This window comes from Mesorhizobium sp. P2_A12 (assembly GCF_056405075.1).
Genome location: NZ_JBFUCU010000004.1, coordinates 1 through 110760, shown reverse-complemented (window position 1 = coordinate 110760; position 110760 = coordinate 1). Strand labels below are relative to the sequence as shown.

Genomic DNA, 110760 nt, shown 5'->3' with positions numbered 1-110760 from the left:
AGCCACAACCATTACGACCATCTCGACCTCGCCACGCTGAAGCGCATGAAGGCCAGCCACGACCCGCTGGTGATCACCCCGCTTGGCAACGATGCGCTGATTGGCGATGCGGTTCCCGGCATGCGGCTGTCGGCGCATGACTGGGGCGACAGGGTCGAGATCGGCGACGGCGTCGCCGTCCATGTCGAGCCGGTGCATCACTGGTCGGCGCGTGGCGCCCGCGACCGGCGCATGGCGTTGTGGGCCGGCTTCGTCATCGAGACGCCGGCCGGCAACGTCTATTTCGCCGGCGACACCGGCTTTCACGATGGCATCAACTACCGGCTGATGGCTGCAAAGCATGGCGGCTTCCGTTTCGCCATCCTGCCGATCGGCGCCTATGAGCCGCGCTGGTTCATGGCGCCGCAGCACCAGAACCCCGAAGAGGCCGTGCACGGCATGAAATTGTGCAACGCCGCCTATGCCGCCGGCTGCCACTGGGGCACCTTCCAACTCACCGATGAACCGATCGGCGAGCCGGCCCGGAAATTGACCGAGGCGCTCGACGACCAGGGCATCCCGCGGCAGCGCTTTCGCGCCTTGCGGCCCGGCGAGGTCTGGGACGTGCCAGCCATCTAGCCAAGCAGCCCGCCAAGGAACCCAGATTGCTGAAACGCGTTGCTTCCCCAACGCAAATTGGCTGGGAGCCTCTCCATGATCAAATGGATCATCATTCTGTTGATCGTCGCCGCGGCGGCCAGCCTGCTCGGCATGCCGGCGCTGGCAGGAGCCGCCGCCACCGGCGCGCGCATCCTCATCGGCATTGTTCTGGTCATCTTCCTGCTGGTGATGCTCGGCATCTTCGCGGTGACGTAAGCCTGCTCCGCACTGGTAATTCCTGCTCGTTTCCGCCATATAGCGCCAAACGGACACGGAATTCGCGGAGCAATGGCCAGCACTGCCCCTTTCGCCAAGATGAACGGCATCGGCAACGAGATCATCGTTGCCGACATGCGTAGCCGTGCCGATCGGGTGACGGCGGCCGCGGCAATCTCTTTGAACGCCGATGCCGCGACCAGGTTCGACCAGATCATGGCGATCCACGACGCCAAGACGCCGGGCACCGCCTTTTTCATCGACATCTTGAATTCCGACGGCTCCAAGGCGCAGGCTTGCGGCAACGGCATGCGCTGCGTCGTCCAGGCGCTCGCCGCCGAAACCGGCCAGAAGGTCTTCACCTTCGAGACCGTCGCCGGCATCCTCAACGCACGCGAACATGCCGATGGGTCGATCTCGGTCGATATGGGCAGACCGCGTTTCGGCTGGCAGGATATTCCGCTGGCCGAGGAATTCCACGATACGCGCATGATCGAGCTGCAGATCGGCCCGATCGACGCGCCGGTGCTGCATTCGCCCTCGGTCGTCTCCATGGGCAACCCGCACGCCATCTTCTGGGTCGACCGAGACGTCTGGTCCTATGAACTCGACCGCTTCGGGCCGCTGCTCGAGAACCATCCGATGTTTCCCGAGCGCGCCAACATTACCATTGCCGAGGTCACCTCGCCCGACACCATGGTCATCCGCACCTGGGAGCGCGGCGCCGGCCTGACTAAGGCCTGCGGCTCGGCCGCATGCGCATCGGTCGTCGCGGCCGCCCGCACCAACCGGACCGGCCGCAGCGTCAGCCTGATGACGCCCGGCGGCGGCTCGCTGCATGTCGAATGGCTTGAAAATGACCACGTCATCCTGTCCGGTGCCGCCGAATGGGAATTTTCCGGAAGCTTCGATCCGTCGACCGGCGCCTGGGCCCGCGACACCGAAAGCGCGGCCTGATGGCCTCCCAGGGTATCGATGTCGTCACCTTCGGCTGCCGGCTGAACACCTATGAGTCCGAGGTGATGCGGCGCGAGGCGGAAAGCGCCGGCCTTGGCGCGCTCGAAGGCGGCGCCGTGATCTTCAACACCTGCGCAGTGACCGGCGAGGCCGTGCGCCAGGCCAAGCAGGCGATCCGCAAGGCGCGCCGCGACAACCCCGCAGCGCGCATCATCGTCACCGGCTGCGCCGCCCAGACCGAACCGCAGAATTTCGCCGCCATGGACGAGGTCGACCTCGTGCTTGGCAATGAGGAGAAGCTGAAGGCGAACTCCTATCGCGCACTGCCGGATTTCGGCGTTAACGACACCGAGAAGGCACGCGTCAACGACATCTTTTCGGTGCGCGAGACCGCCGGCCACATGGTCGACGCCATCGAGGGCAGGGTGCGCGCCTTCGTCCAGGTGCAGAACGGCTGCGACCATCGCTGCACCTTCTGCATCATTCCCTACGGCCGCGGCAACTCGCGCTCGGTGCCGATGGGCGCCGTGGTCGAGCAGGTCAAGCGCCTCGCCGGCAATGGCTATGCCGAAATCGTGCTGACCGGCGTCGACATGACCAGTTTTGGCGCCGACCTGCCGGGCTCGCCCAAGCTCGGCAAGCTTGTGAAAACAATCCTCAAGCAGGTGCCCGATGTAAAGCGGCTGCGGCTGTCGTCCATCGATTCGATCGAGGCCGACGACGATTTGCTCGACGCCATTGCCACCGAGCCGCGGCTGATGCCGCATCTGCATCTGTCGCTGCAGTCCGGCGACGACATGATCCTGAAGCGCATGAAGCGTCGGCATCTGCGCGATCAGTCGATCCGCTTCTGCGAGGATGTGCGCAAGTTGCGCCCCGGCATCGTCTTCGGCGCCGACATCATCGCCGGCTTTCCGACCGAAACGGATGACATGTTCGAAAATTCGGAAAAAATCGTCGAGGAATGCGGACTGACGCATCTGCATGTCTTCCCGTTCAGCCCGCGCGAAGGCACGCCCGCTGCGCGCATGCCGCAGGTACGGCGCGAATTGGTCAAGCAGCGCGCCGCCCGGCTGCGTGCCGCTGGTGAAGCTGCGTATCGGCGCCATCTGTCGTCGCTTTCCGGAACCCGCCAGTCGATCCTGATCGAACGCAACGGCCTCGGCCGCACCGAAGGGTTTACGCTGGCCGTACTCGGCGCGGGCGAGCCGGGCGAGATCGTCGAGGCCGATATCACTGGCCACGATGGTATCAGGCTGATCGCGGCGCCCCTTGCCGCCCGCGCCGCCTGAGAAACGCAAAGCATGGCTGGTTTTTTCAAGAAGATATTTTCGTTCGGCCAGAAAGAAGTGGTCGACGAGCGCGTCGACGAGACCGCCCCGCTGCCGCCGATCAAATGGGAAGCGCTCGATGCGCTGAAGCCGGCGTCCGAACAGGTTGTGCCGGAATTTCTGAAGCGCGACGAGTCGCAGGCCGAAGTGGAAACTGCGCCGACGCCGACGGTCGAGCCGGAGGCAATTCCCGCGCCGGAACCGTCGCCTGTCGAGCAACCGGCGCCAGAGCCGGCGCCGATCATTCCGCCGGAGCCGGAAATCCAGCCTGAGCCTGCCCCGGTCGAAGAGCCGCAGCCGGTCGGACCGGAAGCGCCCGTCGAGGAGCCTGCGCCGGAGGAAATCCCGGCCGCGCCTGTGGTGCCTGAGCCGATTCCCGAACCGGAGCCGCCGGAAATTCCCGCGCCGGAGCAGCCGGAAATCGTCCCGCCGCAACCGGAGACACAGCCGGAGCCTGTGCCTGTTGAAGTGCCGGCGCCACCGGTCGAGGCTCCGGCCGAAACGCCGGCACCCGAAATCCCGCCGGCCGAGATTTCGCCTCCCATTCGCCAGCCGGCCCCGATCGAGCAGCAACAGGTGCGCGCCGAGATCGCGCCCGAACCGCAGGCCGTGCCGCAACCTGCGCCAAAACCCGTTCCCGCTCCCGGCAAGGTGACGGTCGCCAAGAAGGTCGAGCAGAAGGCCGAGCCGCAGAAAGCGCTGGAACCGGCGCCGAGGCGCTCTTGGTTCCAGCGCATGAGGGACGGGCTTGCCCGCTCGTCGCGCGAACTCACCGGCAACATCGCCGGCGTCTTCACCAAGCGCAAGTTGGACGAAGAGACCCTGCAGGACCTGGAGGATGTGCTGATCCGCGCCGATCTCGGCATGGAGACCGCCCTGCGCGTCACCGACGCGCTGGCTTCCAGCCGCTACGGCAAGGATGTCTCGGACACCGAGGTTCGCGCCATCATGGCAGCCGAGGTGGAAAAGGTGCTGAGCCACGTCGCCATGCCGCTGGAGCTCGATCTCTCGCACAAGCCGCATGTCATCCTGGTGGTCGGCGTCAACGGCACCGGCAAGACCACCACCATCGGCAAGCTGGCGGCCAAGCTGACCGATGGCGGCCTATCGGTGATGTTGGCTGCCGGCGACACGTTCCGCGCCGCCGCGATCGAGCAATTAAAGATCTGGGGCGAGCGGACGAAATCGCCGGTCATCGCTTCCAAGCTCGGCGCCGATGCCGCGGGGCTGGCCTATGACGCCTTCGAGAAGGCCAAGGAAGCCGGCTCCGACGTGCTGATCATCGACACCGCCGGCCGCCTGCAGAACAAGACCGAACTGATGGCCGAACTCGAAAAGATCGTGCGCGTGCTGGGCAAGCTAGACCCGGAAGCACCGCACACCGTGTTGCAGACGGTCGACGCCACCACCGGCCAGAACGCACTCAACCAGGTCGAGATCTTCCGCAATGTCGCCGGCGTCAACGGCCTGGTGATGACCAAGCTAGACGGGACGGCGCGTGGCGGTATTCTGGTGGCGATCGCGGCAAAGCACAAATTGCCGGTCTATTTCATCGGCGTCGGCGAACAGGTCGACGACCTCGAACCTTTTTCGGCAAGCGAATTCGCCAGGGCGATCGCTGGAGTTGCCTGACAAGCATATCCCAAAAAGCTGCAGGTTTTTTGGATCAGATTGTGCGTAAGAAAGAAAACCTATGAACCCACCCATTCTCGAACGCGATCCGTCCGATCCGCAAAAGCAGAAGAAGGAAGGCGTCAATCCGCTGCTCAAGCTGGTGCTGGAGCTGGGGCCGTTGATGGTGTTCTTCTTCGCCAATGCGCGCGGCGAGTGGCTGGTGGGGAAATTCCCTGTCCTGGCCGAATTCGGCGGGCCGATCTTCGTCGCCACCGGCCTGTTCATGGCCGCCACGGCAATCGCACTCATCGCCTCATGGCTTCTGATGCGCACCTTGCCGATCATGCCGATGGTGTCTGGCGTCGTCGTCTTCATCTTCGGCGCGCTGACGCTCTATCTGCAGGACGACATCTTCATCAAGATGAAGCCGACCATCGTCAACACGCTGTTCGGCGGCGTGCTGCTCGGCGGCCTCTACTTCGGCAAGTCGCTACTCGGCTATGTCTTCGATTCGGCCTTCAGCCTCGACGCCGAGGGCTGGAGGAAACTGACCTTCCGCTGGGGTCTGTTCTTCCTGTTCCTGGCCCTTGCCAATGAAGTGGTGTGGCGGAATTTTTCCACCGACGCCTGGGTTACCTTCAAGGTCTGGGGCATCATGCCGATCACGCTCCTGTTTACTTTCAGCCAGATGCCGCTGATCCTCCGCCATTCGCTCGAGGACAAGGCCGGGAAGGAAGAGAAGGCGGGCAAATAGCGCAATTCCAGGAAAAGCGCATAGCGCTTTCCCTCAGACAATTGCGTCAAACAAAGCTCTGGGGAGAGGGCCATGGAATTCGTCACCACGCGCGATGAACTGAGGACGATCTACAAGACGCCGCGACCGACCGATGGCTCGATCCGCAAGGAATTGAAGGCGCTTGACGGCCATTGCCGCTCCTTCATCGGCAAGAGCCCCTTCGTGCTGATCGGTTCGTCCGACGGCGTCGGCAATGCCGATGTGACGCCGAAGGGCGACAGGCCGGGCTTCGCCGCCGTTCTCGACGACAGCACCATCGCCATCCCCGACCGGCCCGGCAACAACCGGCTGGATACGCTGGAAAACATCCTCGTGAACCCGTCGGTCGGGCTGCTGTTCCTCATTCCCGGCATGAACGAGACACTGCGCGTCAACGGCGACGCGCGCATCACCGTCGACGCGACCTTGCGCGAACGGCTCGCCGTCGACGGCAAGCAACCGCAAAGCGTCGTCGTTATCTCCGTCAAGGCCGCCTACATGCACTGTGCAAAGGCCTTCATGCGCTCGGATCTGTGGAAGCCGGAAACCTGGTACGATCGCGCGACGCTGCCAACGCTCGGCCAGATTCTGCACGACCAGCTGGCGATGGCCGATTCGGCCGAGGCGACCGACCGCTGGCTGGACGACGCCTACAAACAGACCATGTGGTAGGTTTCGGGACCACGATTCGTCCTGACTGGTTCCAACCCTTGCTGAACATCCTTGCCATCTCCGGCAGCCTGCGGGCGGCCTCCACCAATTCCGCGCTGGTCGCGGCCCTGGCGCGGAATGCTCCCCCCGGCTGTCGGGTCACAGTCTATGACCGGCTTGGTCGTCTGCCGATCTTCAATCCCGACGATGAGGGCGAGCGGACGCCGCTCGAGGCATCCGAACTGATCGACGCGGTCACTCAAGCCGACGGCGTCATCGTCTCCTGTCCGGAATATGCCCATGGTGTGCCGGGCGGGCTGAAAAACGTCCTCGACTGGCTGGTGTCGCGCGACGCCGCTGTCGAGAAGCCCGCGATGATGGTGCACGCCTCGCGGCGTTCGATGTTTGCCCGCGCCGCGCTGACCGAGATCATGCGCACGATGTCGTTTGCGCTTTGCGAAGATGTGCTGGAGATCGCCCTGCTCGGCAAGAAGCCACCGGAGGTGGAGACCATCCTGGCTGAGCCGGAAAACCGGCTGGCAATGCACAATGCGCTGTCCGCTTTCGCGGACTTCATCGCCAGCCGCTGAGGCTACTTCTTGCTTCTCAGTGTCTCTACATCGGTCTTGCCTACATACCAGTCGCGGGCGTTGACCTCCTCGAACACCACCCAGACATCGTCATTGCTGAGGCCAGTGGCATCCATGATGGCGGCCGTGACTTTCTTGGCTATGTCCGCCTTCTTGCCCGCCGGATCGGCGGCGATCACTTCCTTGACGATGCGGATGTTGACGAATGGCATGATTTCCTCCCCTTCGATTATGTTGACGGCAGCTCAGTACGTTTTGGCGCCGTTGACCATCAGCCGCACCATGTAGAGTGAGGTGGTGCCGGCTATATAGAGGCAATTCCGCTTGTTGCCGCCGAACACGCAATTGGCGGTCACTTCCGGCACCTTGACCTTGCCGATCAGCGTCCCGTCCGGATCGTAGCAGTGGATGCCGTCGGCCGCACTGGTCCAGATGCGGCCGTCCTCATCGAGCCTGAAGCCGTCGAACAGGCCGGCCGTGCAGTCGGCGAAGACCTTTTCGCCCGACACCTTCTTGCCGCCCTTGCCGACATTGAACACCCGTATATGGGCAGGATCCTGCGCGCCATGCGTGCGGCCGGTGTCGGCGACATAGAGCTTGCTCTCGTCGAGCGAGAAGGCGAGGCCGTTGGGCCTGACCATGTCGGTGATGACGGCCTCGACCTCGCCGGTGCCGGGATCGACCCGGTAGACGTAGCAGGCGCCGATCTCGCTTTCGGCCTTGTCGCCCTCATAGTCGGTGTCGATGCCGTAGCTCGGATCGGTGAACCAGATCGAGCCATCCGACTTGACCACCGCATCATTGGGCGAGTTCAGCCGCTTGCCGCGCCATTTGGTGGCAATGGTGGTAACCGAGCCGTCGAACTCGGTGCGGCTGACGCGGCGGCCCGAATGCTCGCAGGTCACCAGCCGGCCCTGCCGGTCGACGGTGTTGCCATTGGAGTTGCCGGAGGGCTGACGGAAGACGCTGACATTGCCGTCGGTCTCGTCGTAGCGCAGCATGCGGTTGTTGGGGATATCCGACCAGACGAGGTAGCGGCCGGCGGCGAACCAGGCTGGCCCTTCCGCCCATTGGCATCCAGTGAACAGCTTTTCCACTTGCGCGTTGGAACTGAACAGCCGCGCGAAACGCGGATCAAGAATTTCGTAATAATCTGCGGCGGCCATGCTTTTTCTCCCGGCATTTAGGTCGGGCGCATGATCCCGAAAAATCGATTCCGATTTCGGAAAGGATCATGCGCAAAATGAAAGTGCTACAGCGTTCTTTGCACATCCGGAAGGACGCGGCGCTGCAGGCGCGATCAAGCCAGCCGGAAATCGATCTGGCAAGATCGATGATGAGGCTTCACCGTATCTTGACGTCTCAAGGCAGGCAGGAAGCGATGCCACCTCATCAGACCTGTCAGTAAGAGCCGGTTAACCGGCTATGCGCTGCGTGCAATGGTGCATTGCAACATCTTCTTTTTGCAATGCACCACTACTATGTCATGCTTCGTATCGATCAAGGGAGGAACAACCGGCCGCCAGAAACGCGGCACAGAAGGAACCTTGCTATGATCTTCAACGATCTCATGAGCCGCGCTCGCACCAGCATTGCCAAGCGCAAGCACTACAACCGCCTCGTCGCCGAAATCGACAGCTTTTCCAGCCGCGATCTGGCCGACATGCGCGCCGACCGTTCGGAAATGCTTTACCAGGTCCACAAGCAGATCTACGGCTGATCTCAGGTCTATTGCTCGGCGCCGCCCAGGCGCGTTGAGATTCAGGTCAGGCCGAGCCGAGATTGGTGGGTTCCGAGAACCGGAGTGGAGCGTACTTTTGAGTACGTGAGCACCGGAAGCACAGGAAGCCGCCGTTTGCAGGCCGGCATCAGCTGAATATCAATGCGCCGCTAGTGCCTTGTCGATCTGCGGCAACAACACCATCCGCGCCGCCTCGGCCGTCAGCGGACCGACATACTTGTAGGCGATCTTGCCATCCTTGCCGATGACGAAGGTTTCCGGCACGCCATAGACGCCCCAGTCGATCGCCGTGCGGCCGGCTTCGTCGACCCCTATCGCCTGGAAAGGATTGCCGAGATCGCCGAGGAATCGGCGGGCGTTTTCCGGTTGGTCCTTGTAGTTCAGCGCCGCCATCACGAAACGCTTGTCCTGCGCCAATGCCAGCAGCACCGGGTGCTCTTCGCGGCACGGCGCGCACCATGACGCAAAGACGTTGACCAGCGTGACCTTGCCGGCGAAGGATTTCGAATCGAGCCCGGGCAGGTTGATGCCCTCCAGTGCCGGCAGGTTGGTCTGCGGCGCCGGCAGGCCGATCAAGGCCGACGGCACTTCCGAAACATCGCGCCCCGACAACAGCTGCGCCAGGAACAGTCCGGCCAGGCCGAGGAAGACCAGCAGCGGCAAAATCACGAACAGGCGGCGACTGCGGGTCGGCGTTTCCGTCTCTGTGCTCATGGCTTGGCACCCTTGTCGGAACGCCGCCGCACGCCTGACGCTTCCAGTTCGGCGAGCTCGCGCTTGCGCGCCCGCTGGTCGAACAGGATCCAGCCGACCAGCCCGGCCAGCACCACGGCGGTGATCGTATAGGCGGCGGTCACGTAGAGGGCGTGCGCGCTCATGCGGCAGGCCCCGCCAAGGTGCCGCTTTCCAAACCGGTCATGTCGCCCAATTCGAACATGCCTTCCCTTATCTCCGCACCATCGGCTTCGCAATCGGGCGCCGCGCCGCAGCCTTTGATGTCACCTCAATCCGTTCCATGACGAAGCGCCAGCGCCGCCGAGACCGGGCCCAGCACCGCAAGAAACAAGGTCAGCGCGGCAAGAATGAGGAAGGGCTGCAGAAACGGATCAGGGTTGGCCGTCGCGCCGTAGCTCGCCGAAACGCCGAAGATCAGCACCGGGATGGTCAGCGGCAGCACCAGCACCGAGATCAGCAGCCCGCCACGCGGCAGCGCCACCGCCACCGCCGCACCGGCCGCCCCGATAAAGGTGATCGCCGGCGTGCCGACGAGCAGCGTCAGCGCCGCGGCACCAATGCTGATCGGCTCCATGTTCATGAACAGTCCGAGCAAGGGAGCGGCGACCACCAACGGCAGCACGCTGCCCGCCCAATGCGCCAGGCATTTGGTCAGCACCGTCAAGGCCAGCATGTGGCGATCGTTGCCCAGCACCAGCAGATCGAGCGAGCCGTCCTCGCGATCGGCCTGGAACAGCCGGTCGAGGCCAAGCAGGCAAGAGAGCAGCGCACCAATCCAAAGGATCGCCGGCCCGATGCGGGCAAGCAGCTTGAGGTCCGGCCCGACGCCGAAAGGGATGGTGGCGATGACGGCGAGGAAGAAGATGACGCCAGTCAAAGCCCCGCCGCCAGCACGGATGTTCAGGCGGATATCGCGCAGGAAGAGGGCTAGCATGATTTGAGGTGCCCTTGCCCAGGAAGGAATGCCGACATTACTGCCCCATCCTCAATTCCTTCGCCCCATCCAGTCCCAGCGGCAAATGCGTTGCCGCAACGATGATCCCACCCTTCTCGCAATGCTTCCCCATCAGCTGCGCAAATCGCCCCTCCGAAGCCTTGTCCAGTCCCGCCGTCGGCTCATCGAGCAGCCATAGCGGACGGTGGCTGACCAGCAGTTTGGCGATCGCCGCGCGCCGCCGTTGTCCGGTCGAGAGATAGCCGAAGGGCAGGTGGCCGATGCCGCCCAGCCCGACGGTTTCCAGAGCTTCTTCGACGCCGGCATGTCCATCGCCGTTGAAGTCGCGCCAGAAGCGCAGATTTTCTGCCACGCTGAGCGCAGGCTTCATGGCGTTCTGGTGACCAAGGTAATGACAGGCCGCAGCGATCGACGGAAATGCCTCGCCCCCGTCTTCAATCTCCACAACGTATTCGATCTTCACAACGCCTTCGATCCGCACGCTGCCTTCGGCCACCGGCAGTAGCCCGGCGATGACCCGCAGCAAGGTCGATTTGCCGGCACCATTGGGCCCGGTGACAACCAGCGCCTGCCCGTCCTCCAGGGCAAAGCCGATGCCGGAGAACACCGTGTCGCCGCCGCGTTCGCCGCCCAGATTTTCGGCGATCAGCCGCATCCCTCGCCTGCCTTGAAAACCAAGTGTCGCGGCAGCCGCCGCATCGCACAAATTTGCTTTCCAACTGTCTAGAACTATTCCAGAAAATTCTCTATATGCGGTGCATCCGTGCCAGCGGTCGGCGCGGGAACAGAATTAGCGCCGAACCAGCGCACGCGCCGCCTTGAACGGCTCGGGTTGCTTGGGAACGGACAGCGGAAATGGCCGTACCCGCACCTTTGCGCGTGATTGCATGCCATCGGCGTCCGTTCCCTTTCAGGCTGAACAGACAAGGATCGCACGTGTCAAAATCCCTCGACAGTTTCAATTGCCGCCGCACGCTGACCGCAGGCGGCACCGAGTATGTCTATTTCAATCTCATCGAGGCCGAGAAGAACGGCCTCACCGGCATCGCCCAGCTGCCCTATTCGATGAAGGTGCTGCTGGAGAACCTGCTGCGCAACGAGGACGGCCGCTCCGTCACCAAGGAATCGATCCAGGCGGTTGCCGGCTGGCTCACCGACAAGGGCACCGCCGGCGTCGAGATCGCCTATCGCCCGGCCCGTGTGCTGATGCAGGATTTCACCGGCGTTCCGGCCGTGGTCGACCTTGCCGCCATGCGCGACGCCATGGCCTCGCTCGGCGGCGATCCGCAGAAGATCAACCCGCTGGTTCCCGTCGACCTCGTCATCGACCATTCCGTCATCGTCGATGAATTCGGCACGCCGCTGGCCTTCGCCCGCAATGTCGAGCTCGAATATGAGCGCAACGAGGAACGCTACAAGTTCCTGAAATGGGGCCAGCAGGCGTTCCGCAACTTCCGTGTCGTGCCGCCCGGCACCGGTATCTGCCATCAGGTCAACCTCGAATATCTCGGCCAGGTGGTGTGGACCAACACCGAGGACGGCGAAACCACCGCCTATCCCGACACCTGCGTCGGCACCGATTCGCACACCACGATGATCAACGGCCTTGGCGTGCTCGGCTGGGGCGTCGGCGGCATCGAGGCCGAGGCAGCCATGCTCGGCCAGCCTGTCTCCATGCTGTTGCCCGAGGTTATCGGCTTCCGCCTCACCGGCAAGCTGAAGGAAGGCGTCACCGCCACCGACCTCGTGCTCACCGTCACCCAGATGCTGCGCAAGAAGGGCGTCGTCGGCAAGTTCGTCGAGTTCTTCGGCCCCGGCCTGTCCAACATGACGCTGGCCGACCGCGCCACCATCGGCAACATGGCGCCCGAATACGGCGCTACCTGCGGCTTCTTCCCGGTCGACAGCGAAACCATCCGCTATCTCACAATGTCCGGCCGCAGCGAGGATCGCATCGCGCTGGTCGAGGCCTATTCGAAGGCGCAAGGCCTGTGGCGCGACACCGGTTCGGCTGACCCGGTGTTCACCGACCTGCTCGAGTTGGAACTCGGCAGCGTCGTGCCGTCGATGGCCGGCCCCAAGCGGCCCGAAGGCCGCGTCGCGCTGGAAGGCATTCCGGAAGGCTTCGCCAAGGCGATGGAGACCGAATACAAGAAGGCCGCCGAGATCCACAAGCGCTACGCCGTCGAAGGCACCGACCACGATCTCGGCCATGGCGATGTCGTCATCGCCGCCATCACCTCCTGCACCAACACCTCGAACCCGAGCGTGCTGATCGGCGCCGGCTTGCTTGCCCGCAACGCCAACCGCCTCGGTTTGAAGCAGAAGCCGTGGGTGAAGACCTCGCTGGCCCCCGGCAGCCAGGTGGTCGCCGAATATCTGGAAAAGTCAGGCCTGCAGAAGGAGCTCGACCAGATCGGCTTCAACCTGGTCGGCTTCGGCTGCACCACCTGCATCGGCAATTCCGGCCCGCTGCCGGCGCCGATCTCGAAGACCATCAATGAAAAAGGTCTGATCGCTGCCGCGGTCCTGTCCGGCAACCGCAACTTCGAAGGCCGCGTCTCGCCCGACGTGCAGGCGAACTATCTCGCCTCGCCGCCGCTGGTCGTCGCGCACGCGTTGGCCGGCACCGTCACCAAGGACCTCACCACCGAGCCGATCGGCGACGACAAGAACGGCAATCCGGTCTACCTCAAGGATATCTGGCCGAGCTCGGCCGAGATCCAGGAGTTCATCGAGAAGAACGTCACCCGCGAGCTGTTCGCCCGCAAATATGCCGACGTCTTCAAGGGCGACGAATACTGGCAGAACGTCGAGGCGCCGGAAGGCCAGACCTACACCTGGGACGACAACTCGACCTATGTGCAGAACCCGCCCTATTTCGCCGGCATGACCGCCGGTTTCGGCAAGATCGGCGACATCAAGGGCGCCCGCGTGCTCGGCCTGTTCGGCGACAAGATCACCACCGACCACATCTCGCCGGCCGGTTCGATCAAGGCGGCCTCGCCGGCGGGCAAATATCTCACCGACCATGGCGTCGGCGTCGCCGACTTCAACCAGTACGGCACGCGGCGCGGCAACCACGAGGTGATGATGCGCGGCACCTTCGCCAACATCCGCATTCGCAACCACATGCTGGGCGAGAATGGCCGCGAGGGCGGCTACACCATCCACTACCCGTCGAAGGAAGAGGAATCGATCTACGACGCGGCCATGGAATACAAGAAGGAAGGCGTGCCGCTGGTTATCTTCGCCGGTGTCGAATACGGCAACGGCTCGTCGCGCGACTGGGCGGCCAAGGGCACCAATCTGCTCGGCGTGCGCGCCGTCATCGCCCAGTCCTTCGAGCGCATCCATCGCTCGAACCTGGTCGGCATGGGTGTCATCCCCTTCGTCTTCGAAGACGGCATGTCCTGGGCGTCGCTCAACCTGAAAGGCGACGAGCTGGTCGAGATCGATGGGCTGAGCACCATCAAGCCGCGCCAGACGATGACCGCCAAGGTCACCTATGGCGACGGCACAGTGAAGAACGTGCCGATCATCTGCCGCATCGATACGCTGGACGAGCTCGACTACTTCAGGAACGGCGGCATCCTGCAATACGTGCTGCGCGATCTGGCAGCATAATAATAAGGGAATAGGGCAGTAAGGGAGTAGGGCAGTAGGGCAAGCAAGAACAGGCTAACCTATTTCCCCTACTGCCTTATTGCCTTACTCCCATACTCCCTTACTCCCATATTTTTCGGCGCTCCGAAGCGCGCCGCTGCGGCCAGCAGCACGCCGAGCATCAGCCCATTGAGGATGTGCCAGAGGAAATGCGTGCCGAGCGGGAAGCCGGCGCAGACCAGCGGGTCGACCATCCGGCAGATGACGGACACGACGAAGATCGCCGATCCCGCCAGATTGTACCAGCCGGCGCGATTACCGCTGGCCGCCACCAGTATGCCGAAGAAGGCGAGCGCCAGGAACGGCGGCAGGTAGCCCGTCGTGCCGTTCGAGGCCTGGCGCAGCCAGTCCGGCACCGCCAGCGTCAGCAGCCCGGCAACCAAGTAGAAGGCGACGAAGATGGCGATCGCCCTGCCCCATTGCATGCCGAGGAAGCGGCGCAGGTTGAACAGCGTATAGGCAAGCGTAAAGCCGGCGATCGGCAGCACATCGGCCCAGACCGTGCCCCTGGTGGCGAAGGTGTGGAAGATCGTCGAGCCGATGCCGATTGCCACCACCCACCAGGCCAGCACCTCGGCGAAGGTGCCGGTGCGCAGCCTTCGCACCTCGCGCACGCCCCACAGGCCGGCGGCGATGAAGGCAAGGTTTGTCAGGGCATTGACCGGCTCGGACCAGAGTTCCGGCCCGGTTCGCTCGCAATAGAGATCGATCGGCGCCGAAAGAGTTTGCCACATCGTGATTGCCGCCCGAATCGGTTTCTACCCTGAACTGCGAGCCCTTCTCCTATTGCGCCGCTGCGGTCGGTTGCAACGGCAAAAATTTCACCGCAACGTGACTTCCCGTTGACTTCCGCTTCTGCCACATATTCCAGCAACGACAATAAAGCCGGCGCCACCGGCGGGAATCGGAATGACCATGGCCTCGCGAAAGACATTGTGGCTGGCGGCCCTTGCGCTGGCCTTCTCAGCGGTTGCCGGCACCGGCCAAACCGCCGAGCCCGGCAAGACGCAGGCCGACAAACCTCAGATAGATAGGCCGTTGGGCGTGGTCGAGCTGTTCACTAGCCAGGGCTGCAATTCCTGTCCGCCGGCCGATGCGTTGTTCGCCGAGCTTGCCGCCAAGGAAGACATCGTCGCGCTCGCCTACCATGTCGACTACTGGGATTATCTCGGCTGGCAGGACACGCTGAGCCGCAAGGAGAACACCGAGCGGCAAAATGACTATATGCGCGCCTTCGGTAGCCGCTCCGTCTACACGCCGCAGGCCGTCATCAACGGCCGCGTCCATGTCAACGGCGCCAGCCGCGTCGATGTCGATGGCGCGCTGGCCCGCATGGCCAAGAGCGGCCAGGGCATGCGGGTCGCCGTCAAGGTCAGCCGGACCAGCGACCGCGTGATGATCGACGCCGGCGATGCCGGAAACGGTCCCAGCGATGCGCATGTCGTCATCGTCTATTTCGACCCGCCGCAGACGGTCAAGATCGGCCAGGGTGAGAACACCGGCCGCAAGCTGACCTACTGGAACGCGGTCTCGGGCATCCAGACCGCCGGCATGTGGCACGGCAAGGCGCAGCGCTACGAATTGCCGATGAGCGAGATCTCCAAGAAGGGCGGCTGCGCCGTGCTGCTGCAGTCGGTCGGCAGGGATGGCTTGCCCGGCCCCATTCTCGGCGCCGCCTTCATTCACAAGCCTTGAAGCTTTCACATCTCGATTGGCGCGTTCCGTTTCGCCGATAGCGAGACGATCGTCATTTCGTCATCCTGAGGCAGGTCAGGGGCAAGGCAACGATGCGCTGACGCCGCAACTTTACAGGACCTTGATGTCGGCGGGACAGCACCCCCCTCTGGCCTGCCGGCCATCTCCCCCGCAAGGAGGGAGATTGGCAGCTTTGTCGTGTTCGCCATCTTGTTCGACATTGGAGATTGGCGAAAGCAGAAGTGAAATCCGATCTCCCCCCTTGCGGGGGAGATGTCCGGCAGGACAGAGGGGGGTGGGAAGGATCGCTACAGAACAACGATCGTGCTCTGCCTCGCCGCATTGCCCCGCGCTCCGCTCCAAAAACAAAAAACCGACGTCAGCTTGCTTCTGACGTCGGTCATTTAGGTTTTGGGATCGTCGCACCCGATCCTTCCGAAGAAAGACCGAGGTTGGTTCGATCCGACGCAGACCCGTGGGCGGGGGGCTTGGGGTTTACGAGCCGGTGCCGGACCGAACCGTCTCAGGCAACGCGGGTAAACTCGTCGGACATTGGGGCATGAGCGCGGATAAAAAATGGCGAGAATGTGGCGAAGCATCACCAATTCCAACAAGGCGTTTCATAAAAGTGACTGGACGTTGCAGAAACAGCGCGCCTCCGCCCTGCTTCGCCGGTCTTGCAATTCAGCTGCGAACGCGCCAACTTTGGTTGGCAAAGATTCATTTTGAAGGATCGAGGCATGACTGACGACAGCGGCGGGACGGGGGATGGTGACGCATCCGCAATATTGATCCCGCTGCACGAGGCGCGACCTGAGCGCCTCGATCAGCCGGTGCGGTTCGACCGGCGTGAACTGGATCAGATCCTGAGGCTCTACGGTCGCATGGTCGCCGCCAACGAATGGCGCGACTACGCCATCGATCATCTCACCGACAGGGCGGTGTTTTCCGTGTTCCGCCGCACCAGCGAAGTGCCGCTGTTCCAGATCGTCAAGGACCCGAAATTGGCGCGCAAGCAGGGCGCCTTTGCCGTCATTGCCGCCGGCGGCCGCATCCTCAAGCGCGGCCAGGAGCTCGGCCGCGTGCTTGGCATCTTCGACAGCAAGCTGAAGCTCGTCGAGGCCTAACTGCTTATTTTTGCTGGCGGAATTTTTGCTCCGGCAGCGAATCGGGATCGGGTGGAGCGAGCGCCCCGCCGTTCAGCGGGAGCTGCATGAACACCGTGTCCAGCCAGCGCCCGTGCTTGTAGCCGGAGCCTTCGAGGCGTCCCGAATGGCGAAAGCCGAGCTTTTCGTGGAGCCGCACCGAGGCGCTGTCCGGCCGCCCGTCGCCGATCACCGCGATGACCTGACGGAAGCCCGCCGCCCGGCAGGACTCGATCAGGCTTTGCATGAGCAACAGCCCGACCCCCTGGCCCTTGGCCTCGGGCGCCACATAGACCGAATCCTCGACGATGAAGCGGTAGGCCGGGCGCGGCCGGAAAGCGCCGGCATAGGCATAGCCGAGCACGGCGCCGTCCTTTTCTGCCACCAGATAGGGAAAGCCGCCAGCCATCAAAGTGTCGAATCGCTCGCCCATCTCGGCGCGGCTGGGCGGCTCCAGCTCATAACTCGCGGTGCCCTGGGTGACCGCGTCGGCATAGATTTCCGTGATCCGGTCGAGGTCAGCCGCCGTTGCGGGCCGCATGATGATACTGCTCATTATTTATGCATGCCGTTATTCTGCCGCAATAACAGCAAAACCCGACACAAAAGAAAAGGGCGGCCGTTGGGCCGCCCTCTGGAACTCAATGGTCCAAGCGTCGCTGCTAACTAGCGGCGGTCGCCCATGAACTGCAGCAGGAACATGAACAGGTTGATGAAGTCGAGGTAGAGCGTCAGCGCGCCCATGATCGCCTTGCGGCCGGCGACATCCGAAGCGTCGCCCTCGAAATACATCTCCTTGATCTTCTGCGTGTCATAGGCGGTCAGGCCCGAGAAGATCAGCACGCCAAGCGCCGAGACGGCGAAGGAAAGCGCCGACGAGTGCAGGAAGATGTTGATCACCGACGCGATGATGATGCCGAACACGCCCATGATCAGGAACGAGCCGAAGGCGGTCAGGTCGCGCTTGGTGGTGTAGCCGTAGAGCGACAGCGCGCCGAAGGCCGCGGCGGTGGCGAAGAATGTCTGCGAAATGCTGGCCGTGGTGTAGACCAGGAAAATCGAAGACAGCGACAGACCGACGAGGCCGGCATAGACCCAGAACGTCGTCTGCGCCGCCGAAACGCTCATCGACTGGACGCGGAACGACAGGAACAGCACCGCGGCCAGAGGCGCCAGCATCACCACCCAGCGCAGCGGCGAGCCGAAGATCGCGTAACCGAAGGAGGTCAGCATCTCGCCGCTTGGCAGCGTTGCGACAGCCGAGGCCGGATCGGTAGTGGTGGCCAGCATGATCGTGCCGACGGCGGCAAGACCGGTGATGAGGAGGCCAAGCCCCATCAGATTGTAGACCTTGATCATATAGGCGCGCAGGCCCTGATCGATGCCTGCATCAACGCCGGCGCCGGGCACGGCGCGCGTCTGATAGTTGCGAATGGGTTCAGCCATGTGAGTCCTCTATTGCTTCTGCCCCGTCGGGTGTCAGGTCCACCGGACCCAGGCGCCGCTGGCGGGGCTCCAGCATGCCTGTGGCGAAATATGATGGTTATTCGCGTCAAGAACAAGACCGTAACCGGGTGTAATGCTTCGTGAGGCACCCACGATGCGGTTTTCCGGCCTTTGGCGGCGCAACATTACTCCGATTTAACCAAATCTCGGTCCCCGCCGGCGGAATTCAGAGCAATTCCAATACGTGCAGCGGTTTGGGTCGGACTTGCGGCCGGAGAATAATCAGAGGTTGCGCAGCACCGGCGCGGCCTTGTGGCCGAGCACCCGCCAGGTGCCAGCGAGACCGATGCCGACCGTGATGACGAGCGAAAACAGAATGGTCGCCACCGCCACCTCGGGCATGAAATGCGATGGCAATGTCATGATGCGCGCGACGACGAACCAGGCCGCCGCGGCACCTGCCGCCAGGGCGAAGATTGCGGTGGCGAGCCCGATCAGCATGTATTCGAGCGAGAAGGCGGCAATCAGCGTCGTGCGTGTCGCGCCCAGCGTCTTCAGCACAACCGCGTCATGGATGCGCGCCCGGTTGCCGGCAGCAAGTGCGCCAGCCAGCACCAGCACCGAAGCGATCAGCGCCACGCCGGCGGCTGCCCGGATTGCCGTGCCGAGCTGCCCGACCAGCCGGTTGACGACGTCGAGCGCATCCTTGACCCGGACCGTGGTCACCGCCGGGAAGGCGCGGGTGACGGCATTGAGGATACGCGCATCGTCGGCCGTCGAGGCGGTCTTTTCGGTCAGCGTCGCCATCCAGCCATGCGGCGCCCCTGCGAATGTGTTGGGCGAGAACACCATGACGAAATTGATGCCCATCGTCTCCCATTCGACCTGGCGGAAATTGGCGATCTTCGCCGTCACGTTGCGCCCGAGCACATTGACGGTAATGGTATCCCCAAGCTTCAGCCCGATCTGCTTGCCTTCCACGGCCGAGAACGAGACCAGCGGCTCGCCGGCATGATTGTCCGGCCACCAGCTGCCCTCGGTCAGCGTCGCGTTGTCCGGCTGTTTGGCATCATAGGTCAGGCCACGATCGCCTTTCAGCACCCAGGCGCCTTCCGCCGGCACCTTGACCTTGTCGACATCGACGCCGTTGAGCGCCATCACCCGGCCGCGCAGCATCGGCACCTTGGCCAGCATCCCCTGCGGCGCCTGCTTGCCGATCAGCGCGGAAAAGGCATCGACATCGCTGCTCTGGATGTCGACGAAGAAGAAGTTCGGCGCCCGCTCCGGCAGGCTGCCGGATATTTGTTGCCTGAGATTGCCGTCGATCAGCGCCAGCGTCACCAGCAGCGTCAGGCCGAGCCCCAGCGACAGCACCACCGATGGCGTCAAGGCGCCGGGCCGGTGGATGTTGCCGACAGCGAGCCGCAGCGCCACGAAGCGCACGCGCGGGCTCTTCCTAGCCGCCCACTGCACCAGTGCGCCGACCAGGCGCAGCACCAGGAAAGCGAAGATGGTGGCGCCGACGAAGATCGAGGCGATGCGGCGGTCTCCCGAAAACAGGATGGCCAGCGCTGCCAGCAGCAGCGCGATGCCGACAGCCGCCGCAACATAGGCAGGGCGCGGAAAGCCGCGGCCTTCGAGCCCCATCTCGCGAAACAGCGCGGTCGCCGGCACATCGCGGGCGCGGCCGAGCGGCAGCAGCGCGAACACCAGCGTCACCAAAAGGCCGAACAGCGCCGCCATACCGAGCGCGCCAGGATAGAAGCCGCCTTCCGCCGGCACCGGAATGACCTGGTGGAGGGCGGCACCGGCCGCGAACGGCATCAGCGCCCCGAGCACGAGGCCAAGCACGATGCCCAGGGCGGCGATGATCAGTATCTGCACCAGATAGACGGCAAAGACGAAGCCGCCCGAAGCGCCCAGGCTCTTGAAGGTGGCGATGACACCGCGCTTGCCGTCGAGATAGGCGCGCACCGCATTGGCGACGCCGACACCGCCGACCACCAGCGCCGTCAGCCCGACCAGCGTCAGGAATTGCGAGAAGCGTTCGATGTTGGACGACAGCGCCGGCGCCGCATTGCTGCGCGTGCGGATCGACCAGCCGGCCTGCGGAAAATCTTTGGCCGCCTGATCCTGGATGGCTTTCAGCCGCGCCTCATCGGCATCGGCGGGCAGCCGGATCTTGTAGGCGTTTTCGACCAGGCTGCCCGGCTGGATCAGCCCGGTGGCCGCCAGCCCTTCGGTCGAGATCATCAGCCGCGGAGCAAAGCCGAAACCGTCGGACACCGCATCCGGTTCGGTAACCAGCGTGGCGCGCAGTTCGAAGGTGGCGGTACCGAGCTTCAGCCGGTCGCCGATCTGCAGATGCAGCCGCTCGAACAACAGATCGGGTGCGGCGGCGCCGAAAACGCCGAACTCTTCGCCGAACAGTTCCTGCTTCGACAGCGCCGGCTCGGTTTCCAACGCGCCATAGAGCGGATAGGCATGGTCGACCGCCTTGGCCTCGACCAGTGCCTGGTCGGTTCCGTCGGCGAGACGCGCCATCGAACGCATGCTTGCAGTGCGCGAAACGATCCCCAGCCCGTCAAGGAAGCCACGCTCGGCCCGGCTGGCGTCGCGCTGGTTGATCTGGAAGCGGAGATCGCCGCCAAGCAGCGTCTGGCCCTGATTGGCGACACCGGCGGTGATCGAACGCGCCACCGAGTTGACGCCGCCGATGGCCGCGACGCCGAGCGCGATGCAGGCAAGGAAGATCAGGAAGCCGGACAAACCGCCGCGCATTTCGCGCAGCGAGAAGCGGACCGCAAGCTTCAGCGTCCGCGACAACGGCATCAAGCCGTCACCTTGACGGGTGCCGGCGCCTCGATCCGGCCCGACCGCATCGAAACCTGGCGCGAGCAGCGTGCCGCCAATGCCGGATCGTGGGTGACCAGCACCAGCGTCATGCCGCGCTCGGCCGCCTTGGCAAACAAGAGGTCGGCGACCTGCCGCCCTGTCGCCTGGTCGAGATTGCCGGTCGGCTCGTCGGCAATGAGAATGCGCGGCGACGGCGCCAGCGCCCGGGCGATCGCCACGCGCTGCTGCTCGCCGCCCGACAATTCGCCGGGATAATGGGTGACCCGATCGCTCAGGCCCACGGCCGCCAGTTCGCGCGCCGCGACCGAAAATGGATCGGCATGGCCGGCGAGTTCCAGCGGCACCGCGACATTTTCGAGCGCCGTCATGTTGGGAATGAGATGGAAGGACTGGAACACGATGCCAATGTTTCGGCCACGAAACGAAGCAATCTGGTCCTCGGTTTTGCCATTGAGCAGTACGCCGGCGATTCGGACCGTACCCGAATCGACCCTTTCAAGGCCTGCCAGGACCATCAGCAATGTCGACTTGCCCGAGCCGGAAGGGCCGACGATGCCGGTCGCCTCGCCGGCCGCCACATCGAGGCTGACGCCCTTCAGCACATGCACGGAGGACGCCCCTTCGCCAAGAGTCAGCGATACGTCTTCCAGCGCGATGACGGCTTCTGTCAAAATGAAAGCGTCCTATATCAAGGGATGAAGGCTCTGCTTGCCGGATGCCGTCGGAAGAATTCCTCGGGGTATATGGGGCCTGCCGCATGTCTTTCAAACGCCTGATTGCCGCAGGCTCCATCGTTTTCCTCGCCTTTTGCGGCACCTTTTCGTCGGGGCTCGCCGATCCGTTCAAGATCGTCGGCTTCGGTGACAGCCTGATGGCGGGCTTCGGCCTTGGGCCGGACCAAGGCTTTACCGAAAAACTACAGGCCGCGCTTCGTGCCGAGGGTCGCGATGTGACGGTCGCCAATGCCGGCGTCTCCGGCGACACGACGAGCGGCGGCCTGGCGCGGCTTGACTGGTCCGTGCCCGACGGCACGCAGCTGGTCATTCTCGAACTCGGCGCCAACGACATGTTGCGCGGCGTCTCGCCCGACATCGCCAGAAGGAACCTGGATGAGATGATGGGCAAGCTCAAGGACCGCAGGATTGCCGTACTGCTGGCCGGCATGCGCGCCGCGCCCAATCTCGGCGCCGACTACCAGAACGCCTTCGACGCCATCTTTCCCGACCTTGCCAGGAAATACGACGTTGCGCTCTATCCGTTCTTTCTCGACGGCGTCGCCGGTCAGCCCGGCATGCAACTCGAGGACGGCTTGCATCCGAGCCCTCAAGGTGTCGACCAGATGGTCGCACGCATCTTGCCGACGGTCGAAAAGGCGATCGCGGCGGCGCCGGGAGGTTCGTGAGATCGGACTAATTGCTTCCGTTGGGGAAACTTTTAACAAAGCCTGTGACCAACAAACCTCTTGCTCCGTTTGATTTTCGATGATTCGCTAGGGCTAATATTCGATTCGAGGAAGGGAGGCTCTTCATGCCGCGTCTTTTCACCGCCCTCGAAATACCGCGTGACGCCGCCCTTTCGCTGTCCCTGCTGCGGGGCGGCCTGCCCGGGGCCCGTTGGATCGACGTCGAGAACTACCATCTGACGCTGCGCTTCATCGGCGATGTACCGGGTCATGTCGCCGACGAGATCGCCAACGCGCTCGACCGCGTCCACCGCCCCTCCTTCCCGCTGACCCTGTCCGGCGTCGGCGCTTTCGGCCAGAAGAAGCCGCACGCGGTGTGGGCGGGTGCCTCCGCCTCGCCCGATCTTGCCGCCCTTCAGGGCGAAATCGACCGCATCTGCCAGCGGCTCGGCATTCCCGCCGATCCGCGCAAGTTCATGCCGCACGTGACGCTGGCGCGCTTGCGCAATTCCACCCCGCTCGACGTCGCCCAGTATCTCTCGGCACGTGGCAATTTCTCGACATTGCCGTTCCGCATCGGCCGTTTCGTGCTGATGTCGTCGCGCGATTCGGTCGGCGGCGGCCCCTACATCGTCGAGGAAGCCTGGCCGCTGTCGGGCAAGGACGCCCGTGCTTCGAGCCTTGTCGCCAGCGCCTCCGACGCCTCGCGGATCATGCGGTAGACCGACGTGAAGGCTTCCGCCCCGTCGTAATAGGGGTCCGGCACGTCGCGCACATGGCCCTTGGCGAACTCCAGGAACAGGTGCACCCGGTCGTGCATGGCCGGCGGCGCCAGCGTTTTCAGGTCACGAACGTTTGACCGGTCCATGCCGAGGATCAGGTCGAAGCGGTGAAAATCCTCCGGCGTGACCTTGCGCGCCCTCTGCCGGGAAATGTCGATGCCGTGACGCACCGCAACCGCGATCGAGCGTGGATCGGGAGGTGACCCGACCTCCCAGCCGCTGGTTGCGGCTGAATCGAGCAGCATATCCCGGCCCCATTCACGCTCTGCCAACACGGCTCGAACAACGCCCTCAGCCAGTGGCGACCGGCAGATGTTGCCGAGACAGACGAAGAGAATGGAATTTATGGGCTTCGCGCTCATCGATCCAACGCTATGGTGACGACTTCAGTCGAAATAGCATGGGAAGCTGACATGACGAGAGAGAAACTGGGCCGGGAAGCCGCTGAAGCCGCGTTGACGGGTCTCGACGGCTGGGCGCTGGCCGCCGATGGCGCCTCGATCAAGCGCACATTCACCTTCGCGAATTTCTCCGAAGCCTTCGCCTTCATGACCCGCGTGGCACTGGCCGCCGAGAAGATGGACCATCATCCCGACTGGTCGAATGTCTACAAGACCGTCGACGTGACGCTCAACACCCATGATGCCGGTGGCGTGACGGCGCTCGATATCGATCTGGCGAAGAAGATGAACCGCTTTTTCGGTGGCTGAACAAGCAGCGGTTGCCAAATCGGCGCCGGCACCTTGCAGCTTGGGTCGGGTTTCACCACATTTTCGCTCGCGGGGCATGCGCTGGAATGCGCATGGACGCTCGCAAGGAGAAACTGATGGCGCAACAATCCGGTTTTGACTTCTTCGGCTTTGGCGGCAAGCTGGGCGACGAGAACGAAGTGCGCGAGAAATTCTGGCGCACGGCGAAGAAAGCCGCGCGGCAGATCCCCTTCATGGAAGAGGTCGTGGCCGCCTACTACTGCGCCATGGACAAGAACACGCCGCTGCGCGCCAAGGGCATTCTGCTGGCCGCCCTCGGCTATTTCGTGCTGCCGGTGGACGTCATCCCCGACTTCGTCCTCGGGCTTGGCTTCACCGACGACATCGCCGTGCTCACCGCCGCGATCACCGCGGTCAGCGCCCACATCACGCCGGCGCACCGGCAGGCCGCCAAGGACGCCATCGCCGACAAGGGCTGAGCAGGCCGGCGCCCGCGCAAATGCCTTTGGAGCCTGCGTTTGGCGGCAAAGCAAAAAGTCAAACTCTTGCCGCTTTCGTGGCCTCCAAGTCGCGAAAGGGACGTCGCGCCACCCGCTTGCAAGGCGGCGGCGCGAGAATGGCGGCGGTTTCCTCGGGTGCGGGTCCTTTTCTCAAAGGAAATTCACCGTTTGGTAACCCAGATTAAATCAAAATGAAGCGACGGGCAGGACGCCAAGCCGGCCTGCCGCCGCACCTTTGGAATACGGGAAAAACGATGCGCGGATTGATTGCTACAGTTTCGAGCCTGGTCCTGGTGGCCGTGGCAGCGCCGGCACTGGCGCAGTCGGCGACCAAGATCGGCCAGCACAATGCCTGGGGCACCTACAGCTACCAGGCATCGGGCGGCAAGGTCTGCTATGTCCTGACCGTGCCGACCGACAAGCAGCCGCCGACGCTCGACCATGGCGACATGTTCTTCTTCGTCAGCCAGCGGCCCGGCCAGCAAGTGTCCTACGAGCCGCAATTCATCGCCGGCTACACCTTCCAGGAAGGCTCCAAGGCCACCGTCACCATCGACAAGAAGTCGTTCTCGATGTTCACGCGCGGCAAGTCGGCCTGGGTCGAGAACGCCGCCGAGGAACCGGTGCTGATCGCCGCCATGAAGACCGGTACCGACATGAAGGTGACGGCGAAGTCCGGCCGCGGCAATCCCACCTCCTATGTCTTCTCGCTGAAGGGCATTTCGGCCGCGCTGTCCTCGATCGCCAAGTGCAAGTAGGCAAAAAGGGCAAATAGGCAAAGCTTCGTTTTGCCAAAGCGTCGTTTTGCACGACAGGCCGGGCCGCAAAGCCCGGCCTTTTGCTTTTTCAGGCCGGCGTGTGTGCCGGCGGTTCAGTCTCACATGGCCATTTTTTCACATTCGGCCTGTGCCTTCTTGGTCGACGTATCGATCATGAAGGCTTTGCCCTTGGCGTCGGTCATCATCATCATGCAGTGCTTGATTGGCTTTGCCATCTTCATCATCTCGGCGCCCATCTTTGCATCCGGCATCATGGTGCCCATATGCCCGTCCGGCATGATCGCCATCACTTCTCCAGCCTTCATCATGGTCATCGTGCCCATCGCGTCTTCGGCAAATGCCTGCGAGGCGGAAAGGCCGACGAGGCCGGCAATGACGGCAAGCTTGATAGAGTTCATTCTGCATACTCCCATTTTGTAGAGGCATAGTTGCCCCCTTCAGACTTCGAAGGCGCGACGGGAATCGTTACGCAAACACGATCATGTGATCGGTTCTTTTGCAGCGGGAAGATGGGGCAAGGCCGGCGGATGATCGAAACGGGCTGTCAGCCAGCGTGCATCGGGTTGCATTCTCCCTGCATGACTCCGGCCCCAACCTGTGCTATGCGCCGCGCTTCATGTCCGGCACGATAAGTGAAATCGGCCGCAAACCGCTTATATCAGTGCAACCATGACCCTTTCATTCGATCTCACCGCCGATGGCGCCCGTGATGCATTGCGCGCCCGCGCCGCACAGCCGGAAAAGCAGTCGCTGATCGGCTTGACGCGGGCCGAGCTCGGCGAGGCCCTGGTGGCGTCCGGCGCGGTGCCGGAGCGCCAGGCGAAGATGCGCGCCCAGCAACTCTGGCACTGGATGTATGTGCGCGGCGTTTCCGACTTTGCCGGCATGTTCAACATCTCCAAGGATTTGCGCGCCGAACTCGACAAGCATTTCACCGTTGCCAGGCCGGAGATCGTCGAGGAGCAGATTTCTTCCGACGGCACCCGCAAATGGCTGTTCCGCTTTCCGCCGCGCGGCGCCGGCCGGCCGGTCGAGATCGAGACCGTCTATATCCCCGAGGAAGGCCGCGGCACGCTCTGCATCTCCTCGCAGGTCGGCTGCACGCTGACCTGCTCGTTCTGCCATACCGGCACCCAGAAGCTGGTGCGCAATCTGACGGCGGAGGAAATCCTCGCCCAGTTGCTCACCGCCCGCGACCGGCTCGGCGACTTTCCCGATCGCGATACGCCGGACGGCGCCATCGTGCCGGCCGAGGGCCGCAAAGTGTCCAACATCGTCATGATGGGCATGGGCGAACCGCTCTATAATTTCGAAGCGGTGAAGAAGGCGCTGCTGATCGCCTCCGACGGCGACGGCCTGTCGTTGTCGAAGCGCCGCATCACGCTCTCGACCTCCGGCGTCGTGCCCGAAATCTTCCGCACCGGCGAGGAGATCGGCGTCATGCTGGCGATCTCGCTGCACGCCACCAATGACGACCTGCGCGACCTGTTGGTGCCGATCAACAAGAAGTACCCGCTCAAGGAGCTGATCGCCGCCTGCCGCGCCTATCCCGGCCTGTCCAACGCCAAGCGCATCACCTTCGAATATGTGATGCTGAAGGACGTCAACGATTCCATCGAGGACGCCAAGGGGCTGATCAAGCTGCTCAAGGGCATTCCGGCCAAGATCAATTTGATCCCGTTCAACCCGTGGCCGGGCACCAACTACCAGTGCTCGGACTGGGAGACGATCGAGAAGTTCGCCGACTACATCAACAATGCCGGCTATGCCTCGCCGATCCGCACGCCGCGCGGCCGCGACATCCTCGCCGCCTGCGGCCAGCTGAAGTCCGACTCCGAGCGCATGCGCAAGGTCGACCGGCTGGCGCTGGAAGCCATGATGATTGCGGGGCACGGCGAGGCGTGAGCCGCCGCTTCGCCTGGCTGAAGCGACTCGCCACGATAGCTGTCGGCTATTTTGCCGGTGTGTTGACGTCGATCCTGGTGCCGGTGCTGCTGATCGCTCTCCTGGAAGGCATAGAAGACGGCAACTGGTCGATCATTTTCGCATTCGATTGGCTAGGCTCCTTCCCGCTTGCCGTATTGACGGTGATGGTCGGCGCGCTGTTGATCGTCGGCCCCGCGATCTTTGTCGCCGAACGGTTGGCGCTTCGAGGATGGTTCTATTTTGCGGCCACCGGTGCGGTTACCTCGACCGCCTTTGGTGTTTCCATCCCGCGCTCGGCCGGAAGCTTTGTATTCAATCCGGGCTATCTCGGTTTTCTGGCCACGGCCGGCATTGCCGCCGGTTCGGTCTACTGGCTTCTGGCCGGGCGCAAGTCCGGTCATCTCACACGCCGGGATCTGGGATGAGCCGACTCATTGGTTACCTCGTCCGTTTCGCCGTCATCCTGTTCGGCTATGCGGTCGCCTCGCTGGCGGCGAGCGCCTTCCTCAACATCCTGTTCCTGGCCTCGCTTGGCTACGTGCCGGAGCACGCGCACCCGACGGCAACCGCCTCGCTGTATTTCTCAATTCCCTTCGTCGCCCTGTTTGTCGCCTATTTCGCCTTCATGCCGGCGGCGATCGTCATCCTGCTTGCCGAGAGCCTCGGTCGGCGCGACTGGTTGTTCTATGCGCTGGCAGGCGCGGTGGTCGCGGCCGTTTTCCTCGGCCTGGTCGACAATGCCCGTGACTCGGCCTTCGCGGTCAGGGAGACCAGCGCCATCATGGCAGTGGTCGGCGGCGGCATGGTCGGCGGGATCTTCTACTGGCTTAGCGCCGGGCGCTGGGCCGGAAGTTGGTGGTTGAAGGATGAGAAGGCGCCTACTTCGCCTGGGCCGTCAGAATCTTGAGCGCGAAGGCGGAAAACACGCCGGCAAAGAGATAGTCGACCACCCGCGTGACGCGCGGGCTGGCCTTCATCGCCGCCGAGAATTTTTCCGCCGCCAGCACCATCGGCGCGGTCACCGGGATCGACAACACGATGAACATCGAGCCGAGGAAAAACAGTTTTCCCGGCGCGTTCGGGTCATGCGCGGAGACGAACTGCGGCAGGAAGGTCATGAAGAACAGGATGATCTTGGGGTTGAGCAGATTGACGCCGAGCCCCGCCGCCCAGCTTCGCAACAGCGAAATCTGAGGTCCCGTCTTCTTCTCCGGCGAAAACGCCGAACCCCTGGTGATCGCCTGCCAGGCGAGGAAGACGAGATAGCCGGCGCCAAAGATCTTCAGCACGAAGAAGGCCATCGGCGAGGCGACGATCAGCGCCGAGACACCGACCACCACCAGCGTGGTGTGGATCAGCGTGCCGCACAGCGCGCCGGCCATCGAGGCAAAGCCGGTGGCGCGGCCCTGGCTCAGCGTGCGCGAGACGAACAAGGTCATGTCCGGTCCGGGCGTGATCGCCAGGATCACGGTGGCGATGGCGAACTGGATCAGCGTGGCGGTGTCTGGGATGAACGACATGGACGGCCCTTTGGCTCGGGAACACGCAAGCCTATAATGGATACGAACCATCGCTGCCAGCAACTGGACGGCTGAAAGGCTGATCCAGCGCCCCGGATCGTATCCCGTTGACCCAACGGTCCTCGGCGTTCGTCTCTTGCGCAGCCCGGAAACGGCGTGATACCTCGCCCGCCGAGAACTCGTGATCGCGGAACCGCCAAATGTCAAAAGCAAAAGACGTCAAGAAAGTCGTGCTCGCCTATTCCGGCGGCCTCGACACATCGATCATCCTGAAATGGCTGCAGACCGAACTCGGCGCCGAAGTCGTCACCTTCACCGCCGATCTCGGCCAGGGCGGCGAACTCGAGCCGGCTCGCCGCAAGGCCGAGATGATGGGCATCAAGGACATCCGCGTCGTCGACGTGCGCGAGGAGTTCGTCTCCGATTTCGTCTTCCCGATGTTCCGCGCCAACGCCGTCTATGAAGGCACCTACCTGCTTGGCACCTCGATCGCTCGGCCGCTGATCTCCAAGCATCTGGTCGAGATCGCCAGGGAGACCGGCGCCGACGCGATTGCGCATGGCGCCACGGGCAAGGGCAACGACCAGGTTCGCTTCGAGCTGTCGGCTTACGCGCTGAACCCCGACATCAAGGTCATCGCGCCATGGCGCGACTGGTCGTTCAAGTCGCGCACCGACCTGATCAATTTCGCCGAGCAGCATCAGATTCCGGTGCCGAAGGACAAGAAGGGCGACGCCCCGTTCTCGGTCGACGCCAACCTTCTGCATTCGTCCTCCGAGGGCAAGGTGCTGGAAGACCCGTGGAGCGAGCCGCCGGAATTCGTCCATCAGCGCACCGTTTCGCCAATGGATGCGCCGGATAAGGTCACCGAGATCGAGATCGAATTCCTCAAGGGCGACCCGATCGCGCTCGACGGCAAGAAACTGTCGCCGGCCACTATGCTGGCAGCGCTCAACGATCTCGGCCGCGACAACGGCATCGGCCGGCTCGACCTGGTCGAGAACCGCTTCGTCGGCATGAAGTCGCGCGGCGTCTATGAGACGCCCGGCGGCACCATCCTGATATCAGCCCACCGCGCCATCGAATCGATCACGCTCGACCGTGGTGCCGCGCACCTGAAGGACGAGTTCATGCCGCGCTACGCCGAGCTGATCTACAACGGCTTCTGGTTCGCGCCCGAACGGCTGATGTTGCAGGCGATGATCGACAAGAGCCAGGAAGACGTCGAGGGCACGGTGCGCCTCAAACTCTACAAGGGCAACGTCATGGTCACCGGCCGCAAGTCGAAGAAGACGCTTTATTCCGATGCACTGGTCACCTTCGAAGACGACCGCGGCGCCTACGACCAGAAGGACGCCGCCGGCTTCATCCGCCTCAATGCGCTGAGGCTGCGCACGCTGGCGGCACGCAGCCGCAATAAATAGGCCGGTGCATGTCGCCCAAAAGTGTGCAGCGGTTTTGGGACAACGACATGATCAAAAACAAGGATGTGCACGGCCTCGGCAGATACCTGGCGCCGCTACTCCTTCTGGCGGCGCCGGCCATGGCCGAGGATTTCGATCCAGCCTCGCTGGACCTTACGGCGTTGATCGAGTGCCGGGCGGACGTGCCGGCCTATAACGGTTTTGCCCTGTGGCTGGCCGGCGAGCCCAGCGCCGCGGGGAAACTCGGCTGGAAGGAGGTTGCGACCGGCAACCCATTCCTCGTTCAGTATGAACTGCCGGGCAAAATTCGCGTCTTCGGGCGCGAAACGGTATCCATCGTCTTTACCGCGACCGGGCCGATGGCGGTGCTCGACGGCATTGCCGCGCCGGACCTTGCCAAGGAGTTCAATGTCACGCCGACAATCTCGACGCCGGACAAATTCCTTGGCGAGGCGGTCGTTGCCGAAACCACCGAGGACGCCGGTGGCGTGAGCCTCGCCACGCGCATCACGCTCAACGTCTCGACGGTCGAGTCACACCCGGGCAAGACGCTGGCCGGGTGCTCCTACGCGCTCGACGTGAAATAAAAAGCCCGGCACATGGCCGGGCTTTCTGCAAAGCGGAGATTTTTTACAGAGTCGTCTCTTCAATCGCCATCGATCGCCGTGGCGATGCGGGCGATGGCCTGTTGATAGACGCTGGCGGAATTCCAGCCGGCAATGGCGCCGATATTCGACTGCGCGCTCGCACCGGCCCGCCAGCCATGACCCTTGAGGAAGTTGGCGGTGGAAGCCAATGCAGTGGCCTTGTCGCGCAGGTTTCCGCTGCCGACGCCGTACTTCAAGACATTTCCGGGCAGGAACTGCGTGTGGCCGATCTCGCCATGTGCAGCGCCGACCGACGAGGAGGTCAACGCACCGCGATCAACCAGCTTCAGGGCCGCAATGGCATGTGGGTAAAAGAATTCCGGGCGGCGGCAATCGTAGGCAAGCGTCAAAATGGCAGAGACCGTATTCTGGTTGCCCATCGCCGAACCGAAGCCAGTCTCCATTCCCCAGATGGCGAGCAGCACGCCTGGCGACACGCCATAGTTGCTTTCGATTTTGTCGAACAGCGCCGCGTTCGACTTCTTCAGCGCACGGCCTTTGGAAATGATCGCAGCGCCGCCACGGCGCTTCATGAAATCTTCCACTGAGCCGCTGAAAGCCTTGTGAATGCCGCGGTCGACGGAGATGGTCCTTGTTGCGTAGGTCGCGCCGGCCAGAGCTGCAAGACCCTTGGGGCCCACACCTTCGGCCCTGGCCTCCGCGGCGAACTCCGGCTTCCAGGCTTCGAAGCCGGCGCCAGTCTTGCCACAGCTGGCCGCCGCCTGTGCGCCCGTCGCCAGCGCAAGCACCGCCACCACCGCGGTCACAAAAATCCTACCCTTGGCAAGTAATGCCATGCTTTTCTCTCCTGATTGCCTGAATCACGTCCCGTTTGCGAATTTGCCAGCGAAACCCGCACTTGTCACTGTCTCTGCTGCAGTGCTGGCGAATGCCGGGGAATTTGCCTACGATCAAGTGAATATTGTGGCGGGGGCGAAATAGCCATGGACGACGTTGATGTCGTGATCATCGGCGCCGGCTCGGCGGGTCTGGCCGCGGCCAGGACCATGCAGGCAGCCGGCCTCTCCTTCAAGCTGCTCGAAGCGATGGGCCGCATCGGCGGCCGCGCATGGACCAGCGACCAGCATTTCGGCATTCCCTTCGACATCGGCTGCGCCTGGCTGCACGCCGCCGACCGCAACCCCTATTTTCCAGAAGCGCAGGCGGCCGGCTGGACGCTGCATCACCACGACATGAATGTCGACCATCTCTATTATCGCAAGCGCAAGGCAAGCGAGGCCGAGGAAGCCGAGATGAAGGCGGCCGACGCGCGGCTGTTCGAATTGCTGGCCAAGCATGAGGTGAAGGAGGGCGACGACGACCGGCTTTCGGCGCTGCTCGCCAAGGGCCACGCGCCGCGCGCCGCGGCAACCTTCGCCGGACCGATGGATTTCGGCGCCGACGAGGACGAGATTTCGATCCTCGACTTTCAGGCAGCCGCCGATCTCGACCCCAACTATTTCAGCAAGGAAGGCTTTGGCGCGCTGGTCGCGCGTTTCGGCGCCGACCTGCCGGTCGAATTGTCGACGCCGGTGCGCAGGATTCTCTGGGACGTGCCAGGCGTCGCCTGCGTCACCGATCGCGGCACCGTTCGTGCCAAAGCGGTCATCGTCACGGCCTCGCCGGCGGTGCTTGCCTTTGAGGAGATCGAATTCTCACCGGCACTTCCCGACGCGCATTTTGGCGCCTTTTTCGACCTGCCGATGGGCATGCTGACCAAATTGCCGGTCGAGATCCGGGGCACGAGGCTTGGCCTGCAGCCCTTCGACGACCTTTTGATCGAGCGCATGGCCCGGCACGACATCTATTTCCTGTGCTTCCCGTTCGACCTCGACCTGATGGTCGGTTTCGTCGGCGGCGACTTCGCCTGGGAGATGTCGGCAGCGGGCGAGGCGGCCGGCATCGACTTCGTCGTCGACCGGCTGTGCGGCATTTTCGGCAGCGACACCCGCAAGCACGTGGCGCGCGCCATGATGACCAATTGGGGCGGCGAGCGCTTCGTGCGCGGCGCCTATGCGGCGGCCCGCCCCGGTCGGTCGCTGGCCCGTGCGACGCTGATGCAGCCGGTGGCGGAAAAAATCTTCTTCGCCGGCGAGCACCTCGCCGGTCCGCTGATCCAGACCTGCGGCGGGGCGCGGCTGTCGGGCGAGGCGGTGGCAAGACAGGTGGCGACCCAGCGTGCGGCGAAATAGGGCATGATCCCGAACCGAAGGGCCGCGCCAGCGAAGCGGAATCCGGTTTTCGGGACGATCATCGTCGAACAAACAGCCCGATCGATGTGGAACACCGACCGGCGGTTCGCGTTGGGCACGGGCCGCCTTGCACCTATATGCTGGCTCTGAAGGTTTGAGACCAACATGAAACTCTTCGACTGCCCGCATTGCGGCCACCGTCTCTATTTCGAGAACGCCCAGTGCCTGACCTGCTCGAGCCTCGTGCTCTACGATCCCGAGCATGCACGTTTTGCGCGGTCGGGTGTCGACGGCATCTTCCAGTGCACCAACGCCGATGAGTGCGCCTGCAACTGGATGGCCGAGCCGGGGCAGGCTTTTTGCCGCGCCTGCGTTCTGAACCAGCTGATCCCGGATCTGTCGGTCGACGGCAATCGCCGCCGATGGATCCGCGTCGAGGCGGCGAAGAAGCGCGCCATCTATTCGCTGCTCGCCTTCGGACTGCCGGTCGCGCCCAAGCAGAACCCTGCCGACGAGGTCGGCCTTGCCTTCGACTTCCTGGCCGATCCGATCGGCGGCGGTCCTGGCGGCGAGCGCATCCTGACCGGCCACGACAATGGCCTGATCACGCTCAACGTCGCCGAGGCCGACTCGGCCGAGCGCGAAAGGCGGCGCATCGAGATGGGCGAGAACTATCGCACGCTGCTCGGCCATTTCCGCCACGAACTCGGCCACTACTACTGGGACCGCCTGATCCGCGACGATCCACAGAGGTTGGAGGCTTTTCGCGCGCTGTTCGGCGACGAACGCGCCGATTACGAACAGGCGCTGAAGACCTATTATGCCAACGGCGCGCCACCCGACTGGCAGCAAAGTCACATCTCGGCCTATGCAACTTCGCATCCTTGGGAGGACTGGGCGGAAACCTGGGCTCACCATCTGCACATCACCGACACGCTGGAAATGGTCCATGCGCTGAACTTCCCGCTCGGCCGGCTGGAGACGGTGGAGGCCAACGACTTGCCGCAAGGCGACACCGGCGGTGGACTGCAGGCGGCGCCATCGGAGCCTGCCGCAGCACCTGAGCCTTTCGAAAGGATCCTCGCCCGCTGGCTGGTGCTGTCGGAAGCCTCCAATTCGATCAACCGCTGCATGGGCCTGCCCGACCTCTACCCTTTCGTCATTTCAGATGTCACGGCGCGGAAATTGGCCTTCGTTCACGAACTTCTGACCGATTTGCCAAAGGAAGCCGGAACAAATCGTGAGCTGGCGCAGGCGTTTTAGCGGGAACGCATGCGCCGCTGCCCCGTTTTCGCTGGCGAGGGACCATGAAAACGGAGAGAAACCATGAGATCCGTATTGTTTCCCGCAGTCGCCGGAATGCTGACGATGATGTCGGGCGCCGCGTTTGCCGACACCGCTGTATCCGCCGTCACCGATCTCAACGTGCGCGCTGGCCCCGGTCCGCAATATCCGGTGATTGGCGTGCTCGCCGCCGGCCAGTCGGCGACGCTCAATGGCTGCATCGAAAACAGCAAATGGTGCACAATCGCCGAAGCCGGCGGCCAGGGCTGGGTCTATTCCGATTATGTGACGGCTGATTTCGGCGGCAGCCGGGTCGTGCTGACGCAGCGGCCGCACGGTTCCAGCGTTGCGATCGTCTCGCCGCCGGACGGCTACTCGACCGACTACACCGGAGCGATCATCGCCAGCGATCCGCTCAATGATGCCTTTCCGCCGCCTCCGACCGAGGTTAGAACCTATGTCGGCGCGCATCGACTCGACCCCGTCTATCTCGATGGCGAGGTGGTGACCGGCGCGACCTTGCCCGACACCGTCGAGCTGCGCGAAATTCCGGACTACAACTATCGCTATGTCTATGTGAACGGCCAGCCGGCGCTGGTCGATCCGTCGACACGCCGCATCATGTACGTGGTGCGTTGATGTTAGCGAGGTGACCGCTGCGAAGCGCAGCGGCGGTCGCCTCTCGCATGTCGCCACGTCGGATCGGTGCGTGCGAACCGTCGAAGTCGGCGCCGAGCGGACATGATTGCGCGCGAGACGGCGATCTCCTAGATCATGCGACCTGAAGCACTTGCCCCCGAAGCACTTGCCCAAGGATTTCGCGTGATCGACCCTGCCGCCTTCGAACGTTACCGGCATTCGCCGAACGCCAAGACGACCTTGCCGCGCCTGTTCGTGGGAACGGCGATCGTCGTCCTGCTCTGGGCCGCAACGACAGTGGCCGTGCTGTTCGGCGGCGCCTATCTGTTCTTCACCTGGCAGGCATCTGCGGCTCCGTCAGCCGATGGAGCGATGCAGGACTTCCTCGCCTCGCCGATCGGCATCCTAACCGCGCTTGCGTCTTTTGCCGGCATCTGGATCGGCCTGTGGATCGCCATGCGCTGGGTGCACCGCGAGAAGCTGTCGGCACTAATCGGCAACAACCGTCATGTGTCGCGGTCGGGCTTCCTCAAGGGTCTGATTGCCGTGCTGATCACCTCGTTTCTGTCCGAAATCCTGCTTTATCTTCTGCAGCCCGACATTGCCCGCGGCCCGATCAGCCTGTCGTCCTGGCTGCTGTTCCTGATCCCGATCGTTGCCCTCACCTTGCTGCAGACGTCTTCGGAAGAAGTCCTGTTTCGCGGCTATCTGCTGCGCGGTCTCGCCAACCGGTTCAAGAGCCCATTCATCTGGGCGTTGCTGCCGGCCCTGCTGTTCACCTCGCTGCATTGGAGCAACAGCGCCTCGGCCGCCATCAACGCCTGCGTACTGGCCTCGGTCGCCGCTTTCGCGCTGCTTTTGACGCTTGTGGTCTATGCTACCGGCAATCTCGGGGCTGCCTTCGGCGCCCATCTCGGCAACAATCTGAGCGGCTTCCTGCTGATCTCGCACCAGCAGAGTTACAATTCCTTCGCCTTGTTCAGCGCCAAGCCGCTCGAAGGGCCGGGCTGGATGGTGTCGGATGCAATTCTTATCGCCTTGATCGGCATCGCCTGCAGCCTGCTGACGGTTGCGTTGCTGCTGCATCCACGCTCGCCGCTGAGGATTGCCGCCGAGCTCCCGGAGACGAGCTGACAGACGCCCTCGCACAGATGCCGGGAACGCGCGAGCGCTTGCAAAAAAGGAAGCTACTTCAATTGATTGATCCTAGGCCCGTCACCAGCGAAACTATCCTGAGGATTTTGCACCTTGTTCTCATCGAAATTCGCGCGACCGATAACCTGGACAAGGCCCGTATGCTCGCGGACGCGTTTCATAATGCGCCGGGCATGATTGCATCCGGCTGCGACCCGCAAGATATCTGGGCAAGCGTCTTGTCCACTGCGCGAAGGCTGGAGATGGAGCCCTATGTCAATTCGCTGCTGAGCCGTGTCCAATCGCGTCAAATCTTAAACTGAGACCCTACCGGCGCGACCCTTGTCTTGACTCTGCCGCCGATTTCCTGTCTACACGCCCCGAATTCCGCGACGAGTATCCCTCCGAGCAAGCCGACCAGGACGCCGAAGCCTCTTTGAGGTGAAGTGCTGTAAATCGATCCTGGAGGCCAACACCCGGCAGCGCTGAGCGCCCCCGGGTGCTTTTTGGTTTTGGCTTTTGCTTGGACACCCGGCGCGAACGCATTACCTCTCGGGTCGAATGAACCGAGATCGAAGGACGCAAGATGTTTGAATCGCTGCAAGAGCGCCTTGGCTCCATCCTGAACGGCCTGACGGGCCGCGGCGCGCTGTCGGAGGCTGATGTCTCGGCCGCGCTGCGCGAGGTGCGCCGCGCGCTGCTCGAGGCCGACGTGGCGTTGGAAGTGGTACGCTCCTTCACCGACAAGGTGCGCGAGAAGGCCGTCGGCGCCGCCGTGGTCAAGTCGATCAAGCCCGGCCAGATGGTCGTCAAGATCGTCCATGACGAGCTGGTCGAGATGCTCGGCGCCGAGGGCGTCGCCATCGACCTCAATGCGCCTGCCCCGGTCGTCATCATGATGGTCGGCCTGCAGGGCTCCGGCAAGACGACCACGTCGGCCAAGATCGCCAAGCGCCTTTCCGAGCGCCAGAACAAGAAGGTTCTGATGGCCTCGCTCGACACGCGGCGTCCCGCCGCGCAGGAGCAGCTGCGCCAGCTCGGCGAGCAGGTCAAGGTGGCGACGCTGCCGATCATCGACGGCCAGTCGCCGGTCGACATCGCCCGGCGCGCCGTCCAGGCGGCCAAGCTCGGCGGCCATGACATCGTCATTCTCGACACCGCAGGCCGGACCCATATCGATGAGCCGCTGATGGTCGAGATGGCCGACATCAAGAAGGTGTCGAGCCCGCACGAAATCCTGCTGGTCGCTGACTCGCTGACCGGCCAGGACGCCGTCAACCTCGCCAAGAGCTTCGACGAGCGCGTCGGCATCACCGGCCTGGTGCTGACCCGCATGGACGGCGACGGCCGTGGTGGCGCTGCCCTTTCCATGCGCGCCGTCACCGGCAAGCCGATCAAGCTGATCGGTACCGGCGAAAAGATGGACGGGCTGGAGGAATTCCACCCCAAGCGCATCGCCGACCGCATCCTCGGCATGGGCGACATTGTCTCGCTTGTCGAAAAAGCAGCCGAGAACATCGACGCCGAGCAGGCGGCGGCGATGGCCAAGAAGATGCAGTCGGGCAAGTTCGACCTGAACGACCTTGCCGGCCAGCTTCAGCAGATGTCGAAGATGGGCGGCATGGGCGGCATCATGGGCATGATACCCGGCATGGGCAAGATGAAGGACCAGATGGCCGCCGCCGGTCTCGACGACAAGATGTTCGGCCGCCAGCTCGCCATCATCTCGTCGATGACCAAGGCCGAGCGCGCCAACCCCGATATTCTCAAGCACTCGCGCAAGAAGCGCATCGCCGCCGGTTCCGGCACCGACGCTGCCGAGATCAACAAGCTGTTGAAGATGCATCGCGGCATGGCCGACATGATGAAGGCAATGGGCGGCAGGGGCAAAGGCGGCGGCCTGATGCGCGGCATGATGGGCGGCCTTGCCTCCAAGATGGGCCTCGGCGGCATGATGCCGGGCATGGGCGGGATGGGCGGCGGCATGCCCGACCTGTCGAAGATGGATCCCAAGCAGCTCGAGGCCTTGCAGAAGCAGGCGCAGGCGGCCGGGCTCGGAGGCATGAAGGGCCTGCCCGGTGGTCTTCCCGGCGGCGGCCTGCCCGGTCTGCCCGGCGGCATGAAGCTTCCGGGGCTTCCCGGCATGGGCGGCGGCGGCCTGCCCGGCCTTGGCAAGAAAAAGTGAGGACGCGATGAACGAAGAAAAGGACATGGCCGACGCACGCACAATCCTGGCCGACTATCGCGCCTCGATCGACAACATCGATGCCGCACTCATCCACATGCTGGCCGAGCGCTTCCGCTGCACCAAGGCGGTCGGCGTGCTGAAGGCGACGCATGGCTTGCCGCCGGCCGACCCGGCACGGGAGCAGCAGCAGATCGCCCGCCTTCGCCAGTTGGCGAAGGATGCGCATCTCGACCCGGATTTCGCGGAAAAATTCCTCAACTTCGTCGTCCGCGAAGTGATCCGCCACCACGAACAGATCGCCGCTTCCAACGGCGTGACCAAAACCAACTGAAACCCAACGAAATCAGAATTTTTTAGGAGAAAAGAAATGCCCTTGAAGATCCGACTGGCCCGCGCGGGCTCGAAGAAGCGTCCTTACTACCATGTCGTCGTCGCCGACGCCCGTTCGCCGCGCGACGGCCGTTTCATCGAGTCGCTTGGCTCGTGGAACCCGCTGCTGCCCAAGGACGGCGAGCGCGTCAAGGTCGACGCCGACCGCGTCAAGCACTGGCTGTCGCACGGCGCCCAGCCGACCGACCGCGTGCTGCGCTTCCTCGACGAGGCCGGCATTGCCAAGCGCGATGCTCGCTCCAACCCGAAGAAGGCCGAGCCGGGCAAGAAGGCGCAGGAACGCGCTGCCTTGCTGAAGAAGGCGCAGGAAGACGCTGCCGCCGCTGTCGCGGCCGCTGCGGCTGCGCCGGCCGAGGCGGAAGCTGCCACCGCCGAGTAATATTGCCGTATCGCATTTACGAAAACGGCGGGCCTGTGCCCGCCGTCTTTGTTTGAACGCTGCCGCCCAGGTCTATTTTTCGCCAAGGCGTTTCAGATTGGCGAGGCCAGCCTCGAAATCCTTGCCGATCAACGTATCGAAATTCATGAACAGGCCCATCAGCTTGGCGATGAAGGGCCGGCTGCCACGCATCGCCCAGGTGACGGCGGTGTTGTCGCCGGCGGGCGTCAGGGTGAAGTCGACGCTGTTGTTGGCCCTGAACGGCTTCTCGAAGTCGAGCTTGAGCGACACCAGCGAGGACGGCACCGAATTCGTGATCTCCATGCGCCCCTTGCCGGCCTTGGCATTGCCTTCCCAGGCATAGTCCGCGCCCTTGCCGCTTGTCGGGCCGGAGAGCGTGCGCTTCATCTGAGGGTCGAGTTTTTCGTAGGGCGACCATGTCGGCCAGCGGCTGAAATCGTTGATCAGCGGAAAGATCGCTTCCGGCGGGGCCTTGATGCTGGCCGTGCGGGTGGTGACGAAATCGTTCGGCCGTGTCGCCGCATAGATGAGCACGGCGGCGATGATGATGAGCAGGATAATGAGGATGGTGCTGAACATTTTTTTCTCCTTGGTGCTTATCGGCTGAACGGGATCAGTGCGCGCACCCGGGGGTCGCGCAGGTACAGGCCACCCCACAGGATGACGCCGAGATAGACGCCGAACAGCGTGTGCGAGAACAGCGGGTTGTCGACACGCGCATTGGTGGCGATAGCGCCGCCCATATAGGCGGTGAGCAGGATGGCGCCGAGCACAGAGGTGCGCGGCAGGGCGTAGAGCGCGGTCGAGATCAAGCCGATGACGCCGAGCATGCGTGCGACATTGACGTCGGCCGGCCAGCCGAGCGGCACCATCGTCTGCGTGACGATGTCGAGCGGCGGCAGTTTGATGACACCGTCGAAGATCATGAACAGCACGATGACGCCGCTGAGGGCGCGGCCGGTCCACAGGGCGCCCGCCGAGACAGGCGCGGTTTCGGAAATGCTCATGGTGTTCCCTCCTGATGTTTCGAGCCCTTTTCACTGGGGTCGAAACAAGGACGCGGCATGAGGCCTCGATCCGACAGGGGGCGAATTCTTTTTGGCGCGGTGACGGCAAAGCCGTTCTGTCGCGATCCTTCGCCAGCGTTCGCGTTTCCACATCGCGGCGGCCGACAGAACCCTGTGTCGAGCACCTACGAAAAATAAAACTTCTCGGCCGGCAGCATTTTCGGCGGCGTTTCGCCCAGCGCCTCGAACACCGAGATTTCGCAGACGCGGCACAGACCGTCGAGGGCGAGGTCGTTGGCCTCGGTGCCGAACGGATCCTCGAGTTCTTCCGAGAGCGCGTCGAGACCGAAGAAGGTGTAGGCGATCAGCGCCGTGAACAGCGGCGTTGCCCAGCCGGTGGTCGAGATCAAGCCGATGGGTAGAAGCAGGCAGACGATGTAGGCCGTGCGATGCACCAATAGCGTATAGGCGAAGGGCAAGGGCGTGCCGGCTATGCGTTCGCAGCCCGCCTGAATGGCAGTGATCGATGCCAGCCTTTCATCGAGGATGCGGAATCCGATCGGATCGACTTCGCCTGCCCGGCGCTGCGCGTTGGCGCGCCGGCCCATGCGCCTGACCATCTCGTCCGCAGGGTTGGCGAAATTCGCGGCCGTGTCGGCCTCGGCAGCAATGAAGGCACGGGCGTCTTTCATACTGTCGATCTTGCGCAATTGCCCGCGCAGGAAATGACAGAAGGCGAGCGCCTCCATCAGCAGGGCGCGCTGTTCGGCCGGATCGGCGATGAGGCTGGTGGTGGCGCGCGCCAGATTGCGGATTTCGAAGACCAGCGTGCCCCACAATTTGCGCGCCTCCCACCAGCGGTCGTAGGCGGCATTGTTGCGGAACGACAGATAGATCGACAATGTCACGCCGACCAACCCGAAAGGCGTGATGTTGAAGACGCTGAAATCGAGATGGAACTGGCGCGCCACGGCAAGAATGATCGCGGAGTAAAGCGCAAAACCCAGGATCTGCGGCAAGATGCGTGGCACCACCGAACCGCGCATGACGAAGAACAGCTGCAGGAAGGTGGGGCGCGGGCGAACGATCATCGAAGGACCTTTTCACGGACCGGCTTCGGCCCTCAGCTCCTCTATTGTGCGAGGCAACAGGCCGGCAAGCTCAGCCGTCAACGACATCGCGATGTCGCGCGTGCAGTCTGCGGACTATCGGCATCCCTCAGCGGCAGATATTGAGTAGCCTGCGCCCCGCATCAGTCGAGAGAGGAAAAAATGGCCGGCGAGACCGATCTGAAGACCCTGCTGGCATCGATGACGCCGGAACTGCTTGCCGGCACCTACGTCTTCGCCACGCTGGCGCCTGGCGTTGCTCAGCCGGAGGGCCTCGAACCGGTGATGATCTTTCGCGAGCGCGAGGGCGTGACGCTGATCGTACCTGAGGGCGCGGCAAGCGCTGCGGGGCTGACGGCTTCCTTCCGCTGCCGGATGGTAACGCTCAACATCCATTCGTCGCTGGAAGCCGTCGGCTTCCTCGCCGCCATCACCACGCGGCTGGCCGCCGCCGGCATGGGCGTCAATCCGGTCTCGGCTTTCTACCACGACCATCTGTTCGTCCCCGCCAACCGGGCGGACGAGGCACTGGATTTGCTGCGCCAGCTGGCCAAGGACAGCGCCGGCTGAATCAGCGCCTGCGGACAAAGAGGATGTCTGGCAGGCCTTCCTCGTTGTTGGAGCCGAGTGTTAGTCATGAAGGGAACGCCAACGTCTCACTCCGCTGGAACACCCCTCATCCGTCTCGGCGCTACGCGCCGATCCACCTTCTCCCACAAGGGGAGAAGGAAGAAGCGCGCCGGCCAAAGGCCGAGCCCGCGACCGCGGGCCGCCGGCCTTCCGACGCCCCCGCGGAGGACCAGCCGCGTCAGCGGCGGTGCGGCCCGTGAGCGAGAATCAAGCCGCCTTCTTCTTCGGCTGGATCAGGCCGCGCTCGACCAGCAGCTCGGCGATCTGCACCGCGTTGAGCGCCGCGCCCTTGCGCAGATTGTCCGCGACGATCCACATCGACAGGCCGTTGTCGATGGTCGAATCCTCCCGGATGCGCGAGATGAAGGTGGCATCCTCGCCGGCCGATTCCAGCGGCGTGATGTAGCCGCCATCCTCGCGCTTGTCCAAGACCTGGCAGCCCGGCGCCTCGCGCAGGATATCGCGCGCCTCGTCTGCGGTGATCGGCTTTTCGAACTCGATGTTGACCGCTTCCGAATGGCCGATGAACACCGGCACGCGCACGCAGGTCGCCGTCAGCTTGATCTTGGGGTCGAGCATCTTCTTGGTCTCGGCGACCATCTTCCACTCTTCCTTGGTGAAGCCGTCGTCGAGGAAGACGTCGATATGCGGAATGACGTTGAAGGCGATGCGCTTGGTGAACTTCTTGACGTCGACCTGGTCGGCGACGAACACGGCGCGGGTCTGCGTGAACAGCTCGTCCATGCCTTCCTTGCCGGCGCCCGACACCGACTGGTAGGTGGCGACGACGACGCGCTTGATGGTGGCGAAATCATGCAGCGGCTTCAGCGCCACCACCAGCTGCGCCGTCGAGCAGTTCGGGTTGGCGATGATGTTCTTGCGCGTGAACAGCGAGATCGCGTCCGGGTTTACTTCCGGGACGATTAGCGGCACATCCTGATCATAGCGGAAGGCCGACGAATTATCGATGACGACGCAGCCCTGCTTGCCGATCTTCGGCGACCATTCCTTGGAGACGTTGCCGCCGGCCGACATGATGCAGATGTCGGTGTCGGAAAAATCATACTGGTCGAGCGCCCTGACCTTCAGCGTGCGGTCGCCGAACGACACTTCGGTGCCCTGGCTGCGCCGCGAGGCCAGCGCTACAACTTCGCTCACTGGAAAGCCGCGCTCTTCCAGTATGTTGAGCATTTCCCGGCCCACATTGCCCGTGGCGCCGACGATCGCAACCTTGAAACTCATAAAGATCTCCTGTCCCTCTCCGCTCGGTTTTTGGAGAAAACCCGCCGGCCGAAGCGGGTTCCGTCCCCCGGGCCGGACCCGGGAGAGGGTGGTTAGGCCAAGGGAATCACACCGTTTTGGTGGTGGTTTTGCCAGTTTTGGCCAAGAACACGGTTTTGCTGGAACGAGAAGACGCGACAACGCGCCCGGCCCAATGATGTGCATTGCGGCCAGGGAAATCGAATGCAAGAACCGCCATCAAAAGGCCGCGCATCGAAACTGTCCTGTTCGGTGCCGGCTTTTACGCGGTTTGCGTCAAGAGTCAATTGCCGAGCGACGGGCGCTTTCCCACGTGCCCTGTACAATGGTGGCGGCAAGAAGTACGAACAGCCAAGATTGTTTGGCTGGCGCTGCGTCAGCCCCGGCACGTGCTCGATGACGAGCGCAGACCCCGAATTCCGAAAGAGTGAGATGTCCAACTTCGAAGCTATTGTCCCAGCGCTTGCCAGGGCGCTGGAAAAGCGCGGCTATTCCGAACTGACGCCGGTGCAGAAGGCGGTCCTGGCGCCCGAACTGGGGCAGGCCGATGCGCTGGTGTCGGCGCAGACCGGCTCCGGCAAGACCGTGGCCTTCGGTCTCGCCCTGGCGCCGACCCTGCTGGGCGACGCGGAGCGCTTTGCCCAGGCCGCGGCGCCGCTGGCGCTGGCGGTGGCGCCGACGCGCGAGCTGGCCTTGCAGGTGACGCGCGAGCTGGAGTGGCTCTACGAGCTGACTGGCGCGACGGTGGCGTCCTGTGTCGGCGGCATGGACATGCGCACCGAGCGGCGCGCCCTGGAACGCGGCGCCCACATCGTCGTCGGCACGCCCGGCCGCCTGCGCGACCACATCACGCGCCACTCGCTCGACATGTCGGCGCTCAAGGCCGTGGTGCTCGACGAAGCCGACGAGATGCTCGATCTCGGCTTTCGCGAGGACCTCGAATTCATCCTCGACGCCGCACCAGCCGAGCGCCGCACGCTGATGTTCTCGGCCACCGTGCCGCGCTCCATCGCCACGCTCGCCCAGGGCTACCAGCGCGATGCCGTGCGCATCTCGGCGGCAGGCGAGGAAAAGCAGCATCTCGACATCGAATACCGGGCGCTGAGCGTTGCCCAGGCCGACCGCGAGAACGCCATCATCAACGTGCTGCGTTTTTATGAGGCCAAGAACGCGCTGGTGTTCTGCAACACGCGCGCCGCCGTGAACCATCTCACCGCACGCTTCAACAACCGCAACTTTTCCGTCGTCGCACTCTCGGGCGAACTCAGCCAGAACGAGCGCAGCCATGCGCTGCAGGCGATGCGCGACGGCCGCGCCAAGGTCTGCATCGCCACCGACGTCGCGGCGCGCGGCATCGACCTGCCCAATCTCGAGCTGGTGATCCACGCCGACCTGCCGACCAACCCGGAGACGCTGCTGCACCGCAGCGGCCGGACCGGACGCGCCGGCCGCAAGGGCGTCAGCGCGCTGATCGTGCCCAACAGTGCCCGCAAGCGCACCGAACGGCTGTTGCAGAATGCCGGCCTCAAGGCGACATGGGCCAGCCCGCCCTCGGCTGACGACGTGCTGCGCCGTGACGATGAGCGCATCCTTGCCGACCCCGCCTTCAGCGAGCCTGTGAAGGATGAAGAACGCGGCTTCATCGGTGAGCTTCTCGAAAAGCATGGCGCCGAACAGGTGGCGGCGGCCTTCGTGCGCCTGTGCCGTTCAAGCCGCTCGGCGCCGGAGGATCTCCTGGAAATCGCGCCGTTCACGCCGTCTCGTGAAAGACCGGCGGGCGAGAACTTCGCGCGCCGGGATGAAGGGCCCAGCCGCCGCGACGATTTCGGCGCCAGCGTCTGGTTCTCGCTGTCGATCGGACGCCGGCAGAATGCCGAGCCGCGCTGGCTGATCCCGATGCTTTGCCGCGCCGGCAGCATCAGCAAGCGCGAGATCGGCGCCATCAAGATGCAGCCGGAAGAGACCTTCGTGCAGATCGCGGCCGACTGGGCCGACCGCTTCCTGGCGGCGATCGGTCCCGATCGCAAATTGCAGAACAACATCGTGGTGAAGCGGCTGGACGGCACGCCCGATCTGTCGCGGGCCGGCTATCAGCCGCCAGGCCCCGACAAGAAACCGCATCGCGGCAAGGCGCCTTTCGACCCTAACGCGCCGAAGCGCAAATTCGAGAAGCGGGCACCGGCATCGGCCGATCAGCGCCCCGCGGGCGCCTTCGAGGCAAAGCCGTGGGCCAAAAAGCCGGGCAAGCCGAAGTTCGAAAACACCGGCGCGCCGAAACACAAGAAGGCGAAGAAACGGCCCTCGTAGGGCCTGGGGGCGGCTTCACCTGCCCGCAAGACGTCGGGCCGCATCCCAACGCGGCCTTGCCCATAGGCGCGGCCCTGTGTCACATCTTGGCCGGGACGTGGCGAGAGGGGGCAGGATATGCGCGGCGAAGTGCTTCACTATGACGAGGAGCAGGGCTTCGGCTTCATCACCGGAGCCGACGGCAACCGCTACACCTTCACCCGCGAGAACCTGCGCCGGGTAACCGCCATGCCCAAGGGCACGGCCGTCGAGTTCCAGCCGGGCGGCGGGCAGGCGCGCGACGTCTTTTCGATCGCCACCCAGACCGCAGCCCCGGCGGCCGACGCCAACATGAGCGCCGCGCAGCCTCAAGCCGGCAAACCGGCTGCCGCCGGTGCACCCCAGGCCCAGCATTTCGGCCGCTCTTTCGAGCCTGCCGAACCCACCGATTTGTGGAGCTATTTCTGGCGCGGCGTGACGCGGAACTACTTCAACTTCGCCGGCCGCGCCCGGCGCAAGGAATATTGGGGCTACTGCCTGTTCTGGACGGTTTGCCTGCTGATCATCGGCGGCATCGGCCTGTTCACCGATACGGATATGGGCCATTTCGACAGCGACGTATCGGCGGCGGTGACTGTTGGCCTGTGCGGCACCTTCCTGCTTGCGACATTTCTGCCCAGCCTCGGCATTATCGTCCGCCGGCTGCACGACATCGGCCTGTCGGGCTGGCTCAGCCTGGTGATCCTCATCCCCACCATCGGCAGCCTGATCATCCTGGTCTTCGCGCTGATTCCGACACAGGCCCGGGAAAACCAGTGGGGACCGGTGCCGGCAGGGATCAGGTTTTAGCTGGTGACGTGCGCATTGCAATTGTCGACAACTCTGAGTAGTATTGCGTGATGCACGGGGGGCAGGGCATGCGCGGCACGGTGTTCCACTACGACCAGGATCAGGACTACGGCTACATCAACGGAATCGACGGCAAGCGCTATATATTTTCCCGCAATGATTTGAGTCAGCAGGAGACCCTCGCCAGGGGCACTCTCGTCGAGTTCCAGCCAGACGACGGTACGGCGCACGACATAGTCGCCGTCGCCTCAACCGCGCCGTCGCCAAGCACCGGTCGGCCAAGGCAACCAGGCCGTCGTGCTGAAAACCGGCCTGTAGCGTCGGTTGGACTATGGGCTTACTTCTGGCGCGCGGTGATTGCGGACTACGGCAATTTCAACGGACGCGCCCGTCGCAAGGAATTCTGGGCCTTCTGGCTATTCTACACCCTTGGAATATTCGCACTTTTAGGCTTCGGAATACTCGTTGACCTGGCGATCAACGGCTTCGAAATCAACTCGGACAGGACGCCGATAGGGATCATAGGATTCATACCCCTCCTGGTTTTCATTTCGGGATTGATCCTGCCATCGATTGCTCTCGTCGTGCGGCGCCTGCATGACGCCGGTCTGAGCGGCTGGTTTGCTCTGCTCTGCTTCATGCCGCCCATTAGCAGCATTGCCTTGCTGGTCTTCGGATTTATGCCGTCTCAGGTGGGCGACAACCCCTGGGGGCAGGTGCCAGCGGGCGTCAGGATTTAGCCGCCTTAAGTGCCTCTCCCGAAAGCCTGAGAAAGACCTTTTGGCCGTGGCGCTCGGCGCCGAGCCGGTCGTAGAACCGCAGCGCGCCCTCGTTCCAGTCCTCGGTGGTCAGGTCGATACGGCCGATGCCATGGCGCCGGCAATGGCCGGCGAGAAAGCCGATTAGCGCCCGGCCGACACCGGCGTTGCGAGCCTTGTCGCGCACGAACAGGTCCTTGAGGAACAGCAACCGCTCGAGATCTATGCCCGGATGCGCGATCGCCACCGACGCCAGGCCGCTCACCTCGCCCTCGACGAAGGCCAGCGCGAAATGCGGATAGGCCGGGCTTTCCTCGCCGAGCCATTTTCGCGCCGCAGACAAGGCCCGCTCGTGGTCGAGCGGCGGCTGCCGGTAGTGCACGGCCATCTCGCACAGCATGGTGGCGAGCGCCGTCGCGTCCTCGATCGTCGCCCAGCGGACGTCGACCGTCACGCGATCAGCCCAGGAATTTGGCGATAATCGCGTCGCCCATCTCTACGGTGCCGACCTCGGTCATGCCCGCCGACAGGATGTCCTTTGTGCGCAAGCCCTGGTCGAGCACGGCGGCGATCGCGGCTTCGACACGGTCGGCTTCGTCGACCATGCCGAAGGAATAGCGCAGGCACATGGCGAAGGAGGCGATCATGGCTATCGGGTTGGCGATGCCCTTGCCGGCAATGTCCGGCGCCGAACCGTGCACCGGCTCATAGAGCGCCTTGCGCTTCTTGGTCTTTACATCCGGTGCGCCGAGCGAGGCCGACGGCAGCATGCCGATCGAACCCGTCAGCATGGCGGCGATGTCGGACAGCATGTCGCCGAACAGATTGTCGGTGACGATGACGTCGAATTGTTTTGGCCAGCGCACCAGTTGCATGCCGCCGGCATCGGCCAGCATGTGGTCGAGCTTGACGTCGGCGTATCTAGCCTTGTGGGTCTGGGTGACGACCTCGTTCCACAGCACGCCCGACTTCATGACGTTGCGCTTTTCCATTGAGGTGACGTGGTTCTTGCGCGTGCGCGCCAGCTCGAAAGCGACGCCCGAAATGCGCTCGATCTCGAACGTGTCGTAGACCTGGGTGTCGATGCCGCGCTTCTGGCCGTTGCCGAGATCGATGATCTGCTTGGGTTCGCCGAAATAGACGCCGCCGGTCAGCTCGCGCACGATCAATATGTCGAGGCCTTCGACCACCTCCTGCTTGAGCGACGAGGATGCGGCGAGTGCCGGATAGCAGATGGCGGGGCGCAGATTGGCGAATAGCTCCATGTCCTTGCGCAGCCGCAGCAGGCCGGCTTCGGGGCGCACCTCGTAAGGCACCGCATCCCATTTCGGCCCGCCGACGGCGCCGAACAGCACTGCGTCGGCCGCCATTGCCTTTTCCATGTCGGCATCGGAAATCGCCGCACCATGCGCATCGTAGGCGCAGCCGCCGACCAGACCGTCCTCGGTGGCAAAGCCGCTGCTGAGCTTGTCGTTCATGACGGCGATCAGCTTCTTGACTTCGGCCATCGCCTCCGGACCGATGCCGTCACCGGCGAGCAGGAAAAGATGCTTCGTTGCCATGGAGAACCGTCCTGGAAAGAATTGAACCGCGGCCTTGCTAAACGCCAAGCGCCCGGCGCGCAAGCCTGCGCGTTACAACCGCGATCACCGATGCGAGAGAATGTTGACCAGCCGGCCGAACGGATCGCGCACATAAAAGCGCCGCACGCCCCAGGGCTCGTCGGCCGGGCCGTATTCGTTGGCAAAGCCGGCCGCCTTCATGGCGTGGAGCGCCGCATCGACATCGTCGACCTCGATCGAGAGATCCGGCACCGGCGAGCCGGAGCCGCCTTCGACGGCGAAGCTGACCTGGACGTTCATTTTCTCTTGCGAGCCCAAGGTCCTGATCCAGCCATGGTCCATGACCACGTCGAGGCCGAGCACGTCCTGGTAGAAGCGCTTCGCTGCCGCGATGTCTGGTGTCTCGATGTTGGCAACGATCCGCCGGACTTTCATCGCCTGCCCGTCCTTCATGCCGTGCGCCGCAGTGCCGTCACTTCGATCTCGATCTTCATTTCCGGCTTGTTGAGCTGGCAAACGATCATCGTCGCCGCCGGCCTGACGTCGCCGAATGTCTCGCCGAGGATCGGGAAGACGATGTCCACGAAGGCGGCATCGGTGATGTAGTAATGCGCCCGCACCACGTCGGCCATCTCGAAGCCGCCGTCCTGCAAGGCCTTGCCGATGGTCGCCAGGCAGTTGCGCGTCTGCGCCTCGACCGTATCCGGCATCGTCATGGTCGCATAGTCATAGCCGGTCGTTCCCGACACGAAACACCAGTCGCCCTGCACCACCGCGCGCGAATAGCCGGCGGTCTTTTCGAACGGCGAGCCGGTGGAAATCAGTTTTCGCATGGGGTGCCCTTGCAGTTGCCTTCCGTCATTCTGAAAGGAAAGACGCCGCTCGGCCATAGGCCAGGTGAAACTGATGGTTGTTCCGACAAACCAGCGCACACTTTGAAGACTGGGCGAAGCCTTCGCGTCTTCGTCATCCTGGGGCGAAGCAAGGAGCGCAGCGACGCGGCGCAGACCCCAGGATCCATGCCATGACATAGGAGCGCTGCCGCGGTGCAGAATCCTGTTCCGCATTGCTTGTTCATGGTCGCGGCATGGATCCTCGGGTCAAGCCCGAGGATAACGAAGGTGTGGTGATTCCCGCCCAGAATTCCTAGTTCGCCGACCCCAGCGCCTTGTCCAACGCCTCCTTCACATCGGCAGGCCATGTCGTCACCGCCGGCCAGGCGTTCGGCTGGCCATTGTCGCCGCGGCGGGCGAAATAGAGCTTGTGGTTGGCCGGGTCGATCGCCATGAAGCCGTCATTGCCGCCGCAGTCATGCGGCACGCAGCCGCTGGCGTAGAAGGCGCCCGAGGCGGTCTTTTCCGTGCCGCCACCGACCAGCAGGCTGGTCGCCATGTCGGGCATGTCCTTGCCGAGGAGCTTTTGCGCTTCCTTGTAGACGGCCCCGTTGTGGAAGGCGTCGATGATGTTCTGGTACTTTTCCGGATTGATGTCTTTCCAGTCGGTGCCCGGTTCCGGCATGTAGGTCAGGTTGCCTGAAGTCGTCAGCCCCTCGGTCGGCGACCATTGTAAAGCCGGCTTCTCGTCGCCTGGCAACAGATAAGGCACGAAATAGATGGCGTTGTCGGACACCGCCGACGGCGGCGCGCCGCACTCGTCCTGTTCGACCGTCGTGCTCTGGATGGTGCCGCCTTCCGGCTTCCAGACGATCACCGTGGCCGGGCCGCATTGATTGCCGCCATCGCCGACATCGAACAGCGCCACCTTGACGCCGCCGACCTCGACAATTTTGTCGAAGAAGACGTCATAATTGCTCGCCAGCTGCTGGCCGTCATAGGCAAGCACTTTCTCGCCGTCCTGTTCCGGCTGGGTGATGGTCAGCTGGCCACCTTCGAATGGCACAGGCGCCTGCTTGTCGTCGTCGGAAGCATCGGCGGCGCCTGTACCCTGGTCGGTGGCCGGTTTCTCGGCCGACGGCGCCAGCTGCGCCGCGGGCGTCTGCGTCTGGGCATAAGCGCTCGTCACAGGCAGCAGGAAAAAGGCCAGCCCGCAAGCGCCGGCAAGAAGCGAACGAGTCATGGTGATCCTCCGTTTCGTCAGATCATATCCAGCCGGGAATGAAACGCCAGTCCGCACCACTGGGCGACTGGGCGGCGAGATTTCAAGGGCGGATAACCTTTTGCATCGCGGGACAGCACCCCCCTCTGGCCTGCCGGCCATCTCCCCCGTAAGGGGGGAGATCGGATGTCACGGATGCCATGCCAATCACCAACGTTGCGGAGACGGGCGGGACGCCGACGCGGCCATCTCCCCCCTTGCGGGGAGATGGCCGCCAGGGCAGAGGGGGTGGGAAGGATCGCGACAGACCAGAACGCCCTTATCCCGCCCCTAATTTGCAGATCCAAACGCCTCGTCCAGCGCCGCCTTGACCTCGGCCGGCCAGGTCTGCACCGGCGGCCACATATCCATCCTGGGCTTGCCACTGCTGCGGGCGAAATAGAGTTTTTGGTTGGTCGCGTCGACCGCCATGAAACCGTGATTGCCGCCACAATTGTGCGGCGCGCAGCCATCAAAATAGACGATGCCGGACGCGGTTGTTTTCGTACCGCCGGCGGCCAGGAAACTGGCGGCCAGAACGGTCATGTCCCCGCCAAGCAAGGCCGCGGCGTCGCTGTAGACCGCCTTGTTGTGGAAGGCGTCGATCATGTCCTCGTATTTCGACACGTCGACATCCTTCCAGCCCGTGCCGGGATCCGGCATGTAGGTGAGATTGCCCGCAATCGTCAGCCCGTCGGCGGGCGACCATTGCATCGCCCGCTTCGAGGCGCCCGGCAGCAGATAGGGGACGAAATAAATGACATTGTCGGTCACCGACGCCGGTGCGCCGCAGCCATCCTGCTCGACCGTGATGCCCTGGATCGTGCCGCCTTTCGGCTTCCACACGATCATCACCGGGGGACCGCAGAGATGGTCGATATTGCCGTCGCCGACATCGACCAGCGCCACTTCAGTGCCGGCGATGTCGACGATCCTGTCGAAGAAGACGTCATAATTGCTCGCCAGCTTCTGGCCGTCGTAGGCGAGTACCTTTTCGCCGTCCGGCTCCTGCTGGGTGATGGTAAATTGACCGCCCGCGAACGGGATCGGCGCCTGCTGGTCGATGACAGGCGGCTGGGCGAACAGGCTCGTTGCCGGCAGCAGGATCAACACCAGCCCGCAGGCGACGGCAACAAGCGAACGTGTCATGACAAGTCCTCGCCTTACCCGAAGACTCGCCGTCGGTGCGGCCTTGCAGTCAGGCCGCGTGTTTCAGGCCCAGGGGCGCTGTTCGGCGTCTTTCTTCTCGAACGAAGCGATGGCGCCGGCCTTCTCCATGGTCAGGCCGATATCGTCGAGACCATTGAGCATGCAGTGCCGCTTGAAATCGTCGAGGTCGAACGCGACCACGCCGCCATCCGGCCCGCGGATTTCCTTGGCCTCGAGGTCGATCGACAGAGTGGCGTTGGAGCCGCGCGAGGCGTCATCCATCAGCTTTTCGAGATCCTCGGGGCTGACGGTGATCGGCAGCACGCCGTTCTTGAAACAGTTGTTGTAAAAGATGTCGGCGAACGAGGTCGAGATGACGCAGCGAATGCCGAAATCGAGCAGCGCCCAAGGCGCGTGCTCGCGGCTCGAACCGCAGCCGAAATTGTCGCCGGCGACCAGGATCTGCGCCTTGCGGTAGGCCGGCTTGTTGAGCACGAAATCCGGATTTTCCGAGCCGTCGTCATTGTAGCGCATTTCGGCGAACAGGCCGGTGCCGAGCCCGGTGCGCTTTATCGTCTTGAGATAATCCTTCGGGATGATCATGTCGGTGTCGACATTGACGATTGGCATCGGAGCGGCGACGCCTGTGAGCTTGGTGAATTTTTCCATGGCTTTTTTGCCCGTATTCTTGTTTCGGGGGATTGCTGAGGCACGCTTTACACAAAGCCGCGGGCAAATAAAAGGCAACTGTTCGTGCAGGATGGCCAGCTGCGCAAAACGGCTTCGAATTCGCCGCCCGATGGTGCAGTCTGACGGTCATGGCGCAAAACTCCCACGTCCTCTATGCCCGCGAGCCCGCGCTCGACATCGCCGAATTCCGCCGTGTGCTGGTGGAATCCGGCCTCGGCGAGACACGGCCTGTCGATGACGACACTCGCCTGCAGGCGATGCTGTCGGGCGCCAATCTGGTGCTGACGGCGCGTCTCGATGTCGAGGGCAAGCCGCTGATCGGCGTTGCCCGCGCCCTCACCGACTTCTCCTGGGTCTGCTACATCTCCGAGCTCGCCGTTTCCCGATCGGCGCAGGGGCTCGGCATCGGCAAAGGCCTGATGGACGAGGCACGGCGGCAACTCGGACCGTCCGTCGCCATCAGCCTGATCTCCATGCCCGACGCCGTCGGCTTCTACGAACGCATCGGCATGACGCGCATGTCCGACGCCTTCTGGTTCTCCCGCAAGAGCTGACATTTTTTCCCCTTGTGATCGCATCCTGGCGCCAACGGCGTGAAATCTGCATCTTGACATGCAACCAAATGGTTGCATATTAAGGTCATGAGCATGGATGCCGTCTTTCGCGCCTTGGCCGACCCGACACGCCGGCAATTGCTGGACAACCTCCATGCCCGGAACGGGCAGACGCTGAACGCGCTGTGCGCGGAGATGGACATGACGCGCCAGGCGGTGACCAAGCACCTGGCGATCCTGGAGGAAGCCAACCTCGTCACCACGCTCCGCAAGGGACGCGAGAAGCAGCACTACCTCAACCCGGTTCCGATCAACGAGATCGCCGAACGCTGGATCGGCAAGTTCGAGCGCCATCGGCTGGATGCATTGAGTGACCTGAAGAAACGCCTCGAAAGGGAAGACTGATGAGCAACAGCTTCGTTTACGTGACCTACATCCGCACCACGCCCGAAAAACTCTGGGAGGCGCTGACCGATCCGGAGTTCAACCGGCAGTTCTTCCTTTGCTCCTATCAGGAGAGCGAGTGGAAGGTCGGCTCCAGCTGGAAACTGATCTTCCCCGACGGGAGCGTCGCCGACAGCGGCGAGATCCTCGAAATCGACCCGCCGCGACGCCTGGTGATCAAATGGCGCAATGAATGGATGCCGGAGGTCAAGGAAGACGGCTACACGCGCTGCACCTTTGCCATCGAACAGGACGGCGAGTTGATGAAGCTTGCCGTCACCCACGAGGCCGACGGCCCGCACCGGTTGATCCCGAATGTCACCAAGGGCTGGCCGCTGGTGCTGGCGAGCCTCAAGAGCCTGCTCGAGACCGGCAAGGGTTTCGAGCGTCCGCCATCGAAGGGTTGAAGCTTGGTTTCGGCAGCGAAACAAACTTTTGGAGGCACCTATGCTGCATGTCCCTGTCGTCCACAGCATGACCAATGGCGAGACCGTCATGGCAAGCGCCGACATCGGCGCACCCGCCGAGCGGATCTTCCGCGCCCTGGTCACGGACGAGGTCGAGCGCTGGTGGGGGTCCGCCGACACCTATCGCATGGCCGACTGGTCGGCCGACCTTCGCGTCGGCGGCCGCTGGACGGTCACCGTTCGAACGGCAGACGGCAGGGACCTGCCAGCGAGCGGCGACTTGCTCGACATCGAGGCGCCGCGCCGGATCGTGCAGACGCGGGCCTATGAGTGGGACCATCCCACGCTTGGCCGGCGGCAAACGACGGTAGCCTGGCTGCTGCAGCCGATCACCGCCGGCACGCGCGTCACCATCTGTCATTGCGGCTTTGCCGGCTTGAGCGACGCGGCGGCCGAGCATGCTGAGGGTTGGGGCAGGGTGCTGGGCTGGCTGCAGGCGTATTTCGAGGTGGGGAAATTGGCCGCGGCTTAGCCGACTGGTGGCGGTGCAGACCCATTTGATGTCGGCGGGACAGCACCCCCCTCTGGCCTGCCGGCCATCTCCCCCGCAAGGAGGGAGATTACACGCTCAGTCGCTTTCGCCAATCTCGAAACGTGACAGGAGTGGCGCGGCGCCAAAGCTGTCGATCTCCCCCCTTGCGGGGGAGATGGCCGGCAGGCCAGAGGGGGCGGGAACTCGACGGAACGGCATATTCCCAACGCCTAACATCTCAAATCACATTCAATTCCCTGAACGCCCGCCCTTCCGCAACCCGGCCATAGCCAAACGCCGAGCAGTCCACCGTGCGGTAGCCGCCATGCACGATCAGTTCGGCCAGCGCCTTGCCGACCGCCGGCGCCTGCTGCAGGCCATGGCCGGAAAATCCGTTGGCGAACAGGAAGTTGCCGACCTCAGGATGCGGGCCGATCACCGCGTTCTGGTCGAGCGTGTTGTAGTCGTAATGTCCGGCCCAGGCGCGTGTCGGCTTGATCGCCTCGAAGGCGGGAATGCGGGTCGCCAGCACCGGCCAGATGACCTCCTCGAACAGCGGCCAGTCCGGCTCGAAATCGGCGGGATCGGCCGGGCCATCGCCCTCTTCCGGCTCGGCACCGCCGGTGATGTAGACCGAGCCTTCCGGCCGCACATAGATGCCCGAGGGATCGACCAAAAGCGGCATGTCGGCATATTTCTCGCGCGCCTCGAAGACGAAGACGTTGCGCTTGCGCGGCTCGACCGGCAGCACCAGTCCGGCCATCGCTGCCACCTTGCCGGCATTCGGCCCGGCGGCGTTGATGACGGTGCCGGCTTCGAGCGTCTCGCCATTGTCGAGGCTGACGCTGGTGACGCGGTCGCCCTGCCGCTCGATGCCGGTGACGTCAGCGGTGATGAAATCGATCTTCTTCTCGCGCAGCGCCTTGCGGAACAGCATCAGCATCGCATGCGCGTCGAACCAGCCCTCGCCGGTCCGGCCATAGGCGCCGGCGGTGATGCCTTCGGCCGACAGCCAGGAGAAGCGACGCACCAAGGCGTCGGCATCCTCAAGCAGGATGTCGGCGCCCTCGGCGATCTGCGCCTGGTGATTGGCTTTCAGGATCGGCAGCCCGTTCTCGCCGGCGAGGATGAGATAGCCGCCCTCGCGAAAACCGATATCGGCGTCAGTGCCGAACTCTTCCTTCAACCGTCGGAACAGCTTTAGCGTGAACTGCGACAGGCGGATGTTTTCCGGGATCGAGAATTGCTGGCGGATCGAGGCGCAGGACAGCGTCGTCGCCGCATGCGCAAATTGCGGATCGCGCTCGATCAGCGCGATCGAGCCGGAAAATCCTTCCTCGCGCAGATAATAGGCAATCGAGGAGCCGACGATGGCCCCGCCGATGATGACGATGTCGTAGCGCACGCTTTATGCCCTTTCCGATTCGAGCCGCTGACCGGGAGTCACGCGAGCGGCAGAATGATCTCGAAGCGCGTGCCGCGTTCGGAGTCAACCAGCCTGATCGTGCCATCATGCGCTTTCAGGAGGGCCAGAACGATGCCGAGGCCCATGCCGGTGCCGCCGGAATCGCGCCGCGTGGTGAAGAATGGTTCGAAGATGCGCGCCCGGTTGCTCGGCGAAATACCGGCGCCGTCGTCGCTGACCAGGATGGTCGCCTTGCCGCCGGTGCTCCCCGCCGTGACCAAAACCTGCGTCGCGCCATGATTGGCCGAATTGTCGATGAGATTGGCAAGCACGATTGCCGCGTTCTCGGCCGATATGCGCAAGCCGATCTCGCTGCCGGCCTCGAGGCGAACCGCCAGCCTGTTGTCGACGGGCAGCAGTGCCAGCGCTGCGCCGATCGAGGTGCTTTCGCCGCTCGGCGCCAGGTTCTCGGCCCGCGCCAGGTCGAGCAGGCGGCGTACCAGCAGGTTGAGCCGTCCCGCGTCGGTGACGATGTTGTTGGAGAAGCGCCGCCGCTCGGCCTCGTCCATCGCGGAACCGGAATCGCGCAGCAGCTCGGCCGCGCCCTGGATCGCCGTCAGCGGCGATTTGAGCTCATGCGAGACATGGGTGGCAAAGGTCTGGATGCTGTCCGATCGCGCCTGCAGTTTTTCGGCCATGTCGAGGAAGGCGGCGGAAAGCTCCGCCATCTCGTAGGTACCATGGTGATCGAGCGGCTTGATGGCCTGGCGATCGCCGGCGGCGATACGCTCTGTGCGGTCGATCAGCGCATAGATCGGCCGGCTGACGGTGCGCAGGAAGACCAGGCCGATCAGCAGCGTGCCGCCGAGGATGGCGATTGCCGCCAGCGTCACCTTGCCGCGCTCGCCATAGAGATGTTTGATGATGTTGTTCGGCGTCCGCGACAGATAGACGACGCCGGCGACCTGGCCCGCGACGGCAACCGGCATGGCGACGAAGACACGCACCTTGGTGCCACGGCTGACCGAATAGAGCGGTGGCGCCGGCTGGTCGGGAATGCGCAGCCTGAGCGCGCTGGCATAGCGGCCGGCAAGGGCCTCGCGCACCTCTTCGACCCCGCCAAGCGATTGCCCGACCTCGCCACGTCCGGCAATGACGACGCCGGTGGGGTCGAGCAGCCGGAAGCCGGCCAGCGTGGTTTTCTGCGTGGCGTCGAGAATGCCGGACAGGCGCGCGCCGATCGCGGCGAAGGCGGGATCGATGGTGGCAGGCATCGCGGCCGGCCGCGTCGGCAGCACGGTGTCGGAAGCGAGATCGAGCTGCGGCTCGATCGGCCTGTACATCGGGTCCGGATTGACGCTGCGGCTCGCATCCGCGTTTGCCCGCGGCATCGGCGCGCCGAGTTTTTCCGGCGGGATGCCGGCATCGCGCACGTCCTGCGCATAGATGGCGGCAATGGCGGCACCTTGCGCGATCAACTCGGCTTCGGTCTGGCGGATCAGCTGGTTCTCGTAGAGCCGGAAGAAGAACAGGCCGACCAGCGGCAAGGCCATCACCAGGATCAGGATGGCAACGACGACCGTGGCAAGGCGCGGCCGCCATTTGCGGCCAATCCACTTGCGTGAGGCCGTCAGCCGCATGGGCCTAGCCGGAAGCCGACGCCATGCACGGTCTCGATGGCATCCAGGCAGCCCGCCGCCGCCAGCTTGGCGCGGATGTTGCGGATATGGCTGTCGACGGTGCGGCCGGCGACATGGATGTTGGCGGCATAGGCGTTTGCCATCACCGCGTCGCGGTCGAGCACATGCGTCGGCCGCGCCAAAAATCCTTTCAGGATCGAGAACTCGATCCCGGTCAGGGCGAGCGGCCTGCCGTCGAAACTGGCGGCATGGCTGGCCGGCGCCAAAGCGAGCTTGCCATGCGCGAACTGCCTGTCGTCGGCGGGTTCGGGCGGCACAGGGCGGGCGCGCCGCAGGATGACGTTGACGCGGGCGACCAGCTCTCGCGGGCTGAACGGTTTGGTCACATAGTCGTCGCCGCCCATTTCGAGCCCGAGGATGCGGTCGATCTCCTCGTCGCGCGCGGACAGGAACAGCACCGGCACGTCGGATGTGTGCCGCAGCCGCCGGCAGACCTCCAGCCCGTCCATCTCCGGCATGCCGATGTCGAGCACGACGAGATCCGGCGCCCGTCGTCCGATCTCCTGCAAGGCGGCGGCGCCGTCGGCCACCCCAAGCGTTTTCATGCCGGCCTTTTCCAGCGCGAAGCAGATCACCTCGCGGATATGCGGGTCATCGTCGGCGACGAGGATGTGATGCGGCATCGGTCAGCGGCCCGGCAAGGAAGGTTGCGAAGGCTGAGGAAGCACGAGCGACCCCTTGCTGTCGAGATAGCGAAGCAGGCGCCAGTCGCGAAAGCTCCAGGCCCGCCAGTTTTGCTGGACGGTGCGGTACCAGTCTTCGTCGCTGCCGCGCCGCCCTGCCAGTTCGCGCAAGACCGAATTGTTGGCGGCTCGACTCTGATGATCGAGGAAGCGATCCAGCGCCGGAAACGCGCCCGGACCGAGCGAGCGCAGATACCAGGCATCGAGGGAAATGCCCTGGCCGGTCATTTCGAGGGAGTGGTCGACATTGTAGTTGGCGATCAGCGCGGCAAAGTTGATCAAACAGCCGGCATACAGCGTCAGGGATAACGTCAGAAGATTGGCGGAGAATAGCCATTCATTGGATTTTCCGAGCGCGATGCGGGCGATGATCAGCGCAAGACCTGATGCCACCAGCCCCATCCAGACGAAAGCCGCGATGCGCCAGTAGGTCAGCGCGTAGATGCCGACATAGAGATCGAGCCGCAGGATCGACGAGATGACCAGCATGATGTTCTGCGCCACCCAGGCATAGACCAGCCGGCGGATGAGCGGATCCCCCGATGTTTCGCTTCCCGGCCTGAGCGCCGCCAGCACAAAGCCGGCGGCAAGGAGTGCCGTGACGATCAGGGGATAGGCGCCGCGATGCGCATAGGCAGCGTAGCTCAAGCCGTCGGGAAGGGCGACCCCACCCCACAGATAGGTGGCGTCGAGCCCAGTCTGCAGCGCGAACAGCACGTTGAAGACGATCAAGGCGCGCAGTATGGCTGCCTTGCCGAACACGATGTCCTCGACGACGTGCCTTTGCGGATTGGTCGCCGGTTGAGCACCGGCAAGGGGATTGTTTGGCCGGGAGCCGCGCTGCCGAAAGCGCGGCAGGCGGGGCCGCAGGAAGGCCCAGACGCCAGCGAGCACGAACAGCCAGAAGGCAATCCGCGCCAGCTGGATCAGATCGAGCAGTTTTAGAAGATCGATCAGCGACAGCCAGTATTCAATGACGGGATTGGCGGCGCCGAACAGCGCCAGGAACACGGCGCCCAGTGTCAGCGGCATCACCCAGACGGCAACGGCCGCCAGCCGCACTCGGCGCCGGCCGAACCGGCGCGCCACCCTGCGCCAGCGGATGAAATCGCTGATGAAGCGGAACGGCGCCGCCAGCCCGAACAACGCGATCTGGCCGGCAATGCGAGCGATGCGATGGCGCAGCCGCCCGCTGAGCGAGAGCGCGAAGACGACCAGGGCCGCAAGCGCGATCGATACCGACAGCGCGCTGACATTTTCGGCGAGCGGCAGCAGCGCGACAAGCAGCGCGGTGGGCTTGATCCACAGCCTGCCGTCGCTGAAGGCGGCGGGATGCACGGCAACCACCCCGGCGGCAATCAGGATCGCGAACAGGAAAACCGTGATGCCGGCTGGCTGGCCGTAAAACAGAAAATCCGCCAGCGCGACAAGCAGTACGGCAACGCCGAGGCGCGCGCAATAGGTCGGTGCCGCGGAGAAGAATGCTGTCATGACCTGGCCCTCCTGATGGCTTCCAGCCGGACGATCGGCGGGCGCTTGCGGGCAAAAGGGATGAGGATCGCCACGGGATTCGCGCGCGGCGGATCGGCCAGCCACCAGCCTTCGCTGCGCAACCGGTAAGGAAGGGACCAACGGGATTTTGGTCGGTTTTGCATGCCGCCTGTCTCGCAGGCCGGCAGGGAGACGGCGGGGCGGATCCGAGGAGGTTTTCCGCAAGCGTGTGCAGTTTTCGTGCAGGCTGGAGACGGCTTGCCTCGACCATCCACAGACGGCATAGATCAGCCATGGAAACCTATCGCCCACGCCGCTCGGTGCTCTACATCCCGGCCTCCAACGACAAGGCATTGGCCAAGTTCGCGCAGCTTGCCTGCGATGTCGTCATCATCGACCTCGAAGATGGCGTCGCCCCGGCCGACAAGATCGCCGTGCGTGAAAAGCTGGCCGGCATCTTCGCCAACCGCCCAGCTGCCAACCACGTTGGCCGCCGCTGCGAGATGGTGGTGCGCATCAATGCACTGGCCAGCGAATGGGGCGCCGACGACCTGCTGGCTGTCGCAAGCTGCGAGCCCGACGGCATCCTGTTGCCCAAGGTCGACACGCCGCGCGACTTGCTCGAGGCCGGCGACGTGCTCGACGACAATTTTGCTCCCGACAGCGTGAAACTGTGGGCGATGATCGAGACGCCCAAGGCGCTGCTCAACATCGGCGCCATTGCCGAACTTGGCCGCGATCCGGCTTCGCGCTTGGCTTGTTTCGTTGCCGGAACGAACGATCTGCTCAGCAAATCCGGCGTGCTGGCGACGCCTGACCGGCGCTATCTTGTGCCGTGGCTGATGCAGATGGTGCTGGCCGCGCGCGCCGGCGGCCTCGACATGCTGGACGGCGTCTCCAACGATTTCCGCGACCTCGACGCCTTCGCCCGTGAATGCACGGAAGCGGCGGCCATGGGGTTCGACGGCAAGAGCCTCATCCATCCGGCCCAGATCGAAGTGGCGAACCTGACCTTTGCGCCGTCCGCTGAAGCCGTGGCCGAGGCACGCCTGGTGAAGGATGCCTTTGCGCTTCCGGAAAATGCCGGCAAGGGCGTGATTGCGCTGAATGGAAAAATGGTCGAGAGGCTGCACCTGGCGCAAGCTGAAAAACTGCTGGCGAAGGCGGCGGCCATCGGCGCATGATATCGCCTGATGCTCGCGGGCTAAGGGCACTCACGACAGGAATTGACGGATGAAACTCTACCGCTTTCTCACTGGCCCTGACGATGCCAGCTTCTGCCACAAGGTGACTGCGGCGCTGAACAAGGGCTGGCACCTGTTCGGCTCGCCGACCTATGCCTTCGACAAGAAGGCCAAGACGATGCGCTGCGGCCAGGCCGTGGTGAAGGATATCGACGGTCAGGAATATGGGCCGGATACCAAGCTGAGCGATTGGTAGGCTTAAAGCTCCGACGCAGGGTGTGTTGAGATTCAGGTCAGGCCGAGCCGGAGTCGAGGACGGGCGCGAAGCGACCAAACAAGGTGGGTTCCGAGAACCGGAGCGGAGCGTACATTTGGGTACGTGAGCACCGGAAGCGCAGGTATCAGCCATTTGCAGACCGGCATCACCTGAATATCAGCACACCCTACTCAGCCGCCTCTTCGATCTTTTCCATATCATCGTCCGACAGGCCGAAATGGTGGCCGATCTCGTGGATCAGCACGTGGGTTACGATGTCGCCCAGCGTTTCCTCGTTTTCGGCCCAGTAGTCGAGGATGGCGCGGCGGTAGAGTGTGATGCGGTTCGGGCCTTCGCCGGTCTGCGGGTTCCAGCGCTCGGCGATGCCGCGCCCCTCGAACAGGCCGAGCAGGTCGAAGGGCGTTTCCAGCGACAAATCGTCCATGATCTCGTCGGTCGGGAACTCGGCGATCTGGATGACGATCTCGCCGGTCAGCTTGCGAAAATCCTCCGGCAGATGGGCGTAAGCCTCCAGCGCCAGGAACTCCATTTCCTCCATCGACGGCGAAAGCTCGTCGTGCCAGCTGCGGGTCTTGTAGATGCGGGCCATGCTGTGTCCTTTGATCCCGGCATATAGGCTTTCGCGCTGCAATCGGCAAATGGCGCGGGCGGCCACGCCTCTGCCAAGCCCCACGACAGGAATAAATTCCCCATGACTCCGCTTGACTCTTGGGGGTCCCTCTGGAATCTATAAGGAACATAACAGGAACAATTGTGAGTGAAAGCTGACCGTCATGGCGATGACCGCCGTGGCGCGGGAGACTGTTTTTGCCCTGCGCCGCCAGATCGCGAAGATCGAGGGAACGCTGCCCGAGCGCCTGCAGGCGCCGGCCGCGGCGACCCCTGATGCTCGCGTCGACGCCGGTCCCAGCATCGATGTGACGATTGTCCGCCGAGGCGTTGCCGCGGCTTTGCCGGATGCGTTCCTGCCCACCGGTGTCGAACGCCTCGATGCTGCCCTGAGCGGCGGCTTGCCGAAAGCCGCCTTGAGCGAAATCCATGGCATTGAAACCCGAGATGCCGGAGCCGTCGCCGGCTTCGCTCTGTCGCTCACAAGCCTGATCCTCAAGCAGACGCAAGGGCTGCCGGTGCTGTGGATCGGCACATCGGAGATTTTTCGCGAGGCCGGCTTTCCCTATGCCAGGGGGCTTCATGCCTCGTTCGGCATCGAACCCGAGCAATTGCTGTTTTCCGAGGCGCCAAAACTTGTCGATGCGCTGTGGGTCGCCGAGGAGGCCGCCCGGATGACGGCGCTCGCCGCCGTCATCCTCGAGATCCGCGGCAATCCGCAGCGGCTCGACCTGACCGCGACGCGCCGGCTGCATGCCCGGGCGCAGAGTGCCGGCCGCCCGGTGTTCCTGCTGCGGCAGGCCGCCGAGCCCGAACCGACGGCCGCACCCGTTCGTCTTATCGTCGCGTCGGCGCCGGCGGTGCCGCGCGACACCATCGCCGGGCGGCTCGCCGGCTCGATCGGCCGCCCGGCCTTCACCATCACCATCGGCAAGAGCCGCACGGCTCTGCCAGGACAATTCACACTGGAGTGGAACCCCGATGAACGCGCATTCGATGAAAGATGGGGCGAGGAAAGAGCAAAGAATCCTGTCGCTGTGGTTTCCCTATCTCGCGGTCGAAAGGATCCTGCGGCAGCGTCTGGGGCGGTCCTGGCGTTCCCGCCCATCGGATCACCTGCCGCTGGTGATCAGCCATCGCAAGGGCAACGCGCAGCGTATCTCGGCCCTCGACGAGCGTGCTGAGGCGCTGCACCTGAAGCGCGACATGGGCATCGCCGATGCGCGCGCCATGCATCCGTCGATCGACATCGTCGAGGCCGACCCGCAGGCCGACCGCCGCCTGCTCGAAGGCCTTGCCGACTGGTGCGACCGCTACACCCCGCTGGTGGCGCTGGACGCAACGGACGGCCTGTTTCTCGACGTCACCGGCTGCACCCATCTTTTCGGCGGCGAACGCGCCATGCTGGACGACATCCTGTCGCGCTTCTTCCATCAGGGGTTCGATGTCCGCGCCGGGCTTGCCGCGACGCCGGGGGCGGCCTGGGCAGCGGCACGCTTTGCCAGTGACCGCATCGTCGCTGGCGGCGAGGAGGAAGCCTTGCTCGCACCCTTGCCGCTGGCAGCCCTGCGTATCGAGCCCGCCACCCGCACCAGCCTGGAAAGCGTCGGCCTGCGCACGGCGGGCGCCGTCATGGCGGCACCGCGCGCGCCGCTTGCCCGCCGCTTCGGCGCCTCGCTGCTTTTGCGCCTCGACCAGGCGCTTGGCCGTCTCGACGAAGCGGTGTCGCCGCGCCTTCCCGTCGCACCGCTTTCGGTCGCACGTCATCTCAGCGAGCCCGTCACCCTGACCGAGGATATCGAACGGCTGGTGGGCATGCTGGCGGCGGCATTGAAGATCGACCTTGAGCGCCGTGGCGAGGGCGCCAGGATGCTGGCGCTGCTTTTGTTTCGCGTCGACGGCGTCGTCAGCCGCATCGCCATCGGCACCTCGCGGCCGATGCGCGAACCCCCTCTGATCCAGAAATTGTTCCATGAAAGGCTGGCCGCGCTCGAACAGGATATCGATGCCGGCTATGGCTTCGATCTCGTCCGGCTCTCGGTGCTGTCGGCCGCCGCTTTCGACATGCAGCAGGCCGACCTTGCCGGCGACGCGACCGATGACGGCGCCGATATCGCGCTGTTCGCCGACCGCATCCGCGCCCGGCTCGGCGAGGGCGCGGTCCTGCAACCGGTCACTGTGGAAAGCCATCTGCCGGAGCGCGCCGTCGCCACGATCCCCTTCACCGAGGCCCCGCGCCGGACCACGCCGCCGAAGGAGCCGGGCCGGATCCAGGCGCCGATGACCATCTTCCCGCCGGAACGGCCGATCCGGCTGTTCCGCTCGCCCGAGCCCATCGAGGTGCCGGCCACCGAAATGCCGGAGGGCCCGCCGCTGAACTTCCGCTGGCGGCGTGCGCTCTACAGGGTGACGCGTGCCGAGGGACCGGAACGCATCGCGGCGGAATGGTGGCGCGAGCCCGCGAGCGACGAGGCGGCATCGACACGCGACTATTTCCGCATCGAGGATGCCGACGGCCGCCGCTACTGGCTCTACCGGCAAGGCCTTTATGGCGGCTCGCAGGTGCCGCCGCGCTGGTTCCTGCATGGGGTCTTCGCATGAATGCGCTGACCGTCATTCCCTATGCCGAGTTCGGCATCCAGTCGAATTTCTCCTTCCTGCGCGGTGCCTCCAAGCCGGAGGAACTGGTGGTCGCCGCCAAGCTTTTCGGCTTTTCCGCGATCGGACTTGCCGACCGCAACACGGTGGCCGGCGTGGTGCGCGCTTGGCAGCAGGCCAAGGTCGAGACGCTCTCCTACCATCCCGGCTGCCGGCTGGTTTTCGGTGACGGCACGCCTGACATTCTCGCCTATCCGCAGGACCGCAAGGGCTGGGGGCATCTCTGCCGCATGCTGACGCAAGCCAATCTGCGCGACGAGAACGAGAAGGGCGCCACTCTTCTCCAGCGCAGCGACTTGCTTGAATGGGGGGACCTGATGTCGCTGGCGGTCCTGCCCGATCTGACGGCAGGCGTTGAAGACAGTCTCGCCTTGCTTCGCCAGCTCAAGGATCGTTTCGGAAGAAATCTCCGTCTGGCCGTTGCGCCGGACTATGCGGGCAATGACCGTTTCCGGATCGAGCAGGCAGCGGCGTTTGCCGAGAATGCCAGCATCCCGCTGATGGCGACCAACGACGTTCTCTATCACACGACTGAGCGGCGCCCGCTGCAGGATGTGCTGACCGCGATCCGCCTCAACACGCCCGTCGCCGAGGTCGGGCTGCAGCTGGCCGCCAATGCCGAGCGCCATCTGAAGCCGCCGATGGAGATGGCGCGCCTGTTCCGCAGGCATCCGCAGGCGCTGGCCGAGACCTTGCGCTTTGCGCAGGAGCTGACCTTCTCGCTCAGCGACCTCCAGTACAACTACCCCGACGAGCCGACGGAGTCCGGCCTCGGGCCGCAGGCCGAGCTGGAGCGGCTGGCGCGGGAGGGGGCGGCCAACCGTTATCCGGCGGGGGTGCCTGCTTCCGTGACCAAGCGCATAGAGGAAGAGCTCGCTCTGATCGAGCGCCTCAACTACGCCCGATATTTCCTGACGGTCTACGACATCGTCAAGTTCGCGCGCGGCCAGGACATCCTCTGCCAGGGGCGGGGTTCGGCCGCCAATTCGATCGTCTGCTTCTGCATCGGCATCACCGAAGTCGGGCCGGACAGGATCGACACGCTGTTCGAACGCTTCATTTCCGAGGAGAGGAACGAGCCGCCGGATATCGACGTCGACTTCGAGCATGAGCGACGCGAAGAGGTGATGCAGTACATCTATACGAAATACAGCGCCAAGCGCACCGCACTGGCCGCCGCAGTCATCAGCTATCGCGGGCGCTCGGCCTTGCGCGAAGTGGCGAAGGCAATGGGCCTCTCCGAGGATGTCAGAAGCGCATTGTCGAGCACGATCTGGGGCTGGTCTACCTCGGAACTTGGCGAGAAGGAAGCTCACGCTGGCGGCATCAACCGCGCCGACCCGCTGGCAAGACTGGTGATTGAGCGCTCCAACGAGATCATGGGCTTTCCCCGTCATTTGTCGCAGCATGTCGGCGGCTTCGTCATCACCAGGGACCGGCTGGACGAGATCGTCCCCATCGTCAAGACGGCGATGGACGAGCGCAAGATGGTCGAATGGGACAAGGACGATCTCGACGCGGTGAAGATCCTGAAAGTGGATGTGCTGGCGCTCGGCATGCTGACCTGCCTGCAGCGTGCCTTCGCCCTGCTTAAGGATCACTATCCAAACGCGCGAGATAAATATGGCCAACCCTATGTGCTGGCCACCCTGCCGCCGGAGGATAAGCAGGTCTACGACATGATCTGCCGCGCCGACACGCTCGGCGTTTTCCAGATCGAATCCCGCGCCCAGATGTCGATGCTGCCGCGTCTCAAGCCAAGGGATTTCTATGACCTTGTCATCGAGGTGGCGATCGTCCGGCCGGGCCCGATTCAGGGCGACATGGTTCACCCTTACCTGCGCCGACGGCAAGGCAAGGAAAAGGCCGAGTATCAAAAGCCGGAGCTGGAGGCGATCCTCAGCAAGACACTTGGTGTGCCCCTGTTTCAGGAACAGGCCATGAAGATCGCCATCGTCGCGGGCGGTTTCAAGCCGGGGGAGGCCGACGAACTGCGCCGCGCCATGGCCACCTTCAAGCGCACCGGCACCATCGGCAATTACCGCCAGCGCATGATCGACGGCATGATTGGCAAGGGCTACACGAAGGACTTCGCCGAGCGCTGCTTCAAGCAGATCGAGGGTTTTGGTGAATATGGCTTTCCCGAAAGCCACGCCGCTTCCTTCGCCCTGCTCGTCTATGCCTCCTGCTGGTTCAAGACCTTCTATCCCGACGTGTTCTGCGCCGCGATCCTGAATTCGCAGCCGATGGGGTTTTACCAGCCGGCCCAGCTCGTCCGCGACGCGCGCGACCATGGCGTCGACATCCGCGACGTCGACGTCAATTTCTCCGTCTGGGACTGCACGCTGGAGAAAGCATCTTTCGATCCGGATCGCATCCTCCCACGCCATGCCGAAATGCGTGGTGTCATCGAGACAAATCATGTGCTGCGGCTCGGCTTCCGCCAGATCAAGGGCCTGTCGGAGGAGCGCATGGAGGCTTTCGTCGAGCGGCGCGGTTCAGGCTACGAGTCGGTCCGGGATGTCTGGCTGCGCTCCGGCCTCAATGTCGACGAGATCGAAAAGCTGGCGCAGGCCGACGCCTTCCGTTCGCTTGGCCTCGATCGTCGTGAAGCCTTGTGGGCGGTGCGCGCGCTCGACGGCAAGAGTGCCGCCGAAAAACTGCCGCTGTTCGACCAGCCGGCGATCCGCCTGCGCGAGCTGGAGCCCGAGACGAAGCTGCCGAAAATGCCGCTCGGCGAGCATGTCATCCACGACTACCGCTCGCTCGGCCTGTCATTGAAGGCGCATCCGGTCGCCTTCCTGCGCGAGCGGCTCGACCGGGCCGGCGTCACGCCCAATGCCGGATTGCCATCCGTGCGCGATGGCAGGCGTGTCTCGGTCGCCGGCCTCGTGCTGGTGCGGCAGCGCCCTGGCAAGGGCAACGCGATCTTCCTGACGCTGGAGGACGACAAGGCCGTCGCCAACATCATCATCTGGCAGAGAACCTTCGACCGCTACCGGCCCGTCATCATGGGCGCCAGGTTCGTCCGCGTCACCGGCAAATTGCAATCGGAATCGGATGTCATCCATATCGTCGCAGAGAAGATCGAGGATCTGACACCCTGGCTGACCGTGCTTCTGGAGAAGGTCGGTCCGGCCAGCCTGCCGGGCGCCGGCCCTGCGGAACACCCCGTCAGCGGTACGGATCGCGGCCCCGCGCCACGCAACGCGGCGATCCGACCGGACCTCGCAACGCTGTCGGAAGAGGCGGAAAGTGTCATGCCCAAGGGACGCAATTTTCAGTAGGGCAGAGCCGGGCGAACGCGGAGCGGAGCGCCGGCGATCCTTCGCGCCCCCCTCTGTCCTGCCGGACATCTCCCCCTCAAGGGGGAGATTGAACGCTCAGCCGATTTCGCCAATCACCATCGCCGCAAAGCGAGTGGAGCGCTTAAGCTGCCGATCTCTCCCCTTGAGGGGGAGATGCCCGGCAGGGCAGAGGGGGGCGTTGTCCCGCCAGCCGCTGCCAATCTCGCAACCTATCAAGACGGCCCACTCAAGCGTGGCGGCGACAACACATCCTCCACGGAGAGCGTCCGCGCTTCCGAAGGCAGCATGATCGGGATGCCGTCGCGCACCGGATAGGCGAGCTTGGCGACCCGGGAGATCAGTTCGCCACGCTCCGGATCCCAGGTCAGGGGCCCCTTGGTCAGCGGGCAAGCCAGCAGCTCCAGCAGCTTGGGGTCGACATTGACCTTCTTCCCGTCACGCCCATCCGCCGCCATCGTGTCCTCTTCTCAAGTGTCGGGTTCGTGTCGGACCCAAGGTCTGTCGAGAGCAAGGTCGGGCCGCCAGCGCAGGAAATTTGCTGTTTGCAGGCCGGCTAGATATCGACGCATCTCATTGCAGGCTCGAACCAAAATCCTCATTCTCGCGCGCCAGCGCCATTTCGGTGATGGCGATCAGCGTTTCGGCCCGTGTCTTCAGATCCGCCGCCTCGAGCAGCGCCTGTTTCTCGGCCGGCCCGTAGGGCGCCATCATCGACAGCGCGTTGACCAGCATGGCGTTTTCGGCCCGGCAGACGCTCTCCCAGTCGGCTTCGAGGTCATTGGCCTGCAGATAGGCGCGAAACGCCTTGAGCAGCGATGGCCGGTCGATCTCGTTCGCCGCCTGGTCCTCGTCGAGATCGGCCAGGAAGGGCGCCAGCTTGCACTGGCGAAACGGCGTCTTGACCGTCAACTCGTGGGCGATGCGGAACCGGCAAACGCCCTGCAGCGAAATCAGATAGCGGCCGTCGCCGGTTTCAGAAAAGGCGATGATGCGCCCGGCGCAACCGACATTGCAGAGCTCCGGCTCGCCGTCGTCGCGCAAGGCGCCGTCGAGGCTGGGCTGGATGATGCCGATGAGCCGCGAGCCGGCGATGGCCTCGTCCACCATCTGCAGGTAGCGCGGCTCGAAGACGTTGAGCGGCATGCGGCCTCCCGGCAGCAAAAGCGCACCCTCGAGCGGAAAGATCGGGATCGTCGACGGCAAATTCTTGGCGAGCCGATAATGCGCGTTTCCCGCTTGCACCTCATTCCTCCGATCGCTTCCCACCGAAGCGCAGTCCTCGACTGGTAATCTGGTGCGATGGCCGCCGGCCGCAAGCCTGCGCGACCAAAACAATCGGTAACCGGCTCAAGAAAACAGCAGCGACGACAATTTGCGGCGCGCCGCGAGCGTCGCCTCGTCGGTCATGCCCCAGGCCTCGAACAGTTGCAGCAATTGCGTCTTGGCGCCGTCCTCGTTCCAGGCGCGGTCGGCCTTGATGATGGCCAGCAGATTGTCGGCCGCCGCCGTGCGATCGCCATTGGCGTTCTGGATCATGGCCAGATCGAAACGCGCCTGATGATCGCCGGGGTTCTCGGCCAGGCGCCGTTCGAACTCGGCCGGGTTGCCAAGCGCTGCCGCTTGCGCCGCCAGCGCCATCTTGGCGCGCAGGGCGGCCAGCGGTGGCGCATCCTTCTTGGCCTCGGGCGCCGTTGCCAGCAACGCCTCGGCGCCCTCGATGTCACCAGCCTCGAACAACAGGTCGCCCAGCCCGCCAATCGCCTCGACCGTCTCCGGCGCCTGCGCCAGGATGGCGTCGTAGATGTCGGCCGCGGTCTGCATGTCGCCGGCCTCACGCGCCTCGGCTGCGGCGGCCAGGGCCTCGGCCACCGGCGGCGCACCATTGCCCTTGCCGCCGACCTTGGTGATGAATTCGGCGATCTGGCTCTCCGGGATCGCGCCCATGAAGCCGTCGACCGGCTGGCCGTCCTTGAAGGCGATGACCGCGGGGATCGACTGGATGCCGAGCTGGCCGGCGATCGAGGGATGGTCGTCGATGTTCATCTTGACCAGCTTGACCCTGCCGCCGGCGGCCTTGACGGCCTTCTCCAGTTGCGGCGTCAGCTGCTTGCACGGCCCGCACCAGGGTGCCCAGAAATCGACCAGAACCGGTTGACGGCGCGATTCCTGGATGACGTCGGCGGCAAAGGCGGCGGTCGTCGTGTCCTTGATGACATCGGTGGCCCCTGGGGCGGCGGCCGGCGGCGCATCGCCAAGCGCGGCCTTCGCGCGCGGAGCCTCGGTTCCACCATATTGCACGGTGGTGGAGTATTGGCCACCATGGCTGCCAAACGGATTGTTGTCGCTCATCTCTTTACCCTTCCGTGGCGCGGCCGCCGGCGGCCAGGCGCTTTCAGACAATCTGACTTAGGCCATCCATGTGGCGATCACGCGGAGACTTTCAAGATAGCAGCATCGTGGCCGGTTGCCTCGACGAATCTGATCAGGTCAGCCGCTGCGACCGACGTCGTCGCCTCATTGGTCAGCGGATGCGCGTTGATCACCGCATGGTCCATCAGCGCCTTGTCGAGAACGACCTTGACCCGGCCCGCGACGTCGTTGATCAGGCCGAAGACCGTGACCGCGCCCGGCGTCACGCCGAGCAGCTCCATCAGCATCTCCGGCTTGCCGAAGGACACGCGGCTGGCAGCGCCGATCAGCTGGTGGATCTGCTTCAGGTCGACGACCCCGTCCTCGCCGACGCTGACCAGGAAGAAATTGTCCTTCTTGTCCTTCAGGAACAGGTTTTTGGTGTGGCCACCGGCGATTTCGCCGCGCAGCGCCTGCGAATCGGCAACCGTGAACAGCGGCGGATGGCGCCGCGTCGAGGCTGCGATCCCGAGTTCGGCAAGAAATTCCATCAGCTCAGCTTCGGTCTTCGGCATCGGTTTTGTCTTCGTCCCGTTTCCTGCCAAGCCGTTTACGGCCAATGGGGCAGCCGACACAAGACCGTCATGCGACATCGCGGCGAGCGCGCCCGCCGCATAGCAAAATGCCTGACATTTCCCTGTTGCAATCGCCGCGCTCTTCAGCCATATAGGCCCGGCTTGCGGCCAAGACGCCGTGTGAGCGGGTGTAGCTCAGGGGTAGAGCACAACCTTGCCAAGGTTGGGGTCGAGCGTTCGAATCGCTTCACCCGCTCCAGTTTCCTTCCGGGGAATCAAGCGATTAAGAGGCGCCCTTCGGGGCGCCTTTTGCTTAAATGGATTTGCGAACCAGCACTGTGGCGGCGCAAGTCTATTGGGCGACTTGGGACACGGCAGACATCAGCTCCTGCGGGCTTGGCGCCCCAAACATGTATCGCCCACCCTCTGGAACCTCCGTGAAGCTCCAGCGGACGATCCCCTGCCGGTCCAGCAGGAACTGACCGACCAGTTGTCCGTGTCCCGTTGCCAACATCTGCTCGTCGGCTTCAGTCAGCTCGTAATGGTCCTTCTTGTCGAGGATTTCGGCGGCCGCAATAGGATCCATAGGACCGGGCAACTCGCCTGGTATGTCGACCCGCATATTCATTGCCGCTGCCATCGAGACCTTGTACGGCCAGTTCGTCTCGTTTTGGGTGAATTCGAGATTGGGCAGTCCAAAAGCACGATGTGAAGCGCGTTCAGGGTCGGAGGCCGCAAGCAGATTCGGCATCGGGTGGTAGCGGAAATAGAGACGCGCCCGTTCGATCGGCGTGTTGACCACCGTCAGGCTCTCCACGCCCCTTTCGCGCAGCTCCGGATCAAGCTGCGCCTGCGCGGCGATATGGCGCCTGCAAAACGCACAATGCAGACCTCGAAACAGGCCGACCAGCACCGGTTTTTGCCCACGAAAGTCATCAAGCGCGATCTTGCCTTCCTGGGTAATGGCGTCGAGTACCAAGTTCGGCGCGCGGTCACCCGGTTGGAGCGGTACCAAGTCACTAGGCGCAGACATTTCAACCTCCCACCCGGCTAGTCGAGAAAAGGCAGCACCACAAGCGCTTCCGGGTCGAGCCCGTGCTGGGCGCATATATCCTGCGCCAGGGAAAAGTAGCGTTCGGCCTCGGCCAGATTGTCGAGGTCGAGATTAAGCGTTGCAAGACCATCATAACACGGAAACAGCAGTTGGGGTTCGCCCGTTTCGCGGGCTACGTCCAGTGCTTCGTGGAACAAGCCGACCGCCAGCTCCGGACGGCCGTTGCACTGGTGGATTTGCCCAAGCACGATCAACGGCACCGGCAGGTGCTCGCGCTGGTCGAGCGCCCGGTCGATCTCGATGGCCTTCTCGGCAGCCGGCACGCCCTCCGTTGGACAGCGATCCGTGAAAGTACAACAAGCGACCGCCAGATTGGCGAGGAGGCGCGCCTGGAAACCCAAATCACCAATATGGCGCGCCACTTCAAGACCGCGCCGACAGACCTCCATCGCCTTTGCCGGATCGATGGTGGTGTAAAGCACGCCGAGATTGGTGTAGCCGCGGCAGGCCGCGCCCAGCAGACCGGCGGCTTCGGCCAGTTCAATGCTACGCTCGACCTGACCCACGGCTTCACGGTTTCGCCCAAGGCGAGCCAACGCGACCGCCTTGGTATTGAGGGCCTCGGCGGTCACAAGAGTGGCATCACGCCCGGCCTCGGAGGCATGCTCCGTTGTCAAAGTGCCTACGCAATCCAGCGCCGCGTCCGCCCATTTTGCCGCGAGAGCGTGATCGCCGCTACGGAACGCCTGTCGGCCACGCTCTTGCCACAGATGCGCCTGCTCGATCGGGGCATCCGCTCCATCGAGGAGCGCTGCCGCTTCGGCATAGCGGGATTCTGCATTGTCGCGCTTGCCGACGTCCCAGAGCAGCCGACCGATCTTACGCAAAACGCGCGCCGAAGCGACACGATCGGCTGACTCGCGGTATGCCTGCAACACCGTCTCGTAGTGGTGGTGCGCGATCTCGCGGCGGCCTGCCGGGCCGCTCAAATCGGCAATGCGCTCTGCAATCGCCAGTTTGAGCGGTATTTGCCCGATCGCGCCCAACGCAGTCAGTGCCCGCTCGTAGAAACGAAGGGCGTCGTCGTTGGCGTAGATCATGCGAGCGCGATCGCCCGCCGCTTGCAGGTAGTGCGCGCCCTTCTCCCGCTCGGCGCTCTGTGCGAAATGATGACCGAGCACGGTCAAATCCTCAAGCCGTTCCGGTCTGGCGCCGCACAGTTGCTCCAAGGCGGCGCCGACCCGACCGTGGATGTCGGTCCGACGCTGCAGGAGCAGATTCTGGTAGATCACGTCCTGCAGCAATGTTTGCGTAAAGCGGTAGCTTTGCGACGAAACCGAGCCTGATCCGGCAACTTCCTCGATGATTTCCGCATCGCAAAGCAGTTCGCAACCGGCTTCCAGCCGGCCGGGGTCGGCTGTCACGGTTTTCAGAAGTGTGGCATCGAAGCGCGGGCCGATCACCGCGGCTTCCTGGGCCAACCGACGCACGTCCTGGGGCAGCCGGTCGACGCGAGCAAGCAACATTGCCTGGATGGTGGCGGGAATGCCAGTTGCGGCTTCGCCTGCCACAGTCCGCCATCGCTGGCCCTCGCGCACCAGGACACCGCGATCGATAAGGCCGCGAACGATCTCCTCTATAAAAAGGGGGTTGCCGCCCGCGCGCTCGAGGATCTGGTCAACAAGCGTTCCTGCGGAGTTTACCCAGCTCTCGCCGAAAAGCGCCGCCAACAGGCTGCGTCCGTCATCATGGCTGAGCGGCGAAAGCCTGAGCGCTGTGTGACTGACCCGACTTGAGTCGAGCTGGCCGCTGTCCGGCCCCGGACGATGTGTGACCAGCAACATCAGCCGCGTGCGTTCCAACCTGTCCATCACGAAACGCAGTGCCTCGAGCGACACAGCGTCGGCCCAGTGCAGGTCTTCGACGACGATCAACAGCGGCGACAACGCAAGCCGCCGTTCGATGATCGTGCGGACTGCGTAGAGAATTTGCCGCCGCAACTGCTCGGGCTCGACATGCTGCAAGGTGGCATCGGGGTCGCCAAGGCCAAGCACATGGTAGAGCAAGGGCATCAGCCGCTTCGCCTCCTCGCCCTGCAGGCCGAGATCGGTCAGCAAGCCAGCGAGCTTGCCCCGCATTTCGTCCCCAGTGTCGTTCTGCATCATCCCGGCAGCGCTGCGCACCACTGCGCCCAAGGCGCCAAATGATCGTTCGCCCAGCGGTGAGCACGTGGCTTGCCGCACGGCGACGTTGCGAAAACGATCCTCGTCGCCGACGCGGGCGACGAACTCCTTTACCAGCCGCGATTTTCCGATACCGGCTTCGCCAACGAGGCGGACAAGTTGGGCCGAGCCGCCGCACGCCTGGTCAAGGCTCGCCAGCATTCTATGCAGCTCCGCATCACGCCCTATCATCGGTGCGCTGAGGCCGAGCGCCTCGAGCCCACGCGCCGCACGCGGCGCCGCAAGCGGTGCATCCAGGCGATGGACGAGCACACTGCCAGCCTTGCCGCGAAGCACGACATCACCCAGCGGCTCGTAAGAGAAGGCATGCCGGGTCAGCCTGTGAGTGAGCTCGCCCACCAGCACCTCACCCGGTGCTGCCAGCGATTGCAGGCGTTGCGCCGTATTCACGGTATCGCCGGTCACCGAATAGGATTTGGCGGTGCCGATGCCCAATCCGCCAGTGACGACCGGCCCGGTGTTTATGCCGATGTGGAGCAACAGGGGCGAGCCGGAGTGGGGGGCGCTTTCGCCGAGCCGCGCCGTCCGGGCGATCATGTCGAGAGCGGCGCGAAGCGCACGCTCCGGATCGTCCTCATGCGCGACTGGCGCACCGAACAGAGCCAGCAGTGCATCGCCGATGAATTTGTCGACGAAACCGCCAAAGTTTCGCACGGCCGCCGTCAATTCCTTGAACAGTTCGTTCTGCAGCGCTTGCATCACCTCGGGGTCGAGCTGCTCGCTGAGTGTCGTGAAGCCGCAAAGGTCGGCGAACAGCACCGTCACCGTCCGGCGATCGGCGTCAGAGACGGGATGCGGCCCATCTTCGCTCTCGATGTTCGCAAGCAGCGACGGCGTTCGAGAAGGCGGCACGATGGTCCGGCTCGGTGTCGGAGTAGGCCGTTCGACGGCTTTTGCGGCCGCACCGACGCTTGCCCCGCATTTCGGACAGAACTCGAAATCAGGTGCGCAGGGGTAGCCGCAACTGGCGCATGGCACGGGCTGGCGCTTGCCACACCTCGGACAGAAAGCGTATCCGCTCTCAACCTCGAAACCGCAGCCCGAGCAGTCCATCGACAAGACCTCACCAATGCATGTCGCCCAAAAGTGAACCCGGTTTTGGGGCAACGACATGCATAAAAACAAAGACCTAAAGCGGCCGCGGCGGCGTGATTCCCCACGCACGTCACGGCCAGGGTACTCACAAGGATGAACCGTTAGGCGTCGACCAGCAAGCGGCAGCGCAAATCGGCATCGGGCGATCCGTGTGGATCCCGGGCGGAGCGCTGCCGATTCGGGCGGCTGCATAGCCGTCGTTTGCGAAAGTTCCCTCTTACCCTCCGTCTTCCTGCTATTGTGGGGACGAGGAGACGGACCGATGAGCGAGAATCGCAAGCTGGCCGCAATCCTGGCTGCAGATGTCGTCGGATACAGCCGGCTCGCGAGCGCGGACGAAGATCGTACCTTGGCGAGGTTGCGGGCCCTGCGCAGCGACCTGATCGATCCGATCATTGCCGTGCATAACGGGCGGGTGATCAAGCGCACCGGGGATGGGGCGCTGGTCGAGTTCCGCAGCGTGGTGGATGCCGTGCGCTGCGCCGTTGAGGTTCAGAATGGCATGGTCGAGCGCAATGCCGGCGTGCCGCAGGACCGCCGCATCGAGTTCAGGATCGGCATCCACCTAGGGGATGTGGTCGAGGAAAGCGACGGCGACCTGATGGGCGACGGCGTCAACATCGCTTCGCGTTTGGAGGGCGTCGCGGCGCCCGGCGCCATCTGCCTGTCCGAGGATGCCTATCGCCAGGTCAAGGCGAGGCTCGATCTCTCGGTCAGCGATCTGGGCAGCACGCAGCTCAAGAACATCGCCGAGCCGATCCGGGTCTATTCGCTGCAAGTCGGCAGCGCCGGGACCAGGGCGGCCGCTACCTCGGAAACCGAGAACCGACCGGCGACGGCAGCGCCGCCGAAGCTGTCGATTGCCGTCCTGCCATTCGCCAATATGAGCGGTGACGCCGAACAGGACTACTTCGCCGACGGCATCTCCGAGGACATCATCACGGCGCTGTCCAAACTGTCGCAGCTCTTCGTCATCGCGCGCAATTCGTCGTTCACCTTCAAGGGCCAGAACGTCCAGGTGCAGGAGGTGGGCACGAAGCTCGGCGTGCGGCATGTGCTTGAAGGCAGCGTACGCAAGTCGGGGAACAGGGTGCGCATCACCGCGCAGCTCATCGATGCAACCTCGGGCGGCCATCTTTGGGCGGAGCGGTTCGATCGCGAGCTGACCGACATATTCGCCGTGCAGGACGACGTAACCCAGCAGATCGTCGGTGCGCTGGCGCTCAATCTGACTGAGGGTGACCGTCAGCGGCTGGCGCCCGAGCACCCGCGCAACGCGGAGGCGTATGATTGTTTCCTGCGGGGCCGGGAGCTGTGGCACCGGCTGACGAAGGAGACCAACGTCGCAGCCCGCGATGTCTTGCAACGTGCCATCGACCTGGACCCGAAGTTTGCCTCTGCCCACGCTTTCCTCGCCCTCACGCACGGACTCGATTACCTGAACAGGTGGAGTGCCTCGCCGCCGGAATCGATGGCGCAAGCGGAAGAGATCGCAACGCAAGCGGTAACGCTGGATGACAGTGATCCCTGGGCGCACTGGGCGCTGGCCATAGCCAAGCTGTACACACGACGGCACGATGGAGCCATCGACGAGGCCGAGCACGCGATCGCCCTCAATCCGAACTTCGCCGAGGGGCACGTCATCCTCGGCGAGGCGCTGTACTTTTCGGGCAGACCCGAGGAGGCCCTCGAGAGTTTCGCCCGGGGGAAGACCTTGAATCCGTACTTTCCCGATGTGCTTCTGCACTTCCAGGCTTTGGCCGCGTTTCAACTGGGAAGGTACGAAGAGGCCGTCGACCTCTTGCTGCAACGGCTGGCTCGCAACGCCGTCACCGATGTCTCGCGCGCTCTTTTGGCCGCCTGCTACGGCCATCTCGGCCGTTTCGCCGAGGCCCGCGCGGCATGGCAGGAGGTGCTTCGCCTCAATCCCGATTATTCGCTGGAATACCGTCGCAAGGTCTTGCCCTACAAGAATCCTGCCGATTTCGAACTCGTGGTGGATGGGCTCCGCAAGGCCGGTGTTGTGCAGTGACAGGTGAGGCGATGTCAGGTCGCCTTGATCCCTGCCTGGCCGATCTTGCGCCATCGGGCGTTTTCGCGAACCAGTTTCAGGTCGTCGGTCGTCTCGGCAAAGGTCCGCAATCGGTATTGCCGGAGGAGGTCCGGGAAAAGCGCCCCTTCCGGCAGGCCGGCAAGCTGCTCGCGGACTGAGATCTTTTCATCGATGACCCGCATGCCCCAGGCATTTTCCCGAACCTGCAGCTCTACGGCCAGATCGCGCTCCTCCGGCGCGTTTTCGTCTAGCGCTGCCAGCAGGATCGAGTGGAAAAGCGCTACATAGCCGATCTGCCTCAGGCCGCCCACCACCCGCACGCGCGGCAAGATGGCAAGGACGAGGAACATCAGGAACAGGTTCGGCAGCAGCACGCCGTCCAGCAGCGCCTGCCTGAGATGCGGCCGCTCGAACGGGATGGAGAGACCATGCGGCCTGTCAGGCTCGATCAACTGCCCGTTCTCGAGCACGAGCTTGCGCACGCGTTCCTCGCGGATGCCCCAGAAATAGGCCGTGCTATTGGGCAGGAATCTGCCAAATGGGCCCGATGCCGCCTCTTGCAAGGCACGTTCGAGACGCTGGCGCCTTGCCGGCTCGATGAGCAGCCTGGAAAGAAGGCTGCCGTCGTGTTCCAGATGCCGCGCCATGGCGGCCGCGGCGAGCCGATCATCGATGAAGACCGGCCGGGCCATGCCGGAACGATCCCAATCGGCGACCAGATCCTCGTTGAGAGCCGTCAGCGCATCGGCGGCGGTCCCAAACACCTTGTCGTGGCCGGCAAGCAGCGTGCCCAGCCAGCGGCTGGCATCCGTTTCATCGCCCACCGCTTCGAGTGCCCGCTTGTTGAGGGAGACGGGACCGGCCACGCAGGCGCTCTTGCGGCACAGTTTGTGGCGCCCCATGCCAAACAAATTGACCTTGTCGTCGCCGACATCGAGCCATCCCGGCCCCTCCCGGCCGTTCGTCTCCATGGTCATCGTCGTTCCCATGAAGCCGACGAAGGCCGACAGCCCGTTTTCGACCGCGCCGAGCCAGGCAAGCAGGAGGGCATCGAAGGTGATCCGGTCCATCAGCAGCAGGCAGTGCAGGCCGGACTGGATCACCGGTCTGCGCTCGAACTCTTCGAGGGCCTTGCCGATCTCTTCAGGCTGCATGATCGCACCAAGGCGCTGATGCAGGACGTCGCGCAGGATCGACCGGGCAGCGACCGCCGGGGCCGATGCAGGCGTCGCCACCGGCCGCCACAGATGGCGGGCGTAATCGGAAACCGGGGCATTCCAGCTCTGCTCGATATCACGCACGACTTCCGGGCAGAGCAGCGACAGCACAGCTAGAATTTCCGCCGGAGGCGCAGCGGTTGGGTCAGAAATGGCGGTCATTGGTCCCGTCTAGCCGCTCGCGGTGCAAACGCCAAGGGAGACCAGACTTGCTGGACCCGGCCGGCCCACACCTAGATCGTCAACTCGATCAAAACAGGTAAGTCTCCAAACAGCGGATCTCAAAACCGCAGTCGGGCCATGCTCAGCAGGTCGTGGTACTGCCCGTCGGTAAAACCCGCCTTCACATGCCGACCTTCGACCTCGAAGCCATGGCTTGTGTACAGACGGACGGCCGGTTCGTTGTCGGCATAGACGGTCAACTCGACCCGCTTCAGGGCGCGCCAGTTGTCGGCCACGTCAAGCAGGGCGCCAAGTATGGCAGAGCCGATGCCCTTGCCGACAAAGCCATCGTCAAGGCCGATATTGATCTCGCCGATATGCGACCGGCGCGGCGACCCCTGCACGACCAGGCTGCCATGGCCGACGACCTTGCCGTCCAGCTCCGCGACGATCCAGGTGGTTTCCTGGCCGGCCTTGGCGATGCGCCGCTCGACCTGCTCCACCATCTCGAAGGGCATCCTGAGCGTGCCCCAGCGAAAGCCCGGCATGTTGAAGATAGCGCAAAGCGCCTCCGCGTCGCTTGGCCGGATGGCGCGGAGCTGCGGCTGGATTTTCTCGGAGGATGGCGAGGTCGTGCTGGTCATGGCGTTCCCGGCGAAGGCAATCGGCCCGGCACGATGCACCGGACGTCCCCTGAAAATCCAGCTATCTCTGCAAGCTATGCTGCCGATTGCGCGCTGAAATAGCGGGAGGCGGCAGAGAGTTTGAAGACGCCGCTGATGCCGATCCAGCCGAAAAGGGCAAGCCAGCACAATGTCTTGGGCGCCGTCCAGTCGATCCGATGCACCGCAGCGTCGGTGATGACGAGGCCAAGGATGGCAAGCAGGCCAACCAGAAACTGCGCCAGGCCAAGCACCAGCAGTTCCTCGCGCGGCGCGCTTTTCCAGACCAGATATACGCCGCCAGCGCCGGCGAGGAAGATGGCGCTGTAGACCTGGGCGTGGAAGGGATCGACCGGCCATGGCCAGGTGCTGCTGACCATCAGGGGAAACAGCAACATGCCGACGCCATAGAGCCCAAGGATCGCCGTTTCCGCCAACATGTAGCCGCGCCATGCGGGGTTTAGGGTCACGCCTCTTGCTGAAGGACGGGCCCTGGCCTGCCACAGGAACAGCCCGGATACCGCGGCCGAGGCAAGATAGACCAGGAACCAGAGCCAGGCCGCTTTGCGCTCGAAATTGAAATAGCCGAGATTGATCAACGAAACCGCCGACACGATGATGGTGAAGATGAAGGCCATGACGAGCACCAGCCTGCCGGGCGACCAGCGATTCCAGAACAAGAGCGCCCCCATCACCGCCATTTCGGCGGTGTAGAAGCCGCCGAGGAAGCGGGCACTGAATGGCGTGACGGGCCAGGGCCAGCGCGGCTTGACCAGTGCCGGCGCGAAAAACAGGCCGGCGCCCACGATCAGGACGATGATAACCCCTGCGGAGAAAAGGCGCAGGGCCGCCGGAAATGGCGGGTTGTCGGATGTCGGCATGGGAGAGAGCCCCAAGGATGAATTCCCCATGGACCATCATAGCGTCGGTTACCGCGAATGGAAATTGGACTGTCACCAGGCTTGTCTATTCGAATGGCCGTGCGGTCCGTTTCGCAGTAAAATAGCGACTCGGACCAAAGACCGGTCCGGTCAACACGCCTCGGGGGCGCATATTCCGGAGCCTGCACGATGAACGAAGCTCAGGACCTGTTCTCGCTTCTGCGGCAATCGACCGATGTCGATCCGCAGGCAATCGACGCGATCAAGCGAACCATCGCGGAGGGCGAGGACCGCGAGCTTTGCCGCATCAATGCGCCAGCCTTCGCCAGCAAGCATGGCCTCGACGAGGAACGCACCATAGGCGCCTTTCTCCACGCGGCGCGGGTGGGTATCTTCGACATTTCCTGGAATGTTCTGTGCCCCGGCTGTGGCGGCGTGCTCGACACCAACGCCACGCTGAAAACCCTGCAGAAGGACGAATACACCTGCGCGCTGTGCGCCGAGGGCTATTCGCCGACCCTTGACGAGATGGTTGAGGTGACATTCACCGTCAGTCCCCGCGTGCGCAGGATTGCCGCCCACAATCCACACGAACTGCCGTTGGTGGAATATTTCCGCCAGATCTACTGGGGGTCCGGCGTCGATCTGCCGGAAGAGGATTTCGCCAAAAAGATAGAGGCGTTCTCGCTGGAGGATATCGAGCTTGCGCCCGGTGAAAAGGCGTTTCTGCTCACACAGCTTCCGTCCGAATTCATCATCGTCTTCGAGCCGGTCACCCATTCAGCGCAGTTCATCGACGTGAAGGGCGAACCAACAAAGGAACGCCGAAGCCTGTCCTTGGTCTTCGACCGCGACCATGTCCAAAGCCAGACGCTGGAGATGCAACCGGGCCCGATGCGCATTTCGCTGGAAAACAGGACTGACACCCGCGTGCTGCCAACGGTCTTCATCGCCGGACCGGCATTGCATGATTTGCTGGGCAAACGCCGGCCCTTCCTGACGGCCAAGCGCCTGCTCACCAACCAGACGTTCCGCAATCTCTATCGCGCGGACACGCTCGACATCGACCAGCGCCTGAAGATCACCAGCCTGACCTTCCTGTTCACCGACTTGCGCGGATCGACCGCGCTTTACGAGCGGGTGGGCGACCTCTCAGCCTTCGATCTCGTGCGCGAGCATTTCCAGGTTCTGCACGAGATCGTCGCGGCGGAGGCAGGTGCGGTGGTGAAGACGATCGGTGATGCGGTGATGGCGACCTTCGCGACGCCTGATCGTGCGGTTGCCGCGGCCCTCAGGATGCGCGATGCGATGCGTGCACTCAACGACAAGAGCGGGCGCGAGGATCTTCTGCTCAAGATCGGGGTCCATGCCGGCCCCTGCATCGCCGTGTCCATGAACGAGCGCCAGGACTATTTCGGCCAGACGGTCAACATTGCTTCGCGGGTCCAGAACCTTGCCACCGCACAGGCGATCTTCGCCACTCGTGCGGTGGTCGATGACAATCTCACCGCCGATCTGTTGCACAGGAAAGCGCTGACGCCCGTGCCCCACGAGGTCTCGCTGCGCGGCATTGAGCGCGAAATAGCAGTCTATACGATCCCCTGAATACTTGGAGCAATTCCAGGAAAAGTGTGAAACGGTTTTCCCGGGAGAGGCGCGTGGCGCTTTCGCTGGGGAATTGCGTTAAAACAAAGAGATAGAGCGGGTTCGGCGTTTCCGTGAAACGGTGAACCGCTGCACTGCATGTCGCCCAAAAGTGGCCCCGGTTTTGGGGCAACGACATGCATCCAAACAAAGACTTAAAGCGCGTCGCCTGAATCCGTTCAACGCGACGCGCTTTGGGTCGTCTCGGCCCCTCACACACGCCTATAGACAAATAGACGATCGGTAGGCACCGAAGGCGGCGGCGGAAGGCGTTGCAACTGCGGGTGATGGAGCGGTATGCCGCTGACCGCGAAGCCGCCGACGCGAAGCAGGCGCGCGATCAGATCGGGAAGCCAGCTAAGGGTCACCACATCGCGATCTTCGTGGCCGGTGCCGAGGTCGGCATTGACAAGAGCGGCGTCGATGCCGATGAACCTGGGCGCCGTCTCGCTTATCTCGCCGAGCACGAGGTTTTCAGCGTCGGGAATTGAGCTGTCGTGTGCGGCAAGTGCGCGGTCGAACGCCACGATCCGGCGTCCGGGCAGGCGCTCGCGCAGGTGGTGGAACGTCCGGCCATTGCCGAGGCCGAGTTCGAGCACGGGGCCCTCGATCTTCGCCACCTCGACGCAGACTTGATCGAGAATGTCGCGCTGTGCGGTCATCCTGCGGATGAAACTCTCGAGGCGACTCATATGCGATTGTATGTCCTGAACCAGCCCAAGAAATCGGCGAGCCCGCGACGTGGGCGGTTCGCGGCTGAAACCCGAGGGCGACGTGTGGAACCCCGATCGAATTTCGCCGCATATAGAGGCGAACCCTGAACATTGCAACAATCGAACAGGCCGCCGGCAAGGACCATATCGGGTGGAACAGGCGGCACGGCGCGCGGCGGAACAGCGATCTCACTTGTAGGGGTCCGCGGCGTCCCGCAAGCCATCGCCGAGGAAGTTGAACGCCATGATGACGAGAACGACGGGGAGCATCGGCAAAAGCAGCCATGGATAGAACGCGATCACGTTGACGCTGCGCGCCTCGGTGAGCAGGATGCCCCAACTGGTTATCGGCGCCCTCAAGCCAAGCCCAAGGAAGCTCAGTGCCGTCTCGCCCAGGATCATGCTGGGTATGGAGAGCGTCGCCGTCGCGATCAGATGCGACATGAAGCCGGGAATGAGGTGCCGCCCGATGATGCGGCTGCTGTTGGCGCCCATCAATTGCGCGGCCAGAACGTAATCCTCCTCGCGCAAGGCCAGAAGTTTTGAACGCACTGCCCGCGCCAGTCCGGTCCAGTCGAGCAGCCCTAGGATGACGGTGATGCCGAAATAGATCACCGCCGGACTCCAGGTTATCGGCATAATCGCCGCCAGAGCCAGCCATAGCGGAATGCTGGGGATCGATTGCAGAACTTCGATGATGCGTTGAACGATCAGGTCGAAGATACCGCCGTGATAGCCGGCCAGTCCGCCGATGACGATGCCGAGCAGGAAGCTGAAACTGATGCCGACGAGGCCGATCGTCAGCGAAATGCGTGCGCCATAGATGATGCGCGAGAGCACATCGCGCCCCAGCCTGTCGGTGCCGGCCAGGAAGAGTTGCCCGTTTTCGGCAGGGCAGACCAAATGCCTGTCACCTTCGATCAGGCCCCAGAACCGGTAAGTGTCGCCCCTGCAGAAGAAACGCAGCCGCTGAACATCACCCGTGTTCTCGATATAGTTCCGCTTGAGCGTGTCCATATCCAGCGTCATCTGGCGGCCATAGACAAACGGCCCGACGAACTCGCCGTTGTGGAACAGGCGCACCCGCTGCGGCGGCGCATAGATGTAGTCCATGTTGCGCGTGTGCAGATTGTAGGGCGCCAGGAACTCGCAGATCAGTATCCCGGAATAAAGCACTGCCAGGAATATGCCGGATACAAGGGCAAGCCGGTGGTTTCGGAATTTCCACCACATCAACCGCAACTGCGACGCCTGGAAGACCTTCGACTGCTCCGGCGTCATCGCCTCGACCGACTGCAGGTCGAGGGGCGCGGTGGAAACGTAGTGTTGCAGTGGAGCACCCGGAGCGGGCAGCGGCGAATGCGTGTTCATTTGGTGCTACCGCCCTGCAAACGAATTCGTGGATCAAGCAGCGCCAGCGCCAGGTCGGAGATCAGCACTCCGATGACCGTCAGGAAGGCGAGGAACATCAGGAACGACCCTGCCAGATACATGTCCTGGCTTTGCAGCGCCTTGATCAGCATCGGCCCGGTCGTTTCCAAGGACAGGACGATCGCCGTGATTTCGGCGCCGGAGATGATGGCCGGCAGGATAGAGCCGATGTCGGAAATGAAGAAATTGAGCGCCATGCGCAGCGGATATTTGACCAGCGCCTTGAAGGGATGAAGGCCTTTGGCGCGCGCGGTCACCACATACTGCTTGTGTAGCTCATCGAGCAGATTGGCGCGCAGCCGCCGGATCATGCTTGCCGTGCCCCCGGTGCCGATGATCAAGACCGGGATCCAGAGATGGGCGAGGATCGACTTCGCCTTGTCCCAACTCATCGGCTCACCGAGATATTGCTGGTCCATGAGATGGCCGATGGATGTGCCGAACCAGATGTTGGCGAAATACATCAGGATCAGCGCCAGCATGAAGTTCGGAATGGCAAGGCCGAGAAGACCGAAGAAAGTCAGGCCGTAATCGCCCCAGCTGTATTGATGCGTGGCTGAGTACATGCCGATCGGAAAGGCGATGAGCCAGGTGAAGATGATCGTGACGAAGGAAACCAGCACGGTCAGCCACATTCGGTCCCCGACGACGTCGCGAACCGGCAGCTCATATTCGAAGGAATAGCCGAAATCGCCCTGCAGCATCCCGCCGACCCAGTAGAAGTAGCGAACAACCATCGGCTTGTCGAAACCATATTCCTTGCGCATCATCTCTATGCGGTCGGAATCCACTGCTTCGCCCTGAGCCCGAAGCTCGGCAACATAGCTGTCGAAATAGTCGCCTGGGGGAAGTTCGATGATCGTGAACACCAGCGCCGATATGATCAGCAGCGTTGGAACCATCACAGCGATACGCCAGACAAGATATCGAAGCACGCTCAGGACTCTCCAAGCCAGAATGTATCCGGCATATAGACACCGAAATAGGAAGTCGGGTCGTAGCCGTAGAGCGCCTTGTCAGGCAGATTGCGCAGCCGCGAGGACGCCAGAACCGGCTGATGCGTTCCGTTCACCGTGCCGATCGAAAACACCTGATCTGTGTAGATCGACAGCATTGACGTCCAGATTTCGGTGCGCTCCGTGCTTTCGGTCGATGCGTTCCAGCGCGCGAGTAAAGCCATCAACTCGACTACAGGGGGAAGATCGGGCGCCTCACCCATCTTGCCATGAGACAAATAGTGAGCACCCCAGAGCGGCCATTGCAGCTGGTCGTCGATGGTGGGGGCCAGCTGGTACGGGTTCATATCGGGGGTCGGCACGCCATTGTCGATGCCCGACCACATCGACATCATGATCTGGCCGCCAACCGCGCGGCTACGGAAGATGTCGCGCTGCGAAGTCCGGATGAACAGGGCGATGCCGATCTTGCGCCAGTGATCGGTGATGAGTTCGAGCGCGTCGGTTTCCAGCGTGCTTTCGCCGGCCGTTTCCACGATGATTTGCGCCGGGCGTCCGTCGGGAAGTATGCGCAGCCCGTCATCGCCACGCTTCTGAAGCCCGGCCTCGTCGAGCAGGGCATTGGCCTGGTCGGGATCATGGGCGACCCAGGCCTTCGCGAATTCCGGCCGGAAGAGCGGGCTCTCCGGCAGCACCGTATCGGCACTTTCCTGAGCCAACCCGTAGAACACAGCCAAATTGATCTCGCGCCTGTCCACAGCCAGCGAAAGTGCGCGGCGCACGCGCACATCACGGAAAAGGCCACGCCACACCAGGTCAGCACAATTCAGATTGGGCAGCAGCGCCAGCCGCGAACCCTGTGTGCGTTTCCACAGATGCATCTTCACCGGGTAGCGCTTCTCCGCATCCTTCAGGAAGGAGTAATCGGTGAAGTCAATTCCCAGGCTCTGCAGGTCGCTCTCGCCCGCACCGGTCTTGGCGGAAATGATCGTCGACGAGCTGACGTTCATGACAATCCGGTCGACATAGGGCAGTTGCCGGCCATTCTCGTCTATTCGATGAAAGAACGGATTGCGCTCGAAGACGAACTGCTCGGCCGGCGGCTTGGTCCGGTTCTGCCAGGGATCGAGGGTCGGCAGTTCCGGGTTCTCGGGGCGATACTGCCGCGACATGCGGATATGCAGGAGCGTCCATTTCCGGGCCCGGTTCTCCTTCATGAGGCCAGCGAGCCGGAATGGGTCCTGGTACTTCTTGTGGAACTGCTTGAGATAGGCGGCCGGCAGAACAAGCGACAGCGGCGCCGCAGCGGCGAGCTTGGGCAGGAAGTCGGGATTGGGCGCCTCCCAACTGTAGCGGACCGTCAACGGATCGACGATCTCGAAGCGTGGCGGCTTGCCGTCCGCCATCAGGGCCGGGGCGAGCCCGCCTTGCGAAAGCTCGTCGTTCAGCCAGACATCTTCCCAGCAATAGCGAAAATCCTCCGGCGTCAAAAGGCTGCCGTCAGACCATTTGTGCCCTTCCCGTATCTTGAAAGTGAAGACGCGATCATCGGCGACGTCGAAACTTTCGAGAATGTCGGCTTGCATGTTGAGCTTTTCGTCGTAGCCGACCAGGCGAGCATATCCATAGATAGTCATCATCCGGATATCTTTCTGGCTGCCGATGATCGTTCGCAGCGTGCCGCCATATTGGCCCGGCTGCCGACCCATCGCAGCGAGATTGATCGCGCGCGGGCTCTTGGGCAGACGTTCGGCGAGTGCCGGCAGCGCCCTGGCCTTCAGCTCCGGCTGAAGGAATTCCGGCTCCAGATCGCCGGCGCGCGACGTGCCCGGCAGAAATGCCGAAGCCATGAGGCCAAGGACAGTGCGCCGGCTGATCAATGGCGTAGCTCGCTGACATCGGCCGAACGTCGGGCCAGCACGAGGTGGCCGCCGCCAAGATCGAGCGGCGACAGCACATCCTCCTCGCCCTCGTCGCGGAATTGCGGTCCCCATGCGCTGGTGTCGGAAGCGCCGCTGAGCTTCAGCGTCTTGAAATCCATCGGCCTGTCGAGATCGGGGAAAGGTACTGCGGCGACCAGTGACCGCGTGTAGGGGTGGACCGGTTTCCGAAGCAGAATTTCGCGCGGCGCAAGTTCGACGATACGCCCGCCGCACATCACTGCGATGCGGTCTGCCATGTAGTCCACCACTGCCAAATTGTGGGATATGAACAGGTAGGTCAGGCCCAGTTCCTTCTGCAGGTCCTTCAGAAGGTTCAGGATCTGCGCCTGGACAGAGACATCGAGCGCCGAAACCGGTTCGTCGCAGATCAGGAGTTCAGGCCCTAGCGCCAACGCCCGCGCGATGCCGATACGTTGACGCTGCCCGCCGGAGAAACTGTGCGGATAACGCTGGATGAAGCGCGGATCGAGCCCGATTGCCTGCATCAGGCTCTTGACCATGGCGAGTCGGGACGCGGCATTGCCACGTCGATGGATTTCCAGGGGCTCGCTCAAGATGTTCTCCACCGTCATGCGCGGTGAAAGCGACGACACCGGATCCTGGAAGACCATCTGGATTTTCGCGCGAAGCATGCGCAGGGCGTCTCCCTCGGCTTCGAGGACGTCGATCGGTCCTTCGCGGCCGTTGAAGATCACAGAGCCGCCGCTAGGGGTGACAGCCCGCATGAGGATTTTGCTGACGGTGGTCTTGCCGGAGCCGCTTTCGCCGACCAGACCCAGGCACTCACCCCGCCTGATATCGAAGCTCACGCCGTCCACGGCGCGAACAGAGGGTTGGTGATCTCCGCCGAACCATCCGGACTTGCGGATGGTGAAAGTCTTCGTGAGATCCCTGACCGACAGCAGGATGTCGTCCGGCCCCTTCGATGCCGGCGCCGTCTGTTTGCCGAGCAGGTTCTCGACATTCACCGGAACCTCGCGGAGTGCCTTCAGCCTTTCGCCAGGCTTCAGGTCGAAATGCGGAACGGCCGCCATCAGGCCTTTCAGGTAAGGGTGACCTGGCCGACGGAATATCGCCTCGACAGGTCCCGCTTCCATGATCTCTCCATGGTAGATGACCACCACCTCGTCAGCGACATTGGCGACCACGCCGAGGTCGTGCGTGATCAGCAGCATCGCCATGTTCAGCTTGGTCTGAAGCCCGCGCAGCAATTGCAGGATTTGCGCCTGGATGGTGACGTCCAACGCCGTCGTCGGCTCGTCGGCGATCAGCAAGGCGGGCCGACAGATAAGCGCCATGGCGATCATGGCGCGCTGACGCAATCCTCCCGAAAGTTCAAACGGATACATATCATAGGCGCGCTTGGGATTGGGAAAACCGACAAGGCTGAGCATTTCCTCGGTCCGCGCCTTGCGCTCCGCCCGAGGCATAGGCGTATGGATCTGCAGGGATTCGCTGACCTGGTTGCCGATCGTGTGCAGCGGCGACAGCGATGTCATCGGCTCCTGAAAGATCTTGCCGATGCGGCTGCCTCTCAACGCCCGGATTTCGGGTCCGTCACGCGGCATCTGCAGGATATCCTGCGTCGTGCCGGGCTTTTCAGGATCGGAAAACAGGATGCGGCCGCGAACATGGGCAGTCTTCGGCAGAATGCCCATCACGGCCTGGCTGAGAACCGATTTTCCGGAACCGGACTCGCCGACAAGCGCGGTAACCTTGCCGGGCAGGACGCGAAGATTTGCACGCCTGACAGCATGCAACGGCCCCCCGACGATGGCAAACGAGATGCCAACATCTTCGATCCGCAGCAGGTCAACACCCGAATTCATACCCGAATTCATTCTCACACCAGCCCCAATCTGGCGGCCTGCCTGGCGGCGGGCCCAGAAAGCGAGACTAGCGCATTGCGTGCCTAGAGCAACTTGGATTCTAAACGGTCGCCAGTTCCCTGACGGAACCGGCGACCGGATTGCAGACCAAAAGCGTTCGGATCAGATCGTGGCGGTTACTGAAGCTTCCGCCGGTCGCCTGCCGACAGCCGGGCGGCATCGCGATGAAGCAGCATGACCTGCTCGGCGTCCGATATCCGGTCGTGAACCGGCTCCATCGCACTGTCTTCATCGAGCGCAAGAGCGCCCGACAGATCGGGTGAAAGCACCGTCAGCTTCTTGATGCCCGCCAGTTCCTCGTTACCGAGCGTCAGCCAGCTGTTGGTGCCGCAATAGCTGGCGAAGTCTTTGCTGGCGAGAACGCTGTGCGGATATTTCTTGGTCAGGGTCTGGAGGCGCTGGACCTCGTTTACAGCCGAGCCGAAGACAGAGAATGTCAGCCGGTCGGTAAGGCCGACATTACCGAACATCACATTGCCGACATGCAGGCCGATACCGAAGCCTATGTCGCTCAACCCCTGCTGCTTCCTGCGCAGATTGAGATCCATCATGCGCGCGCTGGCCTTGTGCGCCGCCGCAAGAGCTGCCTGGCAGGCGATCTCGGACTGCGAGCGGTGCCTTTCGCAAGGGTAGACGGCAATGAAGCCATCCCCGATGAAACTCATGATCTGCCCGCCTTTGCGATTGAAAGGTGCGGCAACGGCGTCGAAAAACTGGTTCAGCGTATCGATGTAGATTTCGCGGCCGGAGGTTTCGGCAAGCCTTGACGACCCGCGCATATCGGCCATGACCAGTGCGGCCCGGATTGTATCGCCCTCGCCGCGCTTGATCTGGCCGTCCAGCACGCGCCTGCCGGCGTCGCCGCCGAGATAAGTGGTCATCATGTTGTCGGCGAGCTTGGTAAGCACCGCCATCTTGGTTGCGATAGCGAGATGGTTCTGGATGCGCAGCAGTGCCGCAATCATGCTGTCGCTGAAGCCCGCAGCGCTGTCGGTGGACCAGGACCCCATCATGCCCTGCGTGGTGTTGCCGCTGAAGGGATGGACGAAAGCCATGTAATCGGTGACGCCCATAAGCCTGAGCTCATCGAAAACAGGAAACTCCGACGGCACCGACGGGTCGAACCGGCGCCGCAGATGGTCGAGCTTGTTGCTGAGCAGATGGTAGTATGGGCTGGTCACGAACCTGTCGGACGGCACCCCACCCTCGTTGCGGAAGCCTTCTACTTCGAGGCCCTGGCCGCGAAACCAGGTGAAGCCAAGCGCGTCATAAAGCGGATGAAGCATGGAAAAGCTCAGATGCACCCGCTTCAGTGGCAGGCCGGCGGCAGCCAGCCGTTCACAAAAGCCTTTTACCAATGTTTCCAGGTCGTTACCCTCGAGCGCCGATTGGGTCAGCCAATCGGCAACCTTATCCACGAGAATGGTGGAAATTTCTGTGCTCATGCTATCTCCAAACCCGTCCAAGATGGGCCACTCCTTTGATCCGCCACAACACAGTCCGCCAACGACCCAAGGATAAGACCCTCGAAATCAATGAAGCCGGCTTCGGCGGCAAAAGCCGGCGAAGAATTTCCCGAATGACTGTCGTTGCAGGCAAGGAGCGGGCGTAACTGCATTTATCTGTTGCGCCATCATGTGGCGAGGCTGCCGGCGGAGTGCAACCACGATCCTGACATCGGTCGAAAAAATTCGCCGGCAAGAGGCCGTCAGGCCTTCACCACCGTTTCTCGGGCTAGCCCGAGGCGGCCAAAAACATTGCGCGTGTCGACGATCAGCAGGGCGTGATCGGCGATCGCCTGATAGTCGATCGCGTCGTGGTCGGTTGCAACGACCACAGCATCGAAATCCTTCAAGGCCGCCTCGGTCAATTCGACCGAGCGACGCCCCTTGATCGCCATATGCTCGCGTGTGCTGGGAATCTCGGCCACATGCGGATCGTGGAAATCCGCCTTGCCGCCCCATTCCTCGATGAGTTCAATGAGCCGCAATGACGGGCTTTCGCGGATGTCGGGCACATTCTTCTTATAAGCGAGCCCGATGATGAGAACGCGCGAGCGGCTGAGCGCCTTGCCGCAGCGGCGGTCCAGCGCCTTCGCCAGTTCATCGACAACATGACGCGGCATGGCCGTGTTGATCTCCGCCGCCAGTTCGATGAAGCGGGTCGGCAGTTCGTATTCGCGCGCCTTCCACGTCAGGTAGAAGGGATCGATCGGAACGCAGTGCCCGCCAAGTCCGGGGCCAGGATAAAAAGGCATGTAGCCGAAGGGCTTGCTCTTTGCCGCCTCGATCACCTCCCAGATGTCGATGCCCATCGCACCGAGCACCACCTTCAACTCATTGACGAGGGCTATGTTGACCGAGCGGAAGATGTTTTCCGTCAGCTTGACCGCCTCGGCGGTCGCCGTGCTGGAAACCGGAACGACGGTTTTGACCACGCTTTGGTAGAAAGCCTGCACGAGCGTCGCCGCTTCGATGCCGTCGCCTGCCACGACCTTGGGGATCGTCGCGACTTCGAAGCTGCGATTGCCGGGATCCTCGCGTTCGGGCGAGAAACCGAGAAAGAAGTCTGTGGTCGACTGCAAGCCGGTTTTTTCCAGTATGGGCTTGATCACGTCGTCGGTGGTGCCGGGATAGGTGGTCGATTCCAGCACGATCAGCTGACCGAGACGCAGATGCTTGGCGATGGTGCCTGCCGTGTTCCTGACAAAGGAGAGGTCCGGTTCACGGTGTTTGGTCAGCGGTGTCGGAACGCAGATGATGATGACATCGCAGACGGCCAGTTCGGCAAAATCCGCAGTGGCGCGGAAGCGTCCGCTCGCCACCTGGTCGGCAAGGGCTGTCGAGGTCACCGCCTCGATGTAGGATTGGCCCTTGTTCAGGCTCTCGACCTTCTGGACTTCGATGTCGAAGCCGGAAACCGGAAAGCCGGCGCGTGCGACCGCAACCGACAGAGGCAATCCGACATAGCCCAATCCGATCACGCCGACTTGCGCCGAACGCGTCGAAATCCGGTCCAGGAGACGGTCATATGTCGATCGTGAGGCGTCCAAAAATCTGCTTTCCCGTCAATTCGGACAGACTACCCGCGGCCCATGGCGAAGCTCATCGGATCCCGAGAACCATGGCCGAGGCATATTGCCGAAAATCGATTTCCGCAAGCCGTCATCGGACCGGCGCCTTCGCCTTCAGGCGTGCGGCAGCCATCGCATAGCCGCCGTCGGCACCATCGATGAAATGAACATGATCGGGCTGCAGCGGCGAGATGACGAGGCATGTCATCAAGGCCGACTGCTGGCGGTGCAGGCCATAGCTGCAGATGCCCGCCTCTTCCGCCTGTTTCAGCCGGCTCTCGATCCGTTGCAAGACATCCGCGTCAACGTCGATGGTCATCTTCAAGCCGTCGTCGAATTTCCGGAAATCCGAATTGCTGGCCACCTCGCGTTTGTAGACCTTCGGATCGAAACGGCCGATCGTCCAGCCAAATCTATCGGTAACAGCCGTAAGCGTCATCAGGAACACCACCCACAGCTTCATCAGCCACCGCCGCCCTGGCGGCGCCGTGGCCCGCGCCTCGACATCGAGGCCGGCGGGCAGAATGCTGTAGGCCGGCCCGTCTACCGGCACCGGGTGGCCATCGCGTTCCTGCCTGCTGGCAAGGGCGATGATGTCGGAGGCCAGAAACTGAAAACCGCGCAAGTCGCTCGATGCCCCAGGTATGGCTATGATCGACACGATTTCGCCATGCCGGGCCTCGATCGGGTTCCAGCGGCAGGAGAGGCCGGTCAGATCAGGCCGCGCCCCGGCCGGCGCGGGGTCGATGCGGTAGCGCCCCGCTTTCATCTCGGCTTCCGCCCAACTGCCGCCACCGCCGGCAAACATCGCATAGAACGCCGCTTCCGAGGCCTGGAACCTCGCCACGCGAACGTCGAGGCCTTGCGCTCTTATATCCTTTATCGGCACGATTGCCGCACGCAAGGTCAGGTCCAGTTCGTCCGCCACCCATCTCTGGACAGAAGCCAGCGCGTTACGGGCGATCTCCAGCGCCGAGCCGGGAAACGCCACAAGCGCGCCGTCGCCGCCGAAGACAAAGGGAAAATCCTGCCGGCCCAGCGCATTGAGCAGCGCCGAGATGACGCTGGCGCCGGCCATATTGACGGTCTTATAGCGCCCAGCCTCGATCGCCTTGGTCGAGCCGACGATGTCGGCGGTGGCCAGCGCCCAGCCATCCGGCAAAGGCCGATAATTGTCGATATCGGCAACGCTTTCGAACTTTGCGAATACCGGCAAGGAAGCGACAAACGGGTCGGGCGCGGCAGCTGTTTCCATGACCATCAGATAGCACATTCCACTGTTTAGAGGTGAAGTCGATCATGCTACGAAATTGACTTGCGCAGGCTTTCCGATGATAGGGTCGCGCGATGCGAATTGCCTTCTACGCGCCGCTGAAGTCGCCCAATCATCCCGTTGCCTCCGGCGACCGCCAGATGGCACGGATGCTGGTCAAGGCGCTGAAGCATGGCGGGCATAGCGTCGAACTGGCATCCGAACTGCGCTTGTATCTACGCGAGCCGGAGTCGAAAAGTTTCGATGCGCTCAAGATCGAAGCCCGAGAGGAAGCCGCGCGGCTGACCAAGCTTTGGGATCGTCACGGCAAGCCCGATCTCTGGTTCTCCTATCATCCCTATTATAAGGCGCCCGACCTGATCGGGCCCGGACTGGCGTCGGCCTTTGCCGTCCCCTATGTGACGGCCGAAGCCTCCTATTCGAGGCGGCGCAACACCGGTTTGTGGGCCGACACGCAAGGCTTGGTGGCGCGAGCCGTCGAACAGGCAGCGCTGAACATCTGCTTCACACACAGGGACCGCCAGGGACTGGCAGATGCGATTCCCGACGCCGCTCTCGGTATGCTTTCGCCCTTCATCGACACATCGGCATTCCGGGAAATGCCGGCACGCGGTTGTCCGACGCGCCTCGTTACCGTCGCAATGATGCGCCCGGGCGACAAGGTCGAAAGCTATCGCATGCTGGCGCAAGCGCTCGGCCCGATCGGCCACCTGCCCTGGACCATGTCGGTCGTCGGGGATGGGCCTGCCCGTGACGAGGTGAAAGCGCAATTCGCCGGCTTGCCCGCCGACCGTATCGAATGGCTTGGCGCAATCGAGCCGGCTGCCGTGCCTGATGTGCTCTGCAGGGGGGGAATTTACGTCTGGCCGGGCTACGGCGAGGCCTATGGCGTTGCCTATCTTGAAGCACAGGCCGCCGGTCTTCCGGTGGTGGCTCAGGACATCGCCGGCGTGCCGGAGGTCGTGCGGGACGGTCAGACCGGGTTTCTCACCCCGCCGGGCGATGTGGCGGCGTTCGCTTCCGCCATTGAAAGGCTACTGGCCCGCAACGACGAAAGAACAATCATGGCCGCAAAAGCCAGACGTTTCATCCTCGAAGAACGCTCCCTCGGTGCTGCAGCCGCGCGTCTGGCCGAACTTCTTTCGAAGATCCCCGTTTCATGACACCCGATCGGATCTGGCAGCCCTTGGTGGCAGAACTGGCGCGCTGGCAACGGGCGGGCCGCAAGGCGGAGTTCTGGCTGCGCGACGATGACGCCGTGGAGCCGACGCCTGAGCTTGATCGGCTGCTCGACCTCACAGGTGAATTCGCGGTTCCGGTCACCCTGGCCGTCATTCCGGCCCTGACGGATGAGAAGCTTGTCGTCCGGCTCGACGAGGCGCCGCACGCCACGGTCGCCATCCATGGCTGGGCGCATCGAAATCATGCGCCCGGGGACCAGAAAAAGCAGGAGCTCGGCGCGCATCGGCCACGCGCGGCGGTGCTGGATGATCTGGCTCGCGGGCTGTCGCACCTGACGGGCCTGCACGGCGCGCGTGCCGTTCCGATGCTGGTGCCACCCTGGAACAGGATCGACACCGGCCTGGTATCCGACCTTGGATCGATAGGATTTGTGGCATTGTCGGTCTATGGGCCGCCAAAGCCGGCTCCCCTGGCGGTCATCAACAGCAATGTCGACATCATGGATTGGCATGGCACGCGCGGCTGCCGCGATCATGGCCTGTTGGTTCAGGCGATCGTCGCGCAATTGCAGCATGCATTCGACGGCGGCGAACCGGTCGGCCTGCTCACCCACCATCTCGTCCATGATGAGTCGGCCTGGCTTTTCCTCGAACGGCTGTTCACGCTCACCGCACGGACTGAGGCCTGCGCATGGCTTCCCATCAGGACACTGATCGGGCGCAGCGCCGGCAGAGGAAAATAGCTCAGCGCTTCTTGTTCAATGAGACCGGGAATTTGAGCGTCTGGCCATCGCGCGCGGCAAAAGCGCCGGCAAACCTTTTTTTGGCCAGTTTCTCGATCTCGTCCAGTTGCTCGTCGGTGCGTGTCGGATCGTGGTGAAACAGCGCAAGCCCCCGCGCACCGCCCGCCTCACAGAGCTTGACGCCCTGTTGCCATGTCGAGTGCCCATGACCGCGGCGGCGTTCCATTTCCTCCTCGGTGTAGGTACAATCGTAAACGACGAGGTCGGCATCTGCGATCAGGCCGAGCACCGCCTGATCGAGTTTGTCCGGCTCGTGCTCGGTGTCTGTGATCACTGCCACGACGCGGCCGCCCCATTCGACCCGGTAGCCTATGCAGCCGCCCGGATGGACAAGACTGGCGGTTCGGACCACCACCCCTTCGCGCGGCCGAAGCACGTCTCCGGATACGAAATCGTGGTAGTCGAGGCTTGCCTTGCAGATATCCAGTCTCACCGGAAACCACGGCGGCCGTATGAACTCATCGACCATCTGCCTGGTCGTCATGCGTCCTGCAAGATGCCCGGACCAGAGCGCAATCTTGACGCTCCGGTCATAGATCGGCGCAAACACCGGCAGCCCGATGATGTGATCGTAATGACAATGGGTGAAGAACAGGTCGAAATCGGTCACGCCCGACGCCCGAAGCGCCCCACCGGCAGGCCGCAGGCCAGAGCCCGCGTCGAACAGGAGCGTATGCTTGCCGCATCGCATCTCGATGCAGATCGTGTTGCCGCCATAGCGGGAGAATTCTGGCCCGGATACCGAAATGCTGCCGCGTACCCCCCAAAACCTGACCAGGAAAACATCGTCGTCCATGCTAGCCCTTCGCAGTACCGTCACTCATCGTAGCCAAACAACGGCTGCTAGGCGAGACAGGTTTTGTCCGGGTGGCCTTCTCAGGGGCCAGTGCCGTCGCGACGGTGGATCGAGCAGTCATTGTTATTTGGCGCTTCGTGCGTCGATCAGATCCGCGGTCGTATGGCTTAGGCGGTCGGCAAGAACCCGTAATATCTCGATGGTCATTTCCGGGTACTCCCGCATAAGCCTCAAGAAATGATCCTTGCGGATTCTCAAGGCCTCCACCGGACTTGCCGCTCTGACGGTGGCTGTGCGGGAGCTGTTGCACAATATGGCGATCTCGCCAACGATCGAATTTGGCACCATTTCGGCAATTTTTATCGGTCCGCTGTCGGAATCGACCAGAATATCCGCGCTGCCTGAAAGGATGACATAGGCGGCGTCTCCCTCGTCGCCCTGACGGAAAAGGATCTGCCCGGCGCTGTAGCTCACCCGGTCGGATGTGAACGCGAGCAGCTTGAGTTTTGTCGACTCGATGCCGGAAAACAAGGGAATGCGTTGCAGCATTCCAACTTCATCCTTGAGCAGCATTGTCGCAAACCTCCCAAAATTCGCGTTTGCCAGACTAGAGCAACGAACGCCCTGATGGAATTAATTCTGTTTCCGGGATGGCGAGGCGAGCCACGCGGTGGCTCGCCCGATGTCGTGCGATCGGGCGATGTCGCCTGGCAAATTCCCACCTGCAGAACGATCCCATCTGAATGTCCGTACCTCTATGACAGCAGTTCCTTGAAGATACCGTTGCCTGCCAAAAGTGTCTCGTGTGTTCCGTCTTCCACCAATTGACCCGAGTCGAAGACGACAATGCGATCGAACATCGCCGCCATTGCCGGATTCGTCACCACCCACACTATTGCCGGCGAATGGCCGTCGCACCTGGCTGCCTCGAGCACGTTTCGAAGCACCTTCTCCTGCATGCGATGGTCCAGCGCCGACAGCGGCCGGTTGAGAATGAGAAAATCGGGACGCTTGAGCAGGGCCCGGGCAACATCGAGCTTCTGTCGCTGTCCACCGGTCAGCCGCCTGCCGCCGGAGCCGACGTTGAAGTCGAGGCCGACATCCAGCAGCTCGGCATAAAGCCCCAGTTCGTCAAGAATGTCATAGACGATGGAGCGTATGCGGTCCGGCGCGTCGGGATGGCTGTTGCCCACACGCCCGAACAGGACATTGTCCATGACGGTGGCCGCGGCAATGTATTTGGCGGGATCATACCGTTCGATCGCATCTTGCAGCTCGGGCGGCAGGTTTTCATAGAACCGGTTGCGTGCAGAGACGATCTTGCTCATCAGCTCGTCGCTCAGCAGGCCGAAGCGGTGCCGGGGTTCGATATAGGCAAAGCTCAAGGTGACGATCATGGCACGGTCGTTCTCGGAAACCGCCTCGTGTGGACGGTTCTTGAGCCGTTGCAGCAAGGTTTCGTAGGCGGGTATCTCCTCGGCGCTCATGAAGGCGAGCTGCTGGAAGAACTGGTGATCGGGCGGCAGGTCGGCAAACAGCTCGATCGCCTGTTCGGCGATCTCCATGCCCATTTCGTAGAGCGTGCGGTCGAGGCCCGCTTCTTTCAACACGGAAGCAAAATAGGGATTGGCCGCCAGAGCCCTGTCGGCCAGCTTGGGGCCGGCGGCGGCGCCGAATAGCAGGTTTTCGCCGATCGTTGCTTCCTTGTTGTAAGCGCCCGGTTCGAAAGGAACCACCAGGCCGCTCAGCCCTTCCTGTTCCAGCCGGGTTCGCAGCGCCGCACGCAGTTCGACGATCCGCCTGGCAAGCTCCGTGTGACGCGTGAGGTTAGCCGAAGAGCGCAAGCCAAGATCCAGGATGTCGCGCGACAGGACAACCGCGTCGAGCACCCGGCGCACGGCTTCAAAGAGGTCGTGCGGGCCGGTAGCGCCGGCGGAAGCATAGTTGATCCAGTCGCTCTGGATATCAAGATCCGGATTGCCCGACCGGCGCGCCTCATGCATGTTCCAGCGGTGCTGGTCTGCCGCGGCGCCATCATAAGTCACCGGTGTCAGCGGCGCATGCTTCAACCCATAGAGCAGGTTGTCGCGAAGGCTGGCCTGGAACAGGAAGACATCCGACGAGGCGTAGGACATGCGCCGGCCGGTCACTGCTTCGGGGAGTTCAAGCAGGTCATCGGCGCCCGAAGCGACCTTCCCGCTGGCCGGCCAGTTCAGCCGCGCGAAAGCTTCTGCAAGCGCCTCCGCGCCACCTGTCGCGGTGCTGACCAGCGCCACCGTCTCTCCCGGCTTGACCTGCAGGGAGATACGGTCGAGGAGCATGGCACCGCCATCGTCCGCGATGGACACACCGATCGCCGACAGGGGGTTGGTCATCGGGCCGGGATCTTCGATCGTCAATGCCCCGATTCTTGGCTCGATGAGACCGTCGACGGTGAACTGTTCAACGACCTGCTGATATTTGACCTGGACGTCCTGCCGCGCCTGATCCCAGTCGATCAGTTCCTTCATCGGTCCGGGCAGGTCCTTGTAGGCGCTGATCACGGCCACGAGCTGGCCGACGTCCAGCCGCCCCTGGATGACCAGATACCCGCCGATCATGTAGAACAGAAAGGGCGTGAGCTGCGCGAGAAAATTGTTGAGGAACTTTACCATGAATTTCCACTGGTAAAGGTCGAAGCGGATCTTGAAGATGAGCCCGAGCCGGGCAGCTATGTCGGCGCGCTCGTAATTCGACGTATCGTGGACGTGAACCGCGCCGATGCCGTCGACGATTTCGCCAACCCGGCCCGAAAGCGCGCGCGCCGTCAACTGCCGCTCGCGCCCGAGCACGATCAGCCGCCGCCGCATTCGCGGGATGAGCACGATCTGGATCACCACGATCACGACCGCTATCATTCCGAGCCAGACGTTCTGGACCATGATGAAGAGCATGGCCGTCAGCGCCTGGCCGCCGAGCAGTACCGGCTGCAGGAAGGCATCGCCGATGAAGCCGCCCAGCGGCTCCACCTCGTCCTTCACCATGGTCGCCACTTCGGCGGATTTCACCCGCTTGAAGTAAACCGGCGGAAACCGCAGCACACGATCGACCAGATCGAAGCGGATCCGCCGCAGCATGCGCTCGCCGAGGCGGCCCTTGTAGGTGTTGATGTAGAGTTTGAACAGGCCGTTGATGACGACCAGCAAGAGGAACACAAGGCTCAGGGCAAACAGCGTCTCCTTGCGGTCGAGCTGAAAGCCGGAAAAGAACTGGACCTCTCCAATGAACGGCACGTTGTAGTGTAGCTTCATGAATGGCCGGGTCGCGCCGGGTTGCTCGAAGCCGCTACCTTGTATCGGACCGTTGACGATCAGCTTCGGCAGGTCGAAGGACATGAAATACGGGATCATCGAAAGCAGGACGATGATCAATATCCAGACCTGCTGCTTCTTGGTGTGCGTCCAGATATAGCGAGCTAGGCTGGGTTCCATATGCGACTGTGGACCTTCAGTTGGAAGGATGCAGGATGAAAGAGCACCTGCTGGCGAACGGCGGATCGGCGATTTCTTCGTCGCCAGCGACAAGCTCGAAGCTGCAGTGCACGGAGATTGTGCCCTCGACGATGGAAGCAACCTGCGAGGCGGCGCGTTCCAGCACGAGGCCGCAGTTGCGCGGCTGGCGCTGGCGGATCGACGCCGATGGTCCGGACAGACGCAACAGGCTCTCTCCGGCACCGGGCAATGGCGAAGCGGCTTGCAGCATGATCACGTCCGCGAATCAAACGGCCTTGCGGGAGGCAAGATTGCGTTGTGTCGCCCGAAATCCCAACATACAAGACGAATATGATGGATGTTACGCAACCGCGCAATGCCGGCATGGACTGGCACGAGCAAGCCCTGGACCTCACGCGGGGAATTGCTGCCTATGTCAACTGCCCTCTCGTGGCAGGGCTGGCGCGCGTCGTCGCCAAGCATCCGGAGGCCGATATCGCCAATGCCTTCAACCACAAGCAGGTCGCCTGCAAGATGTGGGCGCGCGACAGGCTGTTCGAAAGCTTCGGCGGCCGCTTCGGCCGCATATGGGTTCTGGGTGGATGGTACGGCGTCTTGCCGGCGATGCTTCTCAACGACGCCCGCTTCGACATCGCGGCCGTCGATAGCATCGACATTGATCCCGAAGTCGCACCGGTCGCCCGGACCCTCAACCGGGAAGCTGGCGACCGGTTCCGGGCGGTCACAGCGGATATGTACGCACTCGACTATGCGGCCGGGCGGCCCGATCTGACGGTCAATACGAGCTGCGAGCATATAGCCGATCTGGGCGCCTGGCTTGCCCTGCTTCCGCGGGGCACGAATGTACTGCTGCAATCCAACGATTATTTCAGCGAGCCGACACACATCAACTGCGTGGCTTCACTTGCAGCCTTCGAAGCCATGGCGGCGCTGCGGGAGGTGCGGTTCTCGGGCGAACTGCCGACAAAAAATTATACGCGCTTCATGCTGATTGGAACTGTTTGATGGTATAGCGGGCAGCGCTTTCCCTCCCTCAGGGAATTTGCGTCAAAACAAAGAGATAGGGCGGTCCTGCGTTTCCGTGCAAAGATGACCCGCTCTAGGATCCATCGTCTGTTTGATGATGAACTTTTCGGAAACCGGTCCCCAGTTTCAGGGACCAGGTTCGATACCGCTCGCGCAGGATTTGCGCAGAGTGACGCGCGCCTTCCAGATCGAGACGATGCGCGGATGGCGTCGGTCCCACAAGCGCCTGTTCGATCGCTTGCGACAGACCTTCAGGCGTCAGGTCCTTTTCCATCAGCACCGTTGCAAGACCGAGGTCTTCGAGCATCAGGGCGCGAACCGTCTGTTCGGTCTCCCCGCCGGCTGCAAATGGAACGAGCAGGGAGCGACAACCCGCGCGCAGGACATCGCAGACCGTGTTGTAACCCGCCTGCGAGACTGACAGGCGGGCGCCGGTCAGCAGGCTGGCGAAATCCTCGCGGAACCGGAAGATGGACAGGCCCGGCATGGCATCGCGTGCGATCGCGTCAAACTCGTCTTTCGGCAGGTTTGGGCCGGTGATCAAACACCATTTCCAGCCTTTGTTGGCATTGCGCGCCGCTGCGATGGTGGAGCTGACAAGGCTCTTTCCGGCAGCCCCGCCGCCGACCGACACCAGAATGTCGAAGCGCTCGGAGGCCGCGGGCGATGGCGGTGCGGCAACGAGCCCTGTGTAGGTGACCTCGGCCCTGATCGCCCCAGCCGGTGGAAATGTCTTGTCGATGGTTGCGAAAGCCGGATCGCCATGGACCATGACAAGGTCGAAATGCCTGTTGATGAGATCGACCGTTTCTTCGTTTCGGCCCACCTTGACACGCTCCTGAAGGATATCACGCACGGACGTCGCCAGCAGCGGTCTGGGCGACGTCGCGTCGATGGCCTCGATCAGCGGCAAGAGTTCGAAACGCATCTGTCGGCGTCCAAATGGAAACGCCTCGACAATGACGATATCAGGCCTGCAATCCCGCAATGCCTGCAGCAGCATCTCCGAACGCCGTTTCTTGAAATCATCGTCGATGGGTTTGCCCTGCAGGTCGACAAGTCCGGAAAATCCTTCATCGCCGGAGGTGACAGGTGGCAGGGTGACAGATTTTACACCCGGTCCCGGAAACCCCGCGATCGGCGCTCCGCCCGTTACGACGGTTACGTCGAACCCGTCATCGACCAGAGCCGCCGCAATGCGGCTGGCGCGCGCGAGATGGCCGATGCCGAGCAGGTGCTGGACATAGAAGAAGACGCGCAGCCGCTTCATTCGGCGGCCCGCCACTCCCGCTCGAACAGGTCCTTGAGCTGCCCGATGCTTGCCGTATGATCGAAATCGCCGCGTACGCGCTGCTCGGCGGCGTCGCCGAGGCGGGCACGCAGCACGGGATCACGGATCAGGCGCTCCAGCGCCTGTGCCAGGGCGATTGGGTCTTCCGTCGGAACCAGCAGCCCGGTTTCTTCAGGCGATAGAAGCTCCGGCACGCCGGAAATATCGGTCGAAACGCAGGCAAGCCGCTGGCTGGCCGCCTCCACCAGGACATTCGGCAGACCGTCCCGGTCGCCATTTGCGGTGATCCTGCAGGCCAGGGCGAAGATGTCGGCGCAGCGGTAGTGCTCAAGCACCTCCTCCTGTGCAAGCGCGCCTTTCCAGGCGACGCGACCATCCAGTCCGAGCTTTTGTGCCAGCGCCTTGAGCCGTTCCAGTTCCTCGCCGCCGCCGATATGCTCGAAACGCCACGCCAGATCACCGGGCAAAAGGGCAAGGGCCTCCAGCAAGGTATCGTAACCCTTCTTCGCGACGGCGCGCCCGACACTCAGGATGACGACCGGTTCGTCCCGCGCCGAGCCATCATGCTGTTTTCGCGCCGCGGCGAAACTGCCGAAGCGATCAAGGTCGAGCCCATGATAGCTCAGATGCACGGACGAGTTGCCGTTGGCGAGTTTCGTCAGACGGTCGAAGCCGGTTTTCGTGCAAGTGACCGTCCAGCGCGCCGAGGAAAGCTTGCCGGCCAGATCCCAGTCCGCCGAAGTCCAGATGTCCTTGGCATGGGCCGAGCAGCTCCAGGGCAGGCCACGAAGCAGGCTGGCATAGCGCGTCACCGATGCCGGCGTGTGCGCGAAATGTGCGTGCAGCCAGCCCGCGTCTTCCGGCCATTCGGCCGCCAGCACCAGCGCTTGCCCGAAACGGCGCGCGCGATTGCGCGTAAAGTCGCGGGGGATATCGGTCGCCAGCGATCCGAGCGCGCGCCAGAAGCCCGGCCGCATCAGATGAGCAAACAGCGAGCGAACCACGCGCAGCGGCTCTTCATGCAGATATTCCGGCAGATAGTGGACCGGCGCTTTGATCTCGTCATGCACGGGGTGGCGTTTTGCGTCGGTCGGCCGCCTGAGCGCGAACAGTATCAGGTCGAACCCCGCACGCTCCAGACCGAGCAGTTCCTGCGCGATGAAGGTTTCCGACAGCCGCGGATAGCCTTTCAGAACCACGACGATCTTGCGGTTTTGCAACTCAGTTCATGCCTTCAATGACCGAAAGGTGATGGCCGGCCCGCCGCTCGAGCAGTTCCGCGACGATTTCGGAAATATGCGGCAGCCCTTCCAGCGTCAGATGCGGATTGCTCTGCGATGGGCGGGGCCGGTCCGCTAGCACCTTCAGTGCATCGGCAAACCGCTGGGAATCCTTGGCTTCCTCCGGCAAGAGCATCTCGATGAGGCCGAGTTCGGCTGCGCGCCGTGCACGGATCAGCTGCTCCTCGCGGGGCTTGACGCGCGGCACGATCAGCGCCGGCTTGTCGAAAGACAGGATCTCGCAATAGGTGTTGTAGCCGCCCATCGCCACGACCGCCTTGGCGCCGGCAATCAGGTCTTCCATGCGGTTGTCGAACTCGATGATCTTGATATAGGGGATCTTGGCCCCCTTCTTCAGCAGCTTGTTGCGCTTGCGCGCCGGCATGTAAGGCCCAAGCACGATCAGCGCCCTATGCTGCAATTGCGGATCCTGCTGATAGGCATCGAGGACGTCGTGGATCAGGTCGGCGCCGTCCCCGCCGCCACCGGTGGTAACAAGGATATAGTCGCCCTCGGGCCGGTGGCCGGGCATCTCGTTCCGCTGCAGGCTCCGTTGCAGGAAACCGACGAATTTCATCTTTGCCCCGACAGCCGACGGCACATCCAGGCCGGTCAACGGATCGTAGAAATCCGGCGGACCATAGACCCAGACCTTGTCGTAGAACAGGCCTATCTTGCGCATCACGTCCCTGCGTGCCCACTCTGCCTCGAGCAGATGCGGCGCGTCCATCACCTCGCGCAGGCCAAGCACGAGCGTGGTGCCCCGCGTCTTGAGATAGGACAGCGTGTCCTCGATCTCACCACGCAGGCCGAGCGGTTCCTTGTCGACGATGAAGATATCTGGCCGGTAGGTCTCGGCTGTGTGGCGGATGATCGACTGGCGCATCCTCAGCGTCTCATGCAGGTCGATATGCTTTTCCAGCGAGGTGTATTCGCCGTTGCGCAGCTTGATGACGCTGGGGATCTTCACGAAGTCGACACGGGCGCGGTAGTCGAAGGCGCCGGCGATGGTCGCACCCGAAATGATAAGCACCTGAAGTCCGCGGAAATCCTCGACCAGCGAATGCGCGATCGTCCGGCAGCGCTGCAAGTGGCCGAGCCCGAACGTGTCGTGGCTGTACATGAGAATTCGAACGTTTTGTACGTGCTGGGTCATTGTTGAACGTCTTTTAGAATTCTCGCCTTGAGGACCGGAGCGGCCCCGCTGGCTTCGAAACTCGCGGGTCTACCGGCCTGTTTTGAAACATGAGAGCGCAATTTTCAAATTGAATTACCCAAGAGGTCCATATGCTGTAGCCAGGAAGCTGCGTCTGCTCGGCTGCTCGCTTGCCACATGTCCAGGCGCAATGGAAGCAGTCGGCATAGCAAACGGGGTGCCAGTCGAATAGCAGGGTGAAGGCAAGATTGGTCGATATATAGCAAACTCAACGGTTTATCGCACCCTGGCGGAGAGTAGCATAGGGCGGCGTTGGCAGAAATTGGTCTTGCCAGGGGTTGGGGTCGAGCGTTCGAATCGCCTCAATCGCCTCCAAATTTCCTTTTATGTCTGAAAAGAACAAAGGGGCGGGGTAACCGGACCTTTCTTGCTGCCTGGCACTGGGGACGAGCGGGAGGGTTCCCTAATCTCGACCTGCAATTGCGACCCGCAGGCCGTGATCCGATCCCGCTATTGTGATAGCCGGCGAGGATTGCAAAGTGGCCAGAGCGCCACTGACCAAACACCAGTCAGTAGGCTTCGATTGTCAGAATTGTGTTCTCGAATCGCTTGGCCGCAAGATCCTCGGGCGTAATCCAGTATTGAAGCGGCCCCATCTCGCCGACGGTCCAGTCGAGCGCCATATCCAGTCCGATCTGGAGCAACAGCAGGTAGCGGTCCTTCATCTCGTCGGCTGCGACCTGGATGACTTCACCCTTGCCAAGCATCTGATGGCCACGGGGTGAGTGGCGGTGAGACAGGGCGTGTACAACGCCCGGGCCTATCAACGCCGCACCGTCCGGATCTGTCAGTCCTCCCTCGGCGCCCTGGATCGCCGCGATTGAAAGCCAATGGTTCATCACCTGCGGAAGTTGGCGATGATGCGACCGCCGCGCCGGAGAAGATGACGGCATGCCGTTGGCGCGCAAGTCTTCGAGGAAGGCAAGGATCTGCTGCTTCACCTCGGCAGGAGGTGCGTCATATTCCTTCAGTCCGGCGTTGACGGTCGAAAAGAATGCGTTGAACATCTTCGAACCGAATGCCGACAGTTCGCGCTGCACCGCCCGTAGCTGCTTGGCCTCCGGATCATCTTCAGAAACATCGCCAAGCGCCTTCAGCTGTGCCGCGACGTCGGCCGTCTCTTCGCGGTGATATGCCTCCACGAGCTTGCGAACGATCCGCGCGGAATGCCAATTGGCCGGAAATCCCGGGTACGGCGTCCAAAGCGTGTCCTTCGGCGCCTGATGAGCGGAAAGCAGCGCATCGGGGGTAACAGGCGGACCGTAGAAGGCCGCAACCCTTTCGGCGCGAATTTTGTCCGCGACCTCGAAAGCATGACCTTCCTCCGCACGCGCCGCGACTTCGGCGTCGGTCGGCTCCTCGATCCAGGCAAATTCGACCTCGACCCGATCATAGTGGGTTCGCTTGCCCCACAGGATTTCGTCCGTCGGATCCGATCCCAGAATCTTGGCGGTGAAGGGCATGTCGAGCGGCTGCCACTTCTGCGTCACCCGACGCGGTTCATACCGGGTCACGAAGTGCAGCGCGTCCGGCCCAAACGTGTCGGACATTGGCGCGAAGAAATAGAGGTAACCCTTTTCGGGCAGCAGATCGCGGCCAGGTCCCGATGGTAAGTCCGAACAGTCGATTTGCGCCATGAAATTGAGGCGCTCGAGCAATCCCTGCCGATTGTGAACCGTCGGCCAGTCGAACTCATCGGGGACAATCGGCAGCCCGCCAAAATAGCTCATGCTGCGTTGCGGAAGACGCGGCGGAAAGACATGCTTGATCGCAATGCGCGCGGCTTGCCCCCGTTCGATCGCTTCGCGGCCATCGACGGAAATCGGCGGGATCTTGCGCTCGACATGCGCTTTGAACTTCGCCTTGCGCTGGTCGTCGCTGTCCTTGGCTTGCTGCTGCAAGTCGGCGATCAGCTTTTCTGCCGCGGGGTTAGGCCGGGGCGATGTGGCGCGAGCCGCTTCAGACGATGCCGGCGTGCGCTGACCAGCCTTGCCGATCGGCAAGGCGGAACTGTCCGGTGGCTTGCCTTTTGAAGCCGAACCGGAAAACAGTCGGGCAATGCCGCGATAAATCAGGCTGCCGACGATCAGGAGCATCGCCCCGACCACAAGCAGCGGCATCAGATTCGCCATGACGCTTACCCCCATCGCCGGCTGCGTCGCCTTCCTCCCGAAGCCGAATTATTGCCGGTAGGCCTTGCGCAAGCAAGGGACCATGCCGATCCTCAATCCGTCCGCCTACCTCTGTCGGATCGTGACGTTCCCGAGCGGCTTTCGCTATTTATGGGCGTCGATCGGCTGCGACGTTGGCGCTGGGGAGGTAAATCAGATAGAACTAAATCAGGCAGAACGATTGTCTGCGATTTCAGGAGACGACATGTCTGAGGAGCATGTTGAGCGTCGGCTGGCGGCGATCCTGGCCGCGGATGTGGTCGGCTATAGCCGACTTATGGAGGTCGACGAAGAACACACGCTCAATCTCCTTCGGCAGCATCGACGGGAATTCTTCGATCCGACCGTCACCAAGCACGGTGGGCGCATCTTTAAGGTGATGGGTGACGGCTTCCTGGTGGAGTTCGGCAGCGTAATCAATGCGGCGCGCTGCGCGGTCGAGATCCAACGCGGCATGTCCGAGCGGAATGCCGGCATCCCCGAGGACCGGCATTTCAAGTTTCGCATGGGCATCAACCTTGGCGACATCATCGTCGACGGTGATGATTTCCACGGCGACGGCGTCAATCTTGCGGTGCGGCTGCAGGGCCTCGCGATACCCGGCGGCATCGCCTGCTCGGAAGCGGTGCGCCATGCGGTCGGCAACAAGCTGGGCATCGACTTCGCCGATCAGGGCGCCAGGACTGTCAAGAACATTGCTCAGCCGCTGCACGTCTATTTCGCCAACTGGGACCAGGGCGTCGCGCATGTCGAGACGCATGTTGCGGCCGGGAGCGTCCAGACGCTGGTGCGGTCCGACAAGCCGTCGGTGGCGATCCTACCCTTCGCCAATCTGAGCAATGATCCAGACCAGCAGTATTTCAGTGACGGCATCACTGAAGATATCATAACCGACCTCTCGAACGTCTCCGGCCTGTTCGTGCTCAGCCGCAATACGGTCTTCGCCTTCAAGGGCAGGACCGACAAGATGGAACGCATCGCCAGGGAGCTTGGCGTCGGCTACATTGTCGAGGGCAGCGTCCGCAAGGCGGGAAACCGGGTAAGGATAAATGCCGAGCTGATCGAGGGCGCCACGGACGGACACGTCTGGGCTGCCCGCTACGACCGCGACCTCACCGACATCTTCGCCGTGCAGGACGAAATCGCCAAGGCGGTCGTGGCGCAACTCAGGGTTAGGCTCCTGCCCGAGGAAAAGAAGGCTATTGAGAAGGCGCCGACGGACAATGTGGACGCCTATACGCATTATCTTCGAGGCCGCGATTACAGCCACATCGCGACCAGGGCGAACCACCTGATGGCCAGACAAAGTTATATCAGGGCCATCGAGCTTGATCCGGGATATGCCCGCGCGTATGCAGGCTTGGCGGTCAGCGACGTACGCCTTCAGTCGATGTATGGCTCACCGATCCAGGTGGACGACATTTTCGCGACCGCCGATAAGGCCCTGGCTCTGGACCCGAATCTGGCCGAGGCGCATTCAGCCAGGGGCTTTGCCCTGTCCCTCGCCGGCCGCCGTTCCGAGGCCGCCGCGGCGTTCGAACAGGCTCTCGCGCTCGACCCCAATTGCCACGAGGCCAACCGCTACTATGCCGAGTTCTGCGTAACCGGCGGTCAGTTCGAGCTCGCCGCGACGTACTTCATGCGTGCGATGGAGATCAAACCGAGCGACTACGGCGCACCGGTCATGCTGGTGAACGTCTTCCGCACTCTTGGCCAGCAGAACGACGCGGAGCTTTATGCGCGGATCGCATTGGAGAGAGCTGAAGAGGAACTCCGTCTGCATCCGGAGAACGCCAATTGTGCCTGCCTAGGCGCGATCGTGCTGGCCTTCCTTGGTGAAGGCGACAGGGCAGCGAAGTGGCTTGACCGGTCTCTGGCGATCGACCCCAGCGATATGAACACCCAATACAACGCCGCTTGTACCTATGCGTTGCTGGGGGACTTCGAACGCTCGATCGACCTTTTGGAAGCGTGGCTGCCGCAAGCTGGCGCCGAGATGAGACTCTGGTTCAAGAACGATTCCGATTTCGCCTCTGTTCGCAGTCATCCTCGCTACCAGAAGTTGCTCCAGCTCCTGCAGTAGCGATACGCATTGTTCTTGAGGCAATGTTATTGCCGATAATCAAGAACCGGCCTTCAGGAAGATTTGCCTGACAAACCAACGCCCTCGCCATTCCACGGATATTATGTTACGTTACTAATATAACCGAGAGGTGGGGAATGGGTACCCGGTTCAGGTTGTTCGTTCAGCCTCCGTTCGAAGACCCTACGTCAAGCCCTGAGATCATTACGGTTTCTTCCCCGCGTGGCAGCGTTGGACCTGGCCCGTCCGACGATCTTATGTACGTCGTCGAGCCGGTCGACAAGACGCGGCCTTATGGCGTCAACCACGGCCCGTTGGGCACGCCCGTCATCTCCCTGCCGCCCTGGACGCGAGCGATCCTCGATCCGGCCGTTCCCGACGAAGAGGGCAATTTCGATCACTATCAGCCCTCGACGCCCGGCTTCGAAGCAGCGCACGCGTTCGGTTGCGTGCGCTTCACGCTCGACGTTTGGGAGCGTTACATCGGCCAACCGCTCATCTGGCATTTCCGCGATCACTACGACCGTCTGGAAATCTCGATCCTGCCGGGTTGGGATAACGCCCAATACGGCTATGGCTTCCTCGAGCTCGGCAGCCAATTCGTGCAAGACGGACGTGCGCTCCCCTTCAGCCTCGACTTCGATATCATCGCGCACGAGGTTGGCCATGCGTTTGTCTACAGCGTCCTCGGCATACCTGACCCGGGAGCTGAGTTCCCCGAATATCTGGGCTTTCAGGAGGCCTTTTCCGACTGCGTTTCGTTGATCGCGGCCATGCATTTTCCCTCCGTGATCGAAAATGTTCTGACGGAGACGCGCGGGAATCTCTACATCGCCAACCAACTCTCTCGCTTCTCGGAATTCTCGCCGCACCGCCAGATACGCGAGGCCAACAACAAACTGACGATGGCCGATTTTGCGGACGGCTGGAGCGACGAGCATGCACTGTCGCAACCTCTCACGGGCGCCGTCTTCGACATTCTGGTCGATGTCTTTCACGAGAGCCTGGTGGCTCGAGGACTGATCTCGCCGGAGGCCGAAAATCTTGCCGACCTCGCCGAGATCGATCCAGCTGCCGAGCTGCCGGTGCAGGAAGTCTTTGACCGCGATTTCGCTCGCAATCCGGAAGGTTTCGTCGAAGCGCTGCTCGACGCGCGGGATATCGTGGGCACCTATCTCGCCGAGACACTATGGGCTCTCGCCCCGGATTTCCTGGACTACGGTGACGTGGCGAGAACGATGCTCGCGGTCGACGACAGTATGACCGGAGGAGAACTATCAAGCATCATCTTCCGGGATTTCGACCGGAGAGGGATTTTTCGCTACCGTGCCGGGCCTCGCCTGACAAAGTCAGGCCGAAAGAGCCATGTCCATGAGGGTCGAATCGTTCGTCCACGGGACCAGGCGCGTCTGCCGGATATGAGCTATTTCGAGAAATACTGGATGTCCAGAAGTGGCGCCGAACTTTGATCGGCATGCAGAAGATGGGGTGATCCATGGTAACTGAAACCATCCTAAGTAGCTCGGCCATACATTTGTTCGGTCGAGTTCTTGAAGATTTGAAGCTTACGAAGAGGGTCGATGGGGGACGGCCTCCAAGGCTTGGTGACAACAGGTTCCTGCAGAACCAGATTGACGCCTCCGGTAGCCTGCTGGCAAGGATTTATGCGTTCACCTTCGAAGCGCAGTTCTACGAGCTGGCCCGACCGACCATACTTCTTGTCCACGGGCCTGGCTCTGTCGTTGATTATCCAGCCCCGACGGAAACTGATCTCAAGGTCATGAGCCGCGGTCCAAGCGACCCTGACTATACCGGACTGTCATCGCAGATAGGCTCGTTTGCACGCGGAATGCAGGTCTGGGTCTACGACAAGAGTGACCTGACAATGCGGCTGGAACTCGACACCGGCACGCTCGAAGATGTCCTGTTGAGTGCAGAGCTGGACCCGCGTTCGTTTGGTCGATCGGGTGGAGCAATGGGTAGATCCGGCGGTGCGATGGGGCGATCTGGCGGCGCGATGGGCAGATCTGGCGGTGCGATGGGACGCTCCGGTGGTGCCATGAACCGCGGCGGGCGCGGCGATTTCGACTAGCGTTTCCGATCGTTATTTGAAAATGCCGAAGGGAGATAGACAATGGCAAGAGTAGATATAGTACAAGTCTCTACACCTGAAGGAAATGCTGTGAGGGGCGGAGATCCAGTTACGGTCAGCGTGAAAGTATACCCAGATCGTGATTGGTTTAAAGACAAATACAAAGAAGACCTGGTGATTGAATTTATTTATGCTGACTCTTTATCCATCAAGAAAAATCTGTCGGTATACCAACACGATGTAACTATCGACGATGCGACAATAATCACCTTCAAGGTTAAAGCAGAAGCTGACGCTCCGGCCGGAGTATACTATGTCCAAGTCAAGAATAAGCACTTCAAGGAAATCGTCGTAAGTGGCCCTGAGGATGGAGTTATCACGGTGTCCTAAAGCTAGAGTCCTTCACGTTTTGACGGAAGCGTATCCGGCATTTACGAAGTAGTTCTTGCATTCGGCTGCCTCGATCGTTTCGACGAGGTGGCCGATGTGGCGCCAAGTTTCCTCGACGGTGCGTTTCTGAGCCTGGCGCATCCAGTGTTTTT

Annotated in this window: 109 protein-coding genes, 1 tRNA gene and 1 pseudogene (1 of these 111 only partly in view); 53 read left to right on the top strand and 58 right to left on the bottom strand. The window is 62.9% G+C overall.

The window, feature by feature from the left end; genetic code table 11:
* The 8 genes from AC1DZU_RS10795 to AC1DZU_RS10760 form a co-directional block, all read left to right on the top strand.
* Positions 1–618 carry the 3' portion of an MBL fold metallo-hydrolase gene (locus tag AC1DZU_RS10795; RefSeq protein WP_477284423.1) on the top strand. 393 nt of this gene lie to the left of the window's left edge, so 618 of the gene's 1011 nt are visible here — the last part of the coding sequence; the start codon falls outside the window, past its left edge; it ends in the stop codon at positions 616–618.
* A 75-nt stretch (positions 619–693) separates the two neighbouring features.
* Positions 694–855, top strand: a complete 162-nt coding sequence (locus tag AC1DZU_RS10790) for a DUF1328 family protein (RefSeq protein WP_184872611.1) — start codon at positions 694–696, stop codon at positions 853–855.
* A gap of 72 nt (positions 856–927) precedes the next feature.
* A complete protein-coding gene (gene dapF / locus AC1DZU_RS10785; protein WP_477284420.1) occupies positions 928–1812 on the top strand; it encodes a diaminopimelate epimerase in 885 nt (294 codons plus the stop codon).
* Positions 1812–3104 (top strand): tRNA (N(6)-L-threonylcarbamoyladenosine(37)-C(2))-methylthiotransferase MtaB, encoded by a 1293-nt coding sequence (mtaB, locus tag AC1DZU_RS10780; protein WP_477284418.1) that lies wholly within the window; start codon positions 1812–1814, stop codon positions 3102–3104. Before dapF ends, mtaB begins: the two co-directional genes overlap by 1 nt.
* Positions 3105–3116: 12 nt before the next feature.
* A complete protein-coding gene (gene ftsY / locus AC1DZU_RS10775) occupies positions 3117–4775 on the top strand; it encodes a signal recognition particle-docking protein FtsY (protein WP_477284416.1) in 1659 nt (552 codons plus the stop codon).
* Positions 4776–4836: 61 nt separating this feature from the next.
* Positions 4837–5511 carry a septation protein A gene (locus AC1DZU_RS10770; protein ID WP_184872615.1) on the top strand — a complete coding sequence of 225 codons (675 nt, stop codon included), beginning with the start codon at positions 4837–4839 and terminating at the stop codon, positions 5509–5511.
* Between the two features lie 72 nt (positions 5512–5583).
* Positions 5584–6204 (top strand): pyridoxamine 5'-phosphate oxidase family protein, encoded by a 621-nt coding sequence (locus AC1DZU_RS10765; protein ID WP_477284414.1) that lies wholly within the window; start codon positions 5584–5586, stop codon positions 6202–6204.
* Between the two features lie 38 nt (positions 6205–6242).
* Positions 6243–6773: an NADPH-dependent FMN reductase gene (locus AC1DZU_RS10760; RefSeq protein WP_477284412.1), complete on the top strand. Its 531-nt coding sequence runs from the start codon at positions 6243–6245 to the stop codon at positions 6771–6773.
* A 2-nt stretch (positions 6774–6775) separates the two neighbouring features.
* Here AC1DZU_RS10760 and AC1DZU_RS10755 read toward each other — a convergent pair whose 3' ends face one another.
* Entirely contained in the window at positions 6776–6985 is a 210-nt protein-coding gene (locus tag AC1DZU_RS10755) for a tautomerase family protein (protein WP_095083999.1), read from the bottom strand.
* A gap of 33 nt (positions 6986–7018) precedes the next feature.
* The gene (locus AC1DZU_RS10750) at positions 7019–7939 is read right to left on the bottom strand and encodes an SMP-30/gluconolactonase/LRE family protein (protein ID WP_477284409.1); all 921 of its coding nucleotides are present in this window, start codon (positions 7937–7939) and stop codon (positions 7019–7021) included.
* A gap of 386 nt (positions 7940–8325) precedes the next feature.
* Here AC1DZU_RS10750 and AC1DZU_RS10745 point away from each other — a divergent pair, with 386 nt between their 5' ends.
* On the top strand, positions 8326–8493 hold the full coding sequence (locus AC1DZU_RS10745) for a hypothetical protein (protein ID WP_477284407.1): 168 nt from the start codon (positions 8326–8328) through the stop codon (positions 8491–8493).
* A gap of 159 nt (positions 8494–8652) precedes the next feature.
* On the opposite strand, the gene AC1DZU_RS10740 is transcribed toward AC1DZU_RS10745, so the two are convergent.
* The 4 genes from AC1DZU_RS10740 to ccmA form a co-directional block, all read right to left on the bottom strand.
* Positions 8653–9228, bottom strand: coding sequence for a DsbE family thiol:disulfide interchange protein (locus tag AC1DZU_RS10740; RefSeq protein ID WP_477284405.1), 576 nt, complete (start codon positions 9226–9228; stop codon positions 8653–8655).
* Positions 9225–9392, bottom strand: a complete 168-nt coding sequence (gene ccmD, locus AC1DZU_RS10735) for a heme exporter protein CcmD (RefSeq protein WP_477284403.1) — start codon at positions 9390–9392, stop codon at positions 9225–9227. Before ccmD ends, AC1DZU_RS10740 begins: the two co-directional genes overlap by 4 nt.
* Positions 9393–9517: 125 nt before the next feature.
* Entirely contained in the window at positions 9518–10183 is a 666-nt protein-coding gene (gene ccmB / locus AC1DZU_RS10730) for a heme exporter protein CcmB (protein WP_477284401.1), read from the bottom strand.
* A gap of 37 nt (positions 10184–10220) precedes the next feature.
* Positions 10221–10859, bottom strand: a complete 639-nt coding sequence (gene ccmA / locus AC1DZU_RS10725) for a heme ABC exporter ATP-binding protein CcmA (RefSeq protein WP_477284399.1) — start codon at positions 10857–10859, stop codon at positions 10221–10223.
* Positions 10860–11140: 281 nt separating this feature from the next.
* Here ccmA and acnA point away from each other — a divergent pair, with 281 nt between their 5' ends.
* Positions 11141–13831, top strand: a complete 2691-nt coding sequence (acnA, locus tag AC1DZU_RS10720; RefSeq protein WP_477284397.1) for an aconitate hydratase AcnA — start codon at positions 11141–11143, stop codon at positions 13829–13831.
* A 68-nt stretch (positions 13832–13899) separates the two neighbouring features.
* On the opposite strand, the gene AC1DZU_RS10715 is transcribed toward acnA, so the two are convergent.
* The gene (locus AC1DZU_RS10715; protein ID WP_477284395.1) at positions 13900–14604 is read right to left on the bottom strand and encodes a ceramidase domain-containing protein; all 705 of its coding nucleotides are present in this window, start codon (positions 14602–14604) and stop codon (positions 13900–13902) included.
* A 175-nt stretch (positions 14605–14779) separates the two neighbouring features.
* Here AC1DZU_RS10715 and AC1DZU_RS10710 point away from each other — a divergent pair, with 175 nt between their 5' ends.
* Positions 14780–15565, top strand: a complete 786-nt coding sequence (locus AC1DZU_RS10710) for a DUF1223 domain-containing protein (RefSeq protein WP_477284393.1) — start codon at positions 14780–14782, stop codon at positions 15563–15565.
* A gap of 740 nt (positions 15566–16305) precedes the next feature.
* Complete coding sequence (locus AC1DZU_RS10705; RefSeq protein WP_477284391.1) at positions 16306–16692, top strand: DUF2794 domain-containing protein; 387 nt, start codon at positions 16306–16308, stop codon at positions 16690–16692.
* A gap of 4 nt (positions 16693–16696) precedes the next feature.
* Here AC1DZU_RS10705 and AC1DZU_RS10700 read toward each other — a convergent pair whose 3' ends face one another.
* The 4 genes from AC1DZU_RS10700 to AC1DZU_RS10685 all read right to left on the bottom strand — a co-directional run bounded on the left by AC1DZU_RS10700 (position 16697) and on the right by AC1DZU_RS10685 (position 21683).
* Complete coding sequence (locus tag AC1DZU_RS10700; protein ID WP_477284389.1) at positions 16697–17266, bottom strand: N-acetyltransferase family protein; 570 nt, start codon at positions 17264–17266, stop codon at positions 16697–16699.
* A gap of 110 nt (positions 17267–17376) precedes the next feature.
* Positions 17377–18156: a Bax inhibitor-1/YccA family protein gene (locus tag AC1DZU_RS10695; RefSeq protein WP_095083988.1), complete on the bottom strand. Its 780-nt coding sequence runs from the start codon at positions 18154–18156 to the stop codon at positions 17377–17379.
* Between the two features lie 282 nt (positions 18157–18438).
* Entirely contained in the window at positions 18439–20988 is a 2550-nt protein-coding gene (locus AC1DZU_RS10690) for an ABC transporter permease (protein WP_477284386.1), read from the bottom strand.
* Positions 20988–21683 carry an ABC transporter ATP-binding protein gene (locus AC1DZU_RS10685; protein WP_477284384.1) on the bottom strand — a complete coding sequence of 232 codons (696 nt, stop codon included), beginning with the start codon at positions 21681–21683 and terminating at the stop codon, positions 20988–20990. Before AC1DZU_RS10685 ends, AC1DZU_RS10690 begins: the two co-directional genes overlap by 1 nt.
* Before the next feature lie 86 nt (positions 21684–21769).
* Here AC1DZU_RS10685 and AC1DZU_RS10680 point away from each other — a divergent pair, with 86 nt between their 5' ends.
* Complete coding sequence (locus AC1DZU_RS10680; protein WP_477284382.1) at positions 21770–22414, top strand: arylesterase; 645 nt, start codon at positions 21770–21772, stop codon at positions 22412–22414.
* 125 nt (positions 22415–22539) lie between these two features.
* Entirely contained in the window at positions 22540–23136 is a 597-nt protein-coding gene (thpR, locus tag AC1DZU_RS10675) for an RNA 2',3'-cyclic phosphodiesterase (protein WP_095083984.1), read from the top strand.
* Here thpR and AC1DZU_RS10670 read toward each other — a convergent pair.
* A complete protein-coding gene (locus AC1DZU_RS10670; protein WP_477284380.1) occupies positions 23040–23558 on the bottom strand; it encodes a low molecular weight protein-tyrosine-phosphatase in 519 nt (172 codons plus the stop codon). The two genes, thpR and AC1DZU_RS10670, sit on opposite strands and share 97 nt — an antisense overlap.
* 51 nt (positions 23559–23609) lie before the next feature.
* Here AC1DZU_RS10670 and AC1DZU_RS10665 point away from each other — a divergent pair, with 51 nt between their 5' ends.
* The 3 genes from AC1DZU_RS10665 (at position 23610) to AC1DZU_RS10655 (ending at position 25164) form a co-directional block, all read left to right on the top strand.
* A complete protein-coding gene (locus AC1DZU_RS10665) occupies positions 23610–23906 on the top strand; it encodes a 4a-hydroxytetrahydrobiopterin dehydratase (protein WP_457152048.1) in 297 nt (98 codons plus the stop codon).
* A 116-nt stretch (positions 23907–24022) separates the two neighbouring features.
* The gene (locus AC1DZU_RS10660; protein WP_095084391.1) at positions 24023–24385 is read left to right on the top strand and encodes a YkvA family protein; all 363 of its coding nucleotides are present in this window, start codon (positions 24023–24025) and stop codon (positions 24383–24385) included.
* A 275-nt stretch (positions 24386–24660) separates the two neighbouring features.
* Entirely contained in the window at positions 24661–25164 is a 504-nt protein-coding gene (locus AC1DZU_RS10655) for an invasion associated locus B family protein (RefSeq protein ID WP_457152049.1), read from the top strand.
* A 119-nt stretch (positions 25165–25283) separates the two neighbouring features.
* Here AC1DZU_RS10655 and AC1DZU_RS10650 read toward each other — a convergent pair whose 3' ends face one another.
* Entirely contained in the window at positions 25284–25583 is a 300-nt protein-coding gene (locus AC1DZU_RS10650) for a hypothetical protein (RefSeq protein WP_477284377.1), read from the bottom strand.
* Between the two features lie 271 nt (positions 25584–25854).
* Here AC1DZU_RS10650 and rlmN point away from each other — a divergent pair, with 271 nt between their 5' ends.
* From rlmN to AC1DZU_RS10635, 3 genes are read left to right on the top strand one after another with little or no spacing between them, the layout of a single operon-like run.
* The gene (rlmN, locus tag AC1DZU_RS10645; protein WP_184872636.1) at positions 25855–27090 is read left to right on the top strand and encodes a dual-specificity RNA methyltransferase RlmN; all 1236 of its coding nucleotides are present in this window, start codon (positions 25855–25857) and stop codon (positions 27088–27090) included.
* Positions 27087–27536 carry a hypothetical protein gene (locus AC1DZU_RS10640; protein WP_477284375.1) on the top strand — a complete coding sequence of 150 codons (450 nt, stop codon included), beginning with the start codon at positions 27087–27089 and terminating at the stop codon, positions 27534–27536. The genes rlmN and AC1DZU_RS10640 overlap by 4 nt, the downstream gene beginning before the upstream one ends.
* Complete coding sequence (locus AC1DZU_RS10635; RefSeq protein ID WP_477284373.1) at positions 27533–28018, top strand: hypothetical protein; 486 nt, start codon at positions 27533–27535, stop codon at positions 28016–28018. Before AC1DZU_RS10640 ends, AC1DZU_RS10635 begins: the two co-directional genes overlap by 4 nt.
* Here the strand turns inward: AC1DZU_RS10635 and AC1DZU_RS10630 are convergent.
* Positions 27990–28631 carry a LysE family translocator gene (locus AC1DZU_RS10630; protein WP_477284371.1) on the bottom strand — a complete coding sequence of 214 codons (642 nt, stop codon included), beginning with the start codon at positions 28629–28631 and terminating at the stop codon, positions 27990–27992. The two genes, AC1DZU_RS10635 and AC1DZU_RS10630, sit on opposite strands and share 29 nt — an antisense overlap.
* A 200-nt stretch (positions 28632–28831) precedes the next feature.
* Between AC1DZU_RS10630 and AC1DZU_RS10625 the strand changes: the two genes are divergently transcribed.
* Both AC1DZU_RS10625 and AC1DZU_RS10620 read left to right on the top strand, forming a co-directional pair.
* Entirely contained in the window at positions 28832–30055 is a 1224-nt protein-coding gene (locus AC1DZU_RS10625; RefSeq protein WP_477284369.1) for an argininosuccinate synthase, read from the top strand.
* 47 nt (positions 30056–30102) lie between these two features.
* Complete coding sequence (locus AC1DZU_RS10620; RefSeq protein ID WP_477284367.1) at positions 30103–30642, top strand: hypothetical protein; 540 nt, start codon at positions 30103–30105, stop codon at positions 30640–30642.
* 59 nt (positions 30643–30701) lie between these two features.
* On the opposite strand, the gene AC1DZU_RS10615 is transcribed toward AC1DZU_RS10620, so the two are convergent.
* Positions 30702–31499: a lytic murein transglycosylase gene (locus AC1DZU_RS10615; protein WP_477284365.1), complete on the bottom strand. Its 798-nt coding sequence runs from the start codon at positions 31497–31499 to the stop codon at positions 30702–30704.
* A gap of 147 nt (positions 31500–31646) precedes the next feature.
* On the opposite strand from AC1DZU_RS10615, the gene AC1DZU_RS10610 reads away from it, so the two are divergent.
* The 8 genes from AC1DZU_RS10610 to rpsP all read left to right on the top strand — a co-directional run bounded on the left by AC1DZU_RS10610 (position 31647) and on the right by rpsP (position 38908).
* On the top strand, positions 31647–32894 hold the full coding sequence (locus AC1DZU_RS10610; RefSeq protein WP_477284363.1) for a flavin monoamine oxidase family protein: 1248 nt from the start codon (positions 31647–31649) through the stop codon (positions 32892–32894).
* Positions 32895–33059: 165 nt separating this feature from the next.
* Positions 33060–34157 carry a zinc-binding metallopeptidase family protein gene (locus AC1DZU_RS10605; protein ID WP_477284361.1) on the top strand — a complete coding sequence of 366 codons (1098 nt, stop codon included), beginning with the start codon at positions 33060–33062 and terminating at the stop codon, positions 34155–34157.
* Positions 34158–34220: 63 nt separating this feature from the next.
* Complete coding sequence (locus AC1DZU_RS10600) at positions 34221–34817, top strand: DUF1236 domain-containing protein (RefSeq protein ID WP_477284359.1); 597 nt, start codon at positions 34221–34223, stop codon at positions 34815–34817.
* 135 nt (positions 34818–34952) lie between these two features.
* Positions 34953–35951 carry a lysostaphin resistance A-like protein gene (locus AC1DZU_RS10595; RefSeq protein WP_477284357.1) on the top strand — a complete coding sequence of 333 codons (999 nt, stop codon included), beginning with the start codon at positions 34953–34955 and terminating at the stop codon, positions 35949–35951.
* Positions 35952–35968: 17 nt separating this feature from the next.
* The gene (locus AC1DZU_RS10590) at positions 35969–36274 is read left to right on the top strand and encodes a hypothetical protein (RefSeq protein ID WP_477284355.1); all 306 of its coding nucleotides are present in this window, start codon (positions 35969–35971) and stop codon (positions 36272–36274) included.
* 263 nt (positions 36275–36537) lie between these two features.
* Positions 36538–38136: a signal recognition particle protein gene (ffh, locus tag AC1DZU_RS10585; RefSeq protein WP_477284353.1), complete on the top strand. Its 1599-nt coding sequence runs from the start codon at positions 36538–36540 to the stop codon at positions 38134–38136.
* A 7-nt stretch (positions 38137–38143) separates the two neighbouring features.
* Entirely contained in the window at positions 38144–38470 is a 327-nt protein-coding gene (locus AC1DZU_RS10580) for a chorismate mutase (protein WP_056585656.1), read from the top strand.
* Positions 38471–38506: 36 nt separating this feature from the next.
* Entirely contained in the window at positions 38507–38908 is a 402-nt protein-coding gene (gene rpsP, locus AC1DZU_RS10575; RefSeq protein WP_184872646.1) for a 30S ribosomal protein S16, read from the top strand.
* Positions 38909–38980: 72 nt separating this feature from the next.
* Here the strand turns inward: rpsP and AC1DZU_RS10570 are convergent, their stop codons facing one another.
* From AC1DZU_RS10570 to AC1DZU_RS10560, 3 genes are all read right to left on the bottom strand, one after another.
* Positions 38981–39508, bottom strand: coding sequence for an SRPBCC family protein (locus AC1DZU_RS10570; protein WP_477284350.1), 528 nt, complete (start codon positions 39506–39508; stop codon positions 38981–38983).
* 17 nt (positions 39509–39525) lie between these two features.
* Positions 39526–39936, bottom strand: coding sequence for a DoxX family protein (locus AC1DZU_RS10565; RefSeq protein ID WP_477284348.1), 411 nt, complete (start codon positions 39934–39936; stop codon positions 39526–39528).
* A 185-nt stretch (positions 39937–40121) separates the two neighbouring features.
* Positions 40122–41027, bottom strand: coding sequence for a bestrophin family protein (locus tag AC1DZU_RS10560; RefSeq protein ID WP_477284346.1), 906 nt, complete (start codon positions 41025–41027; stop codon positions 40122–40124).
* Between the two features lie 180 nt (positions 41028–41207).
* On the opposite strand from AC1DZU_RS10560, the gene AC1DZU_RS10555 reads away from it, so the two are divergent.
* Positions 41208–41615 (top strand): ACT domain-containing protein, encoded by a 408-nt coding sequence (locus AC1DZU_RS10555; protein WP_477284344.1) that lies wholly within the window; start codon positions 41208–41210, stop codon positions 41613–41615.
* A 267-nt stretch (positions 41616–41882) separates the two neighbouring features.
* Here AC1DZU_RS10555 and AC1DZU_RS10550 read toward each other — a convergent pair whose 3' ends face one another.
* Together AC1DZU_RS10550 and AC1DZU_RS10545 are read right to left on the bottom strand one after the other, a co-directional pair.
* On the bottom strand, positions 41883–42917 hold the full coding sequence (locus tag AC1DZU_RS10550) for an aspartate-semialdehyde dehydrogenase (RefSeq protein ID WP_095083968.1): 1035 nt from the start codon (positions 42915–42917) through the stop codon (positions 41883–41885).
* A 106-nt stretch (positions 42918–43023) separates the two neighbouring features.
* Entirely contained in the window at positions 43024–43170 is a 147-nt protein-coding gene (locus tag AC1DZU_RS10545) for a hypothetical protein (protein ID WP_477284341.1), read from the bottom strand.
* A 197-nt stretch (positions 43171–43367) separates the two neighbouring features.
* Here AC1DZU_RS10545 and AC1DZU_RS10540 point away from each other — a divergent pair, with 197 nt between their 5' ends.
* The 3 genes from AC1DZU_RS10540 to AC1DZU_RS10530 all read left to right on the top strand — a co-directional run bounded on the left by AC1DZU_RS10540 (position 43368) and on the right by AC1DZU_RS10530 (position 46810).
* A complete protein-coding gene (locus AC1DZU_RS10540; protein WP_477284339.1) occupies positions 43368–45242 on the top strand; it encodes a DEAD/DEAH box helicase in 1875 nt (624 codons plus the stop codon).
* A 117-nt stretch (positions 45243–45359) separates the two neighbouring features.
* Positions 45360–46070 (top strand): DUF805 domain-containing protein, encoded by a 711-nt coding sequence (locus AC1DZU_RS10535; protein ID WP_477284337.1) that lies wholly within the window; start codon positions 45360–45362, stop codon positions 46068–46070.
* A gap of 68 nt (positions 46071–46138) precedes the next feature.
* Entirely contained in the window at positions 46139–46810 is a 672-nt protein-coding gene (locus AC1DZU_RS10530) for a DUF805 domain-containing protein (protein ID WP_477284335.1), read from the top strand.
* Here the strand turns inward: AC1DZU_RS10530 and AC1DZU_RS10525 are convergent.
* The 7 genes from AC1DZU_RS10525 to leuD all read right to left on the bottom strand — a co-directional run bounded on the left by AC1DZU_RS10525 (position 46800) and on the right by leuD (position 52302).
* Entirely contained in the window at positions 46800–47282 is a 483-nt protein-coding gene (locus tag AC1DZU_RS10525) for an N-acetyltransferase family protein (RefSeq protein ID WP_477284333.1), read from the bottom strand. The two genes, AC1DZU_RS10530 and AC1DZU_RS10525, sit on opposite strands and share 11 nt — an antisense overlap.
* Positions 47283–47286: 4 nt before the next feature.
* The gene (gene leuB / locus AC1DZU_RS10520) at positions 47287–48390 is read right to left on the bottom strand and encodes a 3-isopropylmalate dehydrogenase (RefSeq protein ID WP_477284331.1); all 1104 of its coding nucleotides are present in this window, start codon (positions 48388–48390) and stop codon (positions 47287–47289) included.
* An 84-nt stretch (positions 48391–48474) separates the two neighbouring features.
* Positions 48475–48825 (bottom strand): VOC family protein, encoded by a 351-nt coding sequence (locus tag AC1DZU_RS10515; protein ID WP_477285411.1) that lies wholly within the window; start codon positions 48823–48825, stop codon positions 48475–48477.
* Between the two features lie 14 nt (positions 48826–48839).
* Positions 48840–49223, bottom strand: a complete 384-nt coding sequence (locus tag AC1DZU_RS10510; protein ID WP_477284329.1) for a RidA family protein — start codon at positions 49221–49223, stop codon at positions 48840–48842.
* Positions 49224–49536: 313 nt separating this feature from the next.
* Positions 49537–50466, bottom strand: coding sequence for a hypothetical protein (locus AC1DZU_RS10505; RefSeq protein ID WP_477284327.1), 930 nt, complete (start codon positions 50464–50466; stop codon positions 49537–49539).
* Between the two features lie 309 nt (positions 50467–50775).
* Positions 50776–51633, bottom strand: a complete 858-nt coding sequence (locus AC1DZU_RS10500) for a hypothetical protein (protein WP_477284325.1) — start codon at positions 51631–51633, stop codon at positions 50776–50778.
* Between the two features lie 63 nt (positions 51634–51696).
* Positions 51697–52302 (bottom strand): 3-isopropylmalate dehydratase small subunit, encoded by a 606-nt coding sequence (gene leuD / locus AC1DZU_RS10495; protein ID WP_477284323.1) that lies wholly within the window; start codon positions 52300–52302, stop codon positions 51697–51699.
* A gap of 149 nt (positions 52303–52451) precedes the next feature.
* Here leuD and AC1DZU_RS10490 point away from each other — a divergent pair, with 149 nt between their 5' ends.
* From AC1DZU_RS10490 to AC1DZU_RS10475, 4 genes are all read left to right on the top strand, one after another.
* Complete coding sequence (locus AC1DZU_RS10490; RefSeq protein ID WP_477284321.1) at positions 52452–52877, top strand: GNAT family N-acetyltransferase; 426 nt, start codon at positions 52452–52454, stop codon at positions 52875–52877.
* 93 nt (positions 52878–52970) lie between these two features.
* Positions 52971–53282: an ArsR/SmtB family transcription factor gene (locus AC1DZU_RS10485; RefSeq protein WP_064987727.1), complete on the top strand. Its 312-nt coding sequence runs from the start codon at positions 52971–52973 to the stop codon at positions 53280–53282.
* The gene (locus AC1DZU_RS10480; protein ID WP_184872664.1) at positions 53282–53728 is read left to right on the top strand and encodes an SRPBCC family protein; all 447 of its coding nucleotides are present in this window, start codon (positions 53282–53284) and stop codon (positions 53726–53728) included. The genes AC1DZU_RS10485 and AC1DZU_RS10480 overlap by 1 nt, the downstream gene beginning before the upstream one ends.
* A gap of 40 nt (positions 53729–53768) precedes the next feature.
* Complete coding sequence (locus AC1DZU_RS10475; RefSeq protein WP_477284318.1) at positions 53769–54260, top strand: SRPBCC family protein; 492 nt, start codon at positions 53769–53771, stop codon at positions 54258–54260.
* Positions 54261–54498: 238 nt separating this feature from the next.
* Here AC1DZU_RS10475 and AC1DZU_RS10470 read toward each other — a convergent pair whose 3' ends face one another.
* From AC1DZU_RS10470 to AC1DZU_RS10455, 4 genes are read right to left on the bottom strand one after another with little or no spacing between them, the layout of a single operon-like run.
* Complete coding sequence (locus AC1DZU_RS10470; protein ID WP_477284316.1) at positions 54499–55665, bottom strand: NAD(P)/FAD-dependent oxidoreductase; 1167 nt, start codon at positions 55663–55665, stop codon at positions 54499–54501.
* A gap of 38 nt (positions 55666–55703) precedes the next feature.
* Complete coding sequence (locus AC1DZU_RS10465) at positions 55704–57305, bottom strand: ATP-binding protein (protein ID WP_477284314.1); 1602 nt, start codon at positions 57303–57305, stop codon at positions 55704–55706.
* The gene (locus AC1DZU_RS10460; RefSeq protein WP_477284312.1) at positions 57296–57988 is read right to left on the bottom strand and encodes a response regulator; all 693 of its coding nucleotides are present in this window, start codon (positions 57986–57988) and stop codon (positions 57296–57298) included. The genes AC1DZU_RS10465 and AC1DZU_RS10460 overlap by 10 nt, the downstream gene beginning before the upstream one ends.
* Before the next feature lie 3 nt (positions 57989–57991).
* Positions 57992–59539 carry a DUF4153 domain-containing protein gene (locus AC1DZU_RS10455; RefSeq protein ID WP_477284310.1) on the bottom strand — a complete coding sequence of 516 codons (1548 nt, stop codon included), beginning with the start codon at positions 59537–59539 and terminating at the stop codon, positions 57992–57994.
* Between the two features lie 293 nt (positions 59540–59832).
* Between AC1DZU_RS10455 and AC1DZU_RS10450 the strand changes: the two genes are divergently transcribed.
* A complete protein-coding gene (locus AC1DZU_RS10450) occupies positions 59833–60723 on the top strand; it encodes an HpcH/HpaI aldolase/citrate lyase family protein (RefSeq protein ID WP_477284308.1) in 891 nt (296 codons plus the stop codon).
* Positions 60724–60772: 49 nt separating this feature from the next.
* Positions 60773–60979, top strand: coding sequence for a DUF1737 domain-containing protein (locus AC1DZU_RS10445; RefSeq protein WP_095083952.1), 207 nt, complete (start codon positions 60773–60775; stop codon positions 60977–60979).
* Between the two features lie 187 nt (positions 60980–61166).
* Here the strand turns inward: AC1DZU_RS10445 and AC1DZU_RS10440 are convergent, their stop codons facing one another.
* Positions 61167–61589, bottom strand: a complete 423-nt coding sequence (locus AC1DZU_RS10440) for a metallopeptidase family protein (protein ID WP_095084388.1) — start codon at positions 61587–61589, stop codon at positions 61167–61169.
* Positions 61590–61773: 184 nt separating this feature from the next.
* On the opposite strand from AC1DZU_RS10440, the gene AC1DZU_RS10435 reads away from it, so the two are divergent.
* Genes AC1DZU_RS10435 through AC1DZU_RS10425 form a run of 3 tightly spaced genes read left to right on the top strand, consistent with a single transcriptional unit; the run spans position 61774 to position 67554 of the window.
* Positions 61774–62793 carry an ImuA family protein gene (locus AC1DZU_RS10435; RefSeq protein WP_477284305.1) on the top strand — a complete coding sequence of 340 codons (1020 nt, stop codon included), beginning with the start codon at positions 61774–61776 and terminating at the stop codon, positions 62791–62793.
* Positions 62735–64210: a DUF6504 family protein gene (locus AC1DZU_RS10430; protein WP_477284303.1), complete on the top strand. Its 1476-nt coding sequence runs from the start codon at positions 62735–62737 to the stop codon at positions 64208–64210. The genes AC1DZU_RS10435 and AC1DZU_RS10430 overlap by 59 nt, the downstream gene beginning before the upstream one ends.
* Positions 64207–67554 carry an error-prone DNA polymerase gene (locus AC1DZU_RS10425; protein WP_477284301.1) on the top strand — a complete coding sequence of 1116 codons (3348 nt, stop codon included), beginning with the start codon at positions 64207–64209 and terminating at the stop codon, positions 67552–67554. Before AC1DZU_RS10430 ends, AC1DZU_RS10425 begins: the two co-directional genes overlap by 4 nt.
* Positions 67555–67787: 233 nt before the next feature.
* On the opposite strand, the gene AC1DZU_RS10420 is transcribed toward AC1DZU_RS10425, so the two are convergent.
* The 4 genes from AC1DZU_RS10420 to AC1DZU_RS10405 form a co-directional block, all read right to left on the bottom strand.
* Complete coding sequence (locus AC1DZU_RS10420) at positions 67788–68030, bottom strand: Trm112 family protein (RefSeq protein WP_184872674.1); 243 nt, start codon at positions 68028–68030, stop codon at positions 67788–67790.
* A 115-nt stretch (positions 68031–68145) separates the two neighbouring features.
* Complete coding sequence (locus tag AC1DZU_RS10415) at positions 68146–68817, bottom strand: LON peptidase substrate-binding domain-containing protein (protein ID WP_477284298.1); 672 nt, start codon at positions 68815–68817, stop codon at positions 68146–68148.
* Positions 68818–68922: 105 nt separating this feature from the next.
* On the bottom strand, positions 68923–69924 hold the full coding sequence (gene trxA / locus AC1DZU_RS10410; RefSeq protein WP_477284296.1) for a thioredoxin: 1002 nt from the start codon (positions 69922–69924) through the stop codon (positions 68923–68925).
* A 77-nt stretch (positions 69925–70001) separates the two neighbouring features.
* Complete coding sequence (locus AC1DZU_RS10405; RefSeq protein ID WP_477284294.1) at positions 70002–70499, bottom strand: prolyl-tRNA synthetase associated domain-containing protein; 498 nt, start codon at positions 70497–70499, stop codon at positions 70002–70004.
* Positions 70500–70683: 184 nt separating this feature from the next.
* Here AC1DZU_RS10405 and AC1DZU_RS10400 point away from each other — a divergent pair.
* Positions 70684–70758 (top strand) — tRNA-Gly (locus AC1DZU_RS10400).
* A gap of 93 nt (positions 70759–70851) precedes the next feature.
* Here AC1DZU_RS10400 and AC1DZU_RS10395 read toward each other — a convergent pair.
* The gene (locus AC1DZU_RS10395) at positions 70852–71532 is read right to left on the bottom strand and encodes a peroxiredoxin-like family protein (protein WP_477284292.1); all 681 of its coding nucleotides are present in this window, start codon (positions 71530–71532) and stop codon (positions 70852–70854) included.
* Between the two features lie 17 nt (positions 71533–71549).
* Positions 71550–74849: an adenylate/guanylate cyclase domain-containing protein gene (locus AC1DZU_RS10390; protein WP_477285408.1), complete on the bottom strand. Its 3300-nt coding sequence runs from the start codon at positions 74847–74849 to the stop codon at positions 71550–71552.
* A gap of 304 nt (positions 74850–75153) precedes the next feature.
* Between AC1DZU_RS10390 and AC1DZU_RS10385 the strand changes: the two genes are divergently transcribed.
* Positions 75154–76923: an adenylate/guanylate cyclase domain-containing protein gene (locus AC1DZU_RS10385; RefSeq protein WP_477284290.1), complete on the top strand. Its 1770-nt coding sequence runs from the start codon at positions 75154–75156 to the stop codon at positions 76921–76923.
* A gap of 14 nt (positions 76924–76937) precedes the next feature.
* Here the strand turns inward: AC1DZU_RS10385 and AC1DZU_RS10380 are convergent, their stop codons facing one another.
* From AC1DZU_RS10380 to AC1DZU_RS10370, 3 genes are all read right to left on the bottom strand, one after another.
* The gene (locus tag AC1DZU_RS10380) at positions 76938–78323 is read right to left on the bottom strand and encodes a hypothetical protein (protein WP_477284288.1); all 1386 of its coding nucleotides are present in this window, start codon (positions 78321–78323) and stop codon (positions 76938–76940) included.
* A 119-nt stretch (positions 78324–78442) separates the two neighbouring features.
* Positions 78443–78967 carry a GNAT family N-acetyltransferase gene (locus AC1DZU_RS10375; protein WP_477284286.1) on the bottom strand — a complete coding sequence of 175 codons (525 nt, stop codon included), beginning with the start codon at positions 78965–78967 and terminating at the stop codon, positions 78443–78445.
* A 74-nt stretch (positions 78968–79041) separates the two neighbouring features.
* Entirely contained in the window at positions 79042–79866 is an 825-nt protein-coding gene (locus tag AC1DZU_RS10370; RefSeq protein WP_477284284.1) for a hypothetical protein, read from the bottom strand.
* 189 nt (positions 79867–80055) lie between these two features.
* On the opposite strand from AC1DZU_RS10370, the gene AC1DZU_RS10365 reads away from it, so the two are divergent.
* The gene (locus AC1DZU_RS10365) at positions 80056–81471 is read left to right on the top strand and encodes a DUF5939 domain-containing protein (RefSeq protein WP_477284282.1); all 1416 of its coding nucleotides are present in this window, start codon (positions 80056–80058) and stop codon (positions 81469–81471) included.
* A gap of 251 nt (positions 81472–81722) precedes the next feature.
* On the opposite strand, the gene AC1DZU_RS10360 is transcribed toward AC1DZU_RS10365, so the two are convergent.
* The 8 genes from AC1DZU_RS10360 to AC1DZU_RS10325 form a co-directional block, all read right to left on the bottom strand.
* Positions 81723–82202 (bottom strand): class I SAM-dependent methyltransferase, encoded by a 480-nt coding sequence (locus AC1DZU_RS10360; protein WP_184872685.1) that lies wholly within the window; start codon positions 82200–82202, stop codon positions 81723–81725.
* 210 nt (positions 82203–82412) lie between these two features.
* Positions 82413–83594 (bottom strand): ABC transporter permease, encoded by a 1182-nt coding sequence (locus tag AC1DZU_RS10355; RefSeq protein ID WP_477284279.1) that lies wholly within the window; start codon positions 83592–83594, stop codon positions 82413–82415.
* Complete coding sequence (locus AC1DZU_RS10350; protein ID WP_477284277.1) at positions 83591–84589, bottom strand: ABC transporter permease; 999 nt, start codon at positions 84587–84589, stop codon at positions 83591–83593. The genes AC1DZU_RS10355 and AC1DZU_RS10350 overlap by 4 nt, the downstream gene beginning before the upstream one ends.
* A gap of 2 nt (positions 84590–84591) precedes the next feature.
* Positions 84592–86490 carry an ABC transporter substrate-binding protein gene (locus AC1DZU_RS10345; RefSeq protein ID WP_477284275.1) on the bottom strand — a complete coding sequence of 633 codons (1899 nt, stop codon included), beginning with the start codon at positions 86488–86490 and terminating at the stop codon, positions 84592–84594.
* Positions 86487–88382, bottom strand: a complete 1896-nt coding sequence (locus tag AC1DZU_RS10340) for an ABC transporter ATP-binding protein (protein ID WP_477284273.1) — start codon at positions 88380–88382, stop codon at positions 86487–86489. The genes AC1DZU_RS10345 and AC1DZU_RS10340 overlap by 4 nt, the downstream gene beginning before the upstream one ends.
* Before the next feature lie 176 nt (positions 88383–88558).
* A complete protein-coding gene (locus AC1DZU_RS10335) occupies positions 88559–89887 on the bottom strand; it encodes an adenylate/guanylate cyclase domain-containing protein (protein WP_477284271.1) in 1329 nt (442 codons plus the stop codon).
* 263 nt (positions 89888–90150) lie between these two features.
* Positions 90151–91494, bottom strand: coding sequence for a nucleotide sugar dehydrogenase (locus tag AC1DZU_RS10330; RefSeq protein ID WP_477284269.1), 1344 nt, complete (start codon positions 91492–91494; stop codon positions 90151–90153).
* Positions 91495–91606: 112 nt separating this feature from the next.
* Entirely contained in the window at positions 91607–92788 is a 1182-nt protein-coding gene (locus AC1DZU_RS10325; RefSeq protein ID WP_477284267.1) for a DUF3095 domain-containing protein, read from the bottom strand.
* A gap of 74 nt (positions 92789–92862) precedes the next feature.
* Between AC1DZU_RS10325 and AC1DZU_RS10320 the strand changes: the two genes are divergently transcribed.
* Both AC1DZU_RS10320 and AC1DZU_RS10315 read left to right on the top strand, forming a co-directional pair.
* On the top strand, positions 92863–93951 hold the full coding sequence (locus AC1DZU_RS10320; RefSeq protein WP_477284265.1) for a glycosyltransferase family 4 protein: 1089 nt from the start codon (positions 92863–92865) through the stop codon (positions 93949–93951).
* Positions 93948–94712, top strand: a complete 765-nt coding sequence (locus AC1DZU_RS10315; RefSeq protein ID WP_477284263.1) for a polysaccharide deacetylase family protein — start codon at positions 93948–93950, stop codon at positions 94710–94712. The genes AC1DZU_RS10320 and AC1DZU_RS10315 overlap by 4 nt, the downstream gene beginning before the upstream one ends.
* A gap of 1 nt (position 94713) precedes the next feature.
* Here the strand turns inward: AC1DZU_RS10315 and AC1DZU_RS10310 are convergent, their stop codons facing one another.
* From AC1DZU_RS10310 to AC1DZU_RS10295, 4 genes are all read right to left on the bottom strand, one after another.
* Complete coding sequence (locus AC1DZU_RS10310; protein WP_477284261.1) at positions 94714–95568, bottom strand: MBL fold metallo-hydrolase; 855 nt, start codon at positions 95566–95568, stop codon at positions 94714–94716.
* A 123-nt stretch (positions 95569–95691) separates the two neighbouring features.
* Complete coding sequence (locus tag AC1DZU_RS10305) at positions 95692–96141, bottom strand: cyclic nucleotide-binding domain-containing protein (protein ID WP_095083929.1); 450 nt, start codon at positions 96139–96141, stop codon at positions 95692–95694.
* 182 nt (positions 96142–96323) lie between these two features.
* Entirely contained in the window at positions 96324–99038 is a 2715-nt protein-coding gene (locus tag AC1DZU_RS10300) for an ABC transporter transmembrane domain-containing protein (protein ID WP_477284259.1), read from the bottom strand.
* A 16-nt stretch (positions 99039–99054) separates the two neighbouring features.
* A complete protein-coding gene (locus tag AC1DZU_RS10295) occupies positions 99055–99309 on the bottom strand; it encodes a hypothetical protein (protein ID WP_477284257.1) in 255 nt (84 codons plus the stop codon).
* A gap of 80 nt (positions 99310–99389) precedes the next feature.
* Between AC1DZU_RS10295 and AC1DZU_RS10290 the strand changes: the two genes are divergently transcribed.
* Complete coding sequence (locus AC1DZU_RS10290; protein ID WP_477284255.1) at positions 99390–100064, top strand: class I SAM-dependent methyltransferase; 675 nt, start codon at positions 99390–99392, stop codon at positions 100062–100064.
* Positions 100065–100158: 94 nt separating this feature from the next.
* Here AC1DZU_RS10290 and AC1DZU_RS10285 read toward each other — a convergent pair whose 3' ends face one another.
* From AC1DZU_RS10285 to AC1DZU_RS10270, 4 genes are all read right to left on the bottom strand, one after another.
* On the bottom strand, positions 100159–101355 hold the full coding sequence (locus AC1DZU_RS10285) for a glycosyltransferase family protein (RefSeq protein WP_477284253.1): 1197 nt from the start codon (positions 101353–101355) through the stop codon (positions 100159–100161).
* Entirely contained in the window at positions 101352–102596 is a 1245-nt protein-coding gene (locus AC1DZU_RS10280) for a glycosyltransferase family 4 protein (protein WP_477284251.1), read from the bottom strand. The genes AC1DZU_RS10285 and AC1DZU_RS10280 overlap by 4 nt, the downstream gene beginning before the upstream one ends.
* Position 102597: 1 nt before the next feature.
* A complete protein-coding gene (locus AC1DZU_RS10275; RefSeq protein ID WP_477284248.1) occupies positions 102598–103812 on the bottom strand; it encodes a glycosyltransferase family protein in 1215 nt (404 codons plus the stop codon).
* 569 nt (positions 103813–104381) lie between these two features.
* A complete protein-coding gene (locus AC1DZU_RS10270) occupies positions 104382–106004 on the bottom strand; it encodes a PqqD family protein (protein WP_477284246.1) in 1623 nt (540 codons plus the stop codon).
* A 244-nt stretch (positions 106005–106248) separates the two neighbouring features.
* On the opposite strand from AC1DZU_RS10270, the gene AC1DZU_RS10265 reads away from it, so the two are divergent.
* The 4 genes from AC1DZU_RS10265 (at position 106249) to AC1DZU_RS10250 (ending at position 110608) form a co-directional block, all read left to right on the top strand.
* Positions 106249–108126: a TPR end-of-group domain-containing protein gene (locus AC1DZU_RS10265; protein ID WP_477284244.1), complete on the top strand. Its 1878-nt coding sequence runs from the start codon at positions 106249–106251 to the stop codon at positions 108124–108126.
* A 137-nt stretch (positions 108127–108263) separates the two neighbouring features.
* A complete protein-coding gene (locus AC1DZU_RS10260; protein WP_477284242.1) occupies positions 108264–109595 on the top strand; it encodes a gluzincin family metallopeptidase in 1332 nt (443 codons plus the stop codon).
* Between the two features lie 26 nt (positions 109596–109621).
* Positions 109622–110218, top strand: a complete 597-nt coding sequence (locus AC1DZU_RS10255) for a hypothetical protein (RefSeq protein WP_477284240.1) — start codon at positions 109622–109624, stop codon at positions 110216–110218.
* A 42-nt stretch (positions 110219–110260) separates the two neighbouring features.
* Positions 110261–110608 (top strand): hypothetical protein, encoded by a 348-nt coding sequence (locus AC1DZU_RS10250; protein WP_477284238.1) that lies wholly within the window; start codon positions 110261–110263, stop codon positions 110606–110608.
* Positions 110609–110620: 12 nt separating this feature from the next.
* On the opposite strand, the pseudogene AC1DZU_RS10245 reads toward AC1DZU_RS10250, so the two are convergent.
* Positions 110621–110760: pseudogene (locus tag AC1DZU_RS10245) on the bottom strand (IS630 family transposase); the annotation flags it as partial.

Coding starts and splice junctions, on each gene's coding strand:
- AC1DZU_RS10790 (WP_184872611.1), top strand. CDS start 694: ATGATCAAATGGATCATCATTCTGTTGATCGTCGCCGCGGCGGCCAGC.
- dapF (WP_477284420.1), top strand. CDS start 928: ATGGCCAGCACTGCCCCTTTCGCCAAGATGAACGGCATCGGCAACGAG.
- mtaB (WP_477284418.1), top strand. CDS start 1,812: ATGGCCTCCCAGGGTATCGATGTCGTCACCTTCGGCTGCCGGCTGAAC.
- ftsY (WP_477284416.1), top strand. CDS start 3,117: ATGGCTGGTTTTTTCAAGAAGATATTTTCGTTCGGCCAGAAAGAAGTG.
- AC1DZU_RS10770 (WP_184872615.1), top strand. CDS start 4,837: ATGAACCCACCCATTCTCGAACGCGATCCGTCCGATCCGCAAAAGCAG.
- AC1DZU_RS10765 (WP_477284414.1), top strand. CDS start 5,584: ATGGAATTCGTCACCACGCGCGATGAACTGAGGACGATCTACAAGACG.
- AC1DZU_RS10755 (WP_095083999.1), bottom strand. CDS start 6,985: ATGCCATTCGTCAACATCCGCATCGTCAAGGAAGTGATCGCCGCCGAT.
- AC1DZU_RS10750 (WP_477284409.1), bottom strand. CDS start 7,939: ATGGCCGCCGCAGATTATTACGAAATTCTTGATCCGCGTTTCGCGCGG.
- AC1DZU_RS10745 (WP_477284407.1), top strand. CDS start 8,326: ATGATCTTCAACGATCTCATGAGCCGCGCTCGCACCAGCATTGCCAAG.
- AC1DZU_RS10740 (WP_477284405.1), bottom strand. CDS start 9,228: ATGAGCACAGAGACGGAAACGCCGACCCGCAGTCGCCGCCTGTTCGTG.
- ccmD (WP_477284403.1), bottom strand. CDS start 9,392: ATGAGCGCGCACGCCCTCTACGTGACCGCCGCCTATACGATCACCGCC.
- ccmB (WP_477284401.1), bottom strand. CDS start 10,183: ATGCTAGCCCTCTTCCTGCGCGATATCCGCCTGAACATCCGTGCTGGC.
- ccmA (WP_477284399.1), bottom strand. CDS start 10,859: ATGCGGCTGATCGCCGAAAATCTGGGCGGCGAACGCGGCGGCGACACG.
- AC1DZU_RS10715 (WP_477284395.1), bottom strand. CDS start 14,604: ATGTGGCAAACTCTTTCGGCGCCGATCGATCTCTATTGCGAGCGAACC.
- AC1DZU_RS10710 (WP_477284393.1), top strand. CDS start 14,780: ATGACCATGGCCTCGCGAAAGACATTGTGGCTGGCGGCCCTTGCGCTG.
- AC1DZU_RS10705 (WP_477284391.1), top strand. CDS start 16,306: ATGACTGACGACAGCGGCGGGACGGGGGATGGTGACGCATCCGCAATA.
- AC1DZU_RS10700 (WP_477284389.1), bottom strand. CDS start 17,266: ATGAGCAGTATCATCATGCGGCCCGCAACGGCGGCTGACCTCGACCGG.
- AC1DZU_RS10695 (WP_095083988.1), bottom strand. CDS start 18,156: ATGGCTGAACCCATTCGCAACTATCAGACGCGCGCCGTGCCCGGCGCC.
- AC1DZU_RS10690 (WP_477284386.1), bottom strand. CDS start 20,988: ATGCCGTTGTCGCGGACGCTGAAGCTTGCGGTCCGCTTCTCGCTGCGC.
- AC1DZU_RS10680 (WP_477284382.1), top strand. CDS start 21,770: ATGTCTTTCAAACGCCTGATTGCCGCAGGCTCCATCGTTTTCCTCGCC.
- thpR (WP_095083984.1), top strand. CDS start 22,540: ATGCCGCGTCTTTTCACCGCCCTCGAAATACCGCGTGACGCCGCCCTT.
- AC1DZU_RS10670 (WP_477284380.1), bottom strand. CDS start 23,558: ATGAGCGCGAAGCCCATAAATTCCATTCTCTTCGTCTGTCTCGGCAAC.
- AC1DZU_RS10665 (WP_457152048.1), top strand. CDS start 23,610: ATGACGAGAGAGAAACTGGGCCGGGAAGCCGCTGAAGCCGCGTTGACG.
- AC1DZU_RS10660 (WP_095084391.1), top strand. CDS start 24,023: ATGGCGCAACAATCCGGTTTTGACTTCTTCGGCTTTGGCGGCAAGCTG.
- AC1DZU_RS10655 (WP_457152049.1), top strand. CDS start 24,661: ATGCGCGGATTGATTGCTACAGTTTCGAGCCTGGTCCTGGTGGCCGTG.
- AC1DZU_RS10650 (WP_477284377.1), bottom strand. CDS start 25,583: ATGAACTCTATCAAGCTTGCCGTCATTGCCGGCCTCGTCGGCCTTTCC.
- rlmN (WP_184872636.1), top strand. CDS start 25,855: ATGACCCTTTCATTCGATCTCACCGCCGATGGCGCCCGTGATGCATTG.
- AC1DZU_RS10635 (WP_477284373.1), top strand. CDS start 27,533: ATGAGCCGACTCATTGGTTACCTCGTCCGTTTCGCCGTCATCCTGTTC.
- AC1DZU_RS10630 (WP_477284371.1), bottom strand. CDS start 28,631: ATGTCGTTCATCCCAGACACCGCCACGCTGATCCAGTTCGCCATCGCC.
- AC1DZU_RS10625 (WP_477284369.1), top strand. CDS start 28,832: ATGTCAAAAGCAAAAGACGTCAAGAAAGTCGTGCTCGCCTATTCCGGC.
- AC1DZU_RS10620 (WP_477284367.1), top strand. CDS start 30,103: ATGATCAAAAACAAGGATGTGCACGGCCTCGGCAGATACCTGGCGCCG.
- AC1DZU_RS10615 (WP_477284365.1), bottom strand. CDS start 31,499: ATGGCATTACTTGCCAAGGGTAGGATTTTTGTGACCGCGGTGGTGGCG.
- AC1DZU_RS10610 (WP_477284363.1), top strand. CDS start 31,647: ATGGACGACGTTGATGTCGTGATCATCGGCGCCGGCTCGGCGGGTCTG.
- AC1DZU_RS10605 (WP_477284361.1), top strand. CDS start 33,060: ATGAAACTCTTCGACTGCCCGCATTGCGGCCACCGTCTCTATTTCGAG.
- AC1DZU_RS10600 (WP_477284359.1), top strand. CDS start 34,221: ATGAGATCCGTATTGTTTCCCGCAGTCGCCGGAATGCTGACGATGATG.
- AC1DZU_RS10595 (WP_477284357.1), top strand. CDS start 34,953: ATGCGACCTGAAGCACTTGCCCCCGAAGCACTTGCCCAAGGATTTCGC.
- AC1DZU_RS10590 (WP_477284355.1), top strand. CDS start 35,969: ATGCCGGGAACGCGCGAGCGCTTGCAAAAAAGGAAGCTACTTCAATTG.
- ffh (WP_477284353.1), top strand. CDS start 36,538: ATGTTTGAATCGCTGCAAGAGCGCCTTGGCTCCATCCTGAACGGCCTG.
- AC1DZU_RS10580 (WP_056585656.1), top strand. CDS start 38,144: ATGAACGAAGAAAAGGACATGGCCGACGCACGCACAATCCTGGCCGAC.
- rpsP (WP_184872646.1), top strand. CDS start 38,507: ATGCCCTTGAAGATCCGACTGGCCCGCGCGGGCTCGAAGAAGCGTCCT.
- AC1DZU_RS10570 (WP_477284350.1), bottom strand. CDS start 39,508: ATGTTCAGCACCATCCTCATTATCCTGCTCATCATCATCGCCGCCGTG.
- AC1DZU_RS10565 (WP_477284348.1), bottom strand. CDS start 39,936: ATGAGCATTTCCGAAACCGCGCCTGTCTCGGCGGGCGCCCTGTGGACC.
- AC1DZU_RS10560 (WP_477284346.1), bottom strand. CDS start 41,027: ATGATCGTTCGCCCGCGCCCCACCTTCCTGCAGCTGTTCTTCGTCATG.
- AC1DZU_RS10555 (WP_477284344.1), top strand. CDS start 41,208: ATGGCCGGCGAGACCGATCTGAAGACCCTGCTGGCATCGATGACGCCG.
- AC1DZU_RS10550 (WP_095083968.1), bottom strand. CDS start 42,917: ATGAGTTTCAAGGTTGCGATCGTCGGCGCCACGGGCAATGTGGGCCGG.
- AC1DZU_RS10545 (WP_477284341.1), bottom strand. CDS start 43,170: ATGCGCGGCCTTTTGATGGCGGTTCTTGCATTCGATTTCCCTGGCCGC.
- AC1DZU_RS10540 (WP_477284339.1), top strand. CDS start 43,368: ATGTCCAACTTCGAAGCTATTGTCCCAGCGCTTGCCAGGGCGCTGGAA.
- AC1DZU_RS10535 (WP_477284337.1), top strand. CDS start 45,360: ATGCGCGGCGAAGTGCTTCACTATGACGAGGAGCAGGGCTTCGGCTTC.
- AC1DZU_RS10530 (WP_477284335.1), top strand. CDS start 46,139: ATGCGCGGCACGGTGTTCCACTACGACCAGGATCAGGACTACGGCTAC.
- leuB (WP_477284331.1), bottom strand. CDS start 48,390: ATGGCAACGAAGCATCTTTTCCTGCTCGCCGGTGACGGCATCGGTCCG.
- AC1DZU_RS10515 (WP_477285411.1), bottom strand. CDS start 48,825: ATGAAAGTCCGGCGGATCGTTGCCAACATCGAGACACCAGACATCGCG.
- AC1DZU_RS10510 (WP_477284329.1), bottom strand. CDS start 49,223: ATGCGAAAACTGATTTCCACCGGCTCGCCGTTCGAAAAGACCGCCGGC.
- AC1DZU_RS10505 (WP_477284327.1), bottom strand. CDS start 50,466: ATGACTCGTTCGCTTCTTGCCGGCGCTTGCGGGCTGGCCTTTTTCCTG.
- AC1DZU_RS10500 (WP_477284325.1), bottom strand. CDS start 51,633: ATGACACGTTCGCTTGTTGCCGTCGCCTGCGGGCTGGTGTTGATCCTG.
- leuD (WP_477284323.1), bottom strand. CDS start 52,302: ATGGAAAAATTCACCAAGCTCACAGGCGTCGCCGCTCCGATGCCAATC.
- AC1DZU_RS10490 (WP_477284321.1), top strand. CDS start 52,452: ATGGCGCAAAACTCCCACGTCCTCTATGCCCGCGAGCCCGCGCTCGAC.
- AC1DZU_RS10485 (WP_064987727.1), top strand. CDS start 52,971: ATGGATGCCGTCTTTCGCGCCTTGGCCGACCCGACACGCCGGCAATTG.
- AC1DZU_RS10480 (WP_184872664.1), top strand. CDS start 53,282: ATGAGCAACAGCTTCGTTTACGTGACCTACATCCGCACCACGCCCGAA.
- AC1DZU_RS10475 (WP_477284318.1), top strand. CDS start 53,769: ATGCTGCATGTCCCTGTCGTCCACAGCATGACCAATGGCGAGACCGTC.
- AC1DZU_RS10465 (WP_477284314.1), bottom strand. CDS start 57,305: ATGCGGCTGACGGCCTCACGCAAGTGGATTGGCCGCAAATGGCGGCCG.
- AC1DZU_RS10460 (WP_477284312.1), bottom strand. CDS start 57,988: ATGCCGCATCACATCCTCGTCGCCGACGATGACCCGCATATCCGCGAG.
- AC1DZU_RS10455 (WP_477284310.1), bottom strand. CDS start 59,539: ATGACAGCATTCTTCTCCGCGGCACCGACCTATTGCGCGCGCCTCGGC.
- AC1DZU_RS10450 (WP_477284308.1), top strand. CDS start 59,833: ATGGAAACCTATCGCCCACGCCGCTCGGTGCTCTACATCCCGGCCTCC.
- AC1DZU_RS10445 (WP_095083952.1), top strand. CDS start 60,773: ATGAAACTCTACCGCTTTCTCACTGGCCCTGACGATGCCAGCTTCTGC.
- AC1DZU_RS10440 (WP_095084388.1), bottom strand. CDS start 61,589: ATGGCCCGCATCTACAAGACCCGCAGCTGGCACGACGAGCTTTCGCCG.
- AC1DZU_RS10435 (WP_477284305.1), top strand. CDS start 61,774: ATGGCGATGACCGCCGTGGCGCGGGAGACTGTTTTTGCCCTGCGCCGC.
- AC1DZU_RS10425 (WP_477284301.1), top strand. CDS start 64,207: ATGAATGCGCTGACCGTCATTCCCTATGCCGAGTTCGGCATCCAGTCG.
- AC1DZU_RS10420 (WP_184872674.1), bottom strand. CDS start 68,030: ATGGCGGCGGATGGGCGTGACGGGAAGAAGGTCAATGTCGACCCCAAG.
- trxA (WP_477284296.1), bottom strand. CDS start 69,924: ATGAGCGACAACAATCCGTTTGGCAGCCATGGTGGCCAATACTCCACC.
- AC1DZU_RS10405 (WP_477284294.1), bottom strand. CDS start 70,499: ATGCCGAAGACCGAAGCTGAGCTGATGGAATTTCTTGCCGAACTCGGG.
- AC1DZU_RS10395 (WP_477284292.1), bottom strand. CDS start 71,532: ATGTCTGCGCCTAGTGACTTGGTACCGCTCCAACCGGGTGACCGCGCG.
- AC1DZU_RS10390 (WP_477285408.1), bottom strand. CDS start 74,849: ATGGACTGCTCGGGCTGCGGTTTCGAGGTTGAGAGCGGATACGCTTTC.
- AC1DZU_RS10385 (WP_477284290.1), top strand. CDS start 75,154: ATGAGCGAGAATCGCAAGCTGGCCGCAATCCTGGCTGCAGATGTCGTC.
- AC1DZU_RS10380 (WP_477284288.1), bottom strand. CDS start 78,323: ATGACCGCCATTTCTGACCCAACCGCTGCGCCTCCGGCGGAAATTCTA.
- AC1DZU_RS10375 (WP_477284286.1), bottom strand. CDS start 78,967: ATGACCAGCACGACCTCGCCATCCTCCGAGAAAATCCAGCCGCAGCTC.
- AC1DZU_RS10370 (WP_477284284.1), bottom strand. CDS start 79,866: ATGCCGACATCCGACAACCCGCCATTTCCGGCGGCCCTGCGCCTTTTC.
- AC1DZU_RS10365 (WP_477284282.1), top strand. CDS start 80,056: ATGAACGAAGCTCAGGACCTGTTCTCGCTTCTGCGGCAATCGACCGAT.
- AC1DZU_RS10360 (WP_184872685.1), bottom strand. CDS start 82,202: ATGAGTCGCCTCGAGAGTTTCATCCGCAGGATGACCGCACAGCGCGAC.
- AC1DZU_RS10355 (WP_477284279.1), bottom strand. CDS start 83,594: ATGAACACGCATTCGCCGCTGCCCGCTCCGGGTGCTCCACTGCAACAC.
- AC1DZU_RS10340 (WP_477284273.1), bottom strand. CDS start 88,382: ATGAATTCGGGTGTTGACCTGCTGCGGATCGAAGATGTTGGCATCTCG.
- AC1DZU_RS10335 (WP_477284271.1), bottom strand. CDS start 89,887: ATGAGCACAGAAATTTCCACCATTCTCGTGGATAAGGTTGCCGATTGG.
- AC1DZU_RS10325 (WP_477284267.1), bottom strand. CDS start 92,788: ATGTGCTATCTGATGGTCATGGAAACAGCTGCCGCGCCCGACCCGTTT.
- AC1DZU_RS10320 (WP_477284265.1), top strand. CDS start 92,863: ATGCGAATTGCCTTCTACGCGCCGCTGAAGTCGCCCAATCATCCCGTT.
- AC1DZU_RS10315 (WP_477284263.1), top strand. CDS start 93,948: ATGACACCCGATCGGATCTGGCAGCCCTTGGTGGCAGAACTGGCGCGC.
- AC1DZU_RS10310 (WP_477284261.1), bottom strand. CDS start 95,568: ATGGACGACGATGTTTTCCTGGTCAGGTTTTGGGGGGTACGCGGCAGC.
- AC1DZU_RS10305 (WP_095083929.1), bottom strand. CDS start 96,141: ATGCTGCTCAAGGATGAAGTTGGAATGCTGCAACGCATTCCCTTGTTT.
- AC1DZU_RS10300 (WP_477284259.1), bottom strand. CDS start 99,038: ATGGAACCCAGCCTAGCTCGCTATATCTGGACGCACACCAAGAAGCAG.
- AC1DZU_RS10295 (WP_477284257.1), bottom strand. CDS start 99,309: ATGCTGCAAGCCGCTTCGCCATTGCCCGGTGCCGGAGAGAGCCTGTTG.
- AC1DZU_RS10290 (WP_477284255.1), top strand. CDS start 99,390: ATGATGGATGTTACGCAACCGCGCAATGCCGGCATGGACTGGCACGAG.
- AC1DZU_RS10285 (WP_477284253.1), bottom strand. CDS start 101,355: ATGAAGCGGCTGCGCGTCTTCTTCTATGTCCAGCACCTGCTCGGCATC.
- AC1DZU_RS10275 (WP_477284248.1), bottom strand. CDS start 103,812: ATGACCCAGCACGTACAAAACGTTCGAATTCTCATGTACAGCCACGAC.
- AC1DZU_RS10270 (WP_477284246.1), bottom strand. CDS start 106,004: ATGGCGAATCTGATGCCGCTGCTTGTGGTCGGGGCGATGCTCCTGATC.
- AC1DZU_RS10265 (WP_477284244.1), top strand. CDS start 106,249: ATGTCTGAGGAGCATGTTGAGCGTCGGCTGGCGGCGATCCTGGCCGCG.
- AC1DZU_RS10260 (WP_477284242.1), top strand. CDS start 108,264: ATGGGTACCCGGTTCAGGTTGTTCGTTCAGCCTCCGTTCGAAGACCCT.
- AC1DZU_RS10255 (WP_477284240.1), top strand. CDS start 109,622: ATGGTAACTGAAACCATCCTAAGTAGCTCGGCCATACATTTGTTCGGT.
- AC1DZU_RS10250 (WP_477284238.1), top strand. CDS start 110,261: ATGGCAAGAGTAGATATAGTACAAGTCTCTACACCTGAAGGAAATGCT.